Raw genomic sequence first — 101,214 nt, 5'->3', positions numbered from 1 at the left:
CTGTGCGTCGAATGCCGCTAAGAGGGGTGCAGCAGCTTCTGTTCGCTCGAAAATACCCTCCTTGCCAATTGGTTCGCGCGTCACTAGGTTCGGCGGCCCTGAACGCACCGGTAGCTCAGCTGGATAGAGCACCAGACTACGAATCTGGGGGTCGGGCGTTCGAATCGCTCCGGGTGCACCATTCTTTCTTCCATTTATTCAAATGCTTGAATGATTGCGGCTCCCGCGCATTGCTGCATGCGTTCCTACCTGCACAACAATGATCCCTCACTCCATTCCCGCACCCGTGTCCTCATCGATCTCCTCTTCCTCCTTTTCCGGCATATTGCCAAGAACGGCGATACAGAGCGCGATGGCGGGGTTGGCGGCGGTGATGTAGGGGCCTTTGCCCATTCGGGCTGAGCCGCCCTTGCTGTCCCAGCTGACGCCGCCGACCTGGCCGGGCAGGGCGGTCTGGGCGAACCTGTAGGCGTCGTTGATAAACCTCGTATAGTAGGGAAGCTTGGTTTCCTTCTTGGCCCGTGAATGCCAGACGGCCTTGCTGGTTTCCTTCTTCGACTTCGGATGGATCTCGACCTTGAGGCTCCGGGTATAACCGAGCAAAAGGCCGATCTCGCCGTCGAGCCCGCGGTTGGGTTCCTTCAACGACGTCAGGCGCTTGATCAGTTCGTTCTGTTTCATCGTCCGCTTTCGACATCGATGTCACGACGGATGTGACGTCATGGCCGCATCGGCCTGCGACAGTATCGATCGCCTGCCTTCGTGGAGGAAATAGGGCATTTCGACTTCGGACAAGGGCCAGATTCGGGGAAGTTCCGGGATTATCCTCTATACGCCCGGTCTCGCGCCTTGTCGCGTCCGATCGTCGATGAACCGGTCCAGCCTTGGCCGGATGAAAATGTCCATCGCCCTTTACTCAGGGAATGGTGCTGTTTTCCGGCGTATTCACCGCCGCGACCGGCCGCGCGCCAGCTTGACGATTGTTTCGTCGGGCAGGATAGTACCGTTGCGAACGCTTTGGCGAGGCGTCACCTACGATGATCCGGCACCAAGGGAGCAAGGCATGAGACCCTTCCAATACGGCGTCGCCTACGCCCTGACCGTTGGCAGCATCCTGACGGTCGCGATGGTGGTTGTCGTGGTTCTTTTCACCAGGATGTAGCGGACAGTCTCTCAGCCGCCCGCGAGAAGGGCCAGGGTCCTGCGGTCCGGCTCGCCGCCGAAAAAGCGGTCGATCGCCATGCGGAAAGATGCCGGTTCGACCGCCACGATTTCAAACAGCGTCATCGAGGAACGGAATTTCAGGTCGTCCGGACTGCCGAAGATCTCGTGCGCCGTCCGGCTGGAGACGGCATTGACCGCCTGCGTACATTCAAGAAGCCTCGCACCGAGCAACGGATGGGCCAGATAGGCGGCGGCCTCGGCCTTTCCCGAGATCGCAAAACTTTGCGCCATGGCGGACAGGCCAAGGCCGGCAAGTTGCGGGAAGACGAACCACATCCAGTGGGTCATCTTCCGGCCGTTTGTCAGTTCCGACAGGGCGGTATCGTAGATGCCGGCTTGCGCCTCGACGAACCGTTCGAGATGGAAGGGATCCGGCATCGGTGGCTTCCTGTCGTTTAAAAATGCCGCGCTGGGTCTCAGCGCGGCTTTGGTGTTACCATTTCTGGTGAACGTGGACCTTGATCAGCCGTTCATAGACATCGGCCAGTTGGGCCAGCGCGTCGGCCGACAGGGGGGCAAGATCGCTTGCGGCGGCGTTCGCCTGCGCCTGCGCTTCGTTGCGGGCGCCGGGGATGACGACCGACACGGCCTTGCGCTGAAGGATCCAGGCGAGTGCGAACTGGGCCATGGAGGCACCTTCCGGTACCAGTGGCCGCACCTGCTCGACAGCCTCGAGCGCAACGTCGAGCGGTACGCCGGCAAAGGTCTCGCCGACATCGAAGAATTCGCCGTTGCGGTTGAACTTGCGGTGATCGTCGTCGGCAAACTTGGTGTCGGCGGTGATCTTGCCCGACAGCAGGCCAGAGGCGAGCGGCACGCGCACGATGATGCCGACATTCTTCTTCCGCGCCTGTTCGAAGAACAGGTCATGCGGACGCTGGCGGAAGATGTTGTAGATGATCTGGATCGTCGCGACGCCCGGATATTCGATCGCCTTCAGCGCTTCCTCGACGGTGGAAACGGAGACTCCATAATTGCGGATCTTGCCCTTGGCGACGAGATCGTCCAGGGCGCCGAACATGTCCGGGCGATAGAAGACCTCCGTCGGCGGGCAGTGAAGCTGGACGAGATCGAGCGTCTCGACGCCGAGATTGCCCAGGCTGCGATCGATGAAGGCCTCGATATTGGCACCTGTATAACCATCGGCCACATGCGGGTTGAGCCGGCGGCCGGCCTTGGTGGCGACGAAAGGCTTGTCACCGCCACGCTCTTTCAGGACAGAGGCGATGATCTTTTCCGAACGGCCGTCGCCATAGACATCGGCCGTATCGATGAAGGTGACGCCGGCGTCGAGGGCGGCATTCAGCGCCCGCTTGCCGTCTTCCACCGAAACGTCGCCCCAGGCGCCGCCGATCTGCCAGGCGCCGAAGCCGATTTCCGAAATGGTGGCTCCGGTGCGTCCGAGGGTTCTGTTTTTCATCTATGGTTCCTCACCTGTAGCGTGACACGCAATTTTGTTTAGCCGGGCTTTCTAAGCTGATTGTGACAAAGCCGGAAGTCTATTCGTCGTCGAATCGTATTCCGGCGCGGCCACGGGTGAGATCGCGAACCATGGCTCCGATCGTCTCGCGCAGGGGCTTGGCCATCTGCACCGCGAAGATCGCGCCGGTGCCGGTAAAATTCTCCGCCGATATGATGACACCATTCGACAGCAATCGCGCCTTGACGATGGCGAGGTCGGAGAAATCGCACGCGATCGTTGCGCCATCGGTCTCGATGACCTCTGTCTTTTCCGCTGCACGCAGTCCTATTGCGGCGGTGCCGCCATAGGCCCGGATCAGCCCGCCGCTGCCGAGCAAAATACCACCGAACCAGCGGATGACGACGACGGCGACATGATCGAGACCCTGACCGTCGATCGCTTGCAGGATCGGTTTGCCGGCGGTGCCGCTCGGTTCGCCGTCGTCGTTGAAGCGGTAGAGCTGGCCGATGCGCCAGGCCCAGCAATTGTGGTTTGCCGCGGGATCGGAATGGGCGGCAATGAAGTCCTTCGCTTCCTGCTTGTCGGCCACGGGACCGTGGATCGCGATGAAGCGGCTCTTCTTGATGTCCTGGCTGAAGCTTTCGGTGGTGCGAAGGGTAAACATGCGACGCTGCGGTTTCGTGTTGCACCCGGTGTAGCCGATCGCCGGTCCCGATGCCACGGCAATCGCAGGCTACAGCGCCGCGCGTCAGACATGACGCGCAAAGGTCGCTGTAACACTTTAAATATGCAGTCAATCGCTGTCGAAGGCTGTCAGGATCGGGCAGGGACCAGCCTCGCCGTGCGCGCAATCATGCGCCAGCCGGTGCAGCGCCTTGCGGGCCGCCTGAAGCTCGGCGATCCTCTGGTCCAGCGCCTCGATGCGCTGTGTGGCGAGGGTGCGCGCGCGGGCCCTGTCTTCCGTCGCGTCGAGTTCGATCAATTCGCCGATCTGCTCCAGCGTAAAGCCCGCGGCCTGCGCCGAGCGGATAAAGCGCAACCGACGGATATCCGCGTCTCCATAGCGGCGGATATTGCCTCGCAAACCGCCGCCACCACCGCGCTCCGGCAAGCCCAACAGGCCGCGACGCTGGTAATAGCGGATTGTCTCCACACCCACGCCGCCTTCGCGCGCAAACCGTGCGATTGTCATATTGCTCATGCTTGACTCCGTACTGCGGTACGGAACCTATATAGGGTGCAGTCGGTTGAAACCCAAAGGCAATGAAGGACTGCATCATGCTCGACACCACACACCGCAAGGCCATTCTCTATCGCATGGTGATGCCCAAGCACACTTGCCCCTATGGCCTGAAGGCCAAGGACCTTCTGGAACGTCAGGGCTATGAGGTTGAGGATCATTGGCTGAAGACCCGTGAAGAGACGGACGCGTTCAAGGCAGAGCATGACGTGAAGACGACTCCCCAGGTCTTCATCGACGGAAACCGGGTCGGCGGCTATGATGACACGCGCCGCTTCTTCGGCAAGCCGGTCCGCGATCCAAAGGCCGTGACCTACCGGCCGGTGCTTGCCGTTTTCGCGGTTGCGGCATTCATGGCTTTGGCGACGAGTTATGCCAGCTTCGGCACGGTCCTGACCATCCGGGCCGCGGAATGGTTCATCGCCTTCTCGATGGCGATCCTGGCGATGCTGAAGCTGCAGGATATCGAGAGCTTCGCGACAATGTTCCTGAACTACGACCTGCTTGCCAGGCGCTGGCTGCGCTACGGTTACATCTATCCGTTCGCCGAGGCCGGCGCCGGCATCCTGATGATTGCCGGCGCCTTGAACTGGATTTCCATTCCCGTCGCCTTGTTTATCGGCATGATTGGCGCTGTCTCCGTCTTCAAGGCGGTTTATATCGACAGGCGCGAGTTGAAATGCGCCTGTGTCGGCGGCGGCAGCAATGTGCCTCTGGGCTTCGTGTCGCTGACGGAAAACCTGATGATGATCGCCATGGCGATCTGGATGCTGTTCATGTCGGTGACGTCGGGGCATATGGGCTGATTTTGCGAGCGGCCTCATCCTCTTCGCTTAAACCTCGGCCGTGAGCCGAGGATTATCCAGCATTTCAGGAAATCGAAGGGCTGATGCAGGGTCGGGCCGAGGCCGACCCTGCATCAGCAGATTGGATCACCCGATCGACATCAGGCTGGCATTGCCGCCGGCTGCCGCCGTGTTGATGCTGGTAGAGACCTCTTCCAGCAGCCAGTTGAGGCAATAGGCGTCAGGGTTCCGCTCAAGGTCCACTGACGATGCTGCCTGGACCAGCACGAGCGGGCCGGGCAGGGCGGCAATCTTCTTGGCGGCAGTGCGGACGCGGTTCGCCTCGCCCTCGATCAGCGCGCCGGCAAAGGGCACGTCCATGCGCCAGTCGGCGGTATAGGACACGCGGGCGGCAACCGTCGGCGGCAGGGTCGCGAGCGCTTCCTTGAGGCCGGACGTGGTGTCGACCACGGCGACATTGCCGGTCGCGAACACCGCCGCCAGCTGGCGGTAGAGACCGTCGGCCGTTTCCGGAACGAGCAGGATGCGGCCGCGCGGGTACAGCGCATAGATGTTGCGTTCGCCGACCGGTCCGTCAAGCTCGGTCGTCAGGCCCAGCGCCGACTGGCTGCCGGTTTCACGGGCCTCTACCGCCTGCGGCTTCAGCCCCTTGCTGTCCAGCCAGCGGGCAAAATCGAGCAGAACAGGATCGGTATGCACGGAGGCGTGCTGCGGTGGCACCGGCGGCGTGGTGACGAGGCGGCCGAGATAGAGCGGGCCGCCGGCCTTCGGACCAGTGCCGGAAAGACCGCGTCCGCCAAAAGGCTGCACGCCGACAACGGCGCCGATGATGTTGCGGTTCACATAGAGATTGCCGGCCTTCACGCGCGAGGTGACATGCGCGATGGTTTCATCGAGCCGCGTGTGCAGGCCGAAGGTCAGGCCGTAGCCGGTGGCGTTGATATCGTCGATCAGCCGGTCGAGATCGTCGCGCTCGTAGCGCAGGACGTGCAGGACCGGGCCGAAGACTTCGCGCTTGAGATCGGAAAGCTGCTTCAGCTCGATGATCGTCGGCGGCACGAAGGTGCCCTCGGCGGTGGCGGGAGACAGCGCGATCTGCTCGACCTTGGCGCCGATGCCGCGCATCGCCTCGATATGCTTTTCGATGATGCTCTTGGCTTCCGCCGTGATCACCGGACCGACATCGACGGCGAGCCGATCGGTGCGGCCGATATCGAGCTCGTGCAGGGCGCCCTTCAGCATGGTGAGGACGCGGTCTGCGACATCGTCCTGCAGGCAGAGCACGCGCAGCGCCGAGCAGCGCTGGCCGGCGCTGTCGAAGGCCGACGCGATGACGTCGCCGACGACCTGCTCGGCAAGCGCGGATGAATCGACGATCATGGCGTTCTGGCCGCCGGTCTCGGCAATCAGCGGGATCGGCTTGCCGGCGGGCGAGAGGCGATCGGCCAGCTGCGCCTGGATCAGGCGGGCGACTTCGGTCGAGCCGGTGAACATCACGCCGGCAATGTTCGGCGCCCCGACAAGGGCCGCCCCGACGCGGCCGTCACCCGGCAGCAGCTGCAGCGCTTCCGGTGGAATGCCGGCCTCGTGCAGGATGCGCACGCCTTCCGCGGCGATCAGCGGCGTTTCCTCGGCGGGCTTGGCGAGCACCGGGTTGCCGGCGACGAGCGCGGCCGCGATCTGGCCGGAGAAGATGGCGAGCGGAAAATTCCAGGGGCTGATGCAGACGATCGGGCCGAGTGCCTGATGCGCCGGGCCCAAGGTGCGGCTCGCCTGGTCGGCGTAATAGCGCAGGAAGTCGATGGCTTCGCGCACTTCGGCAATGGCGTTCGGCAGCGACTTGCCGGCCTCGCGGACGATGAGGCCAAGCAGCGTCGGCATGCGCGCCTGCATCAGGTCGGCGGCGCGCATCAGGCATTGGGCGCGCTCGGTGGGTGAAACGGTGCTCCATTGGGCGCCCTCGGCCAGTGCGATTTCGACGGCACGGCGGGCGTCGTCCTCGGCGGTCTCGACGACAGAGCCGACCACGTCGCGGTGATCGCCGGGGTTCAGCACCGGACGGCTTTCGCCGCGCAGCTTCTCGGCGCAGAGGTGCGGCGCCGCCGTCCAGTCGATGGCGGCACTCGCCTTCAGTGCATCCGAGAGCATCGACAGGGAGGTTTCGTTGGAGAGATCGAGGCCCGCCGAATTGCTGCGGCCGGGATAGAGATCGACCGGCAGCTTGATCTGGTCATGCTGCGCGCCCATCACCGGCATGGACCGCACGACATCGACCGGATCGGCGATGAGTTCGTCGATCGAAACAGCGGGATCGGCGATGCGGTTGACGAAGGAGGAGTTGGCGCCGTTTTCGAGCAGGCGGCGGACGAGATAGGCCAGCAGTGTCTCATGCGTGCCGACGGGGGCATAGATGCGGCAGGGACGGTCGAGATTGGCCTTGCCGACCACTTCGTCATAGAGCGGCTCGCCCATGCCGTGCAGGCACTGGAACTCGTATTTGCCGACCTTGAAATCGGGGCCGGCCATTTCGTAGATCGTCGCCAATGACTGGGCATTGTGGGTGGCGAACTGCGGGAAGATGACGTCGGTGGCATCCAGCAGTTTGCGGGCGCAGGCGATATAGGAAATGTCGGTGTAGATCTTGCGTGTATAGACCGGGAAGCCGTCGAGCCCGTCGATCTGGGCGCGCTTGATCTCGGCGTCCCAATAGGCGCCCTTGACCAGGCGCACCATCATCCGGTGGCCGGAGCGGCGGGCGAGATCGATGACGAAATCGAGCACGAAGGGGCAGCGCTTGCCATAGGCCTGGACGACGAAGCCCATGCCGTTCCAGCCGGAAAGGGCCGGATCGAGGCGCAGGGCTTCCAGCAGGTCCAGTGATAGTTCCAGCCGGTCGGCCTCCTCGGCGTCGATATTGAGGCCGATATCGTAGCTCTTGGCGATCAGCGCCAGCGCCTTCACCTTCGACAGCAGTTCGCTCATTACGCGCGCGCTCTGGGCGCGAACATAGCGCGGGTGCAGCGCCGACAGCTTGATCGAGATGCCGGGGCCTTCGTAAATGCCGCGGCCGTTCGATGCCTTGCCGATGGCGTGGATGGCGTTCTCGTAGTCGGCATAATAGCGCTTGGCGTCATCCGCTGTCGTCGCGGCTTCACCGAGCATGTCGTAGGAATAGCGGAAGCCCCGGGCTTCCAGTGCCCGCGAGCGCTTCAGTGCCTCGTCGATGGTTTCGCCGGTGACGAACTGCTCGCCCATCATTCGCATGGCCATGTCGACGCCACGGCGGATCACCGGCTCGCCGGCCCGCGCGATCAGGCGGGTCAGCGCTGCCGAGAGGCTGCGGTCGTTGACGGTGGAGGTCAGCTTGCCGGTGACGACGAGACCCCAGGTGGCGGCGTTGACGAAGAGCGACTTGCCGCCGCCGATATGGGATTTCCAGTCACCCTCGGAAATCTTGTCGCGAATGAGTGCGTCACGGGTCGCGGTGTCCGGGATGCGCAGCAGCGCTTCGGCCAGGCACATCAGCGCCACGCCTTCCTGGCTCGACAGCGAATATTCATGCACCAGCCCTTCGACGCCAGAACCCTTGTGCTTGGCGCGCAAGGCGGCGATCAGCCTGCGGGCAGTCATCTTGGCGCGCGAACGGATATCTTCAGGCAGGGTGGCGGCCGCGACCAGCGGCGGCAGGCATTCGGTTTCCGGACGGCGATAGGCTGCCGTGATCGCCTGGCGCAGCGACGTCTGTTCGGCGATCGGCGGGGCAAAACGATCGAAGGGAGCAGGCGTGGTTTCGGCGGTCTGTTGCGGGTGCTGCTGGCTCATCGAATCATCCCTCTTCGAAGCTGTCGGGCACGCGGACGAAGCCCGGAATTCATGGGCGCAAAATAGGTCAGGGGTCGCCGGATGGCTATCCGGGAAAATGGGCCATCGGCCGGATGTTTCACTGAAATCGGTTGTCATGGCCGCAAGATATGCGGCAATCTTAAAATGACGCCGGACGATCGGAGGTCAGAGAAGGACCTTCTGCGACAGTTTGTGGCGCGCCATCAGGCATTCGTCGTCACCCGGCATGCAGGTGCGGCAGACGATCGGCCGGACCGCGTAGATATTGCAACCGACGTGAACACCGAGCGTGCCGCCGAGCGCCGAACAGCGATTGTCCTCGCACCGCATGCCACCGAGATCGGCGGACACATATTCCGCCGGAATTCGGTCCAGTTCCTCGTCCGTCTCCAGCGAAAAACGCGGCCAGTCTTCGGAATAGCTGCAGCATGCGCCGCAACTCTGGCAGTCGAAATCTTCGGTAGGTACGGCAAGGGTCATGGCGGCAGGGTAGCGGAAATCGCGGGGGAACGGAATGGGGGCGTCGCGTGCGGTTTAATCCTCCTCCTTGTGGGGAAGGTCGGAGCGAAGCGGAGGGGAGGGGTCTTTCTTGTTGAAAGGGAAGTCCCTCCCAACAGGGGGAGGGACTAGGCCTCACGCCACCGCGGCTTCCCGTACCGCGATCTCGTAATCTTCCGTATGTACCAGGATGCCCGTGGGGGTCATGACCGCGATGCCGTAAGCGGCGGGCTCGTCGACGGACAGCGAGGTGTCGGGAGAATGGAAGGGCATGGGCTGCTGGTGGACGGGGCTCTTGAAGATCGAGAAAGGAATGCCGCGGCTGGAGCCGGAGATCGTCCGGTGCACATGGCCGGCGAAGATATGCAGAACGTTGCCCCGGCGTTTCACCACTTCATAGAAGTCGGTTTCGTTGCCCAGCCGCATCATGTCCATGCCGGTAAACCCTGTCGCATGCGGCGGGTGGTGCATGAACAGAAGCACCGGCCGGTCGCCCGCCGTTTCCAGTTGCCGGTCCAATGAGGCGAGGCGCTTCTGGCAGAGAAAGCCGGCATGGCTGTTGGGATAGTCGTAAGGCGGGGCAAACAGCGTATCGAGCAGCAGGACCCGGCAGTCGGCAAAATCGATCGTCTGCTGGACGAAGCCGTCGTCGTCCGGCGTCACGTTCGAAAAGGTTTCGAGAAAGACGTCGCGCCGATCGTGGTTGCCGATGGTGATCGCGACCGGCGGCACGAGGCGATCGAGCAGGCCGCGTAGCCGTTCGTAGGAGGCTCGGTCCGCCCTGTGGGTGAGGTCGCCCATGATGACCACCCGATCCGCATCGGCATGGTAGCGATTGACGTGATCGATACCGGCCGCAAGCCGCTGGAACGGGTCGAGCCCGATAATCGACATGCCCTCGGGCACCATATGCAGGTCGGTAAAGACGATCAGCTTGGTCATGCAGGTAATATCCGGTTGTGAAAGAAAGGTCTAATGAAGGCTACCAAGCTGTCGGCGGGACCTGTCCGGGTCAAGCAACATAATTGGGAGAATAGAATCAGGGGGCAATTTCAAACAGCGCGTCGTCATAACCGACGCCTGCACCGTCTTCAGCCCATGCACGCAGCAGGAGGCAATCCTTTTTGGCGACGACTGCCCGCAAAGTCAGGCCCGTGCGAATATACGAGACGACATCGCCTGCAGCGACCCGGCGCGGCAGGACTGGGGCCGTGGCTCCTGTTGCCGGGTGGGTAAACAACAGCGTGCCGACGCCCGGTGAGCGCAGCACATCCGGCTCGGTGGTCTGGGCGGTTTGTTGTGTTTCGGGAACGTTGCCATTGCTGTTGCCACCCAGGGTGAGATGAAGCGCGGTATCGCCGTGTTCATAGTCGAAGGCGGCGATACCGTGCCGTTCCATCAGGGCGATGACGTTCTGGATGTCCTCGCTCGTCATTCGTCAGGCGCTCCGCGCGATGCTGAACAGCGGCATGCCGGCCGTCACCGGTGCACCATCATCGAGATGGATGGCGGTGATCATTCCCACGCAATCGGCCTCGACCGGGTTCATCATCTTCATGGCCTCGATGATGCCGAGCTTGCGACCATCCTCGACGGTGTCGCCGACCTCGACAAAGGGCGGCTCGCCCGGAAAGGGCGAGCGGTAGAAGGTTCCGGGCAGGCCGGCGACAACCACATGATCCTTGGAGCCGGACGCCGATGCACGTGCGCTGCTGTCGCTGGCGAATGCCGATGCGGCGCTTGCCGCCTGCGCCCGGGCCGGTTGTGTCGCGGTTTTCGACAGGCGGATGCGCATGCCGTTTTCGCTGACCTCGAGTTCGTTGACATCGGAGGTTTCCAGAAGGCGCATCAGCCGTTCGATGAGATCGATATCCATGGTGGTTTCGCTTTCGCCGGGCATCAGGACAGGAAGTTGGTGACCGCGATGCCGGCGGACTCGAGGCCTTGGCGAACGGTTCCAGCGATGGTGACGGCCGCGGGGGTGTCGCTGTGGACGCAGATGGAGTCGATCGGCGTGGCGATGCTCTTGCCGGTAATGGTTTCGATCGCACCGGCGCGCACCATGCGGATGACGCGGGCGGCGGCCTCGGCGGGATCATGGATCACCGAGCCGGCGATCTTGCGATCGACGAGATAGCCTTCATCGGTATAGGCGCGATCGGCAAAGATTTCCGAAGCCGTCTTCAGGCCCATCTCGTTTGCCTGCCGCTGCTGATGGCCAAGCGCGATGACGAGGCAGGTGAGTGAGGAATCGACCGCCTTGATGGCACGGTTGACGGCCATCGCCACCTCGGCATCCTGCTGGGTGAGATTGCCGAGCGCTCCATGCGCCTTCACATGGGTGATCGGGTGGCCGGCATAGGCCGACATCGCCTGGGCCGCGCCGATCTGATAGGCGACGAGGCGCTCGATCTCGCCGGCGGTGAAGGGAATGTTGCGGCGGCCGAAACCCCAGAGATCGGGGAAACCGGGATGGGCACCGACGGCCACGCCGCGTTCTTTCGCCAGGGCAAAGGTGGTCGCCATAATTTCGGGATCCCCGCCATGGAAGCCACAGGCAATGTTGGCGGAAGTAACAATCTTCAGGATCGCATCGTCGTCGCCCATCCGGTAGGCGCCGAAGCCTTCGGCCATGTCGGAATTGAGATCGACGCTCAAGGGTCTGGTGTTCAAGGGTTTTTCCAGTTTGCGCAGGAATGATTTATACTGATCCTAGCCGATATGCCGGGTGCTGGGAATAACGTCGGGAGTATTCCCGAAGCGGAATCCGTGCTTGCGGTACGAGGGCGACTAGGCAAAGCGGAAAAGCTGATATATCACAGTAGCGTCAAAATTCTCCCAGTGGAAGTTCCAGTTGACCGAGATTGTTTCTCCCAGATTGAGCATGCCCCGCTTAAGCATGGAAGGCGTGGGCGCGATCCTTCTCGATGCGGCCGGCACGGTGTTTTCCGATGAAGTACAGGCGCGGATATGGGCCGTGGCCGCCGCCATGACAGCGCTGGACGGTGTCGCCGAGACGGTGCCCGGCATGAACAACCTGATGATCGTGTTCGATCCGCTGGCGCTGGCGCCGGCGAAGGCGGAAGAACAATTGCTCGACGCCTGGCGTACCGTCGTGCCGGATGCCGTGGCTGGTCGGGATGTCGATATTCCCGTCGTCTATGGCGGCGAGACGGGCGAGGATCTGGTTTCGCTGGCAAATCACGCAGGCCTGAGCGTCGAAGAGGTCGTGCGCCGTCATTCCGAAGCTGTCTATTCCGTCGCCGCTGTCGGGGCGATGCCCGGTTTCGTCTATCTATCGGGGCTCGATCCCAGACTTGCCATGCCGCGCCGGACAGTGCCGCGCATGAAGGTGGAGATCGGCTCGGTGATCATCGGCGGCGCGCAGGCCGGCATCATGCCATGCACGGCGCCCTCCGGCTGGCACATTATCGGCCGGACGGAGGTTCCCCTGTTCGATCCGCTGCGCGATCCGCCGGCGGCCTGCCATCCGGGCGACCGCATCCGCTTTCGCGTCGTCGAGGTGAAGACATGATCGAAATCCTCTCCACCGGCGCGGTCAATTCCGTGCAGGATCTCGGCCGCACCGGTTATCTCGATGCAGGCGCAGGTCGATCCGGCGCGATGGATACCCCGGCGCTCGAAATCGCCAACCTGCTGGTCGGCAACGACCGGGATGCGGCGGGCATCGAGATCGCCCTGTTTCCGTTTCGTCTTCGCTTCGAGCGCGACACGATTTTCGCGCTTGCCGGTGCCGATTGTCCGGCGAGAATTGGCGATCGCGAAGTGCCGGGCTGGTGGGTCACGAATGCCACCGCCGGCGAGGTCCTGACGCTCGGCCTGCCGCGCTTTGGTGCCCGCGCGATCCTCGCCTTCCAGGGCGGCATCGATGTTCCCCGCGTGCTCGGTTCGCGCTCGACAGACCTGAAGAGTGCCTTCGGTGGGCTGGAAGGGCGCGGCTTCCAGCGCGGCGACCGGCTGCCGCTGATCGAGGTGCCCCGCAGGCAGCTCAGGATCGAGGCGGGCTTCGGCGCCGATCCCTCGCAACTGCGCGGCGTCGTTACCAGCAAGGACGAGCCGATCGTCCTGCGCGTCCTGCCGAGCGCGGAGCATGATGTGTTTACCGCGGCTGCGATCTCCTGTTTTTTTGACGCTGACTGGTCGATCACCAACGATGCCAATCGCATGGGTTATCGACTGAGCGGGCCTGATCTCCAGCTGACCCGCAAGCTGGAACTCTTCTCGCACGGCATCATGCCCGGCACGGTGCAGGTGCCGCCAAACGGCCAGCCGATCATCCAGCTCGCCGAAGCCAATACCTGCGGCGGTTATCCGAAGATCGCCAATGTCATCGAGGCGGACCTGTGGAAACTGGCGCAGGCGCCGGTCGGCGCGCGGCTGCGTTTTGAAATGACCGATCGCGATACGGCCGTTGCGGCGCTGGCGAAGGAACGGGCGTTCATGACCGACCTTGCCGCCGCTGCAAGCCTGATGCGCGGCTGGATGTAATTCCTTGAAATCCGGAGTGAAACGATGAGATGGAAACGCACGATCCAGTTGCTGGATGTTCATTGCGAAGGCGAAATCGGCAAGGTCGCGATCGGCGGCGTGCCGAAAATCCCCGGCAATTCGATCGCCGAGCAGATGAACCATATCAACACGGTCGATGACAGCCTGCGCCGGTTCCTGTGCCTCGAGCCGCGCGCCGCCTCGATCGGCTCGGTCAACCTGCTCTTGCCGGCCAAGCGCCCCGAGGCGGATTTCGGCTTCATCATCCTGCAGGCGGACCAGGCGCATGCGAGCTCGGGCTCCAACTCGATCTGCGTCACCACGGCACTGCTGGAATCCGGCATGGTCGAGATGAAGGAGCCGGAAACGGTTGTGATGCTCGATACCGCCGCCGGTCTCGTCAAGGCGACCGCCACCTGCCGGGACGGCCGGTGCGAGCGGGTGAAGCTGACGATGGTGCCGTCCTTCGTGCATGAACTGGATGTCGAGGTCGATACGCCCGAATGGGGCCGCATCAAGATGGATATCTGCTATGGCGGCATCTTCTATGCGCTGGTCGATGTCGCGCAGATCGGCACCACGATCGACAAGGCCAATGCCCGTGAGATCGTCGAGGCAGGCATGAAGCTGAAGGATCTGGTCAATCGCACGATTCCGGTCGTCCACCCGGAAATTCCCGAAATCCAGGGCGTCGCCTATGTGATGTTCCGCGATACGGAAGCCGACGGCACGGTGCGCACCTGCACGACGATGTGGCCGGGCCGCGTCGATCGTTCGCCCTGCGGCACCGGCAATTCGGCCAATCTCGCGACGCTGCATGCGCGCGGACTGGCCAAGGTCGGCGACATCTTCAAGTCGCGCTCGATCATCGGCTCCGAGTTCGAGGTGGGTCTCGAAAGCGTCACGGAAGTCGCCGGCCGTCCCGCCATCATCCCCACCATCTCCGGCCGCGGCTGGACCTTCGGCCTGCATCAGGTTTCGCTTGATCCGTTCGACCCGCTGGCGGAGGGATTTGCATTGACTGATACATGGGGACCGCAGGCTGGGGAAATTCGCTGAGGGGTGTGGGTTGGGAGAGTTCGGGCAAACTTGAACAAGGTTGTTGAACTTGGGGCCTCTCCCCCTTCTCCGTCATGCTCGCCCCTGTGGCGGGCATCCAACCGCTCGCCGTTTCTCGAATCCGGCACCCTCACTTGATCCGCCCCGATTTCGCCAGAACCACGCTGGCCTGTTCGCTCGGTTCGATGCTGGTAGTCGTCGCTGTGTCGACCGGCTGCGGCGCGATCTTGTCCTGGGCGAAGGCGTCGCCCTTGTTGGCTGCCATTGCGAACATCGACCGGGCGGCTTCCGGATCGGCATCCATGCCTTCGCCGTTTTCCAGCATCAGGCCAAGGTTGACCATGGCATCGACATTGCCGCGATCGGCGGCCAGCTTGTAGAATTGAGCGGCCTTGCGGTCGTTTTCCGGAACCAGGGTGCCCTCGTCAAACAATACGGCGAGATTGAAGGCGCCGAGGCTGTCCTTGGCGACGGATGCGCGCTCGAACCACTGGGCGGCGAGCGTGCCATTGGCGGTCGTGCCAATCCCGTCGCGATAGGCGACGCCGAGATTGTAGGCGGCCAGGATGTTGCCGGTCGCGGCGGCCTTCTGGTAGAGCGCGAATTCCTTTGCGTGGTCGCCTCGCTCACCGATCATGACGGCGTAGTTCACCATCGCAGCCGCATGGTTGCCTTCGACCGCCTCTTCGAGCATCGCCATGGATTGCGCCCGCTGGCCGGCGGCATCGAGCACGCGGGCGAGCTGAAAGGTCTGGCGGGGACCGCGTCCCTGGTTATATGCCTCGCGGCAAGCTGAAAGGGCGACGCCGATGCGGATGTCCTCGGTCGCCACGGGCCGAAAGGAGAGGTTGCGCTGCACGTCGTGCTCGCTGCCGGCCTCCGCATCGCACTGGTCGGCGGGAAGCAGCGGCGAGGCGGCATGGGCGGAGGGGATGGCGATCGCCGCGATCGACAGCAGGCTCACGGCGGTGAGCAGGATCGCATTGATTGCCGAAATTCGCTTGCTGTTTTCGTTTTTCATGGCGTTCTCCTTTGTGTTTGTGCCAACCTATGAGCAGAGCCGATAGGTTGCTGTTCCGTGGGAAACAGCATCTGCTCGGGCCGAGGCGGATAACGGGATTACGCCGGCCAAAGCGGCATTCCGGACGGCACTGCTTGAGCGGGCCACGATTTCGGGAATGTTTCGGGAAGCCGGGTTTTCGATAAAGGAGCAAGGACATGACGCGAGAGTTCAATCTGCTGCGGCAAGGTCTGATCGGCCGCCGGACGTTCATGGCCGGTTGCGCATTCGTCGCGGGTGGGTTCATCGCCATCCCGTCGCAGGCCAGCACGGTCATCGGCAAGGCTTCCGACATACGGGGCAAGGTCGATCTGAAGCGCGCCGAGAAAAATGAAGGCCTGTCCGCCGGCGGCGACATCATGGACAAGGACTATGTGGTGACCGGCGCTCAAAGTTTCGCCGACCTGGCCCTGGAAGGCGACACCCGGATACTGCTCGGCAGCAAGACGGAACTGCTGCTCGACAGTTTCATCGCCAGCCAGGGCGGCACGATGGAACTCGGCATGGGCCAGATAGTGTTCGACCGGCCGGAAGGCCTGCCGAAGATCGATCTGGCGCTGCGCACCACCTTCGGCATGATCGGCGTGCGCGGCACGAAGTTCTTCGCCGGCCCCAATCGCGGCGTCTTCGCTGTGTTCGTCGAGCACGGCCAGGTGTCGGTCGAAGGCGGTGGCGTCCAGCGGCTGGTGGGTGCCGGTGAAGGCATCGAGATCGCCAAGCCGGGTGACGCCCCGACCGAAACAGTCAAGTGGAAAGAGGCCCGGATCGCCGAGGCCTATGCCAGTGTCGGCCTGAAACGTTGATCAGGAATCATGCCGGGATCAATCACCATTCGTCACGGCTTGGGTCGAATGGCGGTTGATCTTCAGGCTTCGGTGGTGAAGAGCTCCATCTCGCCGAAGCCGCGGATCTCGTGCATGCCGACGGAGCGCAGCGTGCGGCCGCTCTGCGCAGCTGCTTCAGGCCCGATGCAGATTGCGGTGCCGAGAAACTTGTTGGCCTCCTGAAGCCGTGCCGCCAGGTTGATGGCGTCGCCGTGGGCGGTGTAATCCAGCTTGCCGCCGGCACCGACTTCACCCAGCACGGCGATGCCCGTTTCGATGCCGATGCGGGTGCGCCCGAAGCCACGCTCGACGAAACCGGTCCGCCGGCGCATCTCCTCCGTCAACGCCCGGATCGCCTCGGCGCAATCGATGGCCTTGTTGACGTGGTCTTCCAGATCTTCCGGTGCATTGAAAAACGCATGAACGGCGTCACCCACCACCTTGTCCACCATGCCGCCATAGGTCGCCACGAGGCCGTTGACCTCGGAATAATAAATGTCGAGCAGGGTCACCAGGTCGCGCGGCGACAGCTTTTGCGACAGCGTTGAAAAGCCTTCGATATCGGTGAACAGCGCCGTCACCGGCCGCTCCTCGCCGGCGACGCGGTCATCGTCGGGATTGTCGATATAACGGGCCACGACGGATTGCGGTAGATATTGCGAGAACTTGCTGCGCGCCGCCGATTCCGCCCGCCGGACGCGGGCAAATTGTAGCGTGCTGGTGACGATCAGCACGAAGACCAGCGCGGCCCCGATGCTGACGGCATCGAGCAGGAGGGCGGAGGATGCGTAGATCGCCGCCGCCGCGCCGACCATCGCCGAAACCGCGAGCAGGCCGAGGATGGCCGAGGTCACCGGCCGCAGCCGGGTTGCGACGAGCGCCACCAGCAGTCCGCCAATGAGCGTCAGTGCCGCTTCGAACATCGGAAGTTGTGCATCGCGACGGGGGATGAACCCGGTCAGGACCGCGTTTGCGACGTCGGCATGGATCTGCACAGACGGTTCCAGCGGCATCGAGGCCGTTGGGCGCAATCCCCCGAGATTGGGCATGCTGCTGCCGATGAAGACGGTCTTGTCCTTGAAGCGGGTGTCCGGCACTTCGCCGCTCAGGACGTCGCCGGCCGAGACGGTACGAGCGTCAAGTGCCGTGATCGGGCTCGCGGCAAACCGCATGCTGCCGTCTTCGTCGAGTTCGATCAGGCGGGTTTCGAGTTTTACCCAGGCCGGTTGCCCGCCGAGAATGGGCGTGCGGCCACCGGCCGCAAGGCGGGCGGCCTCCAGCCCGAGCGTCGGATAGGCATCATTGCCGATGATCGTATAGGCCTGGACACGACGGATGCGGGCATCTTCGTCGCCGACGAGAAATGCGGCAGCGGCCGCGCGCGACGCGTCCTGCAGGAAGCGGCAAGAAGCCTCCGCGCCGTCGATGAACCAGAGATCGGGGATATCGACCGGTTTGCGAACCGCGACTGGCGGAACCGGGGAAGGGTGCTCGACGCCGCCCTCCGCGATCAGGAAACCGAGGATGACGGGAACACTGGAAATGCCTTTGGTCAGGGCCGCATTGGCTGACTCGGATGGATCACAAGCGGTGCTGAAGATGAAATCGACGGCAACGGCCTTTGCACCCGCTTTGGACAGCCGGGTGAGCAGTTCGGCGGTCTCAGTCCGGCTCCAGGTCTTGTCGGCAGTCTGCTGGACGGCCTTGCGGTCGATGTCGATGACGACGAGTTCGTTCGATTGCGGTGCCGGCACCCATTGGGTCAGCGTGTCGAAGAACTGCTCGCGCTGGGTCTCGAGAGCGTCGCCTGCATAGAAGAACACCAGCAGCGCGCTCAGGACGCTGGCCGCCATGCCGGCAAACAGCGGTCTGATCCGGCTCAGGCGAAAGCTCTTCAAGGCTTTATTCCTCTTCCGGTTCCGCAATCTTCCGCAGCCGGCCGATATGGCAGGTGATGACGCCGTCGACGCGCTTGATCGCCGAGCTTTCCTCCAGCGCCAGGATGGCCCGGTTCACCTTCGGGCGGCTGGCGCCGAGGATGCCGGCAATGTCGGACTGGCTGAGCGTCAGGCGCAGATTGGCGCTTTCCGGCAGGTCGGTGCCGTGGATCTGCTTGAGGGTCGCGAGGAAGAAGCGGGCGACACGGGCATGCAGGTCGTAGAGCGCGATCGTCTCCAGACGGTCCGTCGTGTCGCGCAATTGCGAGCAGAGATAGCGGATGATCGATTCGGCGGCGTTCGGCGTGTGGGTGATGAAGTCGAGAAACGCCTTCTTGCCGATGACATAGCCTTCCGTCGCGGTGATCGCGGTGGCGTCGGCCGAGCGCGGCTGGTTGTCGAGGATCGCCATCTCACCAAACAGCGCGCCGGCCTCGATGTGCCGCAAGAGCAATTCGCGGCCCTGTGGGGTGATCAGCGACAGCTTGATGCGGCCGGACAAGACGGCAATCATGTAATTGCCTTCGTCGCCGCGCTGGAAGATGACGGTTCCGGCAGTCCATTTGCGGTAGGTGGCAAGTGCGGCGATCGCTGCGACCGTTTCCTTGTCGAATTCCTCGAAGATCGGAAAGGAACGCCAGAAGGCCGGACTCTTGTTGATTTCACTCATACTGCCACCCCATCCGCATGTTAACTTTGCCGCGCTGAAATTCTTCTCGCAGTCTTTCCGGTGTTGCAACAAAAAACACCGTCGAGTGACGGTTGGCACACGGTATCGACTGCGATTGACTGGGAGTGCCGCCCTCCGCATTTACCGTTCTCGTCGTAAAGCACGTTGCATTGACGATCTAGCCCGGCTGTTTTGTTATTGTGAACAATCTGTTTCCTGCCGGCAGGCTGGATGATTTTGGATTTGCTGATAAACCTATCGTCAACAACGAACCCAAACCGGAGTTACCTTCCATGCAGCAGAACGCAGTTGCCCTTGTCGGGCGTATCCTCCTCTCCATCATCTTCATCACCGCCGGCTGGAGCAAGCTGACCGCGCTTGGCGGCACGGCCGGCTATTTCGGCAGCATGGGCCTGCCGGTTCCGATGGTCGCTGCTATCATCGCCACCGCTGTCGAACTGCTGGGCGGCCTCGCCATCCTCGTCGGCCTCTTCACGCGCCCGGCGGCTTACATCCTGGCTCTCTTCTGCATTGCCACCGCGTTCATCGCCCACGCTGATTTTGCCGACCAGAACCAGGCGACCCACTTCATGAAGAACCTCAGCATGGCTGGCGGCTTCCTCATCCTGGCCGCCTTCGGCCCCGGTGCCCTGTCGGTTGACGCCCGCCGCGCCTGATCAGGATTGAATTGGCAACAAGGGCCCGCCGGCAACCGCCGGGGGGCCCTTTTCGTGTGCGGATGTTGCGCTGGTCAAGGATAGATGACACCCTTGCGCAGGATGACATTGCCGTAGAGCCTCGGCTCGCTGGTCTGAACGACGGTATGGGCAGCCTGGACCCGCGGGTAGAAATCCGGTCCCAACAGAGGCACGACAGCGTGATCAGGCTCATGCCGGGCACAGCAGGTGATGATATCCCGATGCACCGGGTCGAGCGCGTCGCGATCCTGCTTGACCGTGGCGCGAAAAATCGCTTCCGGCACGAAATCGTCGATCGGCAGGACGCTGAGAATGGCGTCGAGAACCGGGATGAGGTGATGGCCGTCCATGCGGATCAACCGGCGGCCGTGCTCAAGGCCCGGATAATTGCCGTCGACCAGCGCGATCTCGTCGCCATGACCCATGGCGCGCAGTGTTGCGAGGAGCTCCGGGCTCAGGAGCGGGTTCAGGCCTTTCAGCATCAGGCTGTCTCCTTGAAGAGAACGTTGGTGTCGATGAGATAGCGGGAAAACAGGGGCAGGCTTGCTCCGCCGATGGCGCGCGCCTGGGCGCCGACCGCGCCCTCGACGATATCGGGCAGGATGACGCCTTCGAGATCGAGTTCGCGTGCCGCCTTGCGGATGGCCGCGACGATGCGCTCGCGGACCCAGCTCGGAAAGCCGCCATCGATCACCGCCGCGCCGAAATCGATGATCGAGGCGGAAGAAACAATCGCCTGGGCCAGGGCGGCGGCCGCCAGCTGGATCCAGGCTTCCAAGGGTTCGCCGAAATCGATCCATTCATCGGCCGAATACCAGAGCGGCTTGGGATCGATGCCCCTGTCGCGCAGCAGGTTTTCAAGGACGAAGACGGATGCGATCTTCAGGAGCTGCTGCGGCTTGCCATTTCTGTCCGATACCTGCAGCGGGCCGACGGCGCCCGCCGTTCCGGTGCGGCCGGAAAACAGCGAGGAATTGAGCACGATGCCGCCGCCGATGAAGGAACCGATGTAGAAATAGATGAAGTCCGGATAGCTGGAGCCGACGCCGAAGATCAGCTCGGCACCGCAGGCGCTGGTTGCGTCGTTCTGCAGGAGGACCGGGTGGTGCGTTCGCGCAGCAACCTGCTCGCGCAGGTCGAAACCGCGCCAGGCGTCCATTTTTTCCGCCGGTGCGCCGGTTTCCCCGGCCCAGCTCCACAGTTGGAACGGCGTTGCGATGCCGACGCCGGCGATCCGGCCCTTCTGTTCCTCGGTCAGCATCTTCTCGAGTTTCGGAATGCCCTCGGTGATGAAGGCGAGGATCTCGTCCGGCATCGGATAGGCATGGATCTGATGCAGTTGCAGGCGGATATTGCCGACGAAATCCATCAGAACGAGATCGCAGCTGCGCCGGCCGATCTTGACGCCGTAGGAATAGACCGCATCCGGATTGAGCCGCATCGGGATCGACGGCTGGCCGACCCTGCCGCGCACCGGATCGCCCCGCACCAGCAGGTTGTCTTTCTCCAGCGCCCGCATGATGACCGTGACCGTCTGGGCAGACAGGCCGGAACGACGGGCAATATCGGCCTTTGACAGGCTGCCATGGCGGCGCACCAGCGACATCACCAGCCGTTCGTTGTAGGCGCGCACGCGCGTCAGGTTGGCGCCGCCGCCCGGATCGACGACGTCAGGCACGGTCGATGCACCGCCGGCATCGGCTTGTGATGTCATTCCCCGGTTCCTCCACCGGTGCGATCCACCGCCCGGATTGAGGTTCCGGGTCGTTTCGAGGGTCGCGCCTTCATTGTCATTTTCTTATGCGTACATTGCACCAATAGATAGCGCAGGCATATTCTCCGCGCAGAGAATGCCACATCGCGATAATAATTCAATTTGATTTATTTATTGACAGGGTCTGTTTTTGGTGTTTGTTTTATGCCCGGAAGCGCCAACCGCGGCGGAGGAAAGTGTTGCGGCGGGCGAGGCCTGACGGGGTTGGAAAAACCGGCTCCATTGTTCAATCCTTGGGAGGATTTCATGAAGAAGACTATTGTTTCCGCCGCTCTCGGCGCGCTGGCGCTTGGCGTCGTATTCGCCGCTCCGGCACAGGCTCAGGGCGTATCCGCCTGCCTGATCACCAAGACCGATACCAACCCTTTCTTCGTCAAGATGAAGGAAGGCGCTGAAGCCAAGGCCAAGGAACTCGGCGTCGAGCTGAAGTCCTATGCCGGCAAGGTCGATGGCGATCACGACAGCCAGGTTGCCGCCGTCGAATCCTGCATCGCCGATGGCGCCAAGGGTATCCTGATCGCCGCTTCCGACACCAAGGCGATCGTCGATCAAGTCAAGAAGGCACAGGATGCCGGCCTGCTGGTCATCGCGCTCGACACCCCGCTCGATCCCGCAACGGCTGCCGATGCGACCTTCGCCACCGACAACCTGCAGGCCGGCAAGCTGATCGGCGCCTGGGCCGCCGCAACGCTCGGCGACAAGGCGAAGGACGCCAAGATCGGCTTCCTCGACCTCGTTCCGTCGCAGCCGACCGTCGACGTTCTGCGTGACCAGGGCTTCATGATGGGCTTTGGCATCGACCCGAAGGACCCGAACAAGATCGGTGACGAGGATGATCCGCGCATCGTCGGCCATGACGTGACGAACGGCAACGAAGAGGGCGGCCGTACCGCCATGGAAAACCTTCTCCAGAAGGACCCGGACATCAACGTCATCCACACGATCAACGAACCGGCTGCTGTCGGCGCCTATGAAGCGCTGAAGGCTGTCGGCAAGGAAAAAGATGTCCTGATCGTGTCCGTCGACGGCGGTTGCCCGGGCGTCAAGTCGGTCGCCGAAGGCGTCATCGGCGCGACCTCGCAGCAATATCCGCTGCTGATGGCTTCGCTCGGCATCGAGGCGATCGCCCAGTTCGCCAAGGACGGCACCAAGCCGAAGCCGACCGAAGGCAAGGACTTCTTCGATACCGGCGTGGCGCTGGTCACCGACAAGCCGGCAGCCGGCGTCGAGTCGATCGACGTGAAGACCGGCACGGACAAGTGCTGGGGTTGATACCCCAAACCTTTCGGTTCACTATCTCACGCGAAGGGCGGCCTTGGCCGCCCTTTTTCAAACCGGCATAACCGGCACCATAGGCCGGACGGTTTCCGACCCTTGGGAGGGATAAATGGCCAGCATCCAGGAATTCGAGAAGGTTCTCGACAAGAGCGACACGTCCGTCGCCAGCTTCGAGAACCAGTCGATGCTCCATCGCATTCAGCATTTTCTACATTCCAAACCGGCCGCAACGCCGGCTATCGTTCTCATTCTCTCGATCGTCGTTTTCGGTGTGCTGAAGGGCGAACGCTTCTTCACCGCAGGCACGCTGACGCTGATCCTGCAGCAGATCGCCGTCGTCGGCATCCTCGGCGCCGGCCAGACGCTTGTCATCTTGATCGCCGGTATTGATCTGTCGATCGGAGTGATCATGGTTCTGTCGGCCGTTGTCATGGGCAATTGCGCGGTAACATACGGCATGCCGGCTTTAATCGCGGTTCCGCTCGGCATGTTGACTGGCGCGGTTTGCGGCCTGCTCAACGGTTTTCTCGTCGCCAAGATCAAGCTTCCACCGTTCATCGTGACACTCGGTACATGGTACATCATCATGGCCACGAATTTTATCTATTCGGCCAACGAGACGATCCGACGCGCCGATATCGAGACCTCGGCGCCGCTGCTCGGACTGTTCGGAAAGAGCTTCAAGTTCGGCTCGGCCGTGTTCACGCTCGGCGTCGTCGTCATGGTCGTTCTTGTTCTGGTACTCTGGTACGCGCTCAACCACACGGCCTGGGGGCGACACCTTTACGCGGTAGGAGACGATCCGGAAGCTGCCAAGCTCTCGGGTATCCGCGTCGATCGCGTGATGCTTGGAACCTACACCCTTGCCGGGCTGATCGCGGCGCTTGCCGCCTGGGTCTCGATCGGCCGAAACGGTTCGATTTCGCCCTCATGGGCCGTCACCGACTATAATCTTCAGGCCATCACCGCGGCCGTGATCGGCGGTATCTCGCTCTTCGGCGGACGCGGTTCGATCCTCGGCACGCTGATCGGCGCCATGATCGTCGGCGTCGTCTCCATGGGCCTCAACATGCTCGGCGCGGACCCGCAATGGAAAGTCGGCCTGACCGGCGTCCTCATCATCTCGGCGGTCGCGATCGACCAGTGGATCAGAAAGGTAGCAGGCTGATGGAACCGCTCCTCACCGCACCCCTCTTGACTGCAAGGGGCATCGTCAAGCGTTACGGTCGCGTCACCGCGCTCGATCAGTCCGATTTCGACCTCTATCCCGGCGAAATCCTCGCCGTGATCGGCGACAACGGCGCCGGCAAGTCGTCGCTGATCAAGGCGATCTCAGGCGCCATCCGGCCCGACGAAGGCGAAATCCGCCTTGATGGCAATGTCGTGCAGTTCTCCAATCCGATGGAGGCCCGCGCGGCCGGCATCGAGACGGTGTACCAGAATCTCGCACTGTCGCCGGCTCTCTCGATCGCCGACAACATGTTCCTCGGCCGCGAGATCCGCCGCCAAGGTCCGCTCGGATCGATCTTCCGCATGCTCGACCGGCCGAAGATGGAAAAGATCGCCCGCGACAAGCTGTCCGAACTCGGCCTGATGACGATCCAGAACATCAACCAGGCGGTGGAAACCCTGTCGGGCGGCCAACGCCAGGGTGTTGCGGTGGCGCGCGCAGCCGCCTTCGGCTCCAAGGTCGTCATTCTCGACGAGCCGACGGCGGCGCTCGGGGTGAAGGAGAGCCGCAAGGTTCTCGAACTCATCCTCGACGTTCGCTCGCGCGGCCTGCCGATCGTGCTGATCAGCCACAACATGCCGCATGTCTTCGAGGTTGCCGATCGGATCCATATCCACCGGCTCGGCAAGCGCCTCTGCGTCATCAATCCCAAGGATTACACGATGTCGGATGCGGTTGCCTTCATGACGGGGGCAAAGGTGCCGACGGAGGCCGTCGCGGCATGAGCATGACGCTTGCCGCGATTGCGGACCGGATCGTCGGAGAGGCGGGGCAATCGTCCCGCTTCATCGTCGCCATCGCCGGCCCTCCCGGGGCCGGCAAATCCACCCTTGCCGATGCGCTGCAGGAAGAACTGACCCGGCGCGGCGAACGATCCGCCGTCCTGCCGATGGACGGCTTTCACATGGACAACGGCATCCTGGAAGAGCGCGGCCTGTTGAAGCGCAAGGGCGCGCCGGAAACCTTCGATGTCCGCGCCTTCCTCGATATCGTCTCGGCGGTGCGCAGGGCCGACGAGGACGTGCTGGTTCCCGTCTTCGACCGTTCCCGCGAGATCGCCATTGCCTCGGCCCGCCTGGTTGCGCCGGAAACCCGGATCATCCTGGCGGAAGGCAACTACCTGCTGCTCGACGAGGCGCCCTGGTCGCGGCTCGACGGCATGTTCGACCTGACGATCTTCGTCGGACCGCCCTATGCGGTGCTGGAAGAGCGGCTGCGCCAGCGCTGGATCCACTATGGCCTCGATGCTGCCGGGATCGAATGGAAACTCTACGGCAACGACCTGCCGAACGGCAAACGCATCATCGACAATTCGCGCCCCGCCGATATCCATATCGAGATTTTCGAAACGGCCTGATCGCGCCGATCCGTTGTTGTTTCCCGTGCGGGAATGATGCTATCGGAACGTCCGGTCAGCGCATATTCCGAGCCCATTGTGGCCGGAAGACGTGCGTACGAAGATTGCGTCTGGAGATATCCGTATGAGCCCACAGCCGGTCACCGAATTGACAATCCGCCGCCCTGACGACTGGCACCTGCATCTGCGCGATGGCGACATGCTGAAGGGTGTGATCGGCGACACCAGCCGCCATTTTGCCCGCGCCATCATCATGCCCAATCTGGTGCCGCCGGTCGTCACGACCGCCGATGCGGCCGCCTATCGCGAGCGCATCCTGGCGGCGCTGCCGAAGGGCGATCGGTTCGAGCCGCTGATGACGCTGTACCTCACCGAAGGGACCAATCCGGATGACGTCGAGGCGGGTCACGAGAGTGGCCTGATCAAGGCGGTGAAGCTTTATCCGGCGGGCGCGACCACCAATTCGCATGGCGGCGTGCGCAATTTCGAAAATGCCATGCCGGTGCTGGAGCGCATGGCGAAAATCGGCCTGCCGCTCTGCGTCCACGGCGAAGTGACGACGCCGGATGTCGATATCTTCGACCGTGAGGCCGTGTTCATCGAGACGGTGCTCGATCCGCTGCGTGCCCGTCTGCCGGACCTGAAGGTGACGATGGAACACGTCACGACCAAGGACGGCATCGATTACATCAAGTCCGCCAAAAGCAACCTTGCCGGCTCGATCACCACCCATCACCTGATCATCAACCGCAATGCCATCCTGGTCGGCGGCATCCGCCCGCATTATTATTGCCTGCCGGTCGCCAAGCGCGAACTGCATCGTCTGGCCCTGCGGGCCGCGGCCACCTCCGGCGATGTCAGGTTCTTCCTCGGCACCGACAGTGCCCCGCATGTCGATCCCCTGAAGGAATGCGCCTGCGGCTGCGCCGGCATCTATACGTCGATCAACACCATGAGCTGCCTTGCCCATGTGTTCGAGCAGGAGAATGCGCTCGACAGGCTTGAGGCCTTCGCCTCGCTCAACGGCCCGGCCTGGTATGGCCTGCCGGTCAACGAGGCGACGATCACGCTGCGCAAGCAGGCGGACGCGCTGTCCTTCCCGCCGAAGATCGAAACAGGCGCCGGAACCGTAACCGTCTTTGACCCGATGTTCCCGCTGCACTGGGGGGTTGTCTGAGGTATTGTTCGTCCGGGCTTGATTGCGGCAAAATCTTCACCTATCCATTGGCTTGGCCGGATGCGGCCAGCCGCCCCGCAGCGCCTTGGCGCGAATGGTGAATGCATCCACTCTAGCCTTTCTCATCCTTGCCCATGGCGTTGATGGCGAACGGGTCAGCAGAGCGGGCACTGATCGTCCTGTTTGCCGCCAGATGGAGGATGAACCATGCGCGATTTTCGCGATGCGAAGCTCATGGCAAAGGTGCTGAAGCAAGCCCTTGCCGACCACGATACGACCCTTTCCCACAGCCAGGCCCTCGAGATCGTCGCCGCCCAGTTTGGGTACGACCAGTGGAATATCCTGTCGGCGAAAATCGACGCGGCGGAGAAGGGAAAAACGACAGGCGACAGCGCTGTCGGCATCCTGCCGCCGATCCCGATTTTTCGCATTTTCGATGTCGACAAGGCCATGGAATTCTATTGTGGTTTCCTCGGCTTTACGCTCGATTGGGAACACCGCTTCGGTGACAATTTCCCGCTTTATTGCCAGGTCTCTCGCGAAGGCATGCTGTTGCACCTGAGCGAACATGCCGGCGACGCCAGCCCCGGCGCCCGCGCCTTCGTGCGTGTCAAGGATGCTGCGGCGTTGCAGTCGGAATTGGCGTCCAAGGATTACCGCTACATGAAACCCGGCCTGAACAAGGCGCCTTGGGGGCTGGAGGTCGCGGTGACCGACCCCTTCAGCAACCGTATTACGTTTTGCCAGCAGCAGGGTGAAAAACAGGCGGATTGAGCAGCAGCAGCGTTTCGCTGATCAAGCGAGTTTCCGCGGATCAGACGACTCGCTCCTCTTCTGCCCGCTGGGGAGAAGAGGGAGATCGGCCCGCCGCCTCTGGCATTAGAAGGGCTGACCTGCTATGCGGCGAGGGATACAATTCCCGACAGCGCAGGAGACCGCCGATGATCCAGACATCCTTTCCAGACAAGGCCGTCATGGCCGAATTGATGGCCAGGATGCTCTGGGAAATCAAGGCGGTGCATTTCCGTGCCGACCAACCCTACAAGCTGGCATCGGGCATGGCGAGCCCGGTCTATATCGATTGCCGCAAGCTGATTTCCTATCCGCGCATCCGCTCGACGGTGATGGATTTCGCCGCCGCCACAGTGCTGCGCGAGGCCGGCTTCGAGCAGTTCGACGTCATCGCCGGCGGCGAGACGGCGGGCATTCCCTTTGCCGCGATGCTGGCCGAACGCCTGTCGCTGCCGATGATCTATGTGCGCAAGGCGCCGAAGGGTCACGGCCGCAATGCGCAGATCGAAGGCCATATGCCCGAAGGCGCGCGTGTCCTTGTCATCGAGGACCTGACGACGGCGGGCGGCTCGATGTTCAAGTTCATTGACGCGATCCGCGCGGCCGGCGGTGTGGTCGATCACGGCATCGCGCTGTTCTACTACGACATCTTCCCGCAGGCGCGGGCTGAGATGAAGGACAGGGGCGTGACGCTGCTCAACATCGCCACCTGGCGCAATGTCCTGGCCGTCGCCAGGGAGCAGAAATTGTTCGATGAAAAGACCTTGTCCGAGGTCGAAGCCTTCCTCAATGCACCGCTTGAATGGTCCGGCCGTAATGGCGGCGTCAGCGCCTTGGCGCCGGCTTGAACAGGGGGCTGAAAAGGGCGCTGGAAATTCTCGGCAACTTAGCTTAAATCGATTGAAATAAGATCATTGAAGGGGAGGACGTCGTCTTGATCATCTGCTGTGGAGAAGCCCTGATCGACATGCTGCCGCGCCAGACGACGGCGGGCGAAACGGCGTTCGCACCCTATTCGGGCGGCGCGATCTTCAACACAGCGATCGCGCTCGGCCGGCTCGGCATCCCCACCGGCTTCTTCACCGGCCTGTCCGATGACATGTTTGGCGACATGCTGCGCGAGACTTTGAAATCCAGCAATGTCGATTTCGCACCCTGCGCCACCCTGTCGCTGCACACCACGGTCGCCTTCGTCAAGCTGGTCAATGGTTCCGCGACCTATGCCTTCTTCGATGAGAACACCGCTGGCCGGATGATCACGCAGGAACATCTGCCGGCGCTCGGGGATTTCTGCGAGGCGCTGCATTTCGGAGCCATCAGCCTGATCCCTGAACCGTGCGGCTCGACTTACGAAGCGTTGATGACGCGCGAGTTTGAAAAGCGGGTGATTTCCTTCGATCCCAATATCCGCCCCGGCTTCATCCAGGATGCGGCATCCCACAAGGCGCGCATGCTGCGCATGGCGGCGATGTCGGATATCGTCAAGTTTTCCGATGAAGACCTGGACTGGTTCGGCGAAGAAGGCACGCATGACGAACTGGTGGCCAAGTGGCTGCAGCGCGGCCCGAAGCTCGTCGTCATCACCAAGGGCGCCGACGGTGCCGACGGCTATACCGCGCGCGGCAAGGTCTCGGTCGGCGGCGAAAAGGTCACGGTGGTCGATACGGTCGGCGCCGGCGATACGTTCGATGCAGGCATCCTCGCATCGCTGAAGATGAACAACCTGCTGACCAAGGTGCAAGTTGCGACACTCAGCGAAGAGGCCGTGCGCGACGCGCTGACCCTCGGTGCCAAGGCGGCGGCGGTTACCGTGTCTCGGGCAGGGGCGAACCCGCCGTGGAGTTATGAGATCGGGCTGTAAGGGGGGCTAACTATTCCTCCGCGATGTGCCTCGGAAGTGGTTGCCCATCCGCGCCGATTGTAACGCCATTTTTAACGACGACGACAAACGGTTGCCGCATCGACGGATCGCTATGGTTTGGATCTCCGCGAAAAATGCGTACGCTGTTGCCTGTATTCGCAGGGTTATCCCAGCGCCATCCGGGGGCCGATCTGGTCGGGGAACCGATCCAGTCAGTGGGGATTTGTCTTGGTCGTTCCTTGCCGGTAAAAAGGGCTTCGTCCTTCATCGGACTATCCTGCGCTGCTGTTGTCGTACTTGTTGAAACGACCAGACAGGCAGCAAGCGCAATCGCAGCCTAGCTGCTAAAAAGTCTCATCCTGTAAGCCAACGACTAATCCCCAAATTCCCGAGTGGGGCTTGCCACGCTTATGCATGGCATGACGCAGAGGCGAAGGGAAGCACCTTGACATTACCTACGAAAGGCAATCATCGGGGGCGCGATAGACGCAGGCGACCCTCGATGAACCGCCGATTTGTATTCAAAGAACCCGCCCCAGCCTCCGCCCGCGTCGCGCGAACGCATTGTGCGGGACGCCGTCGAGATTGGACAGAAACTGGCGGGCGCATTCGCCCCAGCTGAAGGTCAGGGCCTTTCGCCGGGCATCGTCGCGTGACAGTTTCAGAGCATCGAGCGCCGCTTGGCGCAGGTCGTTTGACAGCACGCCGCCGCCATCGCCGAGGATATCGTTTGGCGCCGTGACCGGAAAGGCAGCGACCGGGCAGCCGCTCGCGAGCGCTTCCAGGATGACAAGACCGAACGTATCGACCCGGCTCGGGAAGACGAAGACATCGGCCGAGGCATAGATGGTGGCCAGTTCCGCGCCCATGCGCTTGCCGAGGAAATGGACGTCCGGATAACGCTGCCGTAGCGTGGCGAGATCCGGTCCATCACCGACGACGACCTTGCTGCCGGGCAAATCGAGGTCGAGAAAGGCCGGCAGGTTCTTTTCGACCGCCACCCGGCCGACATTCAGGAAGATCGGGCGGGGAAGGGACAGATCCTGCCGGAGCGCCGGATCGAACAGCGTGGTGTCGATGCCGCGCGTCCAGCGCTTGATGTTGTGAAAGCCGCGTGCCGCCATCTCGGTGCCGAGCGAGGCTGTGGCAACCATCATGCCATTGCCGGAATTGTGGAACTGGCGCAGCCACCAGTAGCTCCAGCTTTCGGGGATGGGCAGCCGGGCGCTGACGAATTCGGGAAAGCGCGTGTGGTAGCTGGTCGTGAAGGGCAGGTTCCGTCGCAGGCAGACCGCGCGCGCGACAAGGCCGAGCGGTCCTTCCGTTGCGATATGAATGTAATCCGGTTCTGCCGCATCGATCGCCTCGGCGACGTGGCGCCGGAGTGGCAGGGCGAGCCGGATGTCCGGGTAGAACGGCAGCGGAAAGGTGGTGAAGCGCTCAGGCGTGAGGAAATGAACGGTGACGCCCTGTTCCTTCAGCGATCGGGCGAGTTCATCGAGCGTGCGCACAACGCCGTTGACCTGCGGGTGCCAGGCATCGGTAACAACGAGAATGGTTTTCTCCATGAGGGCCTCGGTGTGGCATTGCCCCCTGCCGTGAAGCACCGGCTCGACGTCGAATCAGGTGGCGGCTGCAATGAGGCCTTTGAGCATGGTCTGATGACATGCCGATGATTGTCTTCGCGGGATTACCGGCCCATCAACGCGCGCTGCTCAAGGCCGCGTCCGGCTGAAGCGGTGAGGATGGCGAGGAGGGCGCCTTCGTCGGTGCGGATATGGACCGAAAGCGAGCGATAGTCGGCATCCCGGCCGATCCGGTCGGCAATTCTCTGGCCGTAATAGACGGCGGAGCCGACGTCGAAATGATCGACGCCCTCATCATCGACGACCTGTTCGCCGCCGAAGTGCAGATCAAAGAAATAATGCTCCACGTTGCTGCCCCGGACTCCGCGTCGCCGGAAGTTTTCCCGGCTTGAAGACGTGAGGAGAGGGATAGCGGATTGTGTTCGAATGCAGGCTGAATTGTGCATTCAGCCTGCATTCATCCAGATGGCCCGTGGGAATTACTTCGCAGCCTTGAGCAAGGCGGCGACCAAACCGGCCGTCGACGAATCGTGGCCTTGAGCGCTTTCCTTGCCCTCGACAACGGGCAGCAGGCCGGTCGCCAGTTCCTTGCCGAGCTCGACGCCCCACTGGTCGAAGGAATTGATGTTGAACAGGGCGCCCTCGACGAAGACGCGGTGTTCGTAGAGCGCGATCAGGCGGCCGAAGGTGAAGGGCGTCATCTTGTCATAGACGAAGGTCAGCGACGGACGGTTGCCGTTGAAGACACGATGCGGCGCGATCCGCTCGATGAAGTCCTTGTCGAGACCCTTCGACGCCATCTGCGCCTTGGCCTCTTCCGGGGTGCGGCCCTTCATCAGCGCTTCCGATTGCGCCAGGCAGTTGGCGATCAGCAGTTCGTGCTGGTGGCGCAGGTTCGGTTCATGACCGTTGGCGGCAATCATGAATTCGGCAGGGATGATGCTCGTGCCCTGGTGGATCAGCTGGTAGAAGGCGTGCTGGCCATTGGTGCCGGGTTCGCCCCAGACGACCGGGCCGGAATTGCCTTCGACCGGTGTGCCATCCAGCGTCACGCCCTTGCCGTTCGATTCCATGTCGAGTTGCTGCAGATAGGCCGGGAAACGCGATAGGCGCTGGTCATAGGGCAGGACGGCGCGCGTGGCATAACCGAGCACGTTGCGGTGATAGAAACCGAGCAGACCCAGCATCATCGGGATGTTCTCGCGCAGCGGCGCGGTGCGGAAATGATTGTCGATGGTATGGGCACCGGCCAGGAATTCGCCGAAATTCTCCTTGCCGATGGCGATCATCAGCGGCAGGCCAATGGCCGACCAGATCGAATAGCGACCGCCGACCCAGTCCCAGAAACCGAAAATCCGGTCACTGTCGATACCGAAGGCGGCGACCTTATCGAGCGCGGTGGAGACCGCGCAGAAATGGCTGCTGACAGCCTTTTCGCCGAGCTTGTCGGCAATGAAGGCGCGCGCGGTCGCCGCGTTGGTCATGGTCTCGATGGTGGTGAAGGTTTTCGACGCCACGATGAACAGCGAGGTTTCAGCATCGAGCAGCTTCAGGGTATCGGCGATGTGAGCGCCGTCGATGTTGGAGACGAAGTGCAGGCGCGGACCGTCATGCTCGGGCGCAAGCGCGAGCGTTGCCATGACCGGGCCGAGATCGGAGCCACCGATGCCGATATTGACGACGTCGGTAATCTTCTTGCCGGTGGCACCCTTCAAGACGCCGGAGCGGATGCCGTCGGAAAAGGCACCCATGGCGTCCAGCACGGCGTTGACATCCGGCATCACGTCCTTGCCATCGACCAGCACCGGTGTGTTGGAACGGTTGCGCAGCGCCGTGTGGAGAACGGCGCGGCCTTCGGTGATATTGATGATATCGCCGGCAAACATGGCGTCGCGCTTTTCCGCGACCTTCGCCGCCTTGGCGATAGCTTCAAGCCCGTCGATGATCTTGTCGTTCACCGCGCATTTGGAAAAGTCGAACAGCATGTCGTCGAGCGTGATGCTGAACCGGGAAAACCGTTTGGGATCGCTGGCGAAAGCGGCCCTCAGATCGGTTGCGTTGGTGTCGGCGACGGTGGATTTCAGCTGATCGACAAGAGCGGTCATCGCAGGGTTCCTTGCTTTGCGGAAGGGTCGCGATAGCTAGTCGCTTTGGCCCCTGCAAATCAAGCCTTTCCTGCCTCGGAGGGTGAAAAAGCCCGCGCTTTTAAATGGATTTAAATCCAACCTGTCTACGCGGTTGCATCTGTGTTCGCTTACAGTAGATTTGGCGAATTCGGGGCGGAAGCAGCAGCGCTGCGCCAGCCGGCGCATCCGGGCGAATAGGCGTCCCGGACTGTAGCAGGACACAGCCTTGTCCCTGAATGTGGAGGTGAGCTATGTGGTCTCGACCATTTAGTGTCACGCTTACGCTAAGAAAAACCCGCACGAGCTGGTCAATCGCCGTGCGGGTATATTTCTTCAGATAAGCAAACGGTGGCTGGAGTTAGCGCTCCAGTCACCACTCCGCTAAAATAGCCGCTTCCCTGGGTTCTGACAAGGAAAACCGGTTCCTCTCAGCCACGCAAATCCTTGCGCAGGATCTTGCCGACATTCGACTTCGGCAGCTCGGTGCGAAATTCGACGAATCTCGGGCGCTTGTAATTGGTGAGGTTGGCTGCGCAATGCGCCTTGACGTTGGCTTCCGTCAGATTGGGATCCTTCTTGACGACAAACAGCTTCACCGCTTCGCCCGAGTGCTCGTCCGGCACGCCGATCGCGGCGCATTCGAGGATGCCGGCAAGGGTCATCGCCACTTCCTCGATTTCGTTCGGGAAGACGTTGAAGCCTGAGACGAGGATCATGTCCTTCTTGCGGTCGACGATCTTCACCAGTCCCTGCGGGTTCATGAAACCGATGTCACCGGATCGGAAGAAGCCGTCGGCGGAAATGGCTTTCGCGGTTTCGTCAGGGCGCTGCCAATAGCCGGCCATGACCTGTGGGCCGCGGATGCAGATTTCTCCGATATCGCCTGATGGCAGCGTGTTACCGTCCTCGTCGCGGATTTCGACATCTGTCGAAGGAAGCGGCAGGCCGATTGTGCCGGTAAACTCGCTCTCGTCCAGGCGGTTGGCGGTGGCGACCGGCGATGTTTCGGACAGGCCGTAGCCTTCCTTGATCGGCGAGCCCGTCATCTTTTCCCAGCGCTCCGCCACCGGCCGCTGCACGGCCATACCGCCGCCGAAGGTGAGCGCGAGATCGCTGAAGTCAAGTTTCTGGAATTCGGCATTGTTCATCAGTGCGTTGAACAGCGTGTTGAGGCCTGGGAAGATGTTGATCTTGTACTTGGCGATTTCCTTGACGAAGGCCGGAATGTCGCGCGGATTGGGGATCAGGATGTTTTCGCCGCCGGTGCTCAGGCCCATCAGCGCGTTCACCGTCAAGGCGAAGATATGATAAAGCGGCAGCGCGCAGAGGAAAACCAGATGGTCGGGGCGTTTGCGGTGGGTGAAGGCGGTTTCCAGCCACAGGCCCATCTGCGCCATGTTCGACAGCAGGTTGGAATGGGTCAGCGTCGCGCCCTTGGAGACGCCGGTTGTGCCGCCGGTATACTGCAGGAAGGCGACATCGCTCAGCTTGACATCGACGGGTTTTAGCGTCTGCCGCCCGCCCTTGGCCATGACATCCTTGAAAGACAGATGGCCGGGCAATGACCAGACCGGAACCAGCTTCTTCACCTTGCGCACGACGATATTGACGATCAGACCCTTGAGACCAAGCATGTCGCCCATGGTGGTGACGACGATATGCTTGAGGCTGGTTCTGGTCGCGACCTGCTCGACCGTATGGGCGAAGTTTTCGAGTACGAAGATCGCCTTCGCACCGGCATCCTTCAATTGATGCTCGAGTTCGCGTGGCGTGTAGAGCGGGTTGACGTTCACGACCGTATAACCGGCGCGCAGGATGCCGAAGACGATCACCGGGTTCTGCAGGATGTTGGGCATCATCACGGCGACGCGGTCGCCCTTGGCAAGGCCGGCCGATTGCAGCCAGGCGCCGATTTTCCGGCTCTGCGCGTCGAGATCGGCGAAGGTCAGCGTCTTGCCCATGCAGGTAAATGCCGCGCGGCCAGCATATTTCTGACACGACTGGGCAAAGAGGTCGCCGATCGAGTTATAGGGCAGGGGAGCAATTTCAGCCGGCATGCCCACCGGATAGGATTGAAGCCATGGCTTGCTCGCATGGGTTCCGGGTGTCTGCATGTGCGTGTCCGGCATGTCTCTCTCCCTCATGCTGCCTGCCTTGGCGGCTTGCAAGCGCGGCGCATGCGCTCGTTCCACCCGATTTACTCGCCTATCCTGTCGCAAGGCCTTCCGGTCGCTGTCAGAATATGCGTCGGCGAAACAATCCCTCCAGATTCTTCCACCGATCCAAGATGAGGCTTTTGTCATGCCCCATCAAGCTCATTCGCAATTATATAACTTTAACGTAAACGTCAATTAAAAGACGGAATCGATAGAGCCGATGGCCAGATTTCTCGGGATAGCGGCGCAGCATTTGCTTTGCGCGTGGGGGTAAAAAAAGATATTGCGATGCAATCGGTCGGCTCGTTCCTCCCAATCCTGGCCGGCCTCTCCTTTTCAAGACCAAACAGTTTGCGCCGCAAGGCCGCCGATGGATCATTTCATGGCTGATAATATTCTTTCCCCCGCTCCGGTCGCCCGTTGGGGCGGCCTGTCCAGTGCCGAATTCGCCCTCGCTGTTGGTGGGTTCGGAATCGGCACCGGCGAATTCGCCATCATGGGCCTGCTGCCGCAGGTCGCCGGCGATATGGGCGTCTCCGTTCCCTATGCCGGCCATGTCATCAGCGCCTACGCGATCGGTGTCGTCGTCGGCGCGCCGTTGCTTGCCATACTCGCCGCGAAATCCTCCCGTCATAATGTGCTGCTCGCGCTGATGAGCCTGTTTGCGATTGGCAATCTTGCCAGCGCCCTCGCCAGCAGCTTCGGACTTCTCGTCGCGGCGCGCTTCCTCGCCGGACTTCCGCACGGTGCCTTTTTCGGCGTCGCTGCCCTGGTCGCGGCCGGCATGGCAGCGCCGCATCAGCGGGCGCGCGCCATTGGTCGCGTGATGATGGGCCTGACGGTCGCCACCCTGCTCGGAACGCCGCTTGCCGCCTGGTTTGGCCAGGCGCTCGGCTGGCGCGCCGCCTTCGGTATTGTCGGCGCGATCAGCGTTCTGACCGTCGTCCTCACCTGGTTCTACGTTCCGCGCGACCGCGCCAACCCGACTGCCTCGCCGCTGACCGAACTCGGCGCGCTCGGCAAGGCGCAGGTCTGGCTGACGCTCGGCATCTGCGCCATCGGCTGCGGCGGCATGTTCGCCGTCTTCAGCTATATCACGCCGGCCTTGACGGAGGTGGCGGGCGTGTCGCTCGGCACGGTCCCGATCATGCTCTCGGTCTTCGGCGCCGGCATGATCCTCGGCAATATCGTCGGTTCGCGTCTGGCCGACTGGTCGCTGATGTCGGCCATCGGCATCGCGCTCGTCTTCAACCTCGTCGCCTATGTCCTCTTCTATTTCACCATGCATACGCCGTGGATGGCGGTGATCAACGTGCTTCTGATCGGTGGCGGGTTTGCCGTCGTTCCCGGCGTCCAGATGCGGTTGATCAACGTGTCCGGCGAGGCCCAGACGCTGGCGGCGGCGCTCAGCCATTCCGCCTTCAACCTCGCCAATGCGCTTGGTGCCTGGCTTGGCGGCCTGTCGATCGCCGCCGGTTACGGCTGGACATCGACGGGACTCGTCGGTGCGATGATGGCGGTGGCCGGGATCGGCATCTTCCTGTCGTCGGTGTTCCTTGACCGGTCGCGCGCCGCACGCGCTGCCTGACCGCGCAGGCCGCGTCACTCCGCTCGCAAGCCTTTTCTTACCGTGAAATGTGGTTGTCATCCTCTTGTGTTGACCATGCGATCATACTTACGTAGGCGCATGTTTCGCCAAAGGGCGGCAATAAATGGAAACACGCTGGTGCGGGGCGGCTTTTGCTGCCATCCTGCGGCCGCGGAAGGAGATGTTTTTGCAATTGAGCAATCGCGAACGGGAGGAAGCGCCAAAGGAGCCGCGGCTGTTTGGCCGGCCTGCCTATGAGCGTTCCGCACTCGTCGGACCTATTGCCGCTGCGCGCTGGCTGCTCGTCTTCGTCCTTCTCGCCGGCGTCTATTTCTTCCACGGTTTTCTCGTTCCGGTGCTCGCGGCGCTTGTCATCGGTTTTGCCAGCTGGCCGATTTATCGGCGGCTGCTCGTCGTCATCGGCGGCAATCGCATGCTCGGCGCCACGATCGCCATCGTTGCCGTCATTTCCTTCATTGTCGCGCCGATCTCGCTTGCCGCCGTCTATGCGGTCGACGAACTCCGCAGCTGGGTGGTCTGGATCATCGAGACGAACGCTTCCGGTGCTGTCGTCCCCGCCTGGCTGGCGCAGATTCCCGGGGTTGGCGTCTGGTTCGGCGAGCAATGGGCGAAATATGTCGGCCATCCCGGCGCGCTCGGTGAACTCGTCCAGCTCGTCAGCGGCTCCAATATCGGCAGTATCTACCGCGGCGTGCTCGTCGTCGGCGCCTCTGCCTTTCAGTCCTTCCTGACGCTGCTGTTCATGCTCATCACCCTGTTCTTCGTCTATCGTGACGGCGAGAAGCTGGTGGCGCAACTCGACAAGCTTGGCGAACGCATCCTGCCGATGCGCTGGGAGCGCGTCTCCCGCATTGTGCCGCTCACCATCAGCTCGACCGTCACCGGCATGGGCGTCATCGCCATCGGCGAGGGCATCGTGCTCGGCATCGCCTACTGGATGGCCGGCGTGCCATCGCCGGTCACGCTCGGCATCATCACCGGCATCATGGCGCTCGTTCCCGGCGGCGCGCCGCTCTGCTTCACGCTCGTGTCAGTCTATCTGCTCGCCAGCGGGTCGGTCTTTGCCGGTATGGCGCTGTTCGCCTGGGGCACGATCGAGCTGTTCATCGTCGACAAGACCCTGCGGCCGCGGTTGGTCGGTGGCCCGATCAAGCTGCCTTTCCTGCCGACTTTCTTTGGTCTGGTCGGTGGCGTGAAGACCATGGGTTTCCTCGGTCTCTTCGTCGGTCCGGTGTTGATGGCGCTGCTGGTCTCCATCTGGCGCGAATGGCTTCGCGAAGTCACCGCCCAGCCGGCACCTCCCGGCAGGATCATCACATAAGGAAGACGGGGTCACCGTTCCGCCATGTAACCTGCCTCGCCGTTCCAACATCGGTAGGGTTCGTCCGCGGACACAACAGGCACCGGCTTGGAAACGAAGCCGCCGATTTGATTTCCCCGCAATAGACGAAACTGAATCCGGAAACGGAGGGGAATTGCCACGTGATCTGCGCCCCGGGTTGCGCTAATGATTTCCGAACACCGACCGGCAAACGTGCCGGAAAGACCTGCCGGTCGAAAGTCCCAGTTCGAAAAGCTCAGGAACGCAGATGAACCGCACATATTACGCCCCGACGGGCGGCAACCCGCCGCAGACGCAGTTGCTGACCGATCGCGCCGTCTTCACCGAGGCTTATGCCGTCATCCCCAAGGGCGTGATGATGGATATCGTCACCAGCTTTCTGCCGTTCTGGGACAAGACGCGGCTCTGGATTCTGTCGCGTCCGCTCTCCGGTTTCGCCGAGACCTTCTCGCAATATATCATGGAAGTCAGCCCCGGCGGCGGCAGCGACCGGCCGGAGCTCGATGCCGGTGCCGAAGGCGTGCTTTTCATCGTCGAGGGCGAACTGACGGTGACGCTGGATGGCGAGGCCCACCGCATGACGCCGGGCGGCTATGCCTTCATTCCGCCGGCGAGCAAATGGTCGGTGCGCAATACCAGCAATGAGACCGTTCGTTTCCACTGGATCCGCAAGGCCTACGAGGCTGTCGAGGGACTGGATCATCCGACGCCGCTGTTCCTCAACGAAGCGGATATCGCCCCGTCGCCGATGGCCGGCACCGAAGGCAAATGGGCGACGACCCGCTTTGTCGATCCCAACGACCTGCGCCACGACATGCATGTGACGATCGTCACCTTCGAGCCCGGCGCGATCATCCCGTTCGCTGAAACCCATGTCATGGAACACGGGCTCTACGTTCTGGAGGGCAAGGCCGTCTATCGGCTCAATCAGGATTGGGTGGAAGTTGAGGCCGGCGACTATATGTGGCTACGCGCCTTCTGCCCGCAGGCCTGCTATGCTGGCGGCCCCGGCAAGTTTCGTTACCTGCTCTACAAGGACGTCAACCGTCACATGAAGCTGAAGCCGCGCGCTTGAGCGCACGGCACATCAAGCGCTGCCGGATTTCCCTCAGGCGAAACCGGCAGGCAGCGGTGCGATTGTCCGGTCGCTGCCATAGTCGCGCTGGTGGGCAACATGCCCACGCAGGCGCCGTGAAACGGACCTGACCTCGATTTCGGGGAACTCGAAGGCGCCATCGGCAAATGTGCCGGTGTCGGTCGTTTCTTCACGTCTGGACTTGAGCAGGTTGAAGATCATCAAAGGCCCTCCCGTTTTTCGCATCAACGGCCCATCCGCCGAATCCGTTCCGCTGATAGGTCAGAAATAGTTAAAAAATTAACCATGTTTGACGCGGTCCGGCGTCGCCGGGCGGAACCGATAGGGCATCATAGCGCGGATTGACGACAGTTTTTGATCGGGAGGAGAGACCGCTTCACCTTCGACGCAAAATCCGGTCGATGATTCGCGCCGTCCCGAAAAAAGAACGAGCACGGCGGTGACGAATGAAGGGGCGGGTTGCCTTGTACGCCTAGTTCAGCGGATAGGACGTGATTTCCTCTTGCAGAATCCGGAAGGCTTCGTCGAGCGCATCGACGAGAATGTCGGTGAGCTTGTCGCCATTGTCGCCCTGTAGCAGCAGGGTGATGGCCACATCCTGGGCGCTCGGCATATATTCGACGATGTTCGACATATCATTGTCCTTTCCTGACCGGCCTCATGCCGGCAGAGGAGAGAGTAGGGTGCATCGCTTGTCCGGGGCTTGAGGCCGTTTTTCCGCCCGGCCGCGCCTGTTGCGCATTTGCCGCCCCGGTGGCCAGCCATTGGTGACCCGGGTTGGCTTGCGGCGGGGTGCCTTTGAAATGTCCCAATGGCAGTTGAACTGTGGAACGGCCTGCTTCCCTGCGCGTTCCCCGCTTGGAGCGTCGAGGACGCCGACAGGCAAGGTCCCGGCCGCTCCCTGCCGGTCAATGTGCCGGTTGTTCGACCGAAGGCATGCACGGTCACGGTTTTAGAAGGAAGACAACATGAAGAATACGTTTGCCATGGCGCTCACCGCGGCCACGCTCCTTGCAGGCGGCACGTCCGCCGTGATGGCGGCCGATCCCGTCGAAGGTGCTCCGGCGCCGACCTATGAAGAATCCGATGCGCGCGGCGGCGTAAAGATCGGTTATCTGACCTGCGAGGTCGGCGGCGGTGCCGGTTACGTGCTCGGTTCGGCCAAGGAAGTGGATTGCACCTTTAGCTCCACCGTCGGCGCTGAACGCACGGATCACTATACGGGCGCGATCCGCAAGATGGGCGTCGATCTCGGCTTCACCACCAGGAGCAAGCTCGTCTGGGCGGTGCTGGCGCCGACCGCCGGCTATCACCAGGGTTCGCTGAGCGGCCTCTATCAGGGCGCCAGCGCCGAAGCGACCATCGGTGCGGGCATCGGCGCCAATGTCCTGGTCGGAGGCACGTCGGGGTCGATCCACCTGCAGACGATCAGCGTCACCGGCCAGGTCGGCCTCAACCTTGCGGCCGGCGGCGCATCGATGACGCTCACCGCCGTGAACTGATACGGCCGCCCTCCGTCGGCGAAGGGCTGTTTGCGCGCACCCGCAAAGGACCCGGCCAGATCTGGCCGGGTCCTTTGCTACGTTCGCGGTTGTTGCCGCGCGTCCGTTGCATGGTGATCAGGCGATGAAAGCATCAATTTATCGATCGCGGCCGAAAGCCTGGAACTCTTGTGGGAAATCCGCGTTTGAGCCCGCAGCGAAACAGGAGTTCATCCGATGCTTGCGAAACTCTCATATGTCGCGTTCGGCTTTCTCGCCGCGGTCGGTTTTATCGTGATTGGCGCTTTGATCGACGCCCCTTCGACTGGCCCCGGGAAGACCGGAAGGCTCACAGGCACTGTTGCCCCTGCGGGCATTCTTGCGGAACGCTTCGGATAGTCATGCCGAAGAACATTCTGCGCTTCGAGCAGAGAATATCCATAACTCTGTCACAGGAAAACTGGTGCCGCTTGCAGGACTCGAACCTGCGACCCCATCATTACGAATGATGTGCTCTACCACCTGAGCTAAAGCGGCCCGCATGCGTTCCGCAGTGGCTGCTGAACGATGGGTGAGGGGCTGATACCTGCAAATTGTTGGAATTTCAAGCCATCAAGTTTTGAGAACAGGAAAAAAGCGCGGGACAATCCGTGTGGGGTGGTTTCAGAGGGCCAGCCGCTGGCGCGCCTGCGCATATTCGCCCGCCAACCGGTCGACAAGCGTTGCGACGGGCGCGATCTCGGTGACGGCGCCGATGCCCTGGCCGCAGCCCCAGATGTCCTTCCAGGCCTTGGCGCCCGTGGTTGCCGATTCGAAATCCATCTTGGACGGGTCCGCTTCCGGCAGGTTGTCCGGATCCATGCCGGTGGCGGCGATCGAGGGCTTCAGGTAGTTGCCGTGAATGCCGGTGAAATAATTGGAATAGACGATGTCGCCGGCGCTGCTGTCGACGATCATCTGCTTGTAGGCGTCGCTGGCGCGGGCCTCGGTCGTCGCGATGAAGGGTGAGCCGATATAGGCCATGTCGGCGCCCATCGCTTGGGCCGCAAGGATGGCGCCGCCGGTGGAAATCGCGCCGGACAGGAGAAGAGGCCCGTCGAACCAGGTCCGGATTTCCTGGACAAGTGCAAACGGCGACAGCGTGCCGGCATGGCCGCCGGCGCCGGTCGCGACCGCGATCAGGCCGTCGGCCCCCTTGCGGATCGCCGAATTGGCATGGCGGTTGTTGATGACGTCGTGCAGCACGATGCCGCCATAGGAATGAACAGCGGCGTTGACCTCCGGCACGGCGCCGAGCGACGAGATGACGATCGGCACCTTGTATTTCACGCAGAGCATCAGATCATGCTCGAGCCGCTTGTTGGACTTATGAACGATCTGATTGACGGCGAAGGGCGCCGCCGGCTTTCCCGGATTGCGGCTGTTATGGGCGGCCAGTTCCTCTGTGATCTCGGCCAGCCACTCGTCCAGCTGCGCTTCCGGGCGGGCGTTGAGCGCCGGGAAAGAGCCAACCACGCCGGCCTTGCACTGGGCGAGCGTCAGCGCCGGATGCGAAATGATGAAAAGCGGCGCTGCAACGACCGGCAGCCGGGTGGTGCCGTTGAGAAGGGCTGGCAAGGACAAGTGTTCGCTCCCGGGTTCATTATTTGACGTTTTCGTAAACGTAAGAAGACTAGCAGCGACTCCCTCTTTTGCAAAGGCGATTTGTGCCGCCAAAGGCACTCGCGGGCACTGAAACCGCCGGGTTTTCCCCTGCATAGGCCGGGACTTTGGCACGCGAGACTTGCAGATCGGTGTTTCAACCGTTACCCAATTGTTAACACATCCAAAAGCGGTCCGGTTTCTCAAGAGGATTTCCGCTGCTATGGATCGGGAAACCGAGACGCGCGCTGCCGCGACGTCGAAGGGAAATTTTGGTGGCACGGCGCTCTATCGGCTTTTCGCCATATGCGGCATGCTCTGGTCCGGCGCTTCAATGCCCGCACGACTGCATAATTCCTTAAATCGGAATCGATTTAAGGAATTATGCAGCATATTTAAAGTGTTACAGCGACCTTTGCGCTTCATGTTCGACGCGCGGCGCTGTAGGAAGGACGAAGTGTGAGCGGACTGGAAACTGCCATCAGGCACGCGCTGGAACGGTCCGACCGGACGAGTTCCGAAACCCGAGCGCGCATCTATCAATCGGCCCGCAATGCGCTCGAGGCCGGCCTGCGCAAGCAGGATGTCCATGATCCGGAGGTCATCGCGCAGCAGCGCCACCGGCTGGAAGCCATCATCCATGGCATCGAACTGGAAGAGCGCACCGCCCTGAAGGCGGAAGCTTCCACCGTCTCGCCGGTGCGCCCGGAAACCGACAACCGCGTGCCGTCGGCCGAACTCGACGATCGTGCCCATCTGCCGCCGCAGGGGTCTACCGCTGCGTTCGATGGTGGGGTTGAACCCGTCGTCGATGGCGGGCTGGACGGCTTGCGCCCTGACCGCCGTGCAACCGCGCGTGCGAACGAGGCTGCTGTGGCTGCAGAGCCGCAGGTCACGGGCAAGCGCGGCAAGGCCGCCAAGGTTATCCCTCCGGCAAAGCCGCGTCGGCGCAAGCGTGGACGTTTCCTGTCCTTCGTCATGGTCGTCACCACATTGGGCGCGGCGTTTCTGGGGGCGGTCTGGTGGGTCGACACGAGCGGACTTTTGAAAACGGCGGCGGAGCGCGACACCAGTGTCGCCAATCCGCCATCAACGGTCCAGTCCGAGGATTTTGACGGGGGGGCAGGGCTGAAGACGCTCGGAACCCAGTCGGGCTTCACCGGTGACTGGGTCGATGTCTTCACTCCAGCCGATATGGCCAGGGTCTCGGTCGAGGCCCGCGCCGCCGCCGATCCCGTCACCGACGAAAGTGGCCAACGCCTGCGCATCACGTCGGCCTCGCCGGATCAGGATGGCAATGTGCGGATCGAGATCCCGACGGCCATGCTCGGGCAGATTTCCGGCAAGACGTCGACGGTGGCGCTCAGCGTCCAGGCGGATTCCGGCAAGCAGACCCAGTTTTCCGTCGAATGCGATTTCGCTTCGCTCGGCGATTGCGGCCGTCATCGCTTCACGGTCAACGAGGAAAAGAACGACATGCTGTTCAAGGTGACGTTCGACCGCAGTCTCGCCCCAAGCTCGCCCGGCCATATCCTGATCAACAGCGACGTGACCGGCGCCGGCAGCAGCCTCAACCTCTACGCCGTCCGGATCCTGCCGGGACAGTGATCGCGGCGTCGCCGGTCCTGCTTGTGCCTATTTGACGAAATCGGAACCGAAACCGAGGATTTTGTCGTCGATCTCGCCGATCGCGCCCTTGTCCTTGCCGTCATAGTCGAGCGTTTTCAGGATGTGGCGGATGAGATCCAGCCGTGCCCGGCGCTTGTCGTTGGCACGCACCACCGTCCAGGGCGCATGGTCGGAATGGGTTTCCTTCAGCATCAGGTCGCGCGCCTCGGTATAGAGGTCCCATTTCGTCAGGGCCGCGATATCCATCGGCGACAGTTTCCAGACTTTCAAGGGATCGTGGCGCCGGTCGTGGAAGCGCTTCAGTTGCATCGCGCGGCCGATATCCAGCCAGAACTTGAACAGGCAAATGCCATCGGCGGTGATGAGCTTTTCAAACCGCGGTGTCTGCTCGAGGAAATGCCGCTGCTGTTCAGGCGTGCAAAAACCCATGACGGGCTCGACGCCGCCGCGATTGTACCAGGAGCGATCGAACATCACGAATTCGCCGGCCGTCGGAAAATGCGCGACATAACGCTGGTAATACCACTGGCCGCGTTCGGTTTCGGTCGGTTTGGTCAGCGCCACAACACGGGAGGAGCGGGGGTTCATATAGGCGCGCGTTTCATGGATCGCGCCGCCTTTGCCGGCCGCGTCCCGGCCTTCGAAGATGGCCATCACCCGCTTGCCCGTCGCCTGCAGCCAGAACTGCAATTTTACCAATTCGATCTGCAGCTTTTCCAGCGTGTCGTCATAGAGGTCGCCATCAAGCTTCTTGTCATACGGGTAGTTTCCCGAGTCCAGCGCTGCCTTGTCGATCCAGGAGGGCAGTTCCGGATTGTCTATGTCGAAAACGCGCTGCTTGCCGTTGATCAGAAGTTCCACCGGCTTGTATCCTGCAGTCTCCGTCATGATGTCTCCTTGCTGAAAGCGTCCTCGACCGATGCTGATTTCACGGGAGCAGGCCATAATTGCATTGCGAATTCAAGCATGCCGTGAAAATCATGTCATGAATCTCCGATATCAGCGGCTGATTGTATCCGTGCACGAGAGAGCATCTTGGAAGAGAAAAAGACAGTCTGGCAGCACTTGGTGGACAGGGCCTGGTCGGAGAAGTGGTATATCGGCCTGTCGGTCGCCGCCGCCTGCACCGCCATCGTCCTGGGCGTTCATGCGGCCGCCGTACTGTTGTTCTGGCTGGTCTGGATGGCGGCGCTGCTCAGTCGTTCCGCCGCCCCCCGACCGCCGCCCCCCGTGGCGGCGCCGACGCCGATCGAGACCGACAATCTCGGCCTTCTGGCCAGCGTCTTCAATGCGCTCGATACACCGATCCTCGTGGTGGCGGCGGATGAAACCGTGCTGTTGCAGAACCAGGCGGCGGAAAAGGCTTTTGGCACCATTCCGCCGAATAGCGACCTGTCGGCGCGCGTTCGCTCCCCCGGCATTCTTGACATGGTCCGCGAAACGATCGCGACCGGCAAGGCCAACCAGATCGAACATTCCGAACGCCTGCCCTCCGAGGCGGTCTATATCGTCCGCGTCGCCGCCGCCGAAATCCGGTCTCCGGCCGATCGACGTCTCTATGTGCTGTCCTATCGCGATATATCGCAGGCACGCCGCATCGACCGGATGCGGTCCGATTTTGTCGCCAATGCCAGCCATGAACTGCGCACGCCGCTTGCCTCGCTGCGCGGCTTCATCGAAACCCTGCAGGGACCGGCGCGCAACGACGCCAAGGCGCACGAGAAATTCCTCGGCATCATGCACGAGCAGGCGACACGCATGAGCCGCCTCGTCGATGATCTCCTGTCCCTGTCACGGCTGGAGCTGAAATCCCATATCGCTCCGGATGAGGCGATCAATCTCGGCCCGTTGCTCGGTCACGTGCGTGATACGCTGTCGCCATTGGCGGAGGATCTGGATGTCGAGGTGACGCTGGTCGTGCCCGAACAACCGATCGTCGTGCAGGGCGACCGCGACGAACTGACCGAAGTCTTCGAAAACCTGATCGAGAATGCCTGCAAATATGGCCAGGAGGGCAAGAAGGTCGAGGTCGTGCTGTCCGGCGGCGGCGATCAGCCGGCCGAAGTGTCCGTCCGCGATCACGGACCGGGCATCCCGGCCGAACATGTTCCACGGATCACCGAACGTTTTTACCGGGTTAATGTCGAGGCCAGCCGGTCCAAGAAAGGCACAGGCCTCGGTCTCGCGATCGTCAAGCATATCCTGACGCGGCATAGAGCCCGGTTGCTGGTGCAATCGGAGGTCGGCAAGGGCACGGTCTTTACCGTGAGATTCTGACACAAACCCTGCATCGAAAAAATTATCGTCTAAAATATTGAAGTATTATCAGTGGCTTGATCTGTCACAAATGTTTCTTGAAACTGACATAAAAGATGTGGGCATCGGGCGCTAACTAGGGCAGCCGATCGACACGGCGAAAGCGAGCGCTGAACAAAAGCGCACCCACACAAGCCCATTTCGGGAGAATTCTGATGAAGTCTTTGAAACTTACCGTCGCAGCTCTGGTTGCTTCCGCCGCCTTTGCTGGCGTGGCCGTTGCCCGTGACCAGATCCAGGTCGCCGGTTCCTCGACCGTTCTGCCCTATGCCAAGATCGTTGCCGAAACGTTTGGCGAAACCTTTCCTGACTTCAAGACCCTGGTCGTCGAATCCGGCGGCACCGGCGCCGGCTTGAAGGAATTCTGCAAGGGCGTTGGTCCGGACACGATCGACGTTGCCAACGCTTCGCGCAAGATCAAGGACTCGGAGCTGGAAACCTGCAAGGCAGCCGGCGTCACCGAAGTCCAGGAAGTCAAGATCGGTTATGACGGCATCGTCTTCGCGACCGACGCCGGCAATGCCGACCTGAAGCTGGTTCCGCAGGACCTCTACCTCGCGCTCGCTGCCGAAGTCGTCGTTGACGGCAAGCTCGTTGCCAACCCCTACAAGAAGTGGTCGGAAGTCAACAAGGACCTGCCGGACGTAGAAATCGCCGCTTATATCCCGGGCGAAAAGCACGGCACCCGCGAAGTCTTCGACGAGAAGATGCTCGCTCACGGCTGCAAGGACGCTGGCGCCGCCGACATCATCAAGACCCTGATCACCGACGAAAAGGAAGCTGCCGCGAAGTGCATCGCTGTCCGTAAGGATGGTCTGGCGATCGACATCGACGGCGACTACACCGAAACCCTCGCTCGTATCGCTTCCAACAAGAACGGCATCGGCGTCTTCGGCCTGTCCTTCTACGAAAACAACGCCGACAAGCTGAAGGTCGCAACCGTCAGCGGCATCGTCCCGTCGGGCGAAACGATCGCTTCCGGCGAATATCCGGTTTCGCGCCCGCTGTTCTTCTACGTCAAGAAGGCCCACCTCGGCGTTATCCCGGGCCTGAAGGAATATGTCGAGTTCTTCCTCGACGACCAGATGGTCGGCCCCGACAGCCCGCTGGCCGCCTACGGCCTGGTTCCGGCTCCGGATGCAGAGCGCGAAGCTGACCGCAAGGCGTTCACCGACGGCAACATGCTGTAAGCTGTGAGAAAACGCGGCACGGCAGTTTTGCCGTGCCGTACCTCCCGAGTTCGGATTTGCCGGCTTTCACTGATTGACAAGGCCGGGGGGATTTATCGATGAGCATCTCACTTATATTTCTGGTCGTTTTGATCGTTGGCCTTGCTGCATTTTTTGCCGGTCGCGCCCGGGCGATGGCGAGCTCAAACGGCAAGCTGTCCGCACTCCACTCCCTTCCAGGTTATCACGGCGTCTATGCTGCCATCTGGGCAGTTCTGCCGGCCGCCGTCGTTCTGGCCCTCTGGCTGATCGCCAGCCCGTTCTTCGTCGAAAACGCCGTCAGGGACTCCCTGCCTGAAAGTGTCCGCAGCCAGGGTGTCGCAACCACCGAATTGATGCTCGGCCAGGTCATGCAGGTTGCCAACGGTCTGCGGCTCCTCAGCGCCGATGAGATGGCCGCCGTCACGAGCGATTCGGCCAACCTGCGCGACGCGCTGGCCGCCAAGGGTGTGCCGATGGCGAATACCGGCGAAGCCTACATGGTCACGTCAGCGCAGACCTACAATTCGATGAAGGACACCAGCGGCTGGGCGATGACTGTCGTCGTGCTGGTCATCGCCGTTGCCGGCGCCGTTTTTGCCATCCGTGGCATCAGCGCGCCTTTCCGGGCACGTAACCGCGTCGAGCGCGCCATGCTGGGCGCCCTGCTTCTGGCTTCGTCCATCGCAATCCTGACCACGGTTGGCATCGTCGGCTCGATGCTGTCGGAAGCGATCCGCTTCTTCCAGTCGGTCTCTCCGAGCACGTTCTTCTTCGGCACGGTCTGGGACCCGCGCTTCTCGGCTGCCGGCAGCGGGGGCGCGGAAGGTCAATTCGGCCTGCTGCCACTTCTCGCCGGCACGCTCTATATCGCCTTCGTCGCCATGCTTTTTGCCGTGCCGATCGGTCTCTTCGCCGCAATCTACATGGCGGAATATGCCAGGCCCGAGGTCCGCGGCATCGCCAAGCCGCTGCTCGAAATTCTCGCCGGCATCCCGACCATCGTTTACGGCTTCTTCGCCCTGATAACGGTCGGTCCGTTCCTGCGCGACATGTCGGCCCAACTCAATGGCCTGGTGACCGGCAATTACGTCAACTTCATCCAGGCGCAGAGCGTCCTGACCGCCGGTCTGGTGATGGGCATCATGCTGATCCCGTTCGTCTCGTCGCTCTCGGATGACATCATCACGCAGGTGCCGCGCTCGCTGCGCGACGGCTCGCTCGGTCTTGGCGCGACCCGCTCGGAAACCATCAAGCGGGTCATCCTGCCTGCCGCACTTCCCGGCATTGTTGGCGCGCTCCTGCTGACCGCTTCGCGTGCTGTCGGGGAAACCATGATCGTGGTGCTGGCCGCCGGCGTCGCCGCCCGCATGCAGCTCAATCCGTTCGAAGCGATGACGACGGTTACCGTCAAGATCGTCAATCAGCTGACCGGCGACCTCGAGTTCAATTCGCCGCAGACGCTGGTGGCCTTCGCGCTCGGTATCACCCTGTTCGCCATAACGCTCTGCCTCAACATCTATGCACTCTATATCGTGCGCAAATATCGGGAACAGTACGAATGACCGACGTTACATCCTCCGTACAGTCCACGTTCCAGCGCCCGGCCCAGGCAAGACGCGATATCGGCATCAAGAAGCGCTATGCAGCCGAACGCCGTTTCCAGGCCTATGGCTGCGCCGCGATCCTGATCGGCCTGTTCTTCCTGTTCGTGCTTCTCTGGTCCGTCGTTTCCAAGGGCTACACCGCCTTTCAGCAGACGGCGATCACCCTGCCGATCGAGTTCTCCGAAAAGATCATCGACCCGAAGAACGAGCGTGGCGCCAATCCCGCCAAGCTGATGACCGCGAACTATCCGCTCCTGGTGCGTGATGCCCTTGTCAAGGCACTCGCCATCGATCCGAACGACCGCGCGCTGGTCAAGCAGGCGACCGACATGGTCTCTGCCAGCGCACGGACCCAGTTGCGTGACATCGTTGTTGCGAACCCGGCCGTCATCGGCACGACCGCGACCGTCTCGCTTCTGGCGCAGGGCGATATCGACAGCGCCAACAAGGGCCAGATCGATCTGACCGTTGCTGAAGCCAACCGCAAGGTCAAGGACCAGCAACTCGAATGGATGGCGACCCTGTCCGACAGCGGAGCCCTGGCCAAGCAGTTCAACACCGGCCTGTTCACCTCCGGTGCATCGAGCCGTCCGGAGGCCGCCGGCATCGGCGTCGCGGCTCTCGGCTCGCTCTACATGATGCTGATCGTCCTCGTACTGGCATTGCCGATCGGTGTCTGCGCGTCGATCTACCTGGAAGAGTTCGCCCCGAAAAACCGCCTGACGGACCTGATCGAGGTGAACATCAACAACCTCGCCGCCGTTCCGTCCATCGTCTACGGTCTGCTCGGCCTGTCGATCTTCATCAACTTCGCCGGCATGCCCCGTTCGGCTGCCGTGGTCGGTGGTCTGGTGCTGACGCTGATGACGCTTCCGACGATCATCATCGCCACCCGCGCCGCGCTGAAGGCGGTTCCGCCGTCCATCCGCTCGGCCGCCCTTGGCCTCGGTGCGTCGAAGATGCAGACCATCTTCCACCACGTCCTGCCGCTCGCCATGCCGGGTGTACTCACCGGCACGATCATCGGGCTCGCGCATGCGCTCGGCGAAACCGCGCCGCTTCTCCTGATCGGCATGGTCGCCTTCGTGGTCGATTACCCCGGCTCGCCGATGGAGCCTTCCACTGCCCTGCCGGTGCAGATCTACATGTGGGCCAACGAAGCCGAACGTGCATTTGTCGAACGGACGTCGGGTGCGATCATGATCCTCTTGATCTTCCTCGTCGTCATGAACCTGGGCGCAATCCTGTTGCGGCGTCGCTTTGAGCGTCGCTGGTAGTGAGGTAAGAACATGAACATGATGTCAGAAGCAGCAGTTGAAAAGGCGCTGGACCAGAAAATGAATACCGTTCCCTTGAAGATGATCGGCAAGGATGTCTCGGTTTATTACGGTGAAAAGCGCGCGCTTTACGACGTGAACCTTGATGTCCGCGAAAACACCGTGACAGCGCTGATCGGCCCGTCCGGCTGCGGCAAGTCGACCTTCCTGCGGACGCTGAACCGCATGAACGACACGATCGACAACTGCCGCGTTACCGGCAAGATTACGCTCGATGACGGCGATATCTACGACCCGAGCATCGACGTTGTCGAACTTCGTGCCCGTGTCGGCATGGTCTTCCAGAAGCCGAACCCGTTCCCGAAGTCGATCTACGAGAACGTGGTCTATGGCCCGAAAATCCATGGGCTGGCGCGCACCAAAGCCGAATTCGACCAGATTGTCGAAATCAGCCTGCAGAAGGCCGGCCTCTGGAATGAGGTGAAAGACCGCCTGCACGAGCCCGGCACGGGCCTCTCCGGTGGCCAGCAGCAGCGCCTGTGCATCGCACGCGCCGTTGCGGTCAGCCCGGAAGTTATCCTGATGGACGAGCCGTGCTCGGCTCTGGACCCGATCGCGACCGCCAAGGTCGAGGAACTGATCCACGAACTGCGCACCAACTACACGATCGTCATCGTGACCCACTCGATGCAGCAGGCTGCCCGTGTTTCGCAGCGCACCGCCATGTTCCACCTCGGCAATCTCGTTGAGGAAAACGACACCGACAAGATGTTCACAAACCCGGATGACCAGCGCACCCAGGACTATATCATGGGCCGCTTCGGCTGAGGATGCATCCTGCGGCCTGCCTGGGTCCGGCAGGCTCCGGTTTCCAATTGGATTGTGATCGCGAGGAAAAACAATCATGTCTACGCACATCGTTTCCGTCTATGACGAAGATCTGAAATACCTGACCCGCCGCATCTCCGAAATGGGCGGTCTTGCCGAGCAGATGGTGGCTGAATCCGTGCGCGCCTTGGTCAATTCCGACCTGGCGCTCGCCCAGAAAGTCATCTCCGACGACGCCATTCTCGATGATGCCGAGCGCCAGATCGGCGAAAAGGCCATCATCACCATCGCCAAACGCCAGCCGATGGCGGCCGACCTGCGCGAAATCATGGGTTCGATCCGTATCGCTGCCGACCTGGAACGTGTCGGCGACCTAGGCAAGAACAACGCCAAGCGCGTCATCGCCGTTGCCAGCTCGACCCTGCCGCGCCAGTTGGCTCGCGGCCTGGAACATCTGGCCGAGCTTGCTCTCGTCCAGCTCAAGGAAGTTCTCGACGTCTATGCCTCGCGTTCGCCCGAAAAGGCCAACAGCATCCGCGAGCGTGATGGCGAGATCGATGCGATCTACACCTCGTTGTTCCGCGAGCTTCTGACCTACATGATGGAAGATCCGCGCAACATCACGCCGTGCACCCATCTGCTGTTCTGCGCCAAGAACATCGAGCGCATCGGCGACCATGCCACCAACATCGCCGAGACGATCTACTACATGGCGACCGGCGCACAGCCTGTCGGCGAGCGTCCGAAAGACGACACGGCCAACACCGTTGGCGCGAACGGCAACTGATCGCACGCACAAATGAGTAAGTCAGTTCTTACATAAAATGCGCGAGCGGCCGCTGGAGCCGCTCGGCAGGCCCGGTGGACCGGGTGCCAAGGAGCTCATAAGACTATGCTGCCAAGAATTGCCGTTGTTGAAGATGAAGAGGCGCTGAGCGTCCTCCTGCGCTACAACCTTGAGGCCGAAGGGTTCGAAGTCGATACGATCAACCGTGGCGACGAAGCCGAAATGCGCCTGCAGGAGCGCCTGCCCGATCTCCTGATCCTCGACTGGATGCTGCCCGGCGTATCCGGCATCGAACTTTGTCGCCGCCTGCGCCAGCGCTCCGAAACCGAGCGCCTGCCGATCATCATGCTGACGGCGCGTGGCGAGGAAAGCGAGCGCGTCCGTGGTCTCGCCACCGGTGCCGACGATTATGTGGTCAAGCCGTTCTCGACGCCGGAACTGATGGCGCGGGTGAAGGCCATGCTGCGCCGTGCCAAGCCGGAAGTTCTCTCCACCCTCTTGAAATGCGGCGATATCGAACTCGACCGTGAAACCCACCGGGTCCATCGCAAGGCCCGTGAGGTCCGCCTCGGACCGACCGAGTTCCGCCTGCTCGAATTTTTCATGGCCTCGCCGGGCCGGGTGTTTTCACGTTCGCAGCTTTTGGATGGCGTCTGGGGGCATGACATCTATGTCGACGAACGCACCGTCGATGTCCATGTCGGCCGCCTGCGCAAGGCGCTGAACTTTTCCAACATGCAGGACGTGATCCGCACCGTGCGCGGCGCCGGCTATTCGCTGGAAAGCTGATCGGGCGAATTGCAGCGCTGCGTATCCAATATGACGCGCAAAGGTCCCTGTAACACTTTAAATATACTGCATAATAATGAAAAAGGGGCCTTCAGGCCCCTTCTTCGATACCTGTGACGCTGTGTCTCAGCGTGCCCTGCGGCGTTCCGCGGACGGCTGGTAGGCCAGCTTCGCATGGAACGTGCAGTAGGGCGATGTATCGGGCGAGTCATTGCCGCAGAAGTGGAACTCTTCCTTCATCGGATCGCCGATCGGCCACTTGCAGGTGCGGTCGGTAAGCTGCGTCAGACCCAGGCGGCGCGACATCGGAACGACGACGTTGCTGGCCGGAGCTTCTTCGCGCTGCTCGATCGCGTCGATCTCGACCTCTTCCTTCATCACGGCAGCGCCCGTCGTGCGCGTGGCAGCGCGAGGAGCGGCCATGCGCGAGGCGAAAGTGTTGCTGGCAGTGCGTGGGGCAGCCGGTGCCGGGCGCTTCGCACGTGCTGTCGCCGTGGTGCCGCCAGCCTTGGCGCGGCCCGGCAGGCAGAGCCGGTGCACCTTGCCGATGACGGCATTGCGGCTGACGCCGCCGAGTTGAGCGGCAATCTGGCTTGCGCTCAGACCTTCGGACCACAATTTCTTGAGTTTTTCGACCCGCTCGTCAGTCCAATTCATGGTCATGTCTCCATTCACAGCGTTGGTGATGGTCGAATCCTCCACCGAACCCCGACAATGATCCGAGGTTGAAACGCGATAACACTTTTGGTGACTAGGTCCGCCGCATGCGTTCTAGTAATTGTTCATTAACGTAGAGCCCGGGGGACTCCGTGACAAGAGTCCCATGAATCGCGCCGAATCGATTTTCGAGTTTTCCCCAACTTGCTTGCGATACGTGGTATTTTTGCAAGAGCGTGGCGTAAAAAAATTCGCGGGCCGTTCGGCGCGCGGGAATGGCTGCAAACCATGGCCTTTTGTTGACATCGCGGTGCGAAATGAAGATAGTGCCATCGCCGCCGCAAGGCGGCATTTTGATTTTTCAGGGCTGGCCTCAGCCCGGTGTAAACACGTGACCCAGACAATCACGCCGTGATGATTGAGGAGACTTGCGCCATGGCCGATGCCACGCCGCTTTACGACACATATGCCCGCGCACCGCTTCGGTTCGAGCGCGGCGAAGGCGTCTGGCTGATCGCCGAGGACGGCACCCGCTATCTGGACTTCGCCGCCGGCGTCGCGGTCAATTCGCTCGGCCATGCCCATCCGCATCTGGTGTCGGCGCTGAAGGAGCAGGCTGAGAAGGTCTGGCACCTGTCCAATCTCTACGAGGTTCCGGGCCAGGAAAGCCTCGGCCGCCGGCTGACCGATGCGACCTTTGCCGACAAGGCGTTTTTCACCAATTCGGGCGCCGAGGCGCTGGAATGCGCGATCAAGACGGCGCGGCGCTATCATTTCGCCAAGGGCCATCCGGAAAAGTTCCACATCATCACCTTCGAAGGCGCCTTCCACGGCCGCACGCTGGCGACCATCGCCGCCGGTGGACAGGCGAAGTATCTCGAGGGCTTCGGTCCGAAGGCTCCAGGCTTCTATCAGGTTCCGTTCGGCGACATGCCGGCCCTGAAAGCCGCCATCACCGAGGAAACGGCTGCGATCCTGATCGAGCCGATCCAGGGCGAGGGCGGCATCCGCACCGTTCCGAAGGAGTTCCTGCAGGAGCTGCGCACGCTCTGCGACGAATATGGCCTGCTGCTGATCTTCGACGAGGTCCAGTGCGGCGTCGGCCGGACAGGCAAGCTGTTCGCGCATGAATGGTCGGGCATCACCCCGGATATCATGGCGGTCGCCAAGGGCATCGGCGGCGGTTTCCCGCTGGGTGCCTGCCTGGCGACGGAGGAAGCGGCGGCGGGCATGGTCGCCGGCACGCATGGATCGACCTATGGCGGCAATCCGCTCGCCATGGCTGTCGGCAATGCCGTCCTTGACGTCGTGTTGGCCGACGATTTCCTGCCGCATGTCCGCGACGTGGCCTTGGTCTTCCGCCAGGGTCTCGCCTCGCTTGCCGACCGCTTCCCCGATGTGATCGAGGAAATCCGTGGCGATGGCCTGATGCTCGGCATCAAGGCCAAGGTGCCGTCTGCCGATCTTTTGAAGGCCATCCGGGCGGAACGCCTGCTGGCCGTTCCTGCGGGTGAAAACGTCATTCGCCTGCTGCCCCCGCTCACCACGACGGCGGAAGAGGCCCGTGAGGGTCTCGCCCGCATCGAGCGGGCGGCCGAGCATCTGACGGCGGAACGACGACAGGCTTCGGCCTGAACGACGTTCCCCGCATGCTCGAATAATGACAGGATTTGAATAGAATGGCTGATACAAGACACTTTCTCGACCTCTCCGCAATGACGTCGAATGACCTGAGAACCATCATCGACGACGCCCGCGTCCGCAAGGCCGCCACCAAGGCCGGCACGGCGGAAAAGCCACTTGCCGGCAAGATGCTGGCGATGATCTTCGAAAAGCCGTCGACGCGCACTCGCGTCTCTTTCGACGTCGGCATGCGCCAGCTCGGCGGCGAAACGCTGTTCCTCTCCGGCACCGAAATGCAGCTCGGCCGCGCCGAGACAATCGGCGACACCGCCAAGGTCCTGTCGCGTTACGTCGATGCGATCATGATCCGCACGACCGATCACAGCCGCCTGCTGGAACTGGCCGAGCACGCGACCGTCCCCGTCATCAACGGCCTGACGGACACCACGCATCCCTGCCAGATCATGGCCGACATCATGACCTTCGAGGAGCATAGCGGTCCGGTGAAAGGCAAGACGATCGCCTGGACCGGCGACGGCAACAATGTGCTGCATTCCTTCATCGAAGGCTCGGCCCGTTTCGGCTACCAGATGAACATGGCCGTTCCGCTTGGTTCCGAGCCGGATGACAAGATCCTCAACTGGGCCCGCAACAACGGTGGCAACATCAAGCTGTACCATGAAGCCGAACAGGCCGTGGATGGTGCCCATTGCGTGGTCACCGATACCTGGGTCTCCATGAACCAGGAACATCGCGCCCGCGGCCACAATGTCTTCCAGCCCTTCCAGGTCAATGAGGCGCTGATGAAGCGGGCCGACAAGGATGCGCTGTTCATGCACTGCCTGCCGGCCCATCGTGGCGAGGAAGTGACCGACGAGGTCATCGATGGCGCGCAGTCCGTCGTCTTCGATGAAGCCGAAAACCGCCTCCATGCCCAGAAGGCGGTGCTCGCCTGGTGCCTCGGCGCCCTGTAGCCGCCCTGTGAACCGGGCTGGCCGCGCCGCTTGAAAACCGGCGCATGGCACACGATCTATGGAACAGAAAGATGACCGGCGCCGAACACGCGACCGGTCATCGTCGTTGATGACACCAACCATCCGTTCGCTTCGACCCTGAAGCGACAGCCGCTGCTTTTTCCGGATGTGCTCTGGACAAACCGGGACGGCACGGGATCAATGGACAAATCGGACATCGCGTCGCCACGGGGCTCGGCTCCTCGGGCGCATTGGTGACCGAATGCTAAGGAGCAAAGTGATGACGGAAACCATGCCGGGTCTCGGCGAGTTCGATTTTGCCGGTGACGATCACGTCGTGCCGTTTCAGGTTGAAGGACTTGATGTGCGCGGCCGCGCTGTCCAGCTCGGCCCGATGCTGGACGCCATTCTCGAACGCCACAATTATCCGTTGCCGGTCGCCCGCCTGGTCGCAGAAACGGTCGTGCTGACTGTGCTGCTTGGCACCTCGCTGAAGTTCGAAGGCAAGCTGATCGTCCAGACGAAGAGCGACGGCCCCGTCGAGCTGGTCGTCGCGGATTTCGCGACGCCGGACCGTGTGCGCGCCTATGCCCGTTACAATGAGGAAGCCTTGGCCATCGCCGAAAAGAACGGCCAGACCCAGCCGCAAGAGCTGCTGGGCGAGGGCATTCTTGCCTTCACCATCGATCAGGGCGCCCATATGCAGCGCTATCAGGGCATCGTGCCGCTGGATGGTGCGAGCCTGGAGGAGATCGCCGGCGTCTATTTCCGTCAATCGGAACAGATCCCGACCAGAGTACGACTTGGTGTTGCCGAACTGCTCGACCGCGATGAAAACGGCAAGCCGCGCCATCGCTGGCGCGCCGGCGGCATGGTCGCGCAGTTCCTGCCCGACGCGCCGGAGCGCATGCGCCAGCGCGACCTGCACGGCGGTGACGGCGACACGACGAATGCGGATGGCGATTTCGAGGTCGATGATCTCTGGGGCGAAGCCAGCGTCATGGTCCAGACCATCGATGCCGACGAACTGACCGATCCGACCGTCGGCACGGAGCGTCTGCTCTATCGGCTGTTCCACGAACGCGGCGTCAAGGTCTATCCGCCACAAGCCGTCTACGACAAGTGCAGCTGTTCACGCGAAAAGCTGCGCGACGTGCTGGCGAGCCTCAGCCAGGAAGACATCGAGCATTCGATGAAGGACGGGAAGGTCTCGGTTACCTGCGAGTTCTGCTCGACGACCTACCGGTTCGAAGCAACCGAAATCCGGCCGCAGTAATCATGCGACCGCTGGGGCGCTTTATCCTGGATGAAGCGCTCTAGTTCAACGTCCGGGTCTGGCCGGGGGAATCCAGCGAGAAGGCGGGGATATCGACGTTGAAGGCCTCGCCTTCCGTCGTTTCCATCGAATAATGACCGAACATCACGCCGGACGGCGTATCGAGCGGGCAGCCTGAGGAATATTCATACGTGTCGCCGGGGCTCAGTACCGGTTGCTCGCCGATGACGCCCGGCCCGTTGACTTCGTCCACCTGGCCGTTTTCATCTGTGATGTGCCAGTAGCGCGTCATCAGCCGCACCGTCTTGCCGGACAGATTGGCGATCAGGATGCGGTAGCCCCAGACATAGCGGCTGTCATCCGGATCGGACTGTTCCTCCAGATAATACGGCTCGACCGTTACCTCGATATCGCGAGTGAGCGCGCGGTACATATGCAAACCCTTTTCAAGTCTATGGGCGATATTCTACAGCAAGATGGTTTCGTCAAGAATAACGGATAGGGTAAACTGTAAGGATAGGAGACAGCATGCTCGACGGGCATATCAGGCAGCGGCTGGAACCTTGGCTTGATCGTGGCGGGCGGGCTTTGGCGGGGCGAGGCATCGGTGCAAACACGGTCACCATCGCCGGCTTCCTGCTCGGGCTCGCTGCAGCCTTCGCCATCATCATCGACGAATTGGTGGTGGCTTTTATTCTGATCGGTGCCAGTCGTCTCTGCGACGGGCTGGATGGCGCCGTGGCAAGGGCAACGGGGAAGACCGATTTCGGCGGCTTTCTCGATATCGTTCTAGACTTCGCCTTCTACGGCCTTATTCCCTTTGCCTTCATCTTCTCGGACCCCTACGAGAACGGCGCTGCCGGCGGCCTGCTGCTTCTCGCCTTCTATATCAACGGTGCGAGCTTTCTTGCCTTTGCCGTCATGGCCGAGAAACGCGGCCTGTCGACCGGCGTGCGTGGGGCGAAATCGCTCTATTTCACCACCGGCCTTGCCGAGGCGACCGAGACGATCGCGGTGTTCCTGGCGTTCTGCATCTTCCCGCAGTGGTTTTCCGAGATCGCCGTCCTCTTCGCCTTCGTCTGCTTCTACACCACGCTGTCGCGCCTGATGCTGGCCCGTGCCAGTTTCAGGGACAGTAATCAGGCATAGAAAAACGCCCGCATCCGGCAGGACACGGGCGTTTCAGGCAGTTCCGAAAGATCAGGCCTGGACGGACTTCAGCGCCCGGGCGAAATCCTCGATCAGGTCTTCACTGTCCTCAATGCCGGCCGAGAAGCGAACGGTGCCGGGCGAGATGCCGAGTTCGGTGCGGGCCTCTTCGGAGAGGTTCTTGTGCGTCGTCGTCGCCGGATGCGTGATCAGGCTCTTGCTATCGCCAAGATTGTTGGAGATCAGCACCGTCTCGAGCGCGTTCTGCAGCTTGAAGGCCGCTTCCTTGCCACCCTTCAGGTCGAAGCAGACCAGAGTCGAGCCGCCCTTCATCTGCCGGGCGATGATATCGGCCTGCGGATGGTCCTTGCGGCCCGGATAGATGACCTTGGCGACCTTGCTCTGGTCTGCAAGGAAATCGGCGACGCGGGAAGCATTCTCGCTCTGCTGGCGTACCCTGAGCGGCAAGGTTTCGATGCCCTTCAGCAGTGTCCAGGCGTTGAACGGCGACAGTGCCGGGCCTGTGTGGCGGAAATAGTCCTGCAGGTGTTCCTTGATCCACTCCTTGTCGGAGAGGATGACTCCGCCCAGGCAGCGGCCTTGGCCGTCGATATGCTTGGTGGCGGAATAGACGACGATATGGGCGCCAAGTTCCAGCGGCTTCTGCAGCAGCGGCGTCGCAAAGACGTTATCGACGATGACCTTGGCGCCGATCTGGTTGGCGATCCCCACGACGCCTTCGATATCGACCACTTCCAGCGTCGGGTTGGTCGGGCTTTCGAGAAAGAATACCTTGGTGTTCGGCTTGACGGCCTTTTCCCAATTTTCAAGATGCCGCCCGTCGACCAGCGTGAAGTCGATGCCGTATCTCGGGGCCAGTGTCTCCACCACCCAGCGGCAGGAGCCGAAAAGCGCGCGGGCGGCAACGATATGATCGCCGGCTTTCACCTGGCAGAGGACGGCCGCCGCCACCGCCGCCATCCCGGATGCGGTGGCGCGCGCATCCTCGGCGCCCTCCAGCATGCACATGCGCTGCTCGAACATGTCGTTGGTCGGGCTGCCGTAACGCGCATAGATGAAGCCGTCGGTCTCGCCCTTGAAGCGCGCTTCGGCGGCTTCCGAGCTGTCGTAGACGAAGCCCTGCGTCATGAAGATGGCTTCGGAGGTTTCACCATGATTGGAACGGGTCGTGCCACCATGAACGAGCTGTGTCGCGGGGCGCCAGGTTTTGCTCATTATCGTCTCTTTCAACACAAAAAAACCGGCCGCGAAAAAGCAAGCCGGTTTCAAACCCGGCCTTTTTAGCTACTTGTTTAACGTGGCTGCAAGCCGACCGGCCAAATCACCACGGGATAAGTCAGTATTTACTGATTTGCCGCGCTTGCGTCAATTCCCGCGAGCGAGAAGATATGTCACAGGGACAATTTGAGTTATGACGTGCTGTTCGCGGCAAAGAGGACGATGAGATGACCAGGGCGACGGGTATTCTAGCCGATCGCGCCATCGCGGCGCTGTTTGACGAAGGACGGCTGAAAAGCGAAGCCAAGCTGGATGTCGATCAGATCCAGCCGGCGAGCCTCGACCTTCGCTTGGGCTCGAAAGCCTTCCGCGTGCGCGCCAGTTTCATGCCGGGTCCCGGCCATCTGGTTGCCGACAAGCTGGATCGGCTGAAGCTGCATGTCATCGACTTGTCGGAAGGATCGGTGCTGGAGACCGGCTGCGTCTACATCGTGCCGCTGATGGAAAGCCTCGACCTGCCGGCCGACATGTCGGCCTCTGCCAATCCGAAGAGTTCGACCGGCCGCCTCGACATCTTCACCCGCGTCATCACCGACCGGGCGCAGGAATTCGACAAGATCCCCGCCGGCTATACCGGTCCGCTCTATCTCGAAATCAGCCCGCGGACCTTCCCGGTCATCGTCCGGCGCGGCTCGCGCCTGTCGCAGATCCGTTTCCGCATCGGCCATGCGTTGCTCGCCGAAACCGAGGTGATGGCGCTGCACGAAAGCGACGTGCTGGTCGCCAGCGAAACGCCGAATGTCTCGGGGGCGGGGATTGCGTTGTCGATCGATCTCAAGGGCACCGGCGTCGATGGCCTGATCGGCTATCGCGGCAAGCATCATACCGCAGTCGTCGATGTCGACAAGAAGGCCGTGCATGGCATCTACGATTTCTGGGAGCCGCTCTACAGCCGCGGCCGCGACGAACTGATCCTTGATCCCGATGAATTCTACATCCTCGTCTCGCGCGAAGCCGTGCATGTTCCGCCGCTCTATGCCGCCGAAATGACGCCGTTCGATCCGCTGGTCGGCGAATTCCGTGTCCATTATGCTGGTTTCTTCGATCCCGGCTTCGGTCATGTCTCGGCCGGCGGCAAGGGCAGCCGCGCCGTTCTCGAGGTCCGCAGCCACGAGGTTCCATTCATCCTCGAACACGGCCAGATCGTCGGCCGGCTGATCTATGAACATATGATGGAGCGGCCGCAGGGTCTCTACGGCCTCGGCCTTGGCTCGAACTACCAGGCTCAGGGCCTGAAGCTCTCCAAACATTTCCGTTCTGAATAGCTGCGCCCGAAAATTGCTTGCCGCCTTGACAGTCGTCGCAACTTGGTGGAAACCTCACGGGCGCTGCGGGTATGATGTAGTGGTAGCGTATTAGCTTCCCAAGCTAAGTGTGCGGGTTCGATTCCCGCTACCCGCTCCACCTTGATCTCAGGGCTTTGCGTGCAAATTTCGAGCGATTTCAGTCTTGGCCGAACTTGGTGACATGTTGCCCGGCAATGCGAGCCGCTTGTCTATTCTTCGCAAGCTATAATCGTGATGCGCGACATTGAAAAGCCTCGGTGCCCTTGATGCGCACGCGCTGGCAGAAGTCCTGTTGTTCCTCCTATCGTGTTCGTGATCTCTGGTGTCATTCAAACAGGAGCGCCCTCTCGCCATGTCCATGGAAAATCCCGAATATCGGCGCCAGCTGGAGGAAGAGCGTGAGCAGCTCAAGAACGTGCTCGCTAACGAGTTCAAGTTCTTCAGCGCCACCAATGATTTTCGCGATGGCATGCTGCCGGGCATCATTTCGCTCATGCGGCGCTACGACAGTATCGAGCGGGTGCTGAAGCGCTATCAGGCCGATGAAGCGCGTCCAGACGTTGAGCCGCCCGTGGTGATCGGCAGACCGCCGGTGGAGGGCGATACGCTGCATTTCGTCGGTAACGCTTCTCCCCGCAAATGAGCGACACGCTTTAAGTCTCGCCCGTGGCGCCGACCGCGACATGCGGCGTCTTGTTCCAGGAGAACGGGCTGGTTCGCAGTTCCAGCAGCGCCCGCCAGGCGGCCACCGACATGATCAGCCAATAGGCAGGCACGAAGGCCCAGCGCCAGCCCACCGCGCGCCTCTCCCGCTTCGTCATCCTGTTTCGCCCGAGCGCGATGAAGACCGCATAGCTGCCGAAGATGTTCACGACATCGCAGATGAACAGCCAGAATGTCAGCCAGCTATCGACATGGGTACCGTCCTGAACCATTGCCCAGCCGAGATAGACGAGGAAACCGAGGATGACCGGATGGCAGAGCGAGGACAAGAGCATGCCGGCGATCAGCACCTGGAAGACGGAAAAGGCGAGCCAGCCCATTTCTCGGCGCAATTGCGCAGGCCTGCGCATCAGCACCAGCCAGGTCTGCAGCCAGCCCTTGAACCAGCGGGTGCGCTGGCCGAGCCAGATCGGCAACGTGATCGGCGCCTCCTCGAAGGTCGGCATGAATATGACCTGGGATCGATAGCCCAGCCGATGCAGCCGAAGGCCCAGATCGGCATCTTCGGTCATGTTGTAGGGATCCCAGCCGCCGATCTGCTTGAGTTCGGCGGTACGGAAATGATTGGATGTCCCGCCGAGCGGTAGTGGCAGCCGGGTCAGCGACAACATCGGAAGAAGACCACGGAACAGGCCTGCATATTCCACCGCGAAAAGCGCACTCAGCCAGGATTGCCGCGCATTGGTGACGATCAGCGGCGCCTGCAGGCAGATGACGCGCGACGGCGCGGCGTGGAAGGCGGCATAGGCCTCGCGCAGTTGCCTCGGGTGCATTCGGTCTTCCGCGTCATAGACGGTGACGAAGGCACCCCGAACGCCGGACAGCGCATAGCTCAAAGCCTTCGGCTTGGTGCGCGGCAGATGCACCGGCACCTGGACGATCTCGTATTCCGGCGCCAGCCGCATGGCCTTGAGCGCCGCGATCGTCTCGATGTCGTCTTCCTCGCAGACCAGCTTGATATCCAGCCGCGAGCGCGGCCAGTCGATCCGGTTGAGGGCATCGACAAGTTGCCCCGCGACGCTCTTCTCCTTGTAGAGCGCGACCAGCACCGAATAGACCGGCAGGGGCGCCTCCGGCAGTTCTTGTGTAACGCGTGCCGGCGCTCGGTCCTGCCTGAAGGCACAGCCGAGCGCATAGAACCGGACGAGGAAATTGGCGAGGTAGAAAAGCGACAGCACGACATGCAGCAGCAGCAGGCTGATCATCGGCAGCGTCACGGCCATGACCAGCAGAGCGCTGAGCATGATGCCGGCGTAAAAACCCTGCTTGCCCCAGAAGGTGATGCGGGCGCTGTGAAGCGGCGTGGTCTCGAACAAGGACTGGGTCGTGGCCGAGACCCGGCGCAACCGCCCCGCTTGCCAGACCGCCGCGCGCACCACCGATGGTGTCGAGGCGGCAAGCGACTGCCGCAGCATCGGTGTCCGTTCCAGCAGGGCGGCAACGTCGTTCAACCGCATCAAGGAGGGGACAATGATCGTGACTGGCGGTTTCGACGGGTGATGCACACGCAGGGTCTCGGGTCGAAGCAACTGGATGTCCGAACCGGCAATATCCTGTACGCGGACTGGATCGATCTGCGATATGAAATCGATGCCCAGCATGTCGGCAAGCGCTTCGAAATAAATGATCTCGTCGATCTCGCCGGAGGCCAGAAGCTCCGCCTCGACGGTGGTGCTGTGGCTTTGCGCCGAGAGCATCGCCCGGGCGATCAAGGGCTTGCCGATGCCCATCCGCAGAAGCAGGCGGCCTTCTTCCTTCAACGCTGGCGCGAACGGGACCGGTGCGGCAGCGGGGGGCGAGGACGCGGCCGATGGTTCATTTACGGTAGCCATTCCGGAATTGTCCGGATATTCTCCGAGACGCATGAAATCCCCGTTGCTGCTTGCGCGGCAATATCCCTATCTGATCCCGGGAATAATTATAATGACACGCTCTTTCCGTGCATCCCTAAAATTTTACGGGATTTTCGCGCTGTGCGTGCTTCTGGTTGCGCCTTTTTCGGCCATGTCGCACGCTCAGGACGATGTTCATGACATGCCGCTGCTGTTCGATGCGCGCGAGCGGATCGCCAAGCCGGACCTGAGCGGCCTGGCACGGTTGCGCTTCCTGACCACGGTCGATTTCCCGCCATTCAATTTCATCGACCAGTCCGGCCGCCTGTCAGGCTTCCATGTCGACCTCGTCCGGGAGATTTGCCGGGAACTCGACATCGCAGCCAAGTGCCAGATCCAGGCCGTGACCTTCGCCGAACTGCAACCGGCGCTGGAGGACGGGCAGGGCGAGGCGGTCGTGGCCGGCGTCGGCATCAGCCCGGAACTGCGCCAGCGCTTCGCTTTCTCGCGTGTCTTCATGAAGCTGCCGGCCCGGTTCTCGGCCAACCGGCGGGCGATGGGCAATGCACTGTCCGTCGCTGAAATCGGCAACAGACCGGTGGGCGTCGTTGCAGGCACCACGCATGAGGCGATGCTGAAAGCTTTCTTTCCGAAGCTGACCGCGACCTCCTTCCCGGCGCGCGAGGCGATGCTTGCCGCGCTGAAAGAGGGCAAGGTCGCTGCCGTCTTTTCCGACGGCATGCAATTGTCATTCTGGACGGCCGGCGGCGAGGCCGCCAATTGCTGTGCCCTTCTCGATGGCGCCTATTTTTCGCCGCGCTTTCTCGGAGAGGGCCTGGCGATCATGAATCGCAAGGGCGATCCGGCGCTGACGCAGGCGATCGATCATGCGTTGCTCGAGCTTTCGCGAAAGGGCAGGCTCAACGAGATCTACCTGCGCTATTTCCCCGCCGGGATCTATTGAACTTCCTATTTGCGAAAGCGGGCCATGGCGCCGCGTTCGATCGCCGCGCAGGTGAGCTTGTCGAGGCCCAGCCGATCGCGCAGCAGTTGCAGCAAGCGGATTTCCTCCTGGCGGATGGAATGGTCGGCAGCGGCAATCTCGACCGCCAATGCATAAGCCGTGTCGTAGAGGCGCGACGGTAGTGCCTCGCGCACGACCTCGAGCGTGATATCGAGGCCCTCCGGCCCGCCGAGAAGAGCGGCGCATTCGCGGGCGGTGTGCATCAGGTGATCGTCGTCGAAACCGGCGAAGACCGGCAGGAAACCCGTCAGCCGGCCGATGCGCTCCAGCTCCTCGTCGGTCATGACGGTATCGACCGCCGACATCATCACCATGACATAGATGAGGGCTTCGTGATGGCTGAGGGTTGTGGGCATAGATGGTTCCGTGCTGTTTGATGCGGCTTCACAGGTATGGGCGGCGCGCGCTGCTTACAAGTCCTGTTTTCCCGTATCCATCTCCAACGGCAGTTCGTTGGCTACAGCGCCGCGCGCCGAATATGACGCGCAAAGGTCGCTGTAATACTTTAATTATGCAGTAGGTCCACCCCGTCGAGTGCCTCCGGCGTAGCGCTGAAATCCCTGGGATCGTCGCCGAAGAAACCGAGACGGGATTTACGGGCCGCATCCACCTTGCTCGCCAGCGGAGAACCTGCCGGCGTTTCCGCCCAGCCGTTTTCGGCCAGCCATGCGGCCGGATCGAGATCGCTGACGGTGCAGGCGGCAGTCACGGTTCCCTGCCAGCCGTTCTTCGGAACGGTGCAGCGAAGGGCGCGGGCGCGGAGGAAATTGCGGAAGGCAGTGCGTGCGACGATGCCGCAGGGCCAGGTCGCCGCGCCGTCGCCACAGGTCCGGTCCGCGTCCTGCGGCGCCAGTCCCTCCAGTTGCAACTGTCTGTCACCAAAGCGGATCAGGCCGGCCGACAGCGCTACGGGATGGCGCAGCACGACCGGCACGGGCTGGGACTTCGCGACCGGGTCCGACAGCGGCAGGCGCGGCTCGATGCGTTCCAGCGGCTGTGTCGTCCCGTCCTCGGGAAGACCGAACTGTTCCGGGGCGATACCGCGCACGACCGTATCATCCGGCGCGATCATGCTGCGTTCGCCGGAAGGGAGAGGATCGGAAGGCAAGGCATCCGAAGATGAAGGATCGGGTATGGGGGGCTCAGCGAGGGGTTCACCGCCCTCGACCCGTCCTGCGCCCGCCCCGGGGACCGGAATATCCTTATCCATGTCGTCGCCGCCGAGATCAGGCATGTCGCTCATATCCGGCGTCTCGAGCGAGAAATCGGGTGTTGCCGCCTGTTGCCCCTGGATGGCCGAGGCGCCGCTCATGAGAATGAAGATCGTCAGGGCAATACAGAGAAGGCCGCCGCCAGCGGTGAGCAGATGCTTCTTCATCAGGAAAACTGTCCTATTGGCTGGCCCAGATGATGCGGGCAATCCATTCGACATCGCTCAGTTCGAAGCTTCGGTTCGGGTGGTCGGGATTGAGCGAGAGCAGTTCGATGCTGCGCGCGGTCTGGCGGACCAGTATCTTGGCCATGACCTCGCCCTCGGTCGTCTTGACCACGACTCGGTCGCCGCGCCGGATCTGCGCGCCGGGCTCGACGATCAGCACGTCGCCGTCGCGGTAGAGCGGCAGCATGCTGTCGCCCTGGATTTCCAGGGCATAGACGCCAGCCTTGGCGCCGGGCGCTGCCGGAAACTCGACCACATCCCATCCCTGGCCGGCCGGAAAGCCGCCGTCGTCGAAGAAGCCACCGGCCCCGGCCTGGGCAAAGCCGAGAAGCGGGATCGAGCCGCTTTGCGGCGGAAACGCGCCGTCCGGCAGGGCGCCCGCGGCCTGGCCGGGGCGCAGGAAGTCCATGAACTGGGTGATGGTCGAGCCGGTGGCGTCGAGAACCTTGGCGATCGATTCCGTCGAAGGCCAGCGCTCGCGTCCGTCGGCGGAATGGCGCTTGGACTTGTTGAACGAGGTTGGATCAAGCCCGGCCCGGCGGGCAAGGCCCGAAGGGGATAGCTGATGACGTTCGGCGAGCGCGTCGATCGCGCTCCAGATACGGTCATGGGAAAACATCGTTGCGCATCCTGCAGGCGGTGAAGCGTGACGCTTTCGGTTGGCTGTCCGGCTTCTGTCTTGGTTGAAGATTAGCGAAAATGCGGGGTGGAGTAAAGCGAAAGAGGAAAATAATCCTGCACGCCTTCCTGCTTGAAAAGCGTGGCGCAATTGAAATGTCCGCTCCACTGCCTATACTTGATTGGCATTCGTTCCGCTGCTTGCGAGGCGCCTGCTTGTCGTCCATCATCAAATCCGAACGCCTGCTCGGCGTCGCCGTTGTCGTTGCCGGTTTCGGCCTCTCGTTCGAGCACGCGCTGCTGGAGATGGGGCAGGCGGCGGCGCTGATCGGTGCCGCAGTTCTCGTCCTTGCCATCGTGCTTGCCTCGATGCGTGTCGCCCACCATGCCGAAGTGCTGGCCGCCAAGGTCGGCGATCCCTACGGGACGATGATCCTGACGCTGTCGGCCGTGCTCGTCGAGGTGACCATCCTGGCGATCATGATGAGCGCCGAGGAAATTTCGCCGACGCTGGTACGCGATACGATCTATTCGGCCGTCATGCTCGATATCAACGGCATTCTCGGGCTTGCTGCGCTGCTCGGCGGCCTCAAGCATGGCGAGCAGTCCTATAACGACGATTCCAGCCGCACCTACAGCGTCATGATCCTGACGGCGATGGGTATTTCGATGATCGTGCCGGAATTCGTGCCGGCGGCGAAATGGCATCTCTATTCGGCCTTTACCATCGTCGCGATGCTGATGCTCTATGCGGTCTTTCTCAGAATGCAGGTCGGCGTGCACAGCTATTTCTTCAGCTACAGCTATCCCAAGCGCGAAGGTGTGGAAAAGCGGGCGCCGGAACAGGAACCGGTCGCGCTTTCCATCGGCATCCTGATTGCCGGCGTCGTCGTCATCGGCGTGCTGGCCGAGGTCATGTCCGGCCTGCTCACCTTCGGCCTGAAGAGCAGCGGCGCGCCACCGGTCATGGCAGCGCTCGTCGTTGCCGCCATCTCGGCCTCGCCGGAAATCATGACGGCTGTGCGGGCGGCCCTTGCCAACCGCATGCAGGCCGTCGTCAACATCGCGCTCGGAGCCTCGCTTTCGACCGTGATCCTGACCGTGCCGGTAATGGAGGCGATCGCGCTCTATACCGGCCAGCCGTTCATCATGGCCATGTCGCCGGTGCAGACGGTGATGGTGACCATCACGCTGATTGCTGCCGCCATCAACCTCAATGACGGCCAGACCAATGCGATCGAGGGCATGACCCATTTCGTGCTGTTCGCCACCTTCATCATGCTTTCGGTGCTGGGAATCTAGCATCGGTTTCCGCAGGCCGAGCGTGTGGGGTGAGGCGCAACCGCCGACACCCCCATTTTTCGCCACAGGCCGGTGGATTGGTCCACCTTTCCCGCCACCGCGCGCCGCGCTATCACGGGCCATGCCGACGATGCGTCGCGCATCGGGAGACTTGCGTGACGACCTCGGTTCTTTCCGGCGTTCTGCTGACAATCTTTTCCTATTTCCTGTTCTCGCTGCAGGATGCGGCAGTCAAGTGGCTGGTCGTGGCGCTGCCGGTCTGGCAGATTCTGTTCGTGCGCAGCGTGACGATTTTCTCGATCTGTTTCCTGATCGGCGGCCGGCCGCTGATCGGCCGGGCATGGCGCTCGCCGGTGCTCAAACCCATGTTCGTGCGCAATATCCTGCTGCTCGCTGCCTGGCTGTCCTATTATACCGCCGCGCGCGATCTCGGCCTCGCGGAACTGACGACGCTCTATTATGCCTCGCCAATCCTCATCACCATCCTTGCCGTGCCGATCCTCAAGGAGCATGTGCCGCCGCTGCGCTGGATCGCCGTGCTTGTCGGCTTCGTTGGCGTCATGGTCGCCACCGATCCGTTCGGCACGGGTATGAAACTCAGTCTGCCGGTCTGGCTGGCGCTGCAGGCCGCCGTGTTCTGGGCGATCTCGACAGTGCTGTTGCGCAAGACCGCATTGCAGGAGGTGACGCTGGTGCAGATGACGATCTCCAGCGGTTTCTTCATCCTGTTCACCGGCATTGCCGTTGCCGTCGATTACGTGCCGCCGAGCCTGACCGATGTGGCGCTGATGGCCGGCACGGGGGTGGTGGCCGGCATCGGCCAATATGCGCTGTTCGAGGGCATGCGCCGCGCCCCGGTCTCGGTCTTGGCGCCATTCGAATATTCGTCGCTGATCTGGGCGTTCGGTCTCGGTTTCCTGATCTGGGGCGATATTCCTGCATCGCAGGTCTTCGTCGGCGCCGGCCTGATCTTTGCCGCCGGCATGATCATCATCCTCGGCGAACGCTTCGGCCGGCGGTTGCGGGCCGGTTAGGTTTTCCGCTGGATGAAGCGGCGGAAGGCTTCGAGCGTTTCGCCGCTGACATGGTGTTCGATGCCTTCCGCATCGATGCGCGCCGTTTCCGGGCTGACCCCGAGGCAGCGCAGGAAGGCTTCCACCGTCTGGTGCCTTGCGCGGCTTTCCTCGGCCATCTTCTGGCCGGCCTCGGTCAGGAACACGCCGCGATAGGGCTTGCGCGACACCAGGCCTTCGGCCGCCAGCCGCGCCAGCATCTTGGCGACCGTCGGCTGGGCAACGCCAAGGCGGGCGGCGATATCGACCTGGCGCGCCTCGTTGCCATCCTCGATCAGGTCGGCGATCAGCTCGACATAATCCTCCACCAGCGCACCGCGACGGGCTTCGCGGGTCTGCCGGAATCCCTCGGAGTGAATGTCCGCGTCGGGAAGCGGATCCGTGCGGGGAACGGGGCGGCGCGGCAAGGGGCGTAGTCCTCTCGGGTCTCTACAGAGCCGCGCGTCATAGGACGCGCAAAGGTCGCTGTAACACTTTAAATATACAGCAGTGCAATGTGTTTTGCGATTTCATAGCACGGGCTTGAATTTTTCATAACGGTTTATCCCTCCGTCCACCGCCCAGATCGCCCAAGAAAAAGCCTTATCGATACAATATAGCCTATTGCATAATGTTGAGCCTTGGCATAGCTTTCAGGCAACTCAGCCCATTCCGTGTCCGGAGACCGTGCATGACCGAAACGCAAGCCGCCCTTGCACCGCAACAGAGCTGGACGTTTGCCAGCCGTGATGAAGACGCCCGCCCAAGCCTTCCCGAAGTCAATGCCAGCATTCCGGTGCCCTCCGGTGGTGTCTGGTTCCGCCGGCTGCTTGCCTTCATGGGGCCGGGCTACATGGTTTCGGTCGGCTACATGGATCCCGGCAACTGGGCGACGGACATCGCCGGCGGATCGCAGTTCGGCTATACGCTGCTGACGGTCATCCTGCTCTCCAACCTGATGGCGATCCTCCTGCAGGCGCTCGCCGCCCGGCTCGGCATCGCCACTGGGCGTGATTTGGCGCAGGCCTGTCGCGACACCTATTCCAGGCCGGTCAACTTCATGCTCTGGCTTGCCTGCGAAGCGGCGATCATCGCCTGCGACCTCGCAGAGGTCATCGGCACGGCGATCGCGCTGCAGCTTCTGTTCGGCATTCCGCTGATCGGCGGGGCGCTGATCACGGCGGCCGATGCGTTCCTGTTGTTGCTGCTGATGAACAAGGGCTTCCGCTATCTTGAGGCCTTCGTCATCGCGCTGTTGATCGTCATCGCCGGCTGCTTCATCATCCAGATCGCCGCAGCCGCTCCGCCGGTCGCCGCAGTCCTCCGCGGTTTCCTGCCGTCGTCGGAAGTGGTCACCAACCCGGCCATGCTCTACATCGCCATCGGTATCATCGGCGCCACAGTCATGCCGCATAATCTCTATCTCCACTCCTCGATCGTCCAGACCCGCAACTACAAGCGCACCGACGAGGGTAAGCGCGATGCGATCAAGTGGGCGACGACGGACAGCACGATCGCGCTGATGCTGGCTTTGTTCATCAATGCCTCCATCCTGATCATCGCGGCGTCCGTCTTTCACGCCAATGGCCGCACCGACGTGGCCGAGATCGGCCAGGCCTATGAACTGCTCTCGCCGCTGCTTGGCCTCGGCATCGCCTCCACCCTGTTTGCGGTGGCGCTGCTTGCCTCCGGACTCAACTCGACGGTGACGGCGACGCTGGCCGGCCAGATCGTCATGGAAGGCTTTCTCCGGCTGCGCATCCCGCAATGGGCCCGCCGCCTGATCACCCGTGGCATCGCCATCATCCCGGTCGTCGTCGTCACCTGGATTTATGGCGAGAGGGGTACGGCGGAACTGCTGGTGTTCAGCCAGGTCATCCTGTCGATGCAGCTACCCTTCGCGGTCATTCCGCTGGTGCGTTTCGTCTCGGATAAAAAGAAGATGGGCAATTTCGTCATCCCGAAATATGTCGCGGCCATCGCCTGGGCCGTCGCCTCGATCATCGTCGTGCTCAATCTCAAGCTGCTGTACGACACCTTCATCGGTTAGGCGGCCCATAAGACAGACAAGCGAAAAGGCGGCGGGTTTGTCGCCTTTCTCTTTTGGCGGTTATCGCTTCGATTTCGGTGGCGGGGATATGTGTCTCACCGGTTTTACGGCCGTTACCCGGGTTTCGCGTCCCGCTTTACCGTGAACTGGTCCCCAAAAGCCTTCAATTCGCACACCGATGCCCCCATATGTCCTGCACGGGGCGCGCTTGGCATGCCCACGGGAAACAACAGGATTGGGTTTGATGTTGAGGTTTGGACGGGTTCTCGCAACCTTTGCGGTTGCTTCGATGGTGATGCTGACGGTGGTGGATCTGGCCGAGGCCCGGCGTGGCGGCAGCGGTTTCGGCAGCCGTGGCAGCCGCACCTTTTCCGCGCCGCCGGTCACCCGCACGGCACCGGCCGACGCCACACCGATCAACCGGACGATGACGCCGCAGCAGGGCAATCAGAACCAGTCGGCAGGCCCGCAATCGACGGCGCAACGTCCCGGCGCGCAGCGTCCGGGCGGCCTGTTCGGCGGCTTTGCCGGCTCCATGCTCGGCGGCCTGGCATTGGGCGGCCTGATCGGCATGATGATGGGCACCGGCTTTGGCGGCATGGCCGGCATGCTCGGCATGATCCTGCAGATGGCGCTGATCGCGGGTGCGGTGATGCTGGCGATGCGGTTCTTCCGCAATCGCCAGACGGCAGCCCCGGCCGGTTATTCGCCGCGCCAGGCCGCCGCCGGCGCCTCGCCGATGCAGGGTTTTGGCACCCCTGGGCAAGGTATGGGCTCCGGTATGCCCTCCTTCAAGATTCCCTCGATTGGCGGCGGCGGCAGTGCCGCACGCCCGGCACCGGCGCGGCAGGCTGGTCAGTCGACCGATGAGATCGGTGTCGGCGAAGACGATCTTAGCCAGTTCGAGGCCATGCTGAAGCAGGTTCAGGCCGCTTATGCCGCCGAGGACTACGGAACGCTGCGCAAGCTGACGACGCCCGAGGCGATGTCCTGGCTTGCCGAGGAACTGAGCGAGAATGCCACCAAGGGCGTGAAGAACGAGGTTAGCGACGTGCAACTGGTGCAGGGCGATGTCGCGGAAGCCTGGAATGAAGATGGCGACGACTATGCCACCGTCGCCATGCGCTACGAGAGCATCGACGTCACCCGCGACCGCGCCACCGGCCGTGTCGTCGAAGGTGATCCGGACCAGCCGACCGAAGCCGTCGAGCTCTGGACCTTCCTGCGCAAGCGTGGCGGTGACTGGCAGGTCTCGGCCATCCAGGGCATGGCGGCCTGAGAGCGGACGCATCCCGGCCAAACAATCGGCCGCCGGTTTGACCGGCGGCCTTTTCATATGTCGGTCCCGCCCTCCGGCCCCCCTAAAAAAGCCTGCCAAGTTCCTTCAGGGTCGCTTCCTGGCGATGGGCGCCGTCATGAATGCAGGGCGGAAAAATTTCTGATAGCCGAGTGTTGTCGATTGTATCTCCGACAGAACCCACGGCAGGCCTTTGCGCGCCGGCAGGCCGGGAGTGTGCAGGTTGGGGAGGGGCGCACTCGGAGTTGACTGTTTGGCGGAGTTGGCTGTTTGGGCGGCTGTTGGCTCCCCATCCTCCGTCATTCCTGTGACGAGCACAGGAATGACGGAAGTGAGGAGGCTATTTCAAGGGCGCCTTCACATCTTCTCCCCCGGCATCAAACTCGCCTGCCGGATCCAGTCGACAAGCTGCGCCTCATCGAACATACCGTCCTCGTGAATATGCAGGTGGCGTGCGGACGCTGTCTTCGAGGCGATCGGCGGCATCGGGGTTAGCGACGTGCCGCGGAAGAAGGTGAGTTTGATGTATCTTTCGAAGCAGTGGATGCCGAGGAACCAGCTCTGGCCGTCCATGCCGTAGAGCGGCGAGTTCCATTTGACCGCTTTTTTCACGTCGGGGACGGTCTGCGTGATGAGCGTGTCAAGGCGTTGACCAACGGGGCTTTTCCAGCCGGGCATGGCGGCGATATAGGCCTGGACGGGGGCGTCGCCGTGGCCCTTGGCGATCTGGGGATTGCCGCCGGAGAGCAGGACGGGGACGGTCGGATCGGCATCCTGTTTCGCGGTGGTTTTCGGGGCGCGGCGTGGCTTGGCCGGGGTGGCTTTGTTGTCGGGACGGTTTGGCTTTTCGGGTGTCTTGGCCGGCATGACATGTCTCCGCTTGACGCCGGATCATAGCGGAGTGCCGGGGGCGAGGCGAGACGTGTGTCCGGCGGGGAGTGGGAACGGATATCGGAAAAGGACCATCGCGCGGCTTTCCGCGGCTGCGCGATGGTCGGATCGATGGTCAGGCGGCCTTGGCGGCGGCGATGGCGTCGAGGTCGCGGATAGCGTCGGCCGGCAGCACGAGGTCGACGACGGCGAGGTTTTCACGCAGATGGGCGCGCGAGGAGGTCCCGGGGATCAGCAGGATGTTGGGCGAGCGCTGCAACAGCCAGGCGAGCGCCACCTGCAGCGGCGTTGCACCGACCCGTGCGGCGACATCCGAGAGCGTCGAGGATTGCAGTGGCGAGAATCCGCCGAGCGGGAAGAAGGGGACGTAAGCGGTTCCTTCCACCGCCAGTGCCTCGATGAAGGCGTCGTCGTCGCGATGGGCAAGGTTGTACTGGTTCTGGACGCAGACGATATCGGTGATCTTGCGGCCGTCGGCCACCTGTCTGGCGGTGACGTTGGAGAGGCCGACATGCTTGACGAGGCCCTGGCGCTGCAGGTCGGCGAGCACGGTCAGCGGTTCCTCGAGCGAGCCTTCGGCCGGGCCGTGGACATCGAACATGGCGCGCAGGTTGACCACCTCGATCACGTCGAGGCCGAGGTTCTTGAGATTGTCGTGGATCGCCTGCGTCAGCGCTTCCTTCGAGAAAGCCGGGTTCCACGAGGCGTCGGCGCCGCGCGTGGCGCCGATCTTGGTGACGATGACGAGGTCGTCGCGATAGGGATGCAGCGCTTCCCGGATGATCTGGTTGGTGACATGCGGGCCATAGAAATCACTGGTATCGATATGATCGACGCCGTTTTCGATGGCTTCGCGCAGCACGGCGACGGCTTCCGCGCGATTCTTCGGCGGGCCGAAGACGCCCTTGCCGGCAAGCTGCATGGCGCCGTAGCCGAGACGCTTGACCGCGCGATCGCCGAGGGTGAACGTGCCGGACTTTTCAAGATTGGACATGATGGTGCTCCGTTGCTGGGACATCTGTCAGATAGGCCGTTTTCGTCTGAACGATAATGGCGGATAATCGGTACGGGTTGTTCGGTTTTCCGGACAGTGAGCATTTGCTAGGGACGCCGGTTTGCACTCCGATGTCGGATTTTGAGCGGCGTCAATCACCATCCCTCCCTCATCTTCGCCCTTGTGGCGGGGATCCAGCCGCAGCGCGTCTGCGATGCGAAAAGACCTTTTCAGCCCCAGGACTTGGTCTGGCTGTATGCCTGTGCCAAGCACCGGCGTGACGGGTTTTCGTGGCCGCTCGGGCCTCCGATGAGACACCAAATCAAAGGGAGTTTTTACCCGCACGAGGCTCCATTCGGGGCCTCGCCGTCACTGTTATCTTACCATACTCACGCAGCCTTCGCCGCCGCGCCGTAGGGATCGAAGCGGCCGTAGAAGGTTTCGTCCTTGGCGGCCATGTCCTTGAGGAGCGGCGTCGGCTGGAAATGCGCGCCGTAGGTGGCGGCCAGCTTTTCGCACAGCGCGACGAAGGCCTTGACGCCCATGCCGTCGATATAGGAGAGCGTGCCGCCGGTATAGGGCGCGAAACCGAAGCCGAGGATCGAGCCGACATCGGCTTCGCGCGGGTCGGTGACGATACCCTCTTCAATGGTGCGGGCGGCTTCGAGCGCGATGGTGACGAGGAAGCGCTGCTTGATCGTTTCGACGTCGAAGCTGTCGGCGCTCTTCTGCGGGAAGAGGTCCTTGAGGCCCGGCCAGAGCGACTTCTTGGCCGGCTTGGCCGGGTAGTCGTAGAAACCCTTGCCGTTCTTGCGGCCACGACGATCGAGATCGTCGACCAGCTTGTTGATCAGCGTCATGTGCTTGGGATCGACCGAGGCTTCGCCCAAGTCTGCGATCGAGGCCTTGAGGATCTTCTGGGATAGATCGATCGCCACTTCGTCGTTGAGCGACAGCGGGCCGACGGGCATGCCGACCATCTTGGCGGCATTCTCGATCATCGCCGCCGGCACGCCTTCGATCAGCATGTCATAGGCTTCGTGGATATAGCGGAAGACGCAGCGGTTGACATAGAAGCCACGGGTGTCGTTGACGACGATCGGGGTCTTCTTGATGGCCGCGACGAAATCGAGCGCGGTGGCGAGCGCCACATCGCCGGTTTCCTTGCCGAGGATGACTTCCGTCAGCATCATCTTTTCGACCGGCGAGAAGAAGTGGATGCCGATGAACTGGATCGGGCGCTTGGAAGTCTTGGCAAGGCCGGTGATCGGCAGGGTCGATGTGTTGGAGGCGAAGATGGCGTCTTCGGCCAGAACGGCCTCGACCTTCTCGATCACGTCCTTCTTGACCTGGCGATCTTCAAACACGGCCTCGACGACGAGCTTGACGTTTTTCAGGTCGCCGTAGTCGGCCGACGGGGTGATCAGCGCCAGGAGGGCTTCGCCCTGTTCCTGGGTCATGCGGCCCTTGCCGATCGCGTCCTTCACCAGGCCTTCGGAATGGGTCTTGCCCTTGGTCGCGGCTTCGATATCGCGGTCGATGAGGGTGACGGCGATGCCGGCGGCGGCCGAGACATAGGCAATAGAGGCGCCCATGAAACCGGCGCCGACGACGCCGATCTGTTTCAGGTCCGCCTTCGGAATGCCGGCCGGGCGGCGCGCGCCCTTGCCGAGTTCCTGCATCGAGATGAACAGCGAGCGGATCATCGAGAAGGCTTCGGTGGTCTGCAGGATTTCGGTGAAATAGCGCTGCTCGATCTTCAGGCCGGTGTCGAAAGGAACCTGCAGGCCTTCGTAGACGCATTTGAGGATGGCGAGGCCGCCGGGATAGTTGCCCGATGTTTCGCGGCGCAGGATCGCGGAGGCGGCCGGCCAGAGTTGGGCAGCGGCCGGCGTCCAGATGCCGCCGCCGGGAACCTTGTAGCCCTTTTCGTCCCAGGGCTGCACGGGCTTCAAACCGTTCTTGATCATCGCCCTGGCGGCGTTGATCAGTTCGGCTGGATCGACCACCTCATGCACCAGACCCATGGCCTTGGCGCGCTGCGGCGTGAGCGAGGAGCCGGTGGTCATCATCTGCAGGGCGTCCTGCGCATTGGTCAGGCGCGGAACACGCTGCGTGCCGCCGGCACCCGGGAAGATGCCGACCTTGACTTCTGGCAGGGCGATCTTGACGGATTTCGAACTGGCGGCGACGCGGCCGTGGCAGGCGAGCGACAGCTCGAACGCGCCGCCCATGCAGGTGCCGTTGATCGCCGAGACCCACGGCTTGCCGCAGGTTTCGAGCTTGCGGTAGAGGCCGGTCATCTTGCCGGTGAGGTCGAACAGCTTTTGCGCGGCGTTCTCCGGGTCGATCTTCTTCTGTTCAGCTTGAAACGTGAACATGCCCTTGATCATCGACAGGTCGGCGCCGCCGGAGAAGGTCGACTTGCCGGAGGTGAAGACAACGCCCTTGACGGCCTCATCCGCGACCGTCTGGTCGATGATCGCGTCGAGTTCGGTCATCACCTCGGCGGTAATGACGTTCATCGACTTGTCGGGCATGTTCCAGATGACGAGCGCAATGCCGTCTTCGTCGGTTTCGATGGTGAAATTGGTGTAGCTCATGATGGGATTCCTCTCCCCTGAAATTCGTTCATAGTCAAAAGACGCCAAGCGCTAGAGAAAACCCGCCGACAACGAGAATGAGAACCACCAACAGAACGCGGTTTTGTACGCGCAGGCGGCGGACGTGTTCGTCCGTCCCGATCTTTGTGGAAGCCTCGTAGTCCGCCTTCATGTCCCTCTCCAGGTTATGATGGGCGAACTCCTCCTCGATTTCATGCTTATGCTGCTCGTAGACTTCGCGCCGTGGCATGTCTTTCGTTCCTAGACCCGTTCAATGATCGTTGCCGTGCCCATGCCGGCGCCGATGCACAGCGTAACGAGGGCGGTCTGCTTGCCGCGGCGTTCCAGTTCGTCGAGCACGGTGCCGAGGATCATCGCGCCGGTGGCGCCGAGCGGATGGCCCATGGCGATGGCGCCGCCGTTGACGTTGATCTTGTCGTGCGGAATGTCGAAGGCCTGCATGTAGCGCAAAACGACGGCGGCAAAAGCCTCGTTGAGTTCGAACAGGTCGATATCGGCGATCGACATGCCGGCACGCTTCAAAAGCTTCTCGGTAACATCGACCGGGCCGGTCAGCATCAGCGCCGGATCGGAGCCGATATTGGCGAAATGCTTGATGCGGGCGCGGGGCTTCAGGCCCATGGACTCGCCGCCGGCCTTGGAGCCGAGCAGAACGGCGGCGGAACCGTCGACGATGCCGGAGGAGTTGCCGGCATGGTGGACATAGTTGATGCGCTCGATTTCCGGATGTGCCTGGATGCCGACGGCGTCGAAACCGCCCATCTCGCCGGGCATCTGGAAGGATGGGTTGAGCGAGGCAAGGTTCTGCATCGTCGTGGTCGGACGCATGTGCTCGTCTTTGGCGAGGATAACGATGCCGTTCTGGTCCTTCACCGGAATGACCGACCTGTCGAAATAGCCGTTGTCCCAGGAATGGCCGGCCCGCTTCTGGCTTTCGACGGCATAGCCATCGACGTCATCGCGGGAGAAACCATATTTTGTGGCGATGAGGTCGGCCGAGACACCCTGCGGCATGAAATAGCCGGGGAAGTTGACGGAGGGATCCATATACCAGGCGCCGCCGGACATGCCCATGCCGACACGCGACATCGACTCAACGCCACCGGCAATCACGATATCGTCGGCACCAGCCGCGATCTTGCCGGCGGCAAAATTGACGGCGTCGAGGCCAGAGGCGCAGAAGCGCGAGATCTGCATGCCGGGGGCCTTGTTGGAATATCCGGCTTCGAAGGCGGCGGCCTTCGGAATCACGGCGCCGGCCTCGAACACCGGATCGACGCAGCCCATGATGATGTCGTCGACGGTGGACGTATCGAGCCCGGTGCGGTCGCGCAGTGCCTGCAGCACCTTGGCGGCGAGGCGCGGCGTCGGCACTTCGTGCAGTGCCCCATCCTTCTTGCCCCGGCCGCGCGGCGTGCGCACGTGGTCGTAAATGAAGACTTCGGTCATGATTGTTTTCTCCCTGTCGGCAGTTCAACCTGCCAAAATCTATGTGTCCACTGTCACCGGCGGCATGCGCCGGGTCAACCCTCCCCCTTGTGGGGAGGGCGGAGCAAAGCGGAGGGGAGGGTTCTTTTTTTGAGAAAGAAAGGCCCCTCCCCAACCCTCCCCACAAGGGGGAGGGGAGCACCTCGGTGCAAGCTCAATCAGAACGCCGCCGCGTCGAGCGCCATCAGCGTGTCGGCGCCGGTTTCGATGCGGGCTTTGCGCAGCGCGGTTTCCGGCATGATGCGTTCCATGAAGAATTTCGCGGTGACGAGCTTGTTTTTCAGGTAAGCCTCGCGGTCGCCCGAGCCTTCGGCCAGCTTTTCCTCGGCCGTCTTGGCGATCTTGGCCCACATGTAGCCGAGCACGACGAGTCCGAAGAGGTGCATGTAGTCGGTCGAGCCTGCACCGGCATTGTCGGGTTTTGCCATGGCGTTGCCCATGAACCACATCGTGGCGGCCTGCAGGTCGTTCAAACCTTTCTTGAGGCCCTTGGTGTACACGACCAGCTTTTCATCCGCGCGGTTCTCCTCGCAGAAATCGCCGATTTCCTTGAACAGGGCGGTGATGGCCCGCCCGCCGTTCAGCGCCAGCTTGCGACCGACGAGATCAAGGGCCTGGATGCCGTTGGCACCTTCGTAGATCATCGCGATACGGGCGTCGCGGACATACTGGCTCATGCCGTGTTCCTCGATATAGCCGTGGCCGCCAAACAACTGCTGGGCCATGACGGCATGGTCAAAACCCTTGTCGGTCAGCACGCCCTTGAGGATCGGCGTCATCAGGCCGAGGATATCGTCGGAAGTCTGGCGGTCATTGTCGTTGTCGCCGCGATGGGCGATGTCGGATTTCAGTGCGGTCCACAGCGTGAAGGCGCGGCCGGCTTCGTTGAAGGCCTTGATGGTCATCAGCACGCGGCGCACGTCCGGATGGACGATGATCGGGTCGGCCTTCTTGTCCGGTGCCTTGACGCCGGAAAGCGAGCGGCCCTGGATACGATCGCGGGCGTAGTTGGCGGCATTCTGATAGGCGACCTCGGAGATCGACAAGCCTTGCAGGCCAACACCGAGGCGGGCCTCGTTCATCATCACGAACATGGCGTTGAGGCCCTTGTTCTCCGCGCCGATGAGATAGCCGACAGCGTCGTCATAGTTCATGACGCAGGTCGAATTGCCGTGGATGCCCATCTTGTGTTCGATCGCGCCGCACGAAACCGTGTTGCGCTCGCCGACGGAACCATCGGCCTCGACGTGGAACTTCGGCACGATGAAAAGCGAAATGCCCTTCACGCCGTCCGGTGCGCCCTCGATGCGGGCCAGCACAAGGTGAATGATGTTGTCGGACATGTCGTGTTCGCCGGCGGAGATGAAGATCTTCTGGCCGGAAATCTTGTAGGACCCATTGCCTTGCGGCACGGCCTTGGAGCGCAACAGGCCAAGATCGGTGCCGCAATGCGGTTCCGTCAGGTTCATGGTGCCGGTCCAGTCGCCGGTGACCATCTTGGGCAGGTAGGTTTCCTTCTGGGCGTCTGTGCCGTGCACGAGGATCGCGGCGATCGCGCCCTGCGTCAGCCCCGGATACATGGTCAAGGCCATATTGGCCGACGACATGTATTCGCCGACGGCGGTGTGCAGCGTGTAGGGCAATCCCTGGCCACCATATTCTTCCGGAATGGACAGGCCGAGCCAGCCGCCCTGACGATAGAGATCGAATGCCTGTTTGAAGCCCTTGGGCGTCGTCACCGTCGCATCGTCGTTACGCTTGCAACCTTCCTGGTCGCCGGAGAGGTTGACCGGAAACAGAGCCTCTTCGGCCAGCTTGGCGGCTTCACCGACAATCGCTTCGATCATGTCCGGTGTCGCATCGGCAAAGCCGGGCAGGTTGTTGTAGCGCTCGATGCCGAGAACATCGTTGAGAATGAAAAGCGTGTCTTCTACCGGAGCCTTATAGCTGGGCATGTTTCCTGTTCCTCACCTGTAACCCTGTCATGGGTGCGCCATGTCATGTTCGCTATGCTACAAAACTTTGACGTTTGCGTAAACGTCAAAATTGGCAAATCGGGAAACTTTGATCGATGGCCGGCCGATAGCCGGAGCAGTGATGTGAAAGCCGCCCCAACCCCAGCATGCGCTCAAATCGTTAAAAAATTTTCAGTGAGGTTAACGGCTTGTTTACCACGTTTCGTGAAAGTGCATGTTGAGATGGTCACGGCTGCAAAAGTTCTGTCTTCGCGTCATTGCAGCCTTGTCCGGATCGGGGACCGGATCGGAAGGTGGGGATTTGCCTTTAGATGTCCAGAATCCGATTGGGCCGATGGAAAGAGGCGAAGAAACGATGAACGGATCGCGATCAAACACTCCACGCTCGGGCAATCCGGGTTCTGGCGCCTATGGCGACAGGTCGTCCCTCGATGCGCTGAACCGCACGATCGAAGGACTGGAAGCGCGCATCGAAGGGTTGATGGGGACCGGCGGACGTGAACAGCGCGGCCGCGACGTCACGGAGCGCGAAGCGCCCACATCGCGCCACGACCCGATCTCCGAAATCATGCAGCGGCAGCGGGCGCTGAGCGCCAGCCGCGAGCGCGACGCGCTCCGCGAACGGGTCCAGCCGGGACAGGATGCGCGCTCCGACGATCGCCGTCCGGCGCGGGCTCCGGTCCAGCCGAGGCGCGAGATGCCGCTTCCCGAGCGCCCGCTCAGTGAACGACTGCGCAGCGAGGTCTATCGCAGCGAACCGTTCCGGAGCGAGCCCGTCCGCCGCGAACCGTCCCGCCACGAGCCGATCCGCCAGGAAAACCTGCGCCAGGAGAATTATCGCCCGGAGCAATTCCGCAGCGAGCCGCAGCGTCCGGACCCGGCGATGGCCGAGATTGCCCAGTCGCTGGTTGGCCTGCGCCAGGAACTGAAGAAGGACATTGCCGACGGGCTTGCCCGCGAAATGGAAACATTGCGTGCCGAAATCCGCGGCATTACCGCGGATGCGGGCCAGGACCAGACGCTGGCCGAGGACATGCGCGGCGACCTGCAGCGATTGGCCGACAGCATCAACCAGCTTGGCCGGCAGGCGTCGCCTGCCCAAACGGATGAGTTGAAGCACGAATTCGACGACCTGCGCACGATGATCGACGGCCTTGCCCGCGAGGACAGCGTGCGCCGCATGGAAACGCGCTGGACCGGCGTCGAAGACCGGCTGAACGTGTTCGATACCAACCGCGATGACGAACTGGTGGCGCTGGCCTACCGTCTCGACGAGATCAAGACGCAGATCGGCTCGATGAACAGCGGCCCGGCGCTGCATGCACTGGAAGACAAGCTGGTCTCGGTCGCCCAGGCGATCGAGCTGATCGGCCGCCACATGCAGCCGGACGACCGCCGCCTGGCGTCACAGTTCTCCGATCTCGATGCCCGTCTCGACGAAATCAGCCGGGCGATCGTCGCCGGCGGCCGCACGGCAACGCCCGACAATGCCGCCGTAACCCGCGTCGAGGGCCGGCTTGCCGACCTGTCTCGTCAGATCGAAAGCCTTTCGGCAGCCCCGGACATGTCCGGTGTCAATCGTGTCGAAACCCATCTGGCCGATCTCTCGCACCGGCTCGACGTTCTGTCGCACCCGAACGACGGTGGCCTGGCTGCGCGGATCGAGGCGCTGACCTCCCGTGTCGAGGAACTGGCCAGCGAAGAGGCCGCCGTCCGTCTCGAGGAGCGGCTCGACCAGTTGTCGATGATGATGGAGCGGTCGCAGAAGGCTGCGGTCCAGCCGGATCTGACGGACTATCTCAGCGATATTTCGCGCAAGATCGACGCGCTCGACCAGGGTGCCGTCAATGACGCGCTTGCCGAACGTCTCGACGACCTCGCCCGCCGGATCGATTCGCTCGATGCTGCGCCGGTTTCCTTTGCCGGCAACGACCGGTTCACCCGGCTTGAGGACCAGCTGACGGATATTGCCATCCGTCTTGAGGAAACCCATGCCGCGCCGCAGGACGACAGCGAAATCCTGCGCAGCCTGCAGGACCAGATCGCCAACCTGTCGAGCCTCGTCAGCCAGCCGCGCGAGATCGTTGCATCGGCTGCCGTGCCCGCCGAATTCGAAGGCCGGATGACGGCGCTCGAGGAATATCTGGCGACCAGCGACGAATATATCATCGAGGCTGCCCGCCAGGCGGCAGAAGCGGTGATGGAAGCCTATTCGAAGAACGGCCCCGCGCAGATCGCGTCCGGCGGCGCCGACATGGCGGCGATCTCGGCGCTGGCCGATGACCTGAAGGTTCTCGAAGACTTGAGCCGCTCCAGCGAGGATCGCACGGCACGCACGTTCGAAGCCCTGCATGAAACGCTCGTTCATATCGCCGAGAAGCTGGAACGACTGGAAGAACGCGGCGTCGCTCAGGAAGTGCCGCGGACCTTCGGTCTGCGCGACTATCAGGAACAACGTCAGCCGGAAATGCCCAGGGCGTCGCAGCCGGTTTTCGACGCGCAGGATGATCCTTTCGCTGAGGCCGAGCTGGGCAGCCGTTATGAGGACCTGAAGCGCGACATGCATGCGCTGGCCACCGAGGCCGAGCCTGCTATGAGCGAGCCTGCTATTCCGGCGCGCGCCGAAATGGCCGAAACCTTCGTCGTCTCGGACCCGGCTGATGTCGAGCAGGTCGATATAAAGAAGACGACGGCAACTCCTGCCGGCAAGTCCGGCCTGCTGGCCGGACTTGCCAGGCGTTTCTCCGGAAAGCGCAGCGAGCCGGTGCGTCCGGTCGAGCGCCAGATCGTCGATCCGACGCCGCCGATGGATGCGGCCGAGACGATCGAGCCGGACATGGCCAACCAGCTCCTGGAGCCGGGCTCCGGCGTGCCGGACGTAAAGAAAATCCTTGAGCGTGTCCGCGCCGGCCAGAATGCCCGCGCCGCCCAGCCGAGCGAAGGCGACAAGGCCGATTTCATCGCCGCCGCGCGCCGCGCAGCGCAGTTGGCCGTCGAAGAGGTCGATACCCTCAGTCGCGGCAAGAGCGGTGCTTCGCCGTCGGCGATCGGCGGCGCCTTTGCCCGTCATCGCCGCCCGGTCCTGATGGCCGTCGGCGCAGTCTTGCTGGCGATCATGTCCTATCCGCTGGTCAACACGCTGATCCGTGGCGATCGTGCTCCGGTCGCCGTCATCGAACAACCGGTCGGCAAGGATGTGCAGGCGGCCGCTGATGTCGCACCGGTGACGCCGGCTGAAGAGACTGTCGACGGCGACAATGTCGAGCCGCTGAGCACGTTGCAGCCGCAGGCTGGAGAAGATACGGCCACCCAGGATGCAACGGGGCAGGACGCGGTCGGGCAGGATGGTGGCGAGGACGAGGCCGGGCAATCGGCGATGGCCGAGCCTCAGACGAGCCAGCCGGAAACCACAACACCGGAGCAGAGCCTGCCGCAGGTCGAACCCGTCAAGCCGGCAACCGACGACGCATCGCAGATGCTGGCTCCCGTCCCGTCGGATACGGCTACCAGTCTCGATGCGACGAAGGCCGATGGCGCCCAGGCGGAAGCCGCAGCACCGGCCGCCGCCGCTGACATCGCCGTTCCCTCCGAGATCAAGCCGGAAGCGCTGGTCGAAGCAGCCAAGAAGGGTGACCCGCTGGCAATGTTCGAGATCGGCGCTATTTATACCGAAGGCCGTGGCGTCAAGGCCGATCTGGCCGAAGCCGCAAAATGGTACCAGCGTTCCGCCGATGCCGGCGTCATCCCAGCCCAGTACCGTCTTGCGAGCCTGTATGAAAAGGGCAGCGGCGTTGCCCGCGATCTTCCGAAGGCGCGCACGCTCTATCTGCAGGCCGCCGAAAAGGGCAATGCCAGCGCCATGCACAATCTTGCCGTCATGCTGGCAAGCGGCGGCGCATCGTCGCCGGACTTCGCGGCTGCCGGAAGGTGGTTTGGCGAAGCTGCCGAACACGGCATCCGCGACAGCCAGTTCAACCTGGCAATCCTGTACGCGCGTGGCAACGGCGTGAAGCAGGACCTGGAAGAATCCTACAAGTGGTTCGCGGTCGCTGCCCGCGACGGCGATACCGATGCCGCCCAGAAGCGCGACGAAGTCGGCAAGGCCTTGAAGCCCGAACAACTGGAGAGCGCCAAGGCCAAGTTCGAAGCCTGGAAGGTGACGCCGCTCGCTGCCGACGCGAATTCGGTCGACGTGCCGGATGCCTGGGTCGGCAAGGGTGTGAAGACCGCGTCGGTCGACATGAAGAAGGCGCTGCGCAACATCCAGGCGATCCTCAACAACAACGGTTTCAACGCTGGAAAACCGGATGGCGAGATGGGGCAGAAGACCGTCTCGGCGATCAAGGCCTTCCAGAAATCGATCGGCCAGGAGCCGACCGGCCAGATCACCGATGCGCTGGTCAAGGAACTGCTGAAGCGGAACGGCTAGAACATGGCGTCTGCGGCCCTATTCATGCCGCAGACCGACCGCACAAAGAGAACGGCGAGGGGGTAGACTGCGGCCTTGCAGAAGGTTGACAGGTTTGACCCCAAGCGCATGACGGAATGACATTGAAATCGCAATTTTCACAATTGGTTTTCAGGCCCTTCCATCCTTTAAGAATTTCCCGTGGTGAATCAGTTGCCACTCTGACGTTTTCCGCCCGCATTGCGGGCTATTGGCATATTTTGAGGTCCGGCCGTGACAGTGTATCTGCCCATCGCAGAGTTGTCGGTGAACATACTCATCATCCTCGGCATGGGCGCGGCCGTGGGCTTCCTGTCGGGCATGTTCGGTGTCGGCGGCGGCTTCCTGATCACGCCGCTCCTGATCTTCTACAACATCCCGCCGGTCGTCGCTGTCGCCACCGGCGCCAACCAGGTCGTCGCCTCGTCGATCTCCGGCGCCATCACCCATTTCCGGCGCGGCACGATCGATATCAAGCTGGGGACGGTGTTGCTCTGCGGCGGTCTCGCTGGCGCCACCGTCGGCATCTGGATTTTCGCGCTGCTGCGCCGCATCGGCCAGCTCGACCTCGTCATTTCGCTCGCCTATGTGCTGCTGCTCGGCACTGTCGGCTCGTTGATGCTGTGGGAAAGCATGATCGCCCTGCGCCGCGCCGCCCGCAACGAGACCGTCACGCTGAAGCGGCCCGGCCATCACAACTGGGTGCACCGGTTGCCGCTGAAGATGCGGTTCAAGAAATCCAAGATCTATCTGAGCGTCATCCCGATTGTCGCGCTCGGCTTCTGCATCGGCATCCTGACCTCAGTCATGGGTGTCGGCGGCGGTTTCATCATGGTGCCGGCGATGATCTATCTCCTGCGCATCCCGACCAACGTCGTCGTCGGTACCTCGCTGTTCCAGATCATCTTCGTCTCGGCCTATACGGTCATCGTCCAGGCGACGGCGAACTATACGGTCGATATCGTGCTTGCCTTCGTTCTGATGATCGCCGGCGTGATCGGTGCGCAATATGGTGTCCGCGTCGGCCAGCGGCTGCGTGGCGAACAATTGCGGGCGCTCCTGGCGCTGCTGGTTCTTGCGGTCGGCATCCGTCTTGCCATCGAACTCATCATTCCGCCGAAGGAAATCTATTCGATCGTTTCCGCGGGGTTCGGTTTCTGATGTGGATCTCGATGCGCCCCCTCCTGCTGGCTGCCACTCTCGCACTGCCGATGGCCGTGCAGGCGGAGCCGATCGATTTCGCCGAAAAGCTGGATATCGGCATCTCCACCGACGAAATCTCGATCACATCGGATTTTCGCGGCGCGGACCTGACGATCTTCGGGGCGATCGACGGCTTCGACCCCAATATCCTGGCGCAGGGCAAGTACAATATCGTCGTGGCGCTCGAAGGGCCGAAGGAAAACACCACGGTGCGCAAGAAGGAGCGCGTCTTCGGCATCTGGATCAACACCAATTCCATGACCTTCGAACTGGTGCCGGAATCCTACTCGCTGTCGAGCACGCGCGACATCGAGACCATCGCGCCGCCCGGCGACATGACAAACATGGGTATCGGCGTCGCACATATGCCGCTGATCCCGCTCGGTTATATCGGCGACGGCAGCAACCTGACGGAATTCCGCGACGCCTTCCGCCGCCTGCGCGAGACGAACGGCGTCTATCAACGCGATCCCGGCGGCGTGCAGTTCATCAGCTCCAGCCTGTTCAAGGCGTCGGTCCGCTTGCCGGCCGATGTTCCCAACGGTGTGCATACCGTGCGCGCCTATCTGTTTCGGGACGGGGTTTTCGTCGCAGCCAAAGCGCTGCCATTGCGTGTCGTCAAGACCGGCCTAGAGCAGGCCATCACCCGCGCGGCGCACGAGTCGCCCTTCCTCTACGGCATCATCGCCGTGCTTCTGGCGGTTGTCACCGGCTGGATCGCCAGTATCGTCTTCCGCCGGGACTGAGTTTTCCTGTATGACGAAATCTGCCGGGTGTTCGTAACGGCGCGCCCATGAATCCGCCGACTGCGGCCCCGGAACGTGGCGGGAAGGCCAATCCGCTTCGTCAGTTCCGCAGCGCCTGTGGTTTCTGTATCGGTTGTTCCGTCACGGGTTTGCCTCGCCGCCAAAACAGGCTATTTCCGGTGAAGATATCAGGAGACCCGTGCCATGAAGCCGATTTTCGTCCAGCTGCAATGCGCCCCCGGCAAGACCTATGAGGTGGCCGACGTGATCTACAAGAAGGAAATTGTTTCGGAAATGTATTCGACCAGCGGCGATTACGACCTGCTGATCAAGGTCTATGTCGATGAAGAGCAGGACATCGGCAAATTCATCAACGACAATATCGCCACGGTGCCGGGCATCAACCGGTCGCTGACGACATTGACGTTCAACGCGTTTTAAGCCGTTTCAGCCGTTCTCGACATCATAGGTGAGGATAACCGAACCGCCGGCCGTCGTCGTCGAGCTTTTCAGCGTGAGCGTCGTCGTGTCGCGGCCCGGCTTGAAGAACGGCGTGCCGCGACCGAGCAGGACCGGCACGACGCAGAGCATGATCTCGTCGACCAGGCCGGCCTTGAGCAGGCTGTCGCAGAGTTCGCTGCTGCCGAAAACGCGGATCGGCTTGGTGGCCGTCTGTTTCAGGCGGGTGATATCCTCGACGATATCGGCGGTGACCGTGGTGTTGTTCCAGTCGCTTGCCGTGATGGTGCGCGAGGCGACGAGCTTCGGCAGGCCGTTCATGAAGGCCTTGACCTCGTCTTCCTCTTCCGCCGTCGTCCAATAGGCCTTCATGCCCTCATAGGTGACGCGGCCGAAGACCAGAGTGTCCGTCGTATCACCATATTCCTTCGACAGCTTGGCGAGCTCCGGACCCCAGGCGCGCCCGTGGAACTGAAGGTCCCACTTCGTCTCGCCTTCGAAAAAGCCGTCGAGTGTGACGAGATTCCAGATACACAGCTTGGCCACGGTCACTTCTCCCAAAACCGGGTTTCATTAGGCCGAATGATGATAAGTCTGATTGCAAATTGCAAGCGGTTTCTTGGGCCGGTCTGCGTCGGTCACCCCAGCAGGTTCGAGAACCGAACCGAATAGATTCGGTCGCGACCGAGCATATGGGCGACGAGGTTGGTGCGGTCGAACAGGCCGTGCATGGCCTTGTGGCGCAGGTCGAGCCCGCCGGTGGTGACGCCGAAGGCGGGCATGATCAGGCGGCGGTTGTCGGTGGCAAAACAGGCGCGGCGGACGCGTTTTTCACGGCGCGTCACGGTGGCGGCCGGATGGAGATGGCCGGCGATCTCGCCGGCGGCCCCATTCATTTCCGGTTCGTGGCGAAAGATCAGGCCGGCATAGTGGAGTTCGTTGGCGGAGGTGCCGGGCAGGCCGATGGTGCCGTCGGGATCATGGTTGCCGTTGATCCAGATCCATTCGCGTCCGCGCGCCATCGTCTCGATCATGCCGCGAAACTGTTCCGGCATCAGGGCGGAGCCGACGGGGTCGTGGAAATTGTCGCCGAGGCTGATGACGGTCTTGGGATCGTGGCGGGCGATGACGGCTTCCAGGATGCGCAGCGTCGCCAGCGTATCGTAGGGTGGCAGCATCATGCCGCGGCGGGCAAAGGCCGAGCCCTTTTCCAGATGCAGATCGGAGACAACGAGGATATCGAGATCCGGCAAGTAGAGCCCGCCCAGCGGATCGCAGATCGCGGCGACGCCGTTGATGGCGATCCGGGCAGACAAAGCCGGATTGTCCGGCAGGGCAGAAAGGGCATGGGTGATGCGATGCATGGTTTTCCGGCGCGACGTCAAAGGTGGTGCTCGCCGGTCACATCATCGAACAGTTCGTCGGCGGCTTCCGCAAGCAGGAAGTCCTGCGCGTCGCCATTGACCGATTCCCTGCCGATTTCCAGCATGACCGGCACGGCCAGTGGCGAAATCCGTGTCAGCGGACGGTGGGTGATGCGACCCTTGATTCGCGCCAGCATATCGCCAAGCCGCTCGATCTCCAAAAGTCCCGTCGAGGCATCGTTGCGGGTCGCTTCCAGCAGGATGTGATCGGGCTCGTGGCTGCGCAGGACGTCATAGATGAGATCGGCCGAGACGGTGACCTGCCGGCCGCTCTTTTCCTTGCCGGGATGGCGCTGGTCGATCAGGCCGGCGATCACGGCGCAATTGCGGAAAGTGCGCTTCAGGAGGAAGCTCTCGTTCAGCCAGGCCTCCAGGTCGTCGCCGAGCATGTCCTCGTCGAACAGGTTGGCAAGTGCCGGCCGGCCCTTGCGGAAGGCGACGCCGAGATCCTCCAACCCCCAGATCGCCAGCGAATAATCGGTGGCGACGAAGCCAAGCGGCTTCAGCCCGGCGCGGTCGAGCCGGCGGGTGAGCAGCATGCCGAGCGTCTGGTGTGCCAGCCGCCCCTCGAAGGCGTAGATAACCATGTAATGCCGGCTGCCGCGTGGAAAAGTCTCGATCAGGAGTTCGTCTTCCTTCGGCAGCATCGACAGGTCGTTCTGCAGCGACAGCCAGTCACGCACCTGATCAGGCAGGGACGTGTGACGGGCGGGATCGGCCAGCATCTTGCGAACTTGGCTGGCGAGATAGGTCGACAACGGAAACTTGCCGCCATTGTAGGAGGGGACCTTCGGGTCGAGCTTATAACCCTGGCTGACCAGGCACTCGCTCTCGCGGATGCCCTCGAAGCGCAGCACCTTGCCGGAAAATAGGAAGGTGTCGCCGGGCGACAGCATCTCGATGAAATATTCCTCGACCTTGCCGAGTGCCATTCCTCCCCGACCGGGGCCGCCGCGCCCGAGCGAGCCGCGGGCATTGTGCTTGACCATGCGCACATTGAGCATCGGGGATTCGACGATCGTGCCGACGTTGAGGCGATATTGCTGGGCGATCTGCGGGTTAGAGACGCGCCAGAGGCCTTCGACCGTCTTGCGGATCTTGGCGTAACGTTCATAGGTGCGCAGCGCATAGCCGCCGGTGGCGACAAAATCGATGATGCGCTCGAAGGTTTCCCAGGGGAGCGTGGCATAGGGCGAAGCGCTGGTGATTTCGGCGTAAAGCTCCAGCGGATCGAACGGGGCGGCGCAGGCCATGCCGAGCACATGCTGAGCGAGCACATCGAGCGCGCCCTTGCCCACCGGTGGCGTATCCTGGGCGCCGAGATAGTTGGCATCCAGCGCCGCTTGGCACTCCATCACCTCGAAACGATTGGCCGGAACCAGGATGGCGCGGCTCGGCTCGTCCATGCGATGATTGGCGCGGCCGATGCGCTGGGCAAGGCGGGACGCCCCCTTAGGCGCGCCGACATGGATGACCATGTCGACATCACCCCAGTCGATGCCGAGATCGAGCGTCGAGGTGGCGACCACGGCACGCAGCTTGTTTTCGGACATGGCCGCCTCGACCTTGCGTCGCTGGCCGACATCGAGCGAGCCGTGGTGCAGGGCAATCGGCAGGTTGTCGTCATTGATGGTCCATAACTCCTGGAAAACGCGCTCGGCCTGGCTGCGGGTATTGACGAAAAGCAGAGTGGTTTTCGTCTCGCCGATTGCCCGGTAGATATCGCCGATTGCATAATTTGCCGAATGGCCGGCCCAGGGCACGCGCTCCTCGGTCGAGAGGATCGAGATGTCCGGCCGGGCGCCGCCGGTGACCGTGATCAGGCCGGCGTTATGGGTTTCGCCTTCGTTCTGCGGAACGAGCCAGCGCTGCAGGTCCATCGGGTCGGCGACGGTGGCGGAGAGGCCGATCGCCTGCATGCGCGGCGCCAGGCGCCGCAGGCGGGCAAGACCGAGCGACAGCAGATGGCCGCGCTTGGAGGTGACGAGCGAGTGCAATTCGTCCAGCACGACATATTTCAAGTCCTTGAAAAACCGTTCCGCTTCGCCGTTGGCGAGAAGCAGCGCGACCTGCTCGGGGGTCGTCAGCAGGATATCCGGCGGGTTGAGCTTCTGGCGCTGGCGCTTGGAGGCCGGCGTATCGCCGGTGCGGTTCTCGATGCGGATCGGCAGGCCCATGTCGCCGACCGGCTTCATCAGGTTGCGCTCGATATCGACGGCCAGTGCCTTCAGCGGCGAGATGTAGAGCGTATGGATGCCGGTAAAGGCCGAACCTGGCGGGATCATGCCACGCTCGGTCAGCGAGACCAGCGATGGCAGGAAGCCGGCGAGCGTCTTACCGGCCCCGGTCGGCGCGATCAGCAGCATGCTTTCGCCACCCTGCACGCGTGACAGGAGTTCCAATTGATGGGCGCGCGGCTGCCAGCCCTTTTCCGCGAACCAGCGCAGGAAGGGTGGAGGCAGGATGAGCGGCATCTCCGCGCGGGTCGTGGAATCGATCTGGTTCACGCGAACAAATGTAGATCAAACCGGCGGGAATTGAAGAGTGATGTTCGATGGAAGGCTGCTGAAGGGCGGGAATTCCCTTGGTGATAAAAATTTTGAAACGGCGGGAACCCTTTTCGGTGCGGCGAATTGAGAAATTCATGCGAATTTTTCGAGGGCGAGATCAAAAAGGAGGGCGTCATGCCGTTTTCAGCGTCTGAAGAACAGGTCATTCCACCGGATGAGCATATCCTGACCGTCCAGGAGGCACTGGAACCGCTTTTCCAGAAACTGGAGCATGATGCCGAAACCCGACTCGTCGAGGCCGCCGTCCACGCTGGCTGGTCACCCTACGAGGCACTGCATGCGATCGTCCAACTGAAGAAGCAGGACGTGGCCACTTGAGGCATCGTCCGGGAGTGCCTGGACAGACGGCCGAACGCCGTAAAACTCTGTAATTGTCAGCTTACGCGGATTGGCGGCCGACTTCGCCTGCATGCTGCGGGGTGGCCACAAGGCGGCCGGGTGGCCGCTCGACCTTCAAGCCTTTCTCGACCTGCCGCATCTGCTCATCTCGCCGAAAAATGATCGTTTCGGCCATGTCGATATGGTGCTGGCCAAACGCGGATTGTCGTGACGTCTCGCGCTGATGCTGCTTAGCATCTATGCGGCACCACTGCTGATTGCTCCGGCCGGCGGATGCCGTAGATCACATCGCGATATAACGATCCTTGCGGTGGTTGATGGCGAGCGCCAGGTTCATGACCACGGAGCCCAGGATCGAGCAGGCGATGATGAAGGGGCTTGCGAGGAAAAAAGAGCAGGCGACGATCGTGCCGTCGAAGGCGAGTTGGACGAAGCCTGCACGCCACCCGAAGCGATCCTGGATGTAGAGCGCCAGAATGCCGACGCCGCCGAGGCTGGCGCGATGGCGGAAGAGGGCAAGCAGACCGGCGCCGATCACCAGGCCGCCGAACAGCGCGCCGACCAGCGGATTGACATGGGTAAGACCGAGCGCGCGGGGCAGGACTTCCGACATGGCCGAGGTGAGCGCGACGGCCGCGAATGTCTTGATCGTGAAGGCGAGGCCCATGCGGCGGAAGGCCAGATAATAGAAGGGCAGGTTGACGGCGAAGAAGCAGGCGCCGAAGCTGAAGCCGGTCGCATAGTGGACGAGGAAGGCGATGCCCGGCGTGCCGCCGGTGAGCAGGCCGGCGCTCGACAACAGCGTGATGCCGAGCACGGCGAGCATGGTGCCGGAAATCACCCCCTGCGCATCATCGACCAGCGAATGACGTTCCGCGCTCGATGCCATCAGTGCCGCAAAGGCGGATTTTGCCGGTATCACCATCATCGTCTTCGATCTCCCGATTCAGAGTAGAAGCCGGCCAGCAAAAGCGGGTGACCGGTTTCAGTCGGCAGCGCTGGCGGTCGATCCGCCCATGGCACCTGGCTCTTGCGCCTCTTCTATCGCCCCGGTTCCGGAACGCAAGCAGGGGTCGGAAAATTGCCGCTTGACGATTGCGATAATCATGGATAAAAAATATCTACGATAGAAACGGAGGCAAGCCGATGAAGATGAGCGAGGGTGTCGAACAGGCCATTCACAGCGTTGCGATGCTGTCGGGCCTTTCGGAGAACAGCGTCCTGTCCGCCGCCGCGATTGCCGAATTTCACGGCGTATCGACCAGCTATCTCCTGAAGCATCTGCAGGCGCTTTCGGGTGCCGGCATTCTCGAAACCGTCCCGGGCCCAAAGGGCGGCTACCGGCTGGCGAAGAAGCCGGCCAACATCACGCTGCTCGATGTCGTCCTCGCCGTCGAAGGCCCGGCGCCCGCTTTCCGCTGCGGCGAGATCCGCCAGCGTGGGCCGAACCCGGTGCCGGATCGCTACTTCACCAAGCCCTGCAATATCTCGGCGACCATGCTGCGGGCGGAGCGGGTCTACCGGGCCGAACTTGCCAAAACCTCGATCGCCGATCTCGGCATCCAGCTTGCGGAAATCGACGATGGCCCGATCGCCGCCCGCAGCTGCGCCTTCCTCGAAATCCACGAACGCAAAGCAACGGCTCGCTGAGCCCTCAACCAAGGAGAAGTGACATGCATCCTCGCCTCGACATGACCAAGGCATCGCCGGAAGCCTTCAAGGCCGTTCTGGCGCTTGAAAACTACGTGCAGGGTTCCGGCCTGGAGCGCCGCTTCATTCACCTGATCAAGCTGCGGGCCTCGCAGATCAACGGCTGCGCCTATTGCGTCGATATGCATGTCAAGGAATCGCGCCATGACGGCTTGAGCGAACAGTGGATCAACCTGATGTGCGTCTGGCGGGAATCGCCGGTTTATGACGCTCGCGAGCGGGCGCTGCTCGGCTGGGTCGATGCGGTGACCAACCTTGCCCAGACCGGCGCGCCGGATGATGCCTATGAGACGCTGGCGGCGCATTTCTCGGCGGAAGAAATCGCCAAGATCACGGTCGCGATCGGCACGATCAATGTGTGGAACCGCATTGCCGTATCGTTCCGCTCCCAGCATCCGATCGACAAGGTCGTGAAGGCGGCCTGAGGCATCGCACAATAGAATGAGAGCGCGAAAGGGTAGCCTTTCCGCTCTCGTTCGTTTGGGCTTTCGAAAATCGGATGAGGGGGCAGCCGGTGCCGCCCTTGGCAGTGGCGCGGCGTAGTCTTTCGCAAGATTACGCCTCTGGCCCCCTCATCACCTCGCTTTGCGCGCAGCGTCTCCTCCGCCTGGAGGACGTGCGGTCTACAAAGCGATGTAGCGGTCGGCGCGGTGATTGATGGTCAGGAACAGGTTGAAGACCACCGCACCGAGCACGGAATAGAACACCACGGGAGGCGTGGTGACGAAGAAGGCGGCAGCAAGGACACACAGGTCGATGGCGAGTTGCACGAGGCCGGCGCGGATGCCGAAACGCTCCTGCATGTAGATGCCGAGAATGCCGACGCCGCCGAGGCTGGCGCGATGGCGATAGAGCGCCAGCAGGCCAAAGCCGAGCAGCAGACCGCCGAGAAGGGCAGCCCAGGCCGGATGGATTTCAGAGATCTGGAATACCTGGCTCTGCACATTGGTGAGCAGCGAGGTGATGCTGATGGCGATGAAGGTCTTCACCGTGAAGGCCATGCCGAGCTGCTTCCACGACAGATAGAAGAAGGGCACGTTGAGCAGGAAGAAGGCAAGGCCGAAATTGATGCCCAGCGCATAATGCAGCAGAAAGGCGACGCCAGCCGTACTGCCGGTCAGAAGGCCGGCGCTGGCCAGCACATAAAGCCCGAGTGCTGCCACAAGACTGCCGGAGAAAACGCCCTGCACGTCCTCGACCGGCGTGTGGCGCGTGGCATTGGTATTCCAGAAGCCAAGTGCAGTGATAAGGCTCATGCGACGATCTCCGGCGACAAACGGGCAGGTGCTTCGGACCAGTCGGAATGACAGGCCGAGCAGGACACATGGGAATGAAGTGCAAGTGCGATCTTCGAATGCGCCGCCTGTGTGCGATGCAGCATTTATCGCGATTTCCGCTGTTGCGATCAAGTGAAATATGTAAGCAATGCTGACCTATTTTAAATTCGCAAGAAACGTTCGTTCAGATCGATTTTTGCGTAAGGAACAGCATGCCGGACAGGGGCTTGCCGCCATCATTGCGAATAGTGGTCTCGCGATCCGCCAGTACTATCAGCCCGAAATCGGCGCAGCATCGACGGATGTAATCGCGCGAATGAGCATAGCGCAGCGACGGACGCAGGACGACGTCGCCGTCCTCTCCGGCCTCCTCGGTCGAAAAGGCGAAGATGCCGCCGGGCGAAAGCAGTTCGCAGGCCAGCATGAAGACACTGTCGAGATTGCCGAGATAGAGGAAGACGTCGGTGGCGCTGACCAGGGTGGCGCGATGGGAGGCGCTGCCAGTGAACAATCCGGACGTCTCCGGCGGCAGGAACAGGTCCGCCTGCCCGAGATGATCGTAGACGCCCTTGTCGGCGGCCTTGGTCAGCATGTTGGTCGAGAGGTCATAACCTTCGAGATAATCGGTGCGGGCGCGGATGCGCTCGCCGAACAGGCCAGTGCCGCAGCCGAGATCGATGACATGGGCAAAGCGCGCGTCACCAATCTCTTCCTCGATCAGGGCCGCGAGCGTTTCCGGCACGTTGTAACCGAGCCTGTCGACAAGCGAGACGTCGAAGCGGTCGGCGTAATCGTCGAACAGGCGTTCGACATGCTGGCTCGGCGGCTGGCCGCCCACCGGCGCGCTGCCAAGGAAGGCGAGCTTCAGCGAAGCGCCGAAAATATCCTCCGGGTTCAGGTCCAGGACTTTCCGCAGCGCCTCGACCGCCGCCTCTTTGCGGCCCGATTTCTCCTCATAGTCGGCGAGGCGGAACTGGCCGGCGGGCCAGTCGGGAACCAGTTCCAGCGCCTGGCGCATCAGGTCGGCCGCCGCCGCATGGTCACCCTCGGCGGCCAGCATATGCGCATATTCGGTACGGCGATCGGCAATCAGGTTGCCGGAGGAGAGCTGATTGGAACTGATGGTTCTGCGCCTTGATCCCGTGCACGGGCTTCTGCTCGCGACGTTCAGCGCTTTTCGCGCGTGGCAGGCGAAATGGCAAGGCACGATTTCGCGGGCACCGATCCAAGAGGCCGCATCGCCAATCCTTGCAGCTTGCGGCAGGCCGCCCCGCAGCTTATGTCAGGCGAAACAGGAGAATCATGACGTCATGGCCGATGGAGTGAACAGGTTTCTGGGCGATTCGCCCCTGCGCGTGCTGGTCAAGCTGCTGGTGGTCTCGATCATCGTCGGCTTCGTCATGGCCGTTTTCGGCTGGACGCCCTACGGGATTTTCGACACGGTCAAGGATTTCGTCCTCGACATCTGGAATTCGGGCTTCGCGGCCCTCGGAAAGGTCGGCGACTACTTGCTGCTGGGTGCAGCCGTGGTCATCCCCGTCTTCATCATCCTGCGCATCCTCAGCTACCGGCGGTAACATGCACGACCAGACTTTCCCTGCCTCGCGGCGCAATCTGCTGCGCGCGGGCGCCCTTCTTTCGCTCGGTTTGCTGGCTTCCTGCGGTACGCCGAAGCTGACGCCCAGCGGTGACGGCAGCGACCAGACCGATGCGACGCTGGGTTACGTCAATAACCTGAGGAAGCAGAAGGGGCTGGAGCCGCTGGTGCGCGACCCCGCAGCCGCGCAGGCGGCACTGTCGCAGGCAGGCCGCATGGCCAAGGCCGGAAAGATGTCGCACCTGATCGGCATGGGCGACAGTTTCCTCGATCGCATGAAGGGCGGCGGCGTTTCCCTGCCGGCGGCGGAAAACATCGCCGTGGGCCAGGACAGCGCCGAACGGGCCTACACCGCCTGGTTCAACTCGCCCAAGCACCTGGAAAACATGCTCGGCCCAAATTATCGCGGCCTTGGCGTGGGGATGATGCGGAATCCGGCTTCCGGAAACCGACCCTATTGGGCCATGGTGCTCTCGACCAGCTGACCTGATTCTCGACAGGGCTGGCTTACGAGGCAGGCATGACGCAGACATCCGACTTTGCTGAAAATATCGATGGGGCAGGCCCATTCCTCGTCACCAACCGGCTGATCCTGTCGATCGCCGTGCCGATGACGCTGGGTTTCCTGACGACGCCGCTGCTCGGCCTGGTCGATACGGCGGTCATCGGCCATCTCGGACAGGCGACGCTGCTGGCCGGCCTTGCCGTCGGCGCGATCATTTTCGACCTCATCTTTACCACTTTCAATTTCCTGAGGGCAGCCACGACCGGTCTTGTGGCGCAGGCCTTCGGGCGCGGCGACAGGACGGAGGAACAGGCGGTCTTCTGGCGTTCGCTGATTATTGCGCTTGTCTGTGGCAGTGCCCTCATTCTGGTTTCGCCGCTGCTGCTCTCGGCGGGCCTGTGGTTGCTGGCACCGGGCCCGGAAATAGAGGCCGTGACACGCACCTATTTCGAATACCGCATTCTCGCCGGCCCTGCCTCGCTCGCCAACTACGCCATTCTCGGTTTCGTGCTGGGGCGGGGGCAGGGAACGACCGGGCTGATGCTGCAGACGTTGATCAACGGCATCAACATCGTGCTGTCGATCACGCTCGGTCTTTATCTCGGCTGGGGCGTGATGGGCGTGGCGCTGGCGACGGTGACCGGCGAGGTGGTCGGCGCGATCGTCGGGTTTGCCCTGATCCTCGCCCGTTTCGACAGGACGGTGGCACCGAGCTGGGCAACCATCTTCGCCACCGAGCGCCTGAAGCCGCTGTTCGGGCTGAACCGCGACATCATGATCCGTTCCTTCGTGCTGCTTGCCGCCTTCATGCTGATGACGCGGATCGGCACCTCGTTCGGTCCGGTGACGCTCGCCGCCAATTCCGTTCTGATGAGCATCTTCCTGGTGGCGGGCTATTATCTCGACGGGCTTGCCAACGCCGCCGAACAGCTAACGGGCCGGGCGATCGGCGCGCGGTTCCGTCCCGCCTTCGACCGGGCCTTGCGGATGACCGCCACCTGGTCGCTGGCGCTTGCCGGCATGACCACGATCGCCTTCCTTGTCTTCGGCAACAGTCTGGTGGACCTTCTGACGACGGCGGCCGACGTGCGGACGGAGGCCTATATCTACATGCCATGGGCGGCGATCACGGCACTGACGGGCGCGCTCGCCTTCCTGATGGACGGCGTGTTCATCGGCGCCACCTGGTCGCGCGACATGCGCAACATGATGCTTCTGGCTTTTGCCGGCTATGCCTTGGCGCTCTGTCTTCTGGTGCCCGCCTTCGGCAACCACGGCCTGTGGGCGGGGCTCAACCTGTTCCTGCTGTTTCGCGGCACCTTCCTGATGGCACTGGTGCCGCGCCGTTCGGCTCAGACGTTCCGGTCGGCCCAGTAATCCGTACGGCTGCCGCGGATGTCGGCGATCGAGCCGAGCCTTTCGCGGTCGCAGAGCTGCGACAGGCCGCGCACGATGCGACTTGCGAGCGACGGGCCTTCATAGACCATGCAGGAATAGAGCTGGACCAGATTGGCGCCGGCACGGATTTTTTCCGCCGCCGTTTCGGCGGACGAGACACCGCCGACGCCGATGATCGGCAGGTCCGGCCCGACGCGCTTGCGCATCTTGGCAAGCACGATGGTGGATTTCTCGAACAGAGGCTTGCCGGACAGGCCGCCATTTTCCTTGGCCTGCCGCTGGTCCTTCAGCCCGTCGCGCGACAGCGTCGTGTTCGACACGATCAAGCCATCGAGATTGTGCGACAGTGCCTCGGCGGCGATATCGTCCATGCCTTCTTCGGTCAGATCGGGGGCGATCTTCAGGAACACCGGCACGCGGACGCCGACCTTCGCCGCCTCTTCGTCGCGCGCGGCAAGCACAGCCGACAGCAGCGCAGACAAGCTTTCGCGGGCCTGCAGGTCGCGCAGACCCGGTGTGTTCGGCGAGGAGATGTTGGCGGTAAAATAGCGGGCGACGTCGTAGAAGGTGCGGATGCCGGCGACATAATCGGCGATGCGATCGGCGCTGTCCTTGTTGGCGCCGATATTGACACCGATCATCGCCGAACGCGAGCAGGTGCGAAGGCGTTGGAGGGCGGCCTGGTGGCCCTCGTTGTTGAAGCCGAGCCGGTTGATGACGGCGTCATCCTCGACCAGGCGGAAGATGCGCGGCTTGTCATTGCCAGCCTGGGCCTTCGGCGTGACGGTGCCGATCTCGGTGAAGCCGAAACCGAGCCGCAGCAGTGCTTCCGGCACATCGGCGTTCTTGTCGTAACCGGCGGCCATGCCGATCGGATTGGCGAAGGTGAGGCCGGCGACCGTCTGGGCCAGGCGCGGATCGGCTGGGGCGGCGCAGGACGGGACGAGGCCGGTCTTCAGACCCTTGATCGACAGGCCATGGGCGGCTTCCGGATCGAACATGAACAGACTGCGGCGGGCGAGTGACTGAAAGACATCGATCATCGGTCAAGCTCCGGAAAGATATGGGCACCGGTGGCATCGAGCGGCAGCGGTTTTTCCCAGACGACGGCATTGAGCGGCAGGGTGCCGTAGAGATGGGGAAACAGCGCGCCGCCGCGTGAGGGTTCATAGACGAGGGCATCGCCAAGCCTGTCGCCATCGATGGCGACCAGCAACAGGCCGTCCTGCCCGGCGAAATGGCGCGCTGCGGTTTCGATCGCCTGCTCGGCAGTGGAAAAATGGATATAGCCATCCGTCAGGTCGATCGCGGCGCCCTTGAATTCTCCGCGCGCTCGGGCATCTTGCCATAGAGTTGCCGGAACGATTTTGTAGATGATGCTGGGCATGCCGCCGTTTCCTGGAGCTTGGACAATATCCTTTGCGGAATTGCCGCAATTTTCCGCGAAAGTCCACCTTCAAGCGGCTTTTGGTGATCAAGGAGAATGCGATGAAGAGGATGCTGATGCCGGGGGCTGCCCTTTGCGGCCTGTTGAGTGCCTTTGCGGCGGTGGCTCAGGAGCCGGCGCCCGGGCGCTACGCCATGCAGAAGACCGACAGCGGTATCGCGCGGCTGGACACGCAGACCGGCGAGGTTTCGCTCTGTCAGGAAAAGGACGGCGAGATCATCTGCCGGATGGCCGCCGACGAGCGCACGGCCTTCGACCTGGAATTGGACCTTTTGACCAAGCGCATCGAAACCTTGGAGAAAACCGCCGCAAACGGACAGAGCGGCCTCAAACCAAGGCTTCCCAGCAAGGAAGAGATTGACCAGACGATGAGCATCATGGAAAGAATGATGCGCAGTTTCATGGGAATTGTGAAGGATCTGGAGGACGAGGAAAAGTCGCCGTCGGAAAAGACGGAGGACAGGCCTCAAAAGACCTGACCGGATTCGCATGCGCGGCAGGGAAGTTGGAGGATTTGCCTGTCGCGAAGCTCTTGGGAGGGAGCGTCATGACGACAGGTTTGACCATCATCATCGCGGATGACCACCCGCTGTTTCGCGGCGCGATGCGCCAGGCGCTTTCCGGCATGCCCGGCAATCCGACGGTCATCGAGGCCGGCGACTTCACGTCCGCCCGGCAGGCAGCGATCGACACGGTTTCGGCCGATCTGATGCTGCTGGATCTCACCATGCCCGGCGTCAGCGGCCTGTCCGGGCTGATCGCGCTTCGAGCAGAGTTCCAGAGCTTGCCGGTGATGATTGTCTCGGCCCATGACGACCCGGCGACGATCCAGCGGGCATTGGAACTGGGCGCCAGCGGCTTCCTGTCCAAATCCGCCGGCATCGACGAAATCCGCCAAGGGATCGATACGGTGATATCAGGCGATATCTTCACGCCGCCCGGCTTCGTACGCGGCATGGAACATGAACCGGAAGTCGCGGCTCTCCTGCAGCGGCTGCAGACGCTGACGCCGCAACAGTCCCGTGTGCTCGGCATGCTGGCGGAGGGCCTGCTCAACAAGCAGATCGCCTACGAACTCGGCGTCTCCGAAGCGACCATCAAGGCGCATGTCTCGGCGATCCTGTTGAAGTTGAATGTCGACAGCCGCACGCAGGCGGTCATCCAGCTTGGCAAGGTCGCGGCTGTGGCGGCTTGACGGGGATCACCGTCCGGCGGCCGAGACAGAGGGTGCCGGGGTAATGCTGGTGCTGATATCGCCCTGCTGCTGGCAGTCGCTGGAGATTCTGCACCGCGGTGACGCGCGCATCAAATGCCTCGATGACATCCTCCAGCTGTGACAGGTAATCGTCTTCGATACGCTTCGACAGAAAGATCACTTCCTTGATATCGACGGCATCATCCGAGGTCATCCAGCAACCCGATTATGGTGTTTCCGCTATAAATACAAAGAACATTCTCATCATTCCGCTGCCGCCTTCATCGAGACCGACAACTGGGTGAGCCAGGCCCGCATCGAGGCGGGGCGGACGGGTTTGTTTTGCAGGGCGATGCCGTCGCGTTCGGCGGCGCCACGGACTTCGGGCGAGCGGTCGGCGGTGACGAGCAGGGAGGGGATGTCGGCGCTGAAATGCAGGCGGATGGCGCGGATCACGTCGATGCCGGTGCCGTCGTCGAGATGATAGTCGGCGATAATCCCGTCCGGCCGAATGTCCTCGCCGGTCAGCCCCTCCTGCCAGGCGAAAAGCGAGGGCACGGTTGCGACGGTGCAGCCCCAGCCTTC

101 protein-coding genes, 3 tRNA genes and 1 riboswitch are annotated in these 101,214 nt (G+C 62.2%); of the genes, 54 read left to right on the top strand and 50 right to left on the bottom strand.

Annotated elements, in window-relative coordinates; translation table 11 throughout:
• The first annotated feature begins 104 nt into the window (after positions 1-104).
• Positions 105-181: transfer RNA gene (locus tag VL202_RS19465), tRNA-Arg, on the top strand.
• An 86-nt stretch (positions 182-267) separates the two neighbouring features.
• On the opposite strand, the gene VL202_RS19460 is transcribed toward VL202_RS19465, so the two are convergent.
• The 5 genes from VL202_RS19460 to VL202_RS19440 all read right to left on the bottom strand — a co-directional run bounded on the left by VL202_RS19460 (position 268) and on the right by VL202_RS19440 (position 3,848).
• Positions 268-681, bottom strand: coding sequence for a hypothetical protein (locus VL202_RS19460; RefSeq protein ID WP_325465724.1), 414 nt, complete (start codon positions 679-681; stop codon positions 268-270).
• Between the two features lie 492 nt (positions 682-1,173).
• A complete protein-coding gene (locus tag VL202_RS19455) occupies positions 1,174-1,602 on the bottom strand; it encodes a DUF1810 domain-containing protein (protein WP_325465723.1) in 429 nt (142 codons plus the stop codon).
• A gap of 55 nt (positions 1,603-1,657) precedes the next feature.
• Entirely contained in the window at positions 1,658-2,644 is a 987-nt protein-coding gene (locus VL202_RS19450) for an aldo/keto reductase (protein WP_325465722.1), read from the bottom strand.
• Positions 2,645-2,723: 79 nt separating this feature from the next.
• Positions 2,724-3,311, bottom strand: a complete 588-nt coding sequence (locus VL202_RS19445; RefSeq protein ID WP_325465721.1) for a YigZ family protein — start codon at positions 3,309-3,311, stop codon at positions 2,724-2,726.
• Between the two features lie 129 nt (positions 3,312-3,440).
• Positions 3,441-3,848, bottom strand: a complete 408-nt coding sequence (locus VL202_RS19440; protein WP_325465720.1) for a MerR family DNA-binding protein — start codon at positions 3,846-3,848, stop codon at positions 3,441-3,443.
• A 77-nt stretch (positions 3,849-3,925) separates the two neighbouring features.
• On the opposite strand from VL202_RS19440, the gene VL202_RS19435 reads away from it, so the two are divergent.
• Complete coding sequence (locus VL202_RS19435; RefSeq protein ID WP_325465719.1) at positions 3,926-4,693, top strand: glutaredoxin; 768 nt, start codon at positions 3,926-3,928, stop codon at positions 4,691-4,693.
• A 126-nt stretch (positions 4,694-4,819) separates the two neighbouring features.
• On the opposite strand, the gene putA is transcribed toward VL202_RS19435, so the two are convergent.
• From putA to VL202_RS19405, 6 genes are all read right to left on the bottom strand, one after another.
• Complete coding sequence (gene putA / locus VL202_RS19430; protein WP_414692903.1) at positions 4,820-8,653, bottom strand: trifunctional transcriptional regulator/proline dehydrogenase/L-glutamate gamma-semialdehyde dehydrogenase; 3,834 nt, start codon at positions 8,651-8,653, stop codon at positions 4,820-4,822.
• Positions 8,654-8,701: 48 nt separating this feature from the next.
• On the bottom strand, positions 8,702-9,016 hold the full coding sequence (locus tag VL202_RS19425) for a YkgJ family cysteine cluster protein (protein WP_325465717.1): 315 nt from the start codon (positions 9,014-9,016) through the stop codon (positions 8,702-8,704).
• Positions 9,017-9,169: 153 nt separating this feature from the next.
• Positions 9,170-9,976 (bottom strand): phosphodiesterase, encoded by an 807-nt coding sequence (locus VL202_RS19420; protein WP_325465716.1) that lies wholly within the window; start codon positions 9,974-9,976, stop codon positions 9,170-9,172.
• A 97-nt stretch (positions 9,977-10,073) separates the two neighbouring features.
• Positions 10,074-10,469 (bottom strand): hypothetical protein, encoded by a 396-nt coding sequence (locus VL202_RS19415; RefSeq protein ID WP_325465715.1) that lies wholly within the window; start codon positions 10,467-10,469, stop codon positions 10,074-10,076.
• A gap of 3 nt (positions 10,470-10,472) precedes the next feature.
• On the bottom strand, positions 10,473-10,910 hold the full coding sequence (locus VL202_RS19410; protein ID WP_325465714.1) for an acetyl-CoA carboxylase biotin carboxyl carrier protein: 438 nt from the start codon (positions 10,908-10,910) through the stop codon (positions 10,473-10,475).
• A 23-nt stretch (positions 10,911-10,933) separates the two neighbouring features.
• On the bottom strand, positions 10,934-11,707 hold the full coding sequence (locus VL202_RS19405) for a 5-oxoprolinase subunit PxpA (RefSeq protein ID WP_325465713.1): 774 nt from the start codon (positions 11,705-11,707) through the stop codon (positions 10,934-10,936).
• Positions 11,708-11,918: 211 nt separating this feature from the next.
• Between VL202_RS19405 and pxpB the strand changes: the two genes are divergently transcribed.
• From pxpB to VL202_RS19390, 3 genes are read left to right on the top strand one after another with little or no spacing between them, the layout of a single operon-like run.
• Positions 11,919-12,569 (top strand): 5-oxoprolinase subunit PxpB, encoded by a 651-nt coding sequence (pxpB, locus tag VL202_RS19400; RefSeq protein ID WP_325465712.1) that lies wholly within the window; start codon positions 11,919-11,921, stop codon positions 12,567-12,569.
• Positions 12,566-13,543 carry a biotin-dependent carboxyltransferase family protein gene (locus VL202_RS19395; RefSeq protein ID WP_325465711.1) on the top strand — a complete coding sequence of 326 codons (978 nt, stop codon included), beginning with the start codon at positions 12,566-12,568 and terminating at the stop codon, positions 13,541-13,543. The genes pxpB and VL202_RS19395 overlap by 4 nt, the downstream gene beginning before the upstream one ends.
• A gap of 24 nt (positions 13,544-13,567) precedes the next feature.
• On the top strand, positions 13,568-14,602 hold the full coding sequence (locus tag VL202_RS19390) for a proline racemase family protein (RefSeq protein ID WP_325465710.1): 1,035 nt from the start codon (positions 13,568-13,570) through the stop codon (positions 14,600-14,602).
• 130 nt (positions 14,603-14,732) lie between these two features.
• Here VL202_RS19390 and VL202_RS19385 read toward each other — a convergent pair whose 3' ends face one another.
• Entirely contained in the window at positions 14,733-15,623 is an 891-nt protein-coding gene (locus VL202_RS19385) for a tetratricopeptide repeat protein (RefSeq protein ID WP_325465709.1), read from the bottom strand.
• Between the two features lie 218 nt (positions 15,624-15,841).
• On the opposite strand from VL202_RS19385, the gene VL202_RS19380 reads away from it, so the two are divergent.
• On the top strand, positions 15,842-16,465 hold the full coding sequence (locus VL202_RS19380; RefSeq protein ID WP_325465733.1) for a FecR family protein: 624 nt from the start codon (positions 15,842-15,844) through the stop codon (positions 16,463-16,465).
• Between the two features lie 62 nt (positions 16,466-16,527).
• Here VL202_RS19380 and VL202_RS19375 read toward each other — a convergent pair whose 3' ends face one another.
• Both VL202_RS19375 and VL202_RS19370 read right to left on the bottom strand, forming a co-directional pair.
• Positions 16,528-18,339 carry a CHASE2 domain-containing protein gene (locus VL202_RS19375; RefSeq protein WP_325465732.1) on the bottom strand — a complete coding sequence of 604 codons (1,812 nt, stop codon included), beginning with the start codon at positions 18,337-18,339 and terminating at the stop codon, positions 16,528-16,530.
• A gap of 49 nt (positions 18,340-18,388) precedes the next feature.
• Positions 18,389-19,093, bottom strand: a complete 705-nt coding sequence (locus tag VL202_RS19370; protein WP_325465708.1) for a Crp/Fnr family transcriptional regulator — start codon at positions 19,091-19,093, stop codon at positions 18,389-18,391.
• 293 nt (positions 19,094-19,386) lie between these two features.
• On the opposite strand from VL202_RS19370, the gene VL202_RS19365 reads away from it, so the two are divergent.
• A complete protein-coding gene (locus VL202_RS19365) occupies positions 19,387-19,770 on the top strand; it encodes a DoxX family protein (RefSeq protein ID WP_325465707.1) in 384 nt (127 codons plus the stop codon).
• A 74-nt stretch (positions 19,771-19,844) separates the two neighbouring features.
• On the opposite strand, the gene VL202_RS19360 is transcribed toward VL202_RS19365, so the two are convergent.
• Complete coding sequence (locus VL202_RS19360) at positions 19,845-20,273, bottom strand: RbsD/FucU family protein (RefSeq protein WP_325465706.1); 429 nt, start codon at positions 20,271-20,273, stop codon at positions 19,845-19,847.
• Positions 20,273-21,505, bottom strand: coding sequence for an ROK family transcriptional regulator (locus VL202_RS19355; protein WP_325465705.1), 1,233 nt, complete (start codon positions 21,503-21,505; stop codon positions 20,273-20,275). Before VL202_RS19355 ends, VL202_RS19360 begins: the two co-directional genes overlap by 1 nt.
• Before the next feature lie 306 nt (positions 21,506-21,811).
• On the opposite strand from VL202_RS19355, the gene VL202_RS19350 reads away from it, so the two are divergent.
• From VL202_RS19350 to VL202_RS19315, 8 genes are all read left to right on the top strand, one after another.
• The gene (locus VL202_RS19350; RefSeq protein ID WP_325465704.1) at positions 21,812-22,837 is read left to right on the top strand and encodes a sugar ABC transporter substrate-binding protein; all 1,026 of its coding nucleotides are present in this window, start codon (positions 21,812-21,814) and stop codon (positions 22,835-22,837) included.
• 115 nt (positions 22,838-22,952) lie between these two features.
• Positions 22,953-24,011, top strand: a complete 1,059-nt coding sequence (locus VL202_RS19345) for an ABC transporter permease (RefSeq protein ID WP_325465703.1) — start codon at positions 22,953-22,955, stop codon at positions 24,009-24,011.
• Positions 24,011-24,799, top strand: coding sequence for an ATP-binding cassette domain-containing protein (locus VL202_RS19340; RefSeq protein WP_325465702.1), 789 nt, complete (start codon positions 24,011-24,013; stop codon positions 24,797-24,799). The genes VL202_RS19345 and VL202_RS19340 overlap by 1 nt, the downstream gene beginning before the upstream one ends.
• Positions 24,800-24,801: 2 nt before the next feature.
• Positions 24,802-25,431: a nucleoside triphosphate hydrolase gene (locus VL202_RS19335; RefSeq protein WP_414692904.1), complete on the top strand. Its 630-nt coding sequence runs from the start codon at positions 24,802-24,804 to the stop codon at positions 25,429-25,431.
• Between the two features lie 124 nt (positions 25,432-25,555).
• Positions 25,556-26,608 (top strand): dihydroorotase, encoded by a 1,053-nt coding sequence (gene pyrC, locus VL202_RS19330; RefSeq protein ID WP_325465700.1) that lies wholly within the window; start codon positions 25,556-25,558, stop codon positions 26,606-26,608.
• 207 nt (positions 26,609-26,815) lie between these two features.
• Complete coding sequence (locus VL202_RS19325; RefSeq protein WP_325465699.1) at positions 26,816-27,382, top strand: glyoxalase superfamily protein; 567 nt, start codon at positions 26,816-26,818, stop codon at positions 27,380-27,382.
• A gap of 167 nt (positions 27,383-27,549) precedes the next feature.
• Positions 27,550-28,248 carry an orotate phosphoribosyltransferase gene (locus VL202_RS19320; protein ID WP_325465698.1) on the top strand — a complete coding sequence of 233 codons (699 nt, stop codon included), beginning with the start codon at positions 27,550-27,552 and terminating at the stop codon, positions 28,246-28,248.
• An 86-nt stretch (positions 28,249-28,334) separates the two neighbouring features.
• The gene (locus tag VL202_RS19315) at positions 28,335-29,261 is read left to right on the top strand and encodes a carbohydrate kinase (RefSeq protein ID WP_325465697.1); all 927 of its coding nucleotides are present in this window, start codon (positions 28,335-28,337) and stop codon (positions 29,259-29,261) included.
• 10 nt (positions 29,262-29,271) lie between these two features.
• Here the strand turns inward: VL202_RS19315 and VL202_RS19310 are convergent, their stop codons facing one another.
• The 5 genes from VL202_RS19310 to VL202_RS19290 form a co-directional block, all read right to left on the bottom strand.
• A complete protein-coding gene (locus VL202_RS19310; RefSeq protein WP_325465696.1) occupies positions 29,272-29,529 on the bottom strand; it encodes a hypothetical protein in 258 nt (85 codons plus the stop codon).
• A gap of 253 nt (positions 29,530-29,782) precedes the next feature.
• Entirely contained in the window at positions 29,783-30,829 is a 1,047-nt protein-coding gene (locus VL202_RS19305) for a glycosyltransferase family 1 protein (protein WP_325465695.1), read from the bottom strand.
• Positions 30,830-30,951: 122 nt separating this feature from the next.
• Positions 30,952-31,194 carry a DUF6894 family protein gene (locus VL202_RS19300; protein ID WP_325465694.1) on the bottom strand — a complete coding sequence of 81 codons (243 nt, stop codon included), beginning with the start codon at positions 31,192-31,194 and terminating at the stop codon, positions 30,952-30,954.
• Between the two features lie 132 nt (positions 31,195-31,326).
• Positions 31,327-32,952 (bottom strand): glucose-6-phosphate isomerase, encoded by a 1,626-nt coding sequence (gene pgi / locus VL202_RS19295; RefSeq protein WP_325465693.1) that lies wholly within the window; start codon positions 32,950-32,952, stop codon positions 31,327-31,329.
• 449 nt (positions 32,953-33,401) lie between these two features.
• Positions 33,402-35,102, bottom strand: a complete 1,701-nt coding sequence (locus VL202_RS19290; RefSeq protein ID WP_325465692.1) for a long-chain fatty acid--CoA ligase — start codon at positions 35,100-35,102, stop codon at positions 33,402-33,404.
• 409 nt (positions 35,103-35,511) lie between these two features.
• Here VL202_RS19290 and VL202_RS19285 point away from each other — a divergent pair, with 409 nt between their 5' ends.
• From VL202_RS19285 to VL202_RS19275, 3 genes are all read left to right on the top strand, one after another.
• On the top strand, positions 35,512-36,717 hold the full coding sequence (locus VL202_RS19285; RefSeq protein ID WP_325465691.1) for an MFS transporter: 1,206 nt from the start codon (positions 35,512-35,514) through the stop codon (positions 36,715-36,717).
• Positions 36,718-36,904: 187 nt separating this feature from the next.
• Entirely contained in the window at positions 36,905-38,059 is a 1,155-nt protein-coding gene (locus VL202_RS19280; protein WP_325465690.1) for an AI-2E family transporter, read from the top strand.
• Positions 38,060-38,327: 268 nt separating this feature from the next.
• Positions 38,328-39,155 carry a bifunctional allantoicase/(S)-ureidoglycine aminohydrolase gene (locus tag VL202_RS19275; protein WP_325465689.1) on the top strand — a complete coding sequence of 276 codons (828 nt, stop codon included), beginning with the start codon at positions 38,328-38,330 and terminating at the stop codon, positions 39,153-39,155.
• Positions 39,156-39,188: 33 nt separating this feature from the next.
• Here VL202_RS19275 and VL202_RS19270 read toward each other — a convergent pair whose 3' ends face one another.
• The gene (locus VL202_RS19270; RefSeq protein WP_325465688.1) at positions 39,189-39,377 is read right to left on the bottom strand and encodes a hypothetical protein; all 189 of its coding nucleotides are present in this window, start codon (positions 39,375-39,377) and stop codon (positions 39,189-39,191) included.
• A gap of 271 nt (positions 39,378-39,648) precedes the next feature.
• Positions 39,649-39,810 carry a hypothetical protein gene (locus VL202_RS19265; RefSeq protein WP_325465687.1) on the bottom strand — a complete coding sequence of 54 codons (162 nt, stop codon included), beginning with the start codon at positions 39,808-39,810 and terminating at the stop codon, positions 39,649-39,651.
• A gap of 334 nt (positions 39,811-40,144) precedes the next feature.
• Here VL202_RS19265 and VL202_RS19260 point away from each other — a divergent pair, with 334 nt between their 5' ends.
• Positions 40,145-40,678: a DUF992 domain-containing protein gene (locus VL202_RS19260; protein WP_325465686.1), complete on the top strand. Its 534-nt coding sequence runs from the start codon at positions 40,145-40,147 to the stop codon at positions 40,676-40,678.
• A gap of 216 nt (positions 40,679-40,894) precedes the next feature.
• The gene (locus VL202_RS19255) at positions 40,895-41,056 is read left to right on the top strand and encodes a hypothetical protein (protein ID WP_325465685.1); all 162 of its coding nucleotides are present in this window, start codon (positions 40,895-40,897) and stop codon (positions 41,054-41,056) included.
• A gap of 62 nt (positions 41,057-41,118) precedes the next feature.
• On the opposite strand, the gene VL202_RS19250 is transcribed toward VL202_RS19255, so the two are convergent.
• Positions 41,119-41,194 (bottom strand) — tRNA-Thr (locus VL202_RS19250).
• 126 nt (positions 41,195-41,320) lie between these two features.
• Positions 41,321-42,280, bottom strand: a complete 960-nt coding sequence (locus tag VL202_RS19245; protein WP_325465684.1) for a nitronate monooxygenase family protein — start codon at positions 42,278-42,280, stop codon at positions 41,321-41,323.
• Positions 42,281-42,757: 477 nt separating this feature from the next.
• Here VL202_RS19245 and VL202_RS19240 point away from each other — a divergent pair, with 477 nt between their 5' ends.
• The gene (locus tag VL202_RS19240) at positions 42,758-43,906 is read left to right on the top strand and encodes a biotin transporter BioY (protein ID WP_325465683.1); all 1,149 of its coding nucleotides are present in this window, start codon (positions 42,758-42,760) and stop codon (positions 43,904-43,906) included.
• Between the two features lie 27 nt (positions 43,907-43,933).
• On the opposite strand, the gene ppk2 is transcribed toward VL202_RS19240, so the two are convergent.
• Positions 43,934-44,815: a polyphosphate kinase 2 gene (gene ppk2, locus VL202_RS19235; RefSeq protein ID WP_325465682.1), complete on the bottom strand. Its 882-nt coding sequence runs from the start codon at positions 44,813-44,815 to the stop codon at positions 43,934-43,936.
• 147 nt (positions 44,816-44,962) lie between these two features.
• Here ppk2 and phoR point away from each other — a divergent pair, with 147 nt between their 5' ends.
• The 7 genes from phoR (at position 44,963) to phoB (ending at position 52,739) form a co-directional block, all read left to right on the top strand.
• Positions 44,963-46,204 carry a phosphate regulon sensor histidine kinase PhoR gene (gene phoR / locus VL202_RS19230; protein ID WP_414692902.1) on the top strand — a complete coding sequence of 414 codons (1,242 nt, stop codon included), beginning with the start codon at positions 44,963-44,965 and terminating at the stop codon, positions 46,202-46,204.
• 194 nt (positions 46,205-46,398) lie between these two features.
• Positions 46,399-47,433, top strand: coding sequence for a substrate-binding domain-containing protein (locus VL202_RS19225; RefSeq protein ID WP_325465681.1), 1,035 nt, complete (start codon positions 46,399-46,401; stop codon positions 47,431-47,433).
• Between the two features lie 98 nt (positions 47,434-47,531).
• Entirely contained in the window at positions 47,532-49,016 is a 1,485-nt protein-coding gene (pstC, locus tag VL202_RS19220; protein ID WP_325465680.1) for a phosphate ABC transporter permease subunit PstC, read from the top strand.
• Positions 49,013-50,335, top strand: coding sequence for a phosphate ABC transporter permease PstA (pstA, locus tag VL202_RS19215; protein ID WP_325465679.1), 1,323 nt, complete (start codon positions 49,013-49,015; stop codon positions 50,333-50,335). Before pstC ends, pstA begins: the two co-directional genes overlap by 4 nt.
• 12 nt (positions 50,336-50,347) lie before the next feature.
• Positions 50,348-51,163 carry a phosphate ABC transporter ATP-binding protein PstB gene (pstB, locus tag VL202_RS19210; protein WP_325465678.1) on the top strand — a complete coding sequence of 272 codons (816 nt, stop codon included), beginning with the start codon at positions 50,348-50,350 and terminating at the stop codon, positions 51,161-51,163.
• A 76-nt stretch (positions 51,164-51,239) separates the two neighbouring features.
• Positions 51,240-51,950, top strand: coding sequence for a phosphate signaling complex protein PhoU (gene phoU, locus VL202_RS19205; RefSeq protein WP_414692901.1), 711 nt, complete (start codon positions 51,240-51,242; stop codon positions 51,948-51,950).
• Between the two features lie 105 nt (positions 51,951-52,055).
• Complete coding sequence (gene phoB, locus VL202_RS19200) at positions 52,056-52,739, top strand: phosphate regulon transcriptional regulator PhoB (protein ID WP_325465677.1); 684 nt, start codon at positions 52,056-52,058, stop codon at positions 52,737-52,739.
• Positions 52,740-52,865: 126 nt separating this feature from the next.
• Here phoB and VL202_RS19195 read toward each other — a convergent pair whose 3' ends face one another.
• Entirely contained in the window at positions 52,866-53,396 is a 531-nt protein-coding gene (locus VL202_RS19195) for a GcrA family cell cycle regulator (RefSeq protein WP_325465676.1), read from the bottom strand.
• Between the two features lie 166 nt (positions 53,397-53,562).
• Here VL202_RS19195 and VL202_RS19190 point away from each other — a divergent pair, with 166 nt between their 5' ends.
• The 4 genes from VL202_RS19190 to VL202_RS19175 all read left to right on the top strand — a co-directional run bounded on the left by VL202_RS19190 (position 53,563) and on the right by VL202_RS19175 (position 57,269).
• A complete protein-coding gene (locus VL202_RS19190) occupies positions 53,563-53,811 on the top strand; it encodes a hypothetical protein (protein ID WP_325465675.1) in 249 nt (82 codons plus the stop codon).
• 20 nt (positions 53,812-53,831) lie between these two features.
• On the top strand, positions 53,832-55,031 hold the full coding sequence (locus tag VL202_RS19185) for an aspartate aminotransferase family protein (RefSeq protein WP_325465674.1): 1,200 nt from the start codon (positions 53,832-53,834) through the stop codon (positions 55,029-55,031).
• Positions 55,032-55,075: 44 nt separating this feature from the next.
• Positions 55,076-55,993 carry an ornithine carbamoyltransferase gene (gene argF, locus VL202_RS19180; protein ID WP_325465673.1) on the top strand — a complete coding sequence of 306 codons (918 nt, stop codon included), beginning with the start codon at positions 55,076-55,078 and terminating at the stop codon, positions 55,991-55,993.
• A gap of 280 nt (positions 55,994-56,273) precedes the next feature.
• Positions 56,274-57,269, top strand: coding sequence for an Hsp33 family molecular chaperone (locus VL202_RS19175; RefSeq protein ID WP_325465672.1), 996 nt, complete (start codon positions 56,274-56,276; stop codon positions 57,267-57,269).
• A gap of 40 nt (positions 57,270-57,309) precedes the next feature.
• On the opposite strand, the gene apaG is transcribed toward VL202_RS19175, so the two are convergent.
• Positions 57,310-57,702 (bottom strand): Co2+/Mg2+ efflux protein ApaG, encoded by a 393-nt coding sequence (gene apaG, locus VL202_RS19170; RefSeq protein ID WP_325465671.1) that lies wholly within the window; start codon positions 57,700-57,702, stop codon positions 57,310-57,312.
• A 95-nt stretch (positions 57,703-57,797) separates the two neighbouring features.
• Between apaG and VL202_RS19165 the strand changes: the two genes are divergently transcribed.
• The gene (locus VL202_RS19165) at positions 57,798-58,418 is read left to right on the top strand and encodes a CDP-alcohol phosphatidyltransferase family protein (protein ID WP_325465670.1); all 621 of its coding nucleotides are present in this window, start codon (positions 57,798-57,800) and stop codon (positions 58,416-58,418) included.
• 51 nt (positions 58,419-58,469) lie between these two features.
• Here VL202_RS19165 and VL202_RS19160 read toward each other — a convergent pair whose 3' ends face one another.
• Entirely contained in the window at positions 58,470-59,654 is a 1,185-nt protein-coding gene (locus tag VL202_RS19160) for an O-succinylhomoserine sulfhydrylase (RefSeq protein WP_325465669.1), read from the bottom strand.
• Between the two features lie 44 nt (positions 59,655-59,698).
• Positions 59,699-59,777: riboswitch (SAM riboswitch) on the bottom strand.
• 107 nt (positions 59,778-59,884) lie between these two features.
• Here VL202_RS19160 and VL202_RS19155 point away from each other — a divergent pair.
• The 3 genes from VL202_RS19155 to VL202_RS19145 all read left to right on the top strand — a co-directional run bounded on the left by VL202_RS19155 (position 59,885) and on the right by VL202_RS19145 (position 61,646).
• The gene (locus VL202_RS19155; RefSeq protein WP_325465668.1) at positions 59,885-60,982 is read left to right on the top strand and encodes a 2'-deoxycytidine 5'-triphosphate deaminase; all 1,098 of its coding nucleotides are present in this window, start codon (positions 59,885-59,887) and stop codon (positions 60,980-60,982) included.
• A gap of 65 nt (positions 60,983-61,047) precedes the next feature.
• Positions 61,048-61,121: transfer RNA gene (locus VL202_RS19150), tRNA-Gly, on the top strand.
• Positions 61,122-61,355: 234 nt separating this feature from the next.
• A complete protein-coding gene (locus VL202_RS19145; protein ID WP_325465667.1) occupies positions 61,356-61,646 on the top strand; it encodes a hypothetical protein in 291 nt (96 codons plus the stop codon).
• A gap of 10 nt (positions 61,647-61,656) precedes the next feature.
• Here the strand turns inward: VL202_RS19145 and VL202_RS19140 are convergent, their stop codons facing one another.
• Positions 61,657-63,558, bottom strand: a complete 1,902-nt coding sequence (locus tag VL202_RS19140; RefSeq protein WP_325465666.1) for a glycosyltransferase family 2 protein — start codon at positions 63,556-63,558, stop codon at positions 61,657-61,659.
• 91 nt (positions 63,559-63,649) lie between these two features.
• Between VL202_RS19140 and VL202_RS19135 the strand changes: the two genes are divergently transcribed.
• Positions 63,650-64,522 (top strand): transporter substrate-binding domain-containing protein, encoded by an 873-nt coding sequence (locus VL202_RS19135; RefSeq protein WP_325465665.1) that lies wholly within the window; start codon positions 63,650-63,652, stop codon positions 64,520-64,522.
• A 5-nt stretch (positions 64,523-64,527) separates the two neighbouring features.
• Here the strand turns inward: VL202_RS19135 and VL202_RS19130 are convergent, their stop codons facing one another.
• From VL202_RS19130 to VL202_RS19120, 3 genes are all read right to left on the bottom strand, one after another.
• The gene (locus tag VL202_RS19130; protein WP_325465664.1) at positions 64,528-64,938 is read right to left on the bottom strand and encodes a tellurite resistance TerB family protein; all 411 of its coding nucleotides are present in this window, start codon (positions 64,936-64,938) and stop codon (positions 64,528-64,530) included.
• Positions 64,939-65,087: 149 nt separating this feature from the next.
• Positions 65,088-65,960: a thermonuclease family protein gene (locus VL202_RS19125; RefSeq protein ID WP_325465663.1), complete on the bottom strand. Its 873-nt coding sequence runs from the start codon at positions 65,958-65,960 to the stop codon at positions 65,088-65,090.
• Between the two features lie 13 nt (positions 65,961-65,973).
• Complete coding sequence (locus tag VL202_RS19120) at positions 65,974-66,639, bottom strand: helix-turn-helix transcriptional regulator (protein WP_325465662.1); 666 nt, start codon at positions 66,637-66,639, stop codon at positions 65,974-65,976.
• A 155-nt stretch (positions 66,640-66,794) separates the two neighbouring features.
• Between VL202_RS19120 and VL202_RS19115 the strand changes: the two genes are divergently transcribed.
• Both VL202_RS19115 and VL202_RS19110 read left to right on the top strand, forming a co-directional pair.
• Positions 66,795-67,940 (top strand): calcium:proton antiporter, encoded by a 1,146-nt coding sequence (locus tag VL202_RS19115; protein WP_414692900.1) that lies wholly within the window; start codon positions 66,795-66,797, stop codon positions 67,938-67,940.
• 155 nt (positions 67,941-68,095) lie between these two features.
• On the top strand, positions 68,096-68,974 hold the full coding sequence (locus VL202_RS19110; protein ID WP_325465660.1) for a DMT family transporter: 879 nt from the start codon (positions 68,096-68,098) through the stop codon (positions 68,972-68,974).
• Here VL202_RS19110 and mntR read toward each other — a convergent pair.
• A complete protein-coding gene (gene mntR / locus VL202_RS19105) occupies positions 68,971-69,420 on the bottom strand; it encodes a manganese-binding transcriptional regulator MntR (RefSeq protein ID WP_325465659.1) in 450 nt (149 codons plus the stop codon). The genes VL202_RS19110 and mntR overlap by 4 nt on opposite strands.
• Positions 69,421-69,683: 263 nt before the next feature.
• Here mntR and VL202_RS19100 point away from each other — a divergent pair, with 263 nt between their 5' ends.
• On the top strand, positions 69,684-71,042 hold the full coding sequence (locus VL202_RS19100; protein ID WP_325465658.1) for an Nramp family divalent metal transporter: 1,359 nt from the start codon (positions 69,684-69,686) through the stop codon (positions 71,040-71,042).
• 244 nt (positions 71,043-71,286) lie between these two features.
• Complete coding sequence (locus VL202_RS19095) at positions 71,287-72,321, top strand: Tim44 domain-containing protein (RefSeq protein WP_325465657.1); 1,035 nt, start codon at positions 71,287-71,289, stop codon at positions 72,319-72,321.
• A 375-nt stretch (positions 72,322-72,696) separates the two neighbouring features.
• Here VL202_RS19095 and VL202_RS19090 read toward each other — a convergent pair whose 3' ends face one another.
• The 6 genes from VL202_RS19090 to VL202_RS19065 all read right to left on the bottom strand — a co-directional run bounded on the left by VL202_RS19090 (position 72,697) and on the right by VL202_RS19065 (position 80,291).
• On the bottom strand, positions 72,697-73,206 hold the full coding sequence (locus VL202_RS19090) for a DUF1801 domain-containing protein (protein WP_325465656.1): 510 nt from the start codon (positions 73,204-73,206) through the stop codon (positions 72,697-72,699).
• Between the two features lie 139 nt (positions 73,207-73,345).
• Positions 73,346-74,224, bottom strand: a complete 879-nt coding sequence (locus VL202_RS19085; RefSeq protein ID WP_325465655.1) for an aldo/keto reductase family oxidoreductase — start codon at positions 74,222-74,224, stop codon at positions 73,346-73,348.
• A 389-nt stretch (positions 74,225-74,613) separates the two neighbouring features.
• On the bottom strand, positions 74,614-76,827 hold the full coding sequence (locus tag VL202_RS19080) for a 3-hydroxyacyl-CoA dehydrogenase NAD-binding domain-containing protein (RefSeq protein ID WP_325465654.1): 2,214 nt from the start codon (positions 76,825-76,827) through the stop codon (positions 74,614-74,616).
• A gap of 34 nt (positions 76,828-76,861) precedes the next feature.
• Entirely contained in the window at positions 76,862-77,077 is a 216-nt protein-coding gene (locus VL202_RS19075) for a hypothetical protein (RefSeq protein WP_325465653.1), read from the bottom strand.
• A gap of 11 nt (positions 77,078-77,088) precedes the next feature.
• On the bottom strand, positions 77,089-78,297 hold the full coding sequence (locus VL202_RS19070) for an acetyl-CoA C-acetyltransferase (RefSeq protein ID WP_325465652.1): 1,209 nt from the start codon (positions 78,295-78,297) through the stop codon (positions 77,089-77,091).
• A 197-nt stretch (positions 78,298-78,494) separates the two neighbouring features.
• On the bottom strand, positions 78,495-80,291 hold the full coding sequence (locus VL202_RS19065; RefSeq protein WP_325465651.1) for an acyl-CoA dehydrogenase C-terminal domain-containing protein: 1,797 nt from the start codon (positions 80,289-80,291) through the stop codon (positions 78,495-78,497).
• A gap of 376 nt (positions 80,292-80,667) precedes the next feature.
• Between VL202_RS19065 and VL202_RS19060 the strand changes: the two genes are divergently transcribed.
• From VL202_RS19060 to VL202_RS19045, 4 genes are all read left to right on the top strand, one after another.
• Positions 80,668-84,741, top strand: coding sequence for a peptidoglycan-binding protein (locus tag VL202_RS19060; protein WP_325465650.1), 4,074 nt, complete (start codon positions 80,668-80,670; stop codon positions 84,739-84,741).
• Positions 84,742-84,993: 252 nt separating this feature from the next.
• Positions 84,994-85,920 (top strand): sulfite exporter TauE/SafE family protein, encoded by a 927-nt coding sequence (locus VL202_RS19055; RefSeq protein WP_325465649.1) that lies wholly within the window; start codon positions 84,994-84,996, stop codon positions 85,918-85,920.
• 11 nt (positions 85,921-85,931) lie between these two features.
• Complete coding sequence (locus VL202_RS19050) at positions 85,932-86,708, top strand: TIGR02186 family protein (RefSeq protein WP_325465729.1); 777 nt, start codon at positions 85,932-85,934, stop codon at positions 86,706-86,708.
• Positions 86,709-86,912: 204 nt separating this feature from the next.
• Positions 86,913-87,149: an Lrp/AsnC ligand binding domain-containing protein gene (locus tag VL202_RS19045; RefSeq protein WP_037104964.1), complete on the top strand. Its 237-nt coding sequence runs from the start codon at positions 86,913-86,915 to the stop codon at positions 87,147-87,149.
• A 6-nt stretch (positions 87,150-87,155) separates the two neighbouring features.
• On the opposite strand, the gene VL202_RS19040 is transcribed toward VL202_RS19045, so the two are convergent.
• The 3 genes from VL202_RS19040 to VL202_RS19030 all read right to left on the bottom strand — a co-directional run bounded on the left by VL202_RS19040 (position 87,156) and on the right by VL202_RS19030 (position 91,065).
• On the bottom strand, positions 87,156-87,713 hold the full coding sequence (locus tag VL202_RS19040) for a dihydrofolate reductase family protein (RefSeq protein ID WP_325465648.1): 558 nt from the start codon (positions 87,711-87,713) through the stop codon (positions 87,156-87,158).
• Positions 87,714-87,805: 92 nt separating this feature from the next.
• Positions 87,806-88,531, bottom strand: coding sequence for a ligase-associated DNA damage response endonuclease PdeM (pdeM, locus tag VL202_RS19035; RefSeq protein ID WP_325465647.1), 726 nt, complete (start codon positions 88,529-88,531; stop codon positions 87,806-87,808).
• Between the two features lie 17 nt (positions 88,532-88,548).
• Entirely contained in the window at positions 88,549-91,065 is a 2,517-nt protein-coding gene (locus VL202_RS19030; protein ID WP_325465728.1) for a ligase-associated DNA damage response DEXH box helicase, read from the bottom strand.
• 210 nt (positions 91,066-91,275) lie between these two features.
• On the opposite strand from VL202_RS19030, the gene VL202_RS19025 reads away from it, so the two are divergent.
• A complete protein-coding gene (locus VL202_RS19025) occupies positions 91,276-91,479 on the top strand; it encodes a hypothetical protein (protein ID WP_325465646.1) in 204 nt (67 codons plus the stop codon).
• A 70-nt stretch (positions 91,480-91,549) separates the two neighbouring features.
• Positions 91,550-91,711 (top strand): hypothetical protein, encoded by a 162-nt coding sequence (locus VL202_RS19020; RefSeq protein ID WP_325465645.1) that lies wholly within the window; start codon positions 91,550-91,552, stop codon positions 91,709-91,711.
• 72 nt (positions 91,712-91,783) lie between these two features.
• Here VL202_RS19020 and VL202_RS19015 read toward each other — a convergent pair whose 3' ends face one another.
• A complete protein-coding gene (locus VL202_RS19015) occupies positions 91,784-92,425 on the bottom strand; it encodes a YitT family protein (protein WP_325465727.1) in 642 nt (213 codons plus the stop codon).
• A 221-nt stretch (positions 92,426-92,646) separates the two neighbouring features.
• Between VL202_RS19015 and VL202_RS19010 the strand changes: the two genes are divergently transcribed.
• Together VL202_RS19010 and VL202_RS19005 are read left to right on the top strand one after the other, a co-directional pair.
• On the top strand, positions 92,647-93,150 hold the full coding sequence (locus VL202_RS19010; RefSeq protein WP_325465644.1) for an Rrf2 family transcriptional regulator: 504 nt from the start codon (positions 92,647-92,649) through the stop codon (positions 93,148-93,150).
• 23 nt (positions 93,151-93,173) lie between these two features.
• Entirely contained in the window at positions 93,174-93,635 is a 462-nt protein-coding gene (locus VL202_RS19005; protein ID WP_325465643.1) for a carboxymuconolactone decarboxylase family protein, read from the top strand.
• Between the two features lie 198 nt (positions 93,636-93,833).
• Here the strand turns inward: VL202_RS19005 and VL202_RS19000 are convergent, their stop codons facing one another.
• Positions 93,834-94,466 (bottom strand): YitT family protein, encoded by a 633-nt coding sequence (locus VL202_RS19000; RefSeq protein ID WP_325465642.1) that lies wholly within the window; start codon positions 94,464-94,466, stop codon positions 93,834-93,836.
• A 205-nt stretch (positions 94,467-94,671) separates the two neighbouring features.
• Positions 94,672-95,610 carry a methyltransferase domain-containing protein gene (locus VL202_RS18995; RefSeq protein WP_325465726.1) on the bottom strand — a complete coding sequence of 313 codons (939 nt, stop codon included), beginning with the start codon at positions 95,608-95,610 and terminating at the stop codon, positions 94,672-94,674.
• Between the two features lie 187 nt (positions 95,611-95,797).
• Here VL202_RS18995 and VL202_RS18990 point away from each other — a divergent pair, with 187 nt between their 5' ends.
• The 3 genes from VL202_RS18990 to VL202_RS18980 are packed head-to-tail and all read left to right on the top strand — an operon-like array spanning position 95,798 to position 97,966.
• Positions 95,798-96,064 (top strand): DUF6460 domain-containing protein, encoded by a 267-nt coding sequence (locus VL202_RS18990; protein WP_325465641.1) that lies wholly within the window; start codon positions 95,798-95,800, stop codon positions 96,062-96,064.
• Position 96,065: 1 nt separating this feature from the next.
• On the top strand, positions 96,066-96,569 hold the full coding sequence (locus VL202_RS18985; RefSeq protein ID WP_325465640.1) for a CAP domain-containing protein: 504 nt from the start codon (positions 96,066-96,068) through the stop codon (positions 96,567-96,569).
• A 35-nt stretch (positions 96,570-96,604) separates the two neighbouring features.
• On the top strand, positions 96,605-97,966 hold the full coding sequence (locus tag VL202_RS18980) for an MATE family efflux transporter (protein WP_325465639.1): 1,362 nt from the start codon (positions 96,605-96,607) through the stop codon (positions 97,964-97,966).
• On the opposite strand, the gene VL202_RS18975 is transcribed toward VL202_RS18980, so the two are convergent.
• Positions 97,942-99,030, bottom strand: a complete 1,089-nt coding sequence (locus VL202_RS18975) for a quinone-dependent dihydroorotate dehydrogenase (protein WP_325465638.1) — start codon at positions 99,028-99,030, stop codon at positions 97,942-97,944. The two genes, VL202_RS18980 and VL202_RS18975, sit on opposite strands and share 25 nt — an antisense overlap.
• Complete coding sequence (locus VL202_RS18970; RefSeq protein ID WP_325465637.1) at positions 99,027-99,374, bottom strand: DUF952 domain-containing protein; 348 nt, start codon at positions 99,372-99,374, stop codon at positions 99,027-99,029. Before VL202_RS18970 ends, VL202_RS18975 begins: the two co-directional genes overlap by 4 nt.
• A 101-nt stretch (positions 99,375-99,475) precedes the next feature.
• On the opposite strand from VL202_RS18970, the gene VL202_RS18965 reads away from it, so the two are divergent.
• Together VL202_RS18965 and VL202_RS18960 are read left to right on the top strand one after the other, a co-directional pair.
• The gene (locus tag VL202_RS18965; RefSeq protein WP_414692899.1) at positions 99,476-99,913 is read left to right on the top strand and encodes a hypothetical protein; all 438 of its coding nucleotides are present in this window, start codon (positions 99,476-99,478) and stop codon (positions 99,911-99,913) included.
• A 68-nt stretch (positions 99,914-99,981) separates the two neighbouring features.
• The gene (locus tag VL202_RS18960; protein WP_325465636.1) at positions 99,982-100,629 is read left to right on the top strand and encodes a response regulator transcription factor; all 648 of its coding nucleotides are present in this window, start codon (positions 99,982-99,984) and stop codon (positions 100,627-100,629) included.
• Here the strand turns inward: VL202_RS18960 and VL202_RS18955 are convergent.
• Both VL202_RS18955 and VL202_RS18950 read right to left on the bottom strand, forming a co-directional pair.
• Positions 100,592-100,843 (bottom strand): hypothetical protein, encoded by a 252-nt coding sequence (locus VL202_RS18955; RefSeq protein ID WP_325465635.1) that lies wholly within the window; start codon positions 100,841-100,843, stop codon positions 100,592-100,594. The genes VL202_RS18960 and VL202_RS18955 overlap by 38 nt on opposite strands.
• A 50-nt stretch (positions 100,844-100,893) precedes the next feature.
• Positions 100,894-101,214 (bottom strand): response regulator (locus tag VL202_RS18950; protein WP_325465634.1); only part of this gene is annotated, 321 nt, incomplete at its 5' end.

Origin of the sequence: Pararhizobium sp. (genome assembly GCF_035497515.1) — a bacterium.
Lineage (GTDB): Bacteria > Pseudomonadota > Alphaproteobacteria > Rhizobiales > Rhizobiaceae > Pararhizobium.
This window is presented reverse-complemented; position numbering and strand designations above follow the sequence as displayed.

What these genes read in the sequence shown, in the direction of transcription:
- VL202_RS19460 (WP_325465724.1), bottom strand. Translation starts at nt 681, where the DNA reads ATGAAACAGAACGAACTGATCAAGCGCCTGACGTCGTTGAAGGAACCC.
- VL202_RS19455 (WP_325465723.1), bottom strand. Translation starts at nt 1,602, where the DNA reads ATGCCGGATCCCTTCCATCTCGAACGGTTCGTCGAGGCGCAAGCCGGC.
- VL202_RS19450 (WP_325465722.1), bottom strand. Translation starts at nt 2,644, where the DNA reads ATGAAAAACAGAACCCTCGGACGCACCGGAGCCACCATTTCGGAAATC.
- VL202_RS19445 (WP_325465721.1), bottom strand. Translation starts at nt 3,311, where the DNA reads ATGTTTACCCTTCGCACCACCGAAAGCTTCAGCCAGGACATCAAGAAG.
- VL202_RS19440 (WP_325465720.1), bottom strand. Translation starts at nt 3,848, where the DNA reads ATGAGCAATATGACAATCGCACGGTTTGCGCGCGAAGGCGGCGTGGGT.
- VL202_RS19435 (WP_325465719.1), top strand. Translation starts at nt 3,926, where the DNA reads ATGCTCGACACCACACACCGCAAGGCCATTCTCTATCGCATGGTGATG.
- putA (WP_414692903.1), bottom strand. Translation starts at nt 8,653, where the DNA reads ATGACAACCGATTTCAGTGAAACATCCGGCCGATGGCCCATTTTCCCG.
- VL202_RS19425 (WP_325465717.1), bottom strand. Translation starts at nt 9,016, where the DNA reads ATGACCCTTGCCGTACCTACCGAAGATTTCGACTGCCAGAGTTGCGGC.
- VL202_RS19420 (WP_325465716.1), bottom strand. Translation starts at nt 9,976, where the DNA reads ATGACCAAGCTGATCGTCTTTACCGACCTGCATATGGTGCCCGAGGGC.
- VL202_RS19415 (WP_325465715.1), bottom strand. Translation starts at nt 10,469, where the DNA reads ATGACGAGCGAGGACATCCAGAACGTCATCGCCCTGATGGAACGGCAC.
- VL202_RS19410 (WP_325465714.1), bottom strand. Translation starts at nt 10,910, where the DNA reads ATGGATATCGATCTCATCGAACGGCTGATGCGCCTTCTGGAAACCTCC.
- pxpB (WP_325465712.1), top strand. Translation starts at nt 11,919, where the DNA reads ATGCCCCGCTTAAGCATGGAAGGCGTGGGCGCGATCCTTCTCGATGCG.
- VL202_RS19395 (WP_325465711.1), top strand. Translation starts at nt 12,566, where the DNA reads ATGATCGAAATCCTCTCCACCGGCGCGGTCAATTCCGTGCAGGATCTC.
- VL202_RS19390 (WP_325465710.1), top strand. Translation starts at nt 13,568, where the DNA reads ATGAGATGGAAACGCACGATCCAGTTGCTGGATGTTCATTGCGAAGGC.
- VL202_RS19385 (WP_325465709.1), bottom strand. Translation starts at nt 15,623, where the DNA reads ATGAAAAACGAAAACAGCAAGCGAATTTCGGCAATCAATGCGATCCTG.
- VL202_RS19375 (WP_325465732.1), bottom strand. Translation starts at nt 18,339, where the DNA reads ATGGCGGCCAGCGTCCTGAGCGCGCTGCTGGTGTTCTTCTATGCAGGC.
- VL202_RS19370 (WP_325465708.1), bottom strand. Translation starts at nt 19,093, where the DNA reads ATGAGTGAAATCAACAAGAGTCCGGCCTTCTGGCGTTCCTTTCCGATC.
- VL202_RS19365 (WP_325465707.1), top strand. Translation starts at nt 19,387, where the DNA reads ATGCAGCAGAACGCAGTTGCCCTTGTCGGGCGTATCCTCCTCTCCATC.
- VL202_RS19360 (WP_325465706.1), bottom strand. Translation starts at nt 20,273, where the DNA reads ATGCTGAAAGGCCTGAACCCGCTCCTGAGCCCGGAGCTCCTCGCAACA.
- VL202_RS19355 (WP_325465705.1), bottom strand. Translation starts at nt 21,505, where the DNA reads ATGACATCACAAGCCGATGCCGGCGGTGCATCGACCGTGCCTGACGTC.
- VL202_RS19350 (WP_325465704.1), top strand. Translation starts at nt 21,812, where the DNA reads ATGAAGAAGACTATTGTTTCCGCCGCTCTCGGCGCGCTGGCGCTTGGC.
- VL202_RS19345 (WP_325465703.1), top strand. Translation starts at nt 22,953, where the DNA reads ATGGCCAGCATCCAGGAATTCGAGAAGGTTCTCGACAAGAGCGACACG.
- VL202_RS19340 (WP_325465702.1), top strand. Translation starts at nt 24,011, where the DNA reads ATGGAACCGCTCCTCACCGCACCCCTCTTGACTGCAAGGGGCATCGTC.
- VL202_RS19335 (WP_414692904.1), top strand. Translation starts at nt 24,802, where the DNA reads ATGACGCTTGCCGCGATTGCGGACCGGATCGTCGGAGAGGCGGGGCAA.
- pyrC (WP_325465700.1), top strand. Translation starts at nt 25,556, where the DNA reads ATGAGCCCACAGCCGGTCACCGAATTGACAATCCGCCGCCCTGACGAC.
- VL202_RS19325 (WP_325465699.1), top strand. Translation starts at nt 26,816, where the DNA reads ATGCGCGATTTTCGCGATGCGAAGCTCATGGCAAAGGTGCTGAAGCAA.
- VL202_RS19320 (WP_325465698.1), top strand. Translation starts at nt 27,550, where the DNA reads ATGATCCAGACATCCTTTCCAGACAAGGCCGTCATGGCCGAATTGATG.
- VL202_RS19310 (WP_325465696.1), bottom strand. Translation starts at nt 29,529, where the DNA reads ATGAAGGACGAAGCCCTTTTTACCGGCAAGGAACGACCAAGACAAATC.
- VL202_RS19305 (WP_325465695.1), bottom strand. Translation starts at nt 30,829, where the DNA reads ATGGAGAAAACCATTCTCGTTGTTACCGATGCCTGGCACCCGCAGGTC.
- pgi (WP_325465693.1), bottom strand. Translation starts at nt 32,952, where the DNA reads ATGACCGCTCTTGTCGATCAGCTGAAATCCACCGTCGCCGACACCAAC.
- VL202_RS19290 (WP_325465692.1), bottom strand. Translation starts at nt 35,102, where the DNA reads ATGCCGGACACGCACATGCAGACACCCGGAACCCATGCGAGCAAGCCA.
- VL202_RS19285 (WP_325465691.1), top strand. Translation starts at nt 35,512, where the DNA reads ATGGCTGATAATATTCTTTCCCCCGCTCCGGTCGCCCGTTGGGGCGGC.
- VL202_RS19275 (WP_325465689.1), top strand. Translation starts at nt 38,328, where the DNA reads ATGAACCGCACATATTACGCCCCGACGGGCGGCAACCCGCCGCAGACG.
- VL202_RS19270 (WP_325465688.1), bottom strand. Translation starts at nt 39,377, where the DNA reads ATGATCTTCAACCTGCTCAAGTCCAGACGTGAAGAAACGACCGACACC.
- VL202_RS19265 (WP_325465687.1), bottom strand. Translation starts at nt 39,810, where the DNA reads ATGTCGAACATCGTCGAATATATGCCGAGCGCCCAGGATGTGGCCATC.
- VL202_RS19260 (WP_325465686.1), top strand. Translation starts at nt 40,145, where the DNA reads ATGAAGAATACGTTTGCCATGGCGCTCACCGCGGCCACGCTCCTTGCA.
- VL202_RS19255 (WP_325465685.1), top strand. Translation starts at nt 40,895, where the DNA reads ATGCTTGCGAAACTCTCATATGTCGCGTTCGGCTTTCTCGCCGCGGTC.
- ppk2 (WP_325465682.1), bottom strand. Translation starts at nt 44,815, where the DNA reads ATGACGGAGACTGCAGGATACAAGCCGGTGGAACTTCTGATCAACGGC.
- VL202_RS19225 (WP_325465681.1), top strand. Translation starts at nt 46,399, where the DNA reads ATGAAGTCTTTGAAACTTACCGTCGCAGCTCTGGTTGCTTCCGCCGCC.
- pstC (WP_325465680.1), top strand. Translation starts at nt 47,532, where the DNA reads ATGAGCATCTCACTTATATTTCTGGTCGTTTTGATCGTTGGCCTTGCT.
- pstA (WP_325465679.1), top strand. Translation starts at nt 49,013, where the DNA reads ATGACCGACGTTACATCCTCCGTACAGTCCACGTTCCAGCGCCCGGCC.
- pstB (WP_325465678.1), top strand. Translation starts at nt 50,348, where the DNA reads ATGAACATGATGTCAGAAGCAGCAGTTGAAAAGGCGCTGGACCAGAAA.
- phoU (WP_414692901.1), top strand. Translation starts at nt 51,240, where the DNA reads ATGTCTACGCACATCGTTTCCGTCTATGACGAAGATCTGAAATACCTG.
- phoB (WP_325465677.1), top strand. Translation starts at nt 52,056, where the DNA reads ATGCTGCCAAGAATTGCCGTTGTTGAAGATGAAGAGGCGCTGAGCGTC.
- VL202_RS19195 (WP_325465676.1), bottom strand. Translation starts at nt 53,396, where the DNA reads ATGAATTGGACTGACGAGCGGGTCGAAAAACTCAAGAAATTGTGGTCC.
- VL202_RS19190 (WP_325465675.1), top strand. Translation starts at nt 53,563, where the DNA reads ATGAATCGCGCCGAATCGATTTTCGAGTTTTCCCCAACTTGCTTGCGA.
- VL202_RS19185 (WP_325465674.1), top strand. Translation starts at nt 53,832, where the DNA reads ATGGCCGATGCCACGCCGCTTTACGACACATATGCCCGCGCACCGCTT.
- argF (WP_325465673.1), top strand. Translation starts at nt 55,076, where the DNA reads ATGGCTGATACAAGACACTTTCTCGACCTCTCCGCAATGACGTCGAAT.
- VL202_RS19175 (WP_325465672.1), top strand. Translation starts at nt 56,274, where the DNA reads ATGACGGAAACCATGCCGGGTCTCGGCGAGTTCGATTTTGCCGGTGAC.
- apaG (WP_325465671.1), bottom strand. Translation starts at nt 57,702, where the DNA reads ATGTACCGCGCGCTCACTCGCGATATCGAGGTAACGGTCGAGCCGTAT.
- VL202_RS19165 (WP_325465670.1), top strand. Translation starts at nt 57,798, where the DNA reads ATGCTCGACGGGCATATCAGGCAGCGGCTGGAACCTTGGCTTGATCGT.
- VL202_RS19160 (WP_325465669.1), bottom strand. Translation starts at nt 59,654, where the DNA reads ATGAGCAAAACCTGGCGCCCCGCGACACAGCTCGTTCATGGTGGCACG.
- VL202_RS19155 (WP_325465668.1), top strand. Translation starts at nt 59,885, where the DNA reads ATGACCAGGGCGACGGGTATTCTAGCCGATCGCGCCATCGCGGCGCTG.
- VL202_RS19145 (WP_325465667.1), top strand. Translation starts at nt 61,356, where the DNA reads ATGTCCATGGAAAATCCCGAATATCGGCGCCAGCTGGAGGAAGAGCGT.
- VL202_RS19140 (WP_325465666.1), bottom strand. Translation starts at nt 63,558, where the DNA reads ATGGCTACCGTAAATGAACCATCGGCCGCGTCCTCGCCCCCCGCTGCC.
- VL202_RS19135 (WP_325465665.1), top strand. Translation starts at nt 63,650, where the DNA reads ATGACACGCTCTTTCCGTGCATCCCTAAAATTTTACGGGATTTTCGCG.
- VL202_RS19130 (WP_325465664.1), bottom strand. Translation starts at nt 64,938, where the DNA reads ATGCCCACAACCCTCAGCCATCACGAAGCCCTCATCTATGTCATGGTG.
- VL202_RS19125 (WP_325465663.1), bottom strand. Translation starts at nt 65,960, where the DNA reads ATGAAGAAGCATCTGCTCACCGCTGGCGGCGGCCTTCTCTGTATTGCC.
- VL202_RS19120 (WP_325465662.1), bottom strand. Translation starts at nt 66,639, where the DNA reads ATGTTTTCCCATGACCGTATCTGGAGCGCGATCGACGCGCTCGCCGAA.
- VL202_RS19115 (WP_414692900.1), top strand. Translation starts at nt 66,795, where the DNA reads ATGTCCGCTCCACTGCCTATACTTGATTGGCATTCGTTCCGCTGCTTG.
- VL202_RS19100 (WP_325465658.1), top strand. Translation starts at nt 69,684, where the DNA reads ATGACCGAAACGCAAGCCGCCCTTGCACCGCAACAGAGCTGGACGTTT.
- VL202_RS19095 (WP_325465657.1), top strand. Translation starts at nt 71,287, where the DNA reads ATGTTGAGGTTTGGACGGGTTCTCGCAACCTTTGCGGTTGCTTCGATG.
- VL202_RS19090 (WP_325465656.1), bottom strand. Translation starts at nt 73,206, where the DNA reads ATGCCGGCCAAGACACCCGAAAAGCCAAACCGTCCCGACAACAAAGCC.
- VL202_RS19085 (WP_325465655.1), bottom strand. Translation starts at nt 74,224, where the DNA reads ATGTCCAATCTTGAAAAGTCCGGCACGTTCACCCTCGGCGATCGCGCG.
- VL202_RS19080 (WP_325465654.1), bottom strand. Translation starts at nt 76,827, where the DNA reads ATGAGCTACACCAATTTCACCATCGAAACCGACGAAGACGGCATTGCG.
- VL202_RS19075 (WP_325465653.1), bottom strand. Translation starts at nt 77,077, where the DNA reads ATGCCACGGCGCGAAGTCTACGAGCAGCATAAGCATGAAATCGAGGAG.
- VL202_RS19070 (WP_325465652.1), bottom strand. Translation starts at nt 78,297, where the DNA reads ATGACCGAAGTCTTCATTTACGACCACGTGCGCACGCCGCGCGGCCGG.
- VL202_RS19065 (WP_325465651.1), bottom strand. Translation starts at nt 80,291, where the DNA reads ATGCCCAGCTATAAGGCTCCGGTAGAAGACACGCTTTTCATTCTCAAC.
- VL202_RS19060 (WP_325465650.1), top strand. Translation starts at nt 80,668, where the DNA reads ATGAACGGATCGCGATCAAACACTCCACGCTCGGGCAATCCGGGTTCT.
- VL202_RS19050 (WP_325465729.1), top strand. Translation starts at nt 85,932, where the DNA reads ATGCGCCCCCTCCTGCTGGCTGCCACTCTCGCACTGCCGATGGCCGTG.
- VL202_RS19045 (WP_037104964.1), top strand. Translation starts at nt 86,913, where the DNA reads ATGAAGCCGATTTTCGTCCAGCTGCAATGCGCCCCCGGCAAGACCTAT.
- pdeM (WP_325465647.1), bottom strand. Translation starts at nt 88,531, where the DNA reads ATGCATCGCATCACCCATGCCCTTTCTGCCCTGCCGGACAATCCGGCT.
- VL202_RS19030 (WP_325465728.1), bottom strand. Translation starts at nt 91,065, where the DNA reads ATGCCGCTCATCCTGCCTCCACCCTTCCTGCGCTGGTTCGCGGAAAAG.
- VL202_RS19025 (WP_325465646.1), top strand. Translation starts at nt 91,276, where the DNA reads ATGCCGTTTTCAGCGTCTGAAGAACAGGTCATTCCACCGGATGAGCAT.
- VL202_RS19015 (WP_325465727.1), bottom strand. Translation starts at nt 92,425, where the DNA reads ATGGTGATACCGGCAAAATCCGCCTTTGCGGCACTGATGGCATCGAGC.
- VL202_RS19010 (WP_325465644.1), top strand. Translation starts at nt 92,647, where the DNA reads ATGAAGATGAGCGAGGGTGTCGAACAGGCCATTCACAGCGTTGCGATG.
- VL202_RS19005 (WP_325465643.1), top strand. Translation starts at nt 93,174, where the DNA reads ATGCATCCTCGCCTCGACATGACCAAGGCATCGCCGGAAGCCTTCAAG.
- VL202_RS19000 (WP_325465642.1), bottom strand. Translation starts at nt 94,466, where the DNA reads ATGAGCCTTATCACTGCACTTGGCTTCTGGAATACCAATGCCACGCGC.
- VL202_RS18990 (WP_325465641.1), top strand. Translation starts at nt 95,798, where the DNA reads ATGGCCGATGGAGTGAACAGGTTTCTGGGCGATTCGCCCCTGCGCGTG.
- VL202_RS18985 (WP_325465640.1), top strand. Translation starts at nt 96,066, where the DNA reads ATGCACGACCAGACTTTCCCTGCCTCGCGGCGCAATCTGCTGCGCGCG.
- VL202_RS18980 (WP_325465639.1), top strand. Translation starts at nt 96,605, where the DNA reads ATGACGCAGACATCCGACTTTGCTGAAAATATCGATGGGGCAGGCCCA.
- VL202_RS18975 (WP_325465638.1), bottom strand. Translation starts at nt 99,030, where the DNA reads ATGATCGATGTCTTTCAGTCACTCGCCCGCCGCAGTCTGTTCATGTTC.
- VL202_RS18970 (WP_325465637.1), bottom strand. Translation starts at nt 99,374, where the DNA reads ATGCCCAGCATCATCTACAAAATCGTTCCGGCAACTCTATGGCAAGAT.
- VL202_RS18965 (WP_414692899.1), top strand. Translation starts at nt 99,476, where the DNA reads ATGAAGAGGATGCTGATGCCGGGGGCTGCCCTTTGCGGCCTGTTGAGT.
- VL202_RS18960 (WP_325465636.1), top strand. Translation starts at nt 99,982, where the DNA reads ATGACGACAGGTTTGACCATCATCATCGCGGATGACCACCCGCTGTTT.
- VL202_RS18955 (WP_325465635.1), bottom strand. Translation starts at nt 100,843, where the DNA reads ATGACCTCGGATGATGCCGTCGATATCAAGGAAGTGATCTTTCTGTCG.